108 protein-coding genes (1 of these 108 only partly in view) are annotated in these 115,343 nt (G+C 40.4%); 65 read left to right on the top strand and 43 right to left on the bottom strand.

Translation table 11 applies throughout. The annotated features are described in order from the left end of the window. Nucleotides 1–89 precede the first annotated feature (89 nt). From C7972_RS06170 to C7972_RS06135, 8 genes are all read right to left on the bottom strand, one after another. Nucleotides 90–1,466, bottom strand: coding sequence for an amidohydrolase family protein (locus tag C7972_RS06170; protein ID WP_110355346.1), 1,377 nt, complete (start codon nucleotides 1,464–1,466; stop codon nucleotides 90–92). A gap of 320 nt (nucleotides 1,467–1,786) precedes the next feature. Further along, nucleotides 1,787–2,521: an NYN domain-containing protein gene (locus C7972_RS06165; protein WP_110355345.1), complete on the bottom strand. Its 735-nt coding sequence runs from the start codon at nucleotides 2,519–2,521 to the stop codon at nucleotides 1,787–1,789. Between the two features lie 42 nt (nucleotides 2,522–2,563). Continuing rightward, nucleotides 2,564–3,136 (bottom strand): YdeI family protein, encoded by a 573-nt coding sequence (locus tag C7972_RS06160; RefSeq protein ID WP_110355344.1) that lies wholly within the window; start codon nucleotides 3,134–3,136, stop codon nucleotides 2,564–2,566. Nucleotides 3,137–3,139: 3 nt separating this feature from the next. Next, nucleotides 3,140–4,762: a M1 family metallopeptidase gene (locus C7972_RS06155; protein ID WP_110355343.1), complete on the bottom strand. Its 1,623-nt coding sequence runs from the start codon at nucleotides 4,760–4,762 to the stop codon at nucleotides 3,140–3,142. Next, nucleotides 4,759–5,547, bottom strand: coding sequence for a dienelactone hydrolase family protein (locus tag C7972_RS06150; protein WP_110355342.1), 789 nt, complete (start codon nucleotides 5,545–5,547; stop codon nucleotides 4,759–4,761). The genes C7972_RS06155 and C7972_RS06150 overlap by 4 nt, the downstream gene beginning before the upstream one ends. A 24-nt stretch (nucleotides 5,548–5,571) precedes the next feature. Continuing rightward, nucleotides 5,572–6,903 (bottom strand): M28 family peptidase, encoded by a 1,332-nt coding sequence (locus tag C7972_RS06145; protein ID WP_110355341.1) that lies wholly within the window; start codon nucleotides 6,901–6,903, stop codon nucleotides 5,572–5,574. A gap of 54 nt (nucleotides 6,904–6,957) precedes the next feature. Continuing rightward, a complete protein-coding gene (locus C7972_RS06140; RefSeq protein WP_110355340.1) occupies nucleotides 6,958–8,154 on the bottom strand; it encodes an MFS transporter in 1,197 nt (398 codons plus the stop codon). A gap of 68 nt (nucleotides 8,155–8,222) precedes the next feature. Continuing rightward, the gene (locus C7972_RS06135) at nucleotides 8,223–10,430 is read right to left on the bottom strand and encodes a bifunctional alpha,alpha-trehalose-phosphate synthase (UDP-forming)/trehalose-phosphatase (RefSeq protein ID WP_110355339.1); all 2,208 of its coding nucleotides are present in this window, start codon (nucleotides 10,428–10,430) and stop codon (nucleotides 8,223–8,225) included. A gap of 103 nt (nucleotides 10,431–10,533) precedes the next feature. On the opposite strand from C7972_RS06135, the gene C7972_RS06130 reads away from it, so the two are divergent. Further along, nucleotides 10,534–12,345 (top strand): glycoside hydrolase family 15 protein, encoded by a 1,812-nt coding sequence (locus tag C7972_RS06130; RefSeq protein ID WP_110355338.1) that lies wholly within the window; start codon nucleotides 10,534–10,536, stop codon nucleotides 12,343–12,345. A gap of 63 nt (nucleotides 12,346–12,408) precedes the next feature. Here C7972_RS06130 and C7972_RS06125 read toward each other — a convergent pair whose 3' ends face one another. The 3 genes from C7972_RS06125 to C7972_RS06115 are packed head-to-tail and all read right to left on the bottom strand — an operon-like array spanning nucleotide 12,409 to nucleotide 14,392. Beyond that, nucleotides 12,409–13,173, bottom strand: a complete 765-nt coding sequence (locus C7972_RS06125) for a TIGR02757 family protein (protein ID WP_110355337.1) — start codon at nucleotides 13,171–13,173, stop codon at nucleotides 12,409–12,411. Continuing rightward, the gene (locus C7972_RS06120) at nucleotides 13,170–13,733 is read right to left on the bottom strand and encodes a CPBP family intramembrane glutamic endopeptidase (protein ID WP_110355336.1); all 564 of its coding nucleotides are present in this window, start codon (nucleotides 13,731–13,733) and stop codon (nucleotides 13,170–13,172) included. The genes C7972_RS06125 and C7972_RS06120 overlap by 4 nt, the downstream gene beginning before the upstream one ends. After that, entirely contained in the window at nucleotides 13,730–14,392 is a 663-nt protein-coding gene (locus tag C7972_RS06115) for an ABC transporter ATP-binding protein (RefSeq protein WP_110355335.1), read from the bottom strand. Before C7972_RS06115 ends, C7972_RS06120 begins: the two co-directional genes overlap by 4 nt. 208 nt (nucleotides 14,393–14,600) lie before the next feature. Here C7972_RS06115 and folE point away from each other — a divergent pair, with 208 nt between their 5' ends. The 5 genes from folE to C7972_RS06090 all read left to right on the top strand — a co-directional run bounded on the left by folE (nucleotide 14,601) and on the right by C7972_RS06090 (nucleotide 18,295). Next, complete coding sequence (folE, locus tag C7972_RS06110) at nucleotides 14,601–15,200, top strand: GTP cyclohydrolase I FolE (protein ID WP_110355334.1); 600 nt, start codon at nucleotides 14,601–14,603, stop codon at nucleotides 15,198–15,200. Nucleotides 15,201–15,263: 63 nt separating this feature from the next. Next, nucleotides 15,264–15,566, top strand: a complete 303-nt coding sequence (locus tag C7972_RS06105) for a hypothetical protein (protein WP_110355333.1) — start codon at nucleotides 15,264–15,266, stop codon at nucleotides 15,564–15,566. Nucleotides 15,567–15,683: 117 nt separating this feature from the next. Then, nucleotides 15,684–16,904, top strand: coding sequence for a sulfite oxidase (locus C7972_RS06100; protein ID WP_110355332.1), 1,221 nt, complete (start codon nucleotides 15,684–15,686; stop codon nucleotides 16,902–16,904). Beyond that, the gene (locus C7972_RS06095; protein ID WP_110355331.1) at nucleotides 16,905–17,387 is read left to right on the top strand and encodes a monoheme cytochrome C; all 483 of its coding nucleotides are present in this window, start codon (nucleotides 16,905–16,907) and stop codon (nucleotides 17,385–17,387) included. A 32-nt stretch (nucleotides 17,388–17,419) separates the two neighbouring features. Further along, complete coding sequence (locus C7972_RS06090) at nucleotides 17,420–18,295, top strand: sterol desaturase family protein (RefSeq protein ID WP_110355330.1); 876 nt, start codon at nucleotides 17,420–17,422, stop codon at nucleotides 18,293–18,295. A 68-nt stretch (nucleotides 18,296–18,363) separates the two neighbouring features. Here C7972_RS06090 and C7972_RS06085 read toward each other — a convergent pair whose 3' ends face one another. The 8 genes from C7972_RS06085 to C7972_RS06050 all read right to left on the bottom strand — a co-directional run bounded on the left by C7972_RS06085 (nucleotide 18,364) and on the right by C7972_RS06050 (nucleotide 26,520). After that, nucleotides 18,364–20,643: a TonB-dependent receptor gene (locus tag C7972_RS06085; protein WP_110355329.1), complete on the bottom strand. Its 2,280-nt coding sequence runs from the start codon at nucleotides 20,641–20,643 to the stop codon at nucleotides 18,364–18,366. Nucleotides 20,644–20,876: 233 nt separating this feature from the next. Continuing rightward, nucleotides 20,877–21,209, bottom strand: coding sequence for a hypothetical protein (locus tag C7972_RS06080; RefSeq protein ID WP_110355328.1), 333 nt, complete (start codon nucleotides 21,207–21,209; stop codon nucleotides 20,877–20,879). A gap of 197 nt (nucleotides 21,210–21,406) precedes the next feature. Continuing rightward, nucleotides 21,407–21,727, bottom strand: coding sequence for a DUF6787 family protein (locus tag C7972_RS06075; protein WP_110355327.1), 321 nt, complete (start codon nucleotides 21,725–21,727; stop codon nucleotides 21,407–21,409). Nucleotides 21,728–21,757: 30 nt separating this feature from the next. Next, nucleotides 21,758–22,213: a DUF6146 family protein gene (locus tag C7972_RS06070; RefSeq protein ID WP_110355326.1), complete on the bottom strand. Its 456-nt coding sequence runs from the start codon at nucleotides 22,211–22,213 to the stop codon at nucleotides 21,758–21,760. Between the two features lie 165 nt (nucleotides 22,214–22,378). After that, nucleotides 22,379–23,011 (bottom strand): DUF937 domain-containing protein, encoded by a 633-nt coding sequence (locus C7972_RS06065; RefSeq protein WP_110355325.1) that lies wholly within the window; start codon nucleotides 23,009–23,011, stop codon nucleotides 22,379–22,381. An 80-nt stretch (nucleotides 23,012–23,091) separates the two neighbouring features. Next, nucleotides 23,092–24,042 (bottom strand): D-2-hydroxyacid dehydrogenase, encoded by a 951-nt coding sequence (locus tag C7972_RS06060; RefSeq protein WP_110355324.1) that lies wholly within the window; start codon nucleotides 24,040–24,042, stop codon nucleotides 23,092–23,094. Nucleotides 24,043–24,177: 135 nt separating this feature from the next. Continuing rightward, nucleotides 24,178–25,242: a 3-phosphoserine/phosphohydroxythreonine transaminase gene (gene serC / locus C7972_RS06055; RefSeq protein WP_110355323.1), complete on the bottom strand. Its 1,065-nt coding sequence runs from the start codon at nucleotides 25,240–25,242 to the stop codon at nucleotides 24,178–24,180. A gap of 216 nt (nucleotides 25,243–25,458) precedes the next feature. Beyond that, a complete protein-coding gene (locus C7972_RS06050) occupies nucleotides 25,459–26,520 on the bottom strand; it encodes an acyl-CoA reductase (protein WP_110355322.1) in 1,062 nt (353 codons plus the stop codon). Between the two features lie 86 nt (nucleotides 26,521–26,606). Between C7972_RS06050 and C7972_RS06045 the strand changes: the two genes are divergently transcribed. Continuing rightward, nucleotides 26,607–26,957: a 4Fe-4S dicluster domain-containing protein gene (locus C7972_RS06045; protein WP_110355321.1), complete on the top strand. Its 351-nt coding sequence runs from the start codon at nucleotides 26,607–26,609 to the stop codon at nucleotides 26,955–26,957. 170 nt (nucleotides 26,958–27,127) lie between these two features. On the opposite strand, the gene C7972_RS06040 is transcribed toward C7972_RS06045, so the two are convergent. Next, nucleotides 27,128–29,803: a TonB-dependent receptor gene (locus C7972_RS06040; protein WP_110355320.1), complete on the bottom strand. Its 2,676-nt coding sequence runs from the start codon at nucleotides 29,801–29,803 to the stop codon at nucleotides 27,128–27,130. Nucleotides 29,804–29,972: 169 nt separating this feature from the next. On the opposite strand from C7972_RS06040, the gene ychF reads away from it, so the two are divergent. The 4 genes from ychF to C7972_RS06020 all read left to right on the top strand — a co-directional run bounded on the left by ychF (nucleotide 29,973) and on the right by C7972_RS06020 (nucleotide 37,061). Further along, on the top strand, nucleotides 29,973–31,067 hold the full coding sequence (ychF, locus tag C7972_RS06035; RefSeq protein ID WP_110355319.1) for a redox-regulated ATPase YchF: 1,095 nt from the start codon (nucleotides 29,973–29,975) through the stop codon (nucleotides 31,065–31,067). 314 nt (nucleotides 31,068–31,381) lie between these two features. Next, nucleotides 31,382–33,244 carry a DNA topoisomerase IV subunit B gene (locus C7972_RS06030; RefSeq protein ID WP_110355318.1) on the top strand — a complete coding sequence of 621 codons (1,863 nt, stop codon included), beginning with the start codon at nucleotides 31,382–31,384 and terminating at the stop codon, nucleotides 33,242–33,244. 45 nt (nucleotides 33,245–33,289) lie between these two features. Further along, nucleotides 33,290–35,971 carry a DNA gyrase/topoisomerase IV subunit A gene (locus C7972_RS06025; protein WP_110355317.1) on the top strand — a complete coding sequence of 894 codons (2,682 nt, stop codon included), beginning with the start codon at nucleotides 33,290–33,292 and terminating at the stop codon, nucleotides 35,969–35,971. Nucleotides 35,972–36,104: 133 nt separating this feature from the next. Next, on the top strand, nucleotides 36,105–37,061 hold the full coding sequence (locus C7972_RS06020) for a sterol desaturase family protein (RefSeq protein WP_110355316.1): 957 nt from the start codon (nucleotides 36,105–36,107) through the stop codon (nucleotides 37,059–37,061). 336 nt (nucleotides 37,062–37,397) lie between these two features. On the opposite strand, the gene C7972_RS06015 is transcribed toward C7972_RS06020, so the two are convergent. The 3 genes from C7972_RS06015 to C7972_RS06005 are packed head-to-tail and all read right to left on the bottom strand — an operon-like array spanning nucleotide 37,398 to nucleotide 39,021. Beyond that, a complete protein-coding gene (locus C7972_RS06015) occupies nucleotides 37,398–38,204 on the bottom strand; it encodes a TerC family protein (protein ID WP_110355315.1) in 807 nt (268 codons plus the stop codon). Nucleotides 38,205–38,206: 2 nt separating this feature from the next. After that, nucleotides 38,207–38,587, bottom strand: a complete 381-nt coding sequence (locus C7972_RS06010; RefSeq protein WP_110355314.1) for a DNA topoisomerase IV — start codon at nucleotides 38,585–38,587, stop codon at nucleotides 38,207–38,209. Between the two features lie 50 nt (nucleotides 38,588–38,637). Then, nucleotides 38,638–39,021, bottom strand: coding sequence for a helix-turn-helix transcriptional regulator (locus C7972_RS06005; protein ID WP_110355313.1), 384 nt, complete (start codon nucleotides 39,019–39,021; stop codon nucleotides 38,638–38,640). 300 nt (nucleotides 39,022–39,321) lie between these two features. Here C7972_RS06005 and C7972_RS06000 point away from each other — a divergent pair, with 300 nt between their 5' ends. The 3 genes from C7972_RS06000 (at nucleotide 39,322) to C7972_RS05990 (ending at nucleotide 41,656) form a co-directional block, all read left to right on the top strand. Further along, complete coding sequence (locus C7972_RS06000) at nucleotides 39,322–40,422, top strand: M14 metallopeptidase family protein (RefSeq protein WP_110355312.1); 1,101 nt, start codon at nucleotides 39,322–39,324, stop codon at nucleotides 40,420–40,422. Nucleotides 40,423–40,534: 112 nt separating this feature from the next. Beyond that, entirely contained in the window at nucleotides 40,535–41,014 is a 480-nt protein-coding gene (locus C7972_RS05995; protein WP_031444145.1) for an Lrp/AsnC family transcriptional regulator, read from the top strand. A gap of 126 nt (nucleotides 41,015–41,140) precedes the next feature. Further along, a complete protein-coding gene (locus C7972_RS05990; RefSeq protein ID WP_110355311.1) occupies nucleotides 41,141–41,656 on the top strand; it encodes a DinB family protein in 516 nt (171 codons plus the stop codon). 2 nt (nucleotides 41,657–41,658) lie between these two features. Here the strand turns inward: C7972_RS05990 and C7972_RS05985 are convergent, their stop codons facing one another. Then, nucleotides 41,659–41,985, bottom strand: a complete 327-nt coding sequence (locus C7972_RS05985; protein ID WP_110355310.1) for a hypothetical protein — start codon at nucleotides 41,983–41,985, stop codon at nucleotides 41,659–41,661. A 116-nt stretch (nucleotides 41,986–42,101) separates the two neighbouring features. Then, entirely contained in the window at nucleotides 42,102–43,163 is a 1,062-nt protein-coding gene (aroB, locus tag C7972_RS05980) for a 3-dehydroquinate synthase (protein WP_110355309.1), read from the bottom strand. A gap of 92 nt (nucleotides 43,164–43,255) precedes the next feature. On the opposite strand from aroB, the gene C7972_RS05975 reads away from it, so the two are divergent. Further along, the gene (locus C7972_RS05975; protein WP_110355504.1) at nucleotides 43,256–44,422 is read left to right on the top strand and encodes a proline dehydrogenase family protein; all 1,167 of its coding nucleotides are present in this window, start codon (nucleotides 43,256–43,258) and stop codon (nucleotides 44,420–44,422) included. On the opposite strand, the gene C7972_RS05970 is transcribed toward C7972_RS05975, so the two are convergent. From C7972_RS05970 to C7972_RS05945, 6 genes are all read right to left on the bottom strand, one after another. Further along, complete coding sequence (locus tag C7972_RS05970) at nucleotides 44,419–44,799, bottom strand: DUF4258 domain-containing protein (RefSeq protein WP_110355308.1); 381 nt, start codon at nucleotides 44,797–44,799, stop codon at nucleotides 44,419–44,421. The two genes, C7972_RS05975 and C7972_RS05970, sit on opposite strands and share 4 nt — an antisense overlap. 3 nt (nucleotides 44,800–44,802) lie before the next feature. After that, complete coding sequence (locus C7972_RS05965) at nucleotides 44,803–46,002, bottom strand: alanine dehydrogenase (RefSeq protein ID WP_110355307.1); 1,200 nt, start codon at nucleotides 46,000–46,002, stop codon at nucleotides 44,803–44,805. A 57-nt stretch (nucleotides 46,003–46,059) separates the two neighbouring features. Beyond that, nucleotides 46,060–46,617 carry a hypothetical protein gene (locus tag C7972_RS05960; protein WP_110355306.1) on the bottom strand — a complete coding sequence of 186 codons (558 nt, stop codon included), beginning with the start codon at nucleotides 46,615–46,617 and terminating at the stop codon, nucleotides 46,060–46,062. Between the two features lie 91 nt (nucleotides 46,618–46,708). Next, entirely contained in the window at nucleotides 46,709–46,897 is a 189-nt protein-coding gene (locus tag C7972_RS05955; protein ID WP_146216277.1) for a hypothetical protein, read from the bottom strand. A 210-nt stretch (nucleotides 46,898–47,107) separates the two neighbouring features. Continuing rightward, on the bottom strand, nucleotides 47,108–47,518 hold the full coding sequence (gene tsaE, locus C7972_RS05950) for a tRNA (adenosine(37)-N6)-threonylcarbamoyltransferase complex ATPase subunit type 1 TsaE (protein ID WP_110355304.1): 411 nt from the start codon (nucleotides 47,516–47,518) through the stop codon (nucleotides 47,108–47,110). A gap of 60 nt (nucleotides 47,519–47,578) precedes the next feature. Beyond that, nucleotides 47,579–49,123 (bottom strand): PglZ domain-containing protein, encoded by a 1,545-nt coding sequence (locus C7972_RS05945; RefSeq protein ID WP_110355303.1) that lies wholly within the window; start codon nucleotides 49,121–49,123, stop codon nucleotides 47,579–47,581. Between the two features lie 37 nt (nucleotides 49,124–49,160). Here C7972_RS05945 and C7972_RS05940 point away from each other — a divergent pair, with 37 nt between their 5' ends. From C7972_RS05940 to C7972_RS05845, 20 genes are all read left to right on the top strand, one after another. Beyond that, nucleotides 49,161–50,390 (top strand): HD domain-containing protein, encoded by a 1,230-nt coding sequence (locus C7972_RS05940; RefSeq protein WP_110355302.1) that lies wholly within the window; start codon nucleotides 49,161–49,163, stop codon nucleotides 50,388–50,390. Between the two features lie 23 nt (nucleotides 50,391–50,413). Beyond that, nucleotides 50,414–51,430: a UDP-3-O-(3-hydroxymyristoyl)glucosamine N-acyltransferase gene (gene lpxD / locus C7972_RS05935; RefSeq protein WP_110355301.1), complete on the top strand. Its 1,017-nt coding sequence runs from the start codon at nucleotides 50,414–50,416 to the stop codon at nucleotides 51,428–51,430. 2 nt (nucleotides 51,431–51,432) lie between these two features. Continuing rightward, a complete protein-coding gene (locus tag C7972_RS05930) occupies nucleotides 51,433–52,833 on the top strand; it encodes a bifunctional UDP-3-O-[3-hydroxymyristoyl] N-acetylglucosamine deacetylase/3-hydroxyacyl-ACP dehydratase (protein WP_110355300.1) in 1,401 nt (466 codons plus the stop codon). Between the two features lie 4 nt (nucleotides 52,834–52,837). Further along, nucleotides 52,838–53,623: an acyl-ACP--UDP-N-acetylglucosamine O-acyltransferase gene (lpxA, locus tag C7972_RS05925; protein ID WP_110355299.1), complete on the top strand. Its 786-nt coding sequence runs from the start codon at nucleotides 52,838–52,840 to the stop codon at nucleotides 53,621–53,623. A gap of 6 nt (nucleotides 53,624–53,629) precedes the next feature. Then, complete coding sequence (gene efp / locus C7972_RS05920; RefSeq protein WP_110355298.1) at nucleotides 53,630–54,196, top strand: elongation factor P; 567 nt, start codon at nucleotides 53,630–53,632, stop codon at nucleotides 54,194–54,196. Between the two features lie 48 nt (nucleotides 54,197–54,244). Next, nucleotides 54,245–55,177: a UDP-3-O-(3-hydroxymyristoyl)glucosamine N-acyltransferase gene (locus tag C7972_RS05915; RefSeq protein ID WP_110355297.1), complete on the top strand. Its 933-nt coding sequence runs from the start codon at nucleotides 54,245–54,247 to the stop codon at nucleotides 55,175–55,177. Between the two features lie 73 nt (nucleotides 55,178–55,250). Then, nucleotides 55,251–56,123 carry a succinate--CoA ligase subunit alpha gene (gene sucD, locus C7972_RS05910; RefSeq protein ID WP_031444162.1) on the top strand — a complete coding sequence of 291 codons (873 nt, stop codon included), beginning with the start codon at nucleotides 55,251–55,253 and terminating at the stop codon, nucleotides 56,121–56,123. A 187-nt stretch (nucleotides 56,124–56,310) separates the two neighbouring features. Next, on the top strand, nucleotides 56,311–57,060 hold the full coding sequence (gene fabG / locus C7972_RS05905) for a 3-oxoacyl-[acyl-carrier-protein] reductase (protein ID WP_110355296.1): 750 nt from the start codon (nucleotides 56,311–56,313) through the stop codon (nucleotides 57,058–57,060). Nucleotides 57,061–57,204: 144 nt separating this feature from the next. Beyond that, nucleotides 57,205–59,238 (top strand): VWA domain-containing protein, encoded by a 2,034-nt coding sequence (locus C7972_RS05900; RefSeq protein ID WP_110355295.1) that lies wholly within the window; start codon nucleotides 57,205–57,207, stop codon nucleotides 59,236–59,238. A 12-nt stretch (nucleotides 59,239–59,250) separates the two neighbouring features. Beyond that, nucleotides 59,251–60,066 carry a prohibitin family protein gene (locus tag C7972_RS05895; RefSeq protein ID WP_110355294.1) on the top strand — a complete coding sequence of 272 codons (816 nt, stop codon included), beginning with the start codon at nucleotides 59,251–59,253 and terminating at the stop codon, nucleotides 60,064–60,066. 241 nt (nucleotides 60,067–60,307) lie between these two features. Further along, on the top strand, nucleotides 60,308–61,165 hold the full coding sequence (gene hisG, locus C7972_RS05890) for an ATP phosphoribosyltransferase (protein ID WP_110355293.1): 858 nt from the start codon (nucleotides 60,308–60,310) through the stop codon (nucleotides 61,163–61,165). Between the two features lie 7 nt (nucleotides 61,166–61,172). After that, a complete protein-coding gene (locus tag C7972_RS05885) occupies nucleotides 61,173–61,604 on the top strand; it encodes a GNAT family N-acetyltransferase (protein WP_110355292.1) in 432 nt (143 codons plus the stop codon). Between the two features lie 2 nt (nucleotides 61,605–61,606). Then, the gene (gene hisD, locus C7972_RS05880) at nucleotides 61,607–62,890 is read left to right on the top strand and encodes a histidinol dehydrogenase (RefSeq protein ID WP_110355291.1); all 1,284 of its coding nucleotides are present in this window, start codon (nucleotides 61,607–61,609) and stop codon (nucleotides 62,888–62,890) included. Between the two features lie 68 nt (nucleotides 62,891–62,958). Continuing rightward, nucleotides 62,959–64,017: a histidinol-phosphate transaminase gene (hisC, locus tag C7972_RS05875; RefSeq protein ID WP_110355290.1), complete on the top strand. Its 1,059-nt coding sequence runs from the start codon at nucleotides 62,959–62,961 to the stop codon at nucleotides 64,015–64,017. 4 nt (nucleotides 64,018–64,021) lie between these two features. After that, nucleotides 64,022–65,194 (top strand): bifunctional histidinol-phosphatase/imidazoleglycerol-phosphate dehydratase HisB, encoded by a 1,173-nt coding sequence (gene hisB / locus C7972_RS05870; protein ID WP_181422834.1) that lies wholly within the window; start codon nucleotides 64,022–64,024, stop codon nucleotides 65,192–65,194. A gap of 104 nt (nucleotides 65,195–65,298) precedes the next feature. Continuing rightward, complete coding sequence (gene hisH, locus C7972_RS05865; RefSeq protein ID WP_110355289.1) at nucleotides 65,299–65,895, top strand: imidazole glycerol phosphate synthase subunit HisH; 597 nt, start codon at nucleotides 65,299–65,301, stop codon at nucleotides 65,893–65,895. Nucleotides 65,896–65,928: 33 nt separating this feature from the next. Then, nucleotides 65,929–66,657: a 1-(5-phosphoribosyl)-5-[(5-phosphoribosylamino)methylideneamino]imidazole-4-carboxamide isomerase gene (gene hisA / locus C7972_RS05860; protein WP_110355288.1), complete on the top strand. Its 729-nt coding sequence runs from the start codon at nucleotides 65,929–65,931 to the stop codon at nucleotides 66,655–66,657. Between the two features lie 96 nt (nucleotides 66,658–66,753). Continuing rightward, nucleotides 66,754–67,509 (top strand): imidazole glycerol phosphate synthase subunit HisF, encoded by a 756-nt coding sequence (gene hisF, locus C7972_RS05855; protein ID WP_110355287.1) that lies wholly within the window; start codon nucleotides 66,754–66,756, stop codon nucleotides 67,507–67,509. A gap of 7 nt (nucleotides 67,510–67,516) precedes the next feature. After that, on the top strand, nucleotides 67,517–68,152 hold the full coding sequence (gene hisIE / locus C7972_RS05850; protein WP_258364785.1) for a bifunctional phosphoribosyl-AMP cyclohydrolase/phosphoribosyl-ATP diphosphatase HisIE: 636 nt from the start codon (nucleotides 67,517–67,519) through the stop codon (nucleotides 68,150–68,152). 124 nt (nucleotides 68,153–68,276) lie between these two features. Beyond that, nucleotides 68,277–69,689, top strand: a complete 1,413-nt coding sequence (locus C7972_RS05845; protein WP_110355286.1) for a Gfo/Idh/MocA family protein — start codon at nucleotides 68,277–68,279, stop codon at nucleotides 69,687–69,689. Nucleotides 69,690–69,805: 116 nt separating this feature from the next. Here C7972_RS05845 and C7972_RS05840 read toward each other — a convergent pair whose 3' ends face one another. Together C7972_RS05840 and C7972_RS05835 are read right to left on the bottom strand one after the other, a co-directional pair. Beyond that, entirely contained in the window at nucleotides 69,806–70,195 is a 390-nt protein-coding gene (locus C7972_RS05840) for a hypothetical protein (RefSeq protein ID WP_146216276.1), read from the bottom strand. Between the two features lie 127 nt (nucleotides 70,196–70,322). Continuing rightward, the gene (locus C7972_RS05835; protein ID WP_110355284.1) at nucleotides 70,323–71,138 is read right to left on the bottom strand and encodes a DUF1853 family protein; all 816 of its coding nucleotides are present in this window, start codon (nucleotides 71,136–71,138) and stop codon (nucleotides 70,323–70,325) included. 78 nt (nucleotides 71,139–71,216) lie between these two features. On the opposite strand from C7972_RS05835, the gene C7972_RS05830 reads away from it, so the two are divergent. Next, nucleotides 71,217–72,359, top strand: a complete 1,143-nt coding sequence (locus C7972_RS05830; protein WP_110355283.1) for a VWA domain-containing protein — start codon at nucleotides 71,217–71,219, stop codon at nucleotides 72,357–72,359. An 89-nt stretch (nucleotides 72,360–72,448) separates the two neighbouring features. Beyond that, nucleotides 72,449–73,918 carry a magnesium chelatase gene (locus C7972_RS05825; protein ID WP_110355282.1) on the top strand — a complete coding sequence of 490 codons (1,470 nt, stop codon included), beginning with the start codon at nucleotides 72,449–72,451 and terminating at the stop codon, nucleotides 73,916–73,918. Nucleotides 73,919–73,929: 11 nt separating this feature from the next. On the opposite strand, the gene C7972_RS05820 is transcribed toward C7972_RS05825, so the two are convergent. Continuing rightward, nucleotides 73,930–74,412 (bottom strand): hypothetical protein, encoded by a 483-nt coding sequence (locus tag C7972_RS05820; RefSeq protein ID WP_110355281.1) that lies wholly within the window; start codon nucleotides 74,410–74,412, stop codon nucleotides 73,930–73,932. 252 nt (nucleotides 74,413–74,664) lie between these two features. On the opposite strand from C7972_RS05820, the gene truA reads away from it, so the two are divergent. Next, nucleotides 74,665–75,450: a tRNA pseudouridine(38-40) synthase TruA gene (truA, locus tag C7972_RS05815; protein ID WP_110355280.1), complete on the top strand. Its 786-nt coding sequence runs from the start codon at nucleotides 74,665–74,667 to the stop codon at nucleotides 75,448–75,450. A gap of 140 nt (nucleotides 75,451–75,590) precedes the next feature. Beyond that, nucleotides 75,591–76,685, top strand: a complete 1,095-nt coding sequence (gene corA, locus C7972_RS05810; RefSeq protein ID WP_110355279.1) for a magnesium/cobalt transporter CorA — start codon at nucleotides 75,591–75,593, stop codon at nucleotides 76,683–76,685. A 21-nt stretch (nucleotides 76,686–76,706) separates the two neighbouring features. On the opposite strand, the gene cysM is transcribed toward corA, so the two are convergent. Both cysM and epsC read right to left on the bottom strand, forming a co-directional pair. Further along, the gene (gene cysM / locus C7972_RS05805; RefSeq protein WP_110355278.1) at nucleotides 76,707–77,591 is read right to left on the bottom strand and encodes a cysteine synthase CysM; all 885 of its coding nucleotides are present in this window, start codon (nucleotides 77,589–77,591) and stop codon (nucleotides 76,707–76,709) included. Then, nucleotides 77,581–78,375 carry a serine O-acetyltransferase EpsC gene (gene epsC / locus C7972_RS05800; RefSeq protein ID WP_110355501.1) on the bottom strand — a complete coding sequence of 265 codons (795 nt, stop codon included), beginning with the start codon at nucleotides 78,373–78,375 and terminating at the stop codon, nucleotides 77,581–77,583. The genes cysM and epsC overlap by 11 nt, the downstream gene beginning before the upstream one ends. A 91-nt stretch (nucleotides 78,376–78,466) precedes the next feature. Between epsC and C7972_RS05795 the strand changes: the two genes are divergently transcribed. After that, nucleotides 78,467–79,156, top strand: coding sequence for a DUF2461 domain-containing protein (locus C7972_RS05795; protein WP_110355277.1), 690 nt, complete (start codon nucleotides 78,467–78,469; stop codon nucleotides 79,154–79,156). Between the two features lie 5 nt (nucleotides 79,157–79,161). Here the strand turns inward: C7972_RS05795 and C7972_RS05790 are convergent, their stop codons facing one another. Continuing rightward, a complete protein-coding gene (locus C7972_RS05790; protein WP_110355500.1) occupies nucleotides 79,162–79,575 on the bottom strand; it encodes a glyoxalase in 414 nt (137 codons plus the stop codon). A gap of 361 nt (nucleotides 79,576–79,936) precedes the next feature. On the opposite strand from C7972_RS05790, the gene C7972_RS05785 reads away from it, so the two are divergent. Continuing rightward, a complete protein-coding gene (locus C7972_RS05785; protein WP_110355276.1) occupies nucleotides 79,937–80,332 on the top strand; it encodes an acyl-CoA thioesterase in 396 nt (131 codons plus the stop codon). On the opposite strand, the gene C7972_RS05780 is transcribed toward C7972_RS05785, so the two are convergent. Beyond that, nucleotides 80,329–81,618 (bottom strand): dipeptidase, encoded by a 1,290-nt coding sequence (locus C7972_RS05780; RefSeq protein ID WP_110355275.1) that lies wholly within the window; start codon nucleotides 81,616–81,618, stop codon nucleotides 80,329–80,331. The two genes, C7972_RS05785 and C7972_RS05780, sit on opposite strands and share 4 nt — an antisense overlap. A 127-nt stretch (nucleotides 81,619–81,745) precedes the next feature. Between C7972_RS05780 and C7972_RS05775 the strand changes: the two genes are divergently transcribed. Both C7972_RS05775 and C7972_RS05770 read left to right on the top strand, forming a co-directional pair. Continuing rightward, nucleotides 81,746–83,533 carry a hybrid sensor histidine kinase/response regulator gene (locus tag C7972_RS05775; protein WP_110355274.1) on the top strand — a complete coding sequence of 596 codons (1,788 nt, stop codon included), beginning with the start codon at nucleotides 81,746–81,748 and terminating at the stop codon, nucleotides 83,531–83,533. Between the two features lie 21 nt (nucleotides 83,534–83,554). Next, nucleotides 83,555–85,372: a hypothetical protein gene (locus tag C7972_RS05770; protein ID WP_110355273.1), complete on the top strand. Its 1,818-nt coding sequence runs from the start codon at nucleotides 83,555–83,557 to the stop codon at nucleotides 85,370–85,372. 740 nt (nucleotides 85,373–86,112) lie between these two features. Here the strand turns inward: C7972_RS05770 and C7972_RS05765 are convergent. Then, a complete protein-coding gene (locus C7972_RS05765) occupies nucleotides 86,113–86,976 on the bottom strand; it encodes an RNA polymerase sigma factor RpoD/SigA (protein WP_110355272.1) in 864 nt (287 codons plus the stop codon). A 219-nt stretch (nucleotides 86,977–87,195) separates the two neighbouring features. Between C7972_RS05765 and C7972_RS05760 the strand changes: the two genes are divergently transcribed. The 9 genes from C7972_RS05760 (at nucleotide 87,196) to C7972_RS05715 (ending at nucleotide 98,427) form a co-directional block, all read left to right on the top strand. After that, nucleotides 87,196–87,705 (top strand): DUF6155 family protein, encoded by a 510-nt coding sequence (locus C7972_RS05760; RefSeq protein WP_110355271.1) that lies wholly within the window; start codon nucleotides 87,196–87,198, stop codon nucleotides 87,703–87,705. 276 nt (nucleotides 87,706–87,981) lie between these two features. Beyond that, nucleotides 87,982–89,493, top strand: coding sequence for a DEAD/DEAH box helicase (locus C7972_RS05755; protein ID WP_110355270.1), 1,512 nt, complete (start codon nucleotides 87,982–87,984; stop codon nucleotides 89,491–89,493). 5 nt (nucleotides 89,494–89,498) lie between these two features. After that, entirely contained in the window at nucleotides 89,499–90,755 is a 1,257-nt protein-coding gene (locus C7972_RS05750) for a glycosyltransferase (protein WP_110355269.1), read from the top strand. A 196-nt stretch (nucleotides 90,756–90,951) separates the two neighbouring features. Next, nucleotides 90,952–91,797: a 1,4-dihydroxy-2-naphthoyl-CoA synthase gene (locus C7972_RS05745; RefSeq protein WP_258364784.1), complete on the top strand. Its 846-nt coding sequence runs from the start codon at nucleotides 90,952–90,954 to the stop codon at nucleotides 91,795–91,797. A 247-nt stretch (nucleotides 91,798–92,044) separates the two neighbouring features. Continuing rightward, on the top strand, nucleotides 92,045–92,662 hold the full coding sequence (locus C7972_RS05740; RefSeq protein ID WP_110355268.1) for a DEAD/DEAH box helicase: 618 nt from the start codon (nucleotides 92,045–92,047) through the stop codon (nucleotides 92,660–92,662). 566 nt (nucleotides 92,663–93,228) lie between these two features. After that, on the top strand, nucleotides 93,229–95,742 hold the full coding sequence (locus C7972_RS05730) for an MG2 domain-containing protein (RefSeq protein ID WP_110355267.1): 2,514 nt from the start codon (nucleotides 93,229–93,231) through the stop codon (nucleotides 95,740–95,742). A gap of 34 nt (nucleotides 95,743–95,776) precedes the next feature. Beyond that, nucleotides 95,777–96,253 (top strand): 3D domain-containing protein, encoded by a 477-nt coding sequence (locus C7972_RS05725; RefSeq protein ID WP_258364783.1) that lies wholly within the window; start codon nucleotides 95,777–95,779, stop codon nucleotides 96,251–96,253. A 40-nt stretch (nucleotides 96,254–96,293) separates the two neighbouring features. Then, on the top strand, nucleotides 96,294–96,953 hold the full coding sequence (locus tag C7972_RS05720; RefSeq protein WP_110355266.1) for a peptidoglycan recognition family protein: 660 nt from the start codon (nucleotides 96,294–96,296) through the stop codon (nucleotides 96,951–96,953). Between the two features lie 4 nt (nucleotides 96,954–96,957). Then, nucleotides 96,958–98,427, top strand: a complete 1,470-nt coding sequence (locus tag C7972_RS05715) for a M14 metallopeptidase family protein (RefSeq protein ID WP_110355265.1) — start codon at nucleotides 96,958–96,960, stop codon at nucleotides 98,425–98,427. Between the two features lie 2 nt (nucleotides 98,428–98,429). Here the strand turns inward: C7972_RS05715 and C7972_RS23760 are convergent, their stop codons facing one another. Continuing rightward, nucleotides 98,430–98,597, bottom strand: coding sequence for a hypothetical protein (locus C7972_RS23760; protein ID WP_181422833.1), 168 nt, complete (start codon nucleotides 98,595–98,597; stop codon nucleotides 98,430–98,432). 347 nt (nucleotides 98,598–98,944) lie between these two features. Here C7972_RS23760 and C7972_RS05710 point away from each other — a divergent pair, with 347 nt between their 5' ends. Further along, nucleotides 98,945–100,759 (top strand): alkaline phosphatase, encoded by a 1,815-nt coding sequence (locus C7972_RS05710; RefSeq protein WP_258364782.1) that lies wholly within the window; start codon nucleotides 98,945–98,947, stop codon nucleotides 100,757–100,759. Between the two features lie 104 nt (nucleotides 100,760–100,863). On the opposite strand, the gene C7972_RS05705 is transcribed toward C7972_RS05710, so the two are convergent. Together C7972_RS05705 and C7972_RS05700 are read right to left on the bottom strand one after the other, a co-directional pair. Beyond that, entirely contained in the window at nucleotides 100,864–101,691 is an 828-nt protein-coding gene (locus tag C7972_RS05705) for an OmpA family protein (protein ID WP_110355264.1), read from the bottom strand. A 161-nt stretch (nucleotides 101,692–101,852) separates the two neighbouring features. Continuing rightward, nucleotides 101,853–102,944, bottom strand: coding sequence for a VWA domain-containing protein (locus tag C7972_RS05700; RefSeq protein WP_110355263.1), 1,092 nt, complete (start codon nucleotides 102,942–102,944; stop codon nucleotides 101,853–101,855). Between the two features lie 336 nt (nucleotides 102,945–103,280). On the opposite strand from C7972_RS05700, the gene C7972_RS05695 reads away from it, so the two are divergent. From C7972_RS05695 to C7972_RS05640, 12 genes are all read left to right on the top strand, one after another. Beyond that, the gene (locus tag C7972_RS05695) at nucleotides 103,281–103,991 is read left to right on the top strand and encodes a galactosamine-6-phosphate isomerase (protein ID WP_110355262.1); all 711 of its coding nucleotides are present in this window, start codon (nucleotides 103,281–103,283) and stop codon (nucleotides 103,989–103,991) included. A gap of 173 nt (nucleotides 103,992–104,164) precedes the next feature. Continuing rightward, nucleotides 104,165–104,626 (top strand): (2Fe-2S)-binding protein, encoded by a 462-nt coding sequence (locus C7972_RS05690; protein WP_110355261.1) that lies wholly within the window; start codon nucleotides 104,165–104,167, stop codon nucleotides 104,624–104,626. A gap of 86 nt (nucleotides 104,627–104,712) precedes the next feature. Beyond that, a complete protein-coding gene (locus C7972_RS05685) occupies nucleotides 104,713–106,941 on the top strand; it encodes a xanthine dehydrogenase family protein molybdopterin-binding subunit (RefSeq protein ID WP_110355260.1) in 2,229 nt (742 codons plus the stop codon). Between the two features lie 2 nt (nucleotides 106,942–106,943). Continuing rightward, complete coding sequence (locus C7972_RS05680) at nucleotides 106,944–107,198, top strand: MoaD/ThiS family protein (RefSeq protein ID WP_110355259.1); 255 nt, start codon at nucleotides 106,944–106,946, stop codon at nucleotides 107,196–107,198. A gap of 151 nt (nucleotides 107,199–107,349) precedes the next feature. Beyond that, nucleotides 107,350–108,333: a GTP 3',8-cyclase MoaA gene (gene moaA / locus C7972_RS05675; protein WP_110355258.1), complete on the top strand. Its 984-nt coding sequence runs from the start codon at nucleotides 107,350–107,352 to the stop codon at nucleotides 108,331–108,333. Between the two features lie 66 nt (nucleotides 108,334–108,399). Further along, complete coding sequence (locus C7972_RS05670; RefSeq protein WP_110355257.1) at nucleotides 108,400–108,993, top strand: molybdenum cofactor guanylyltransferase; 594 nt, start codon at nucleotides 108,400–108,402, stop codon at nucleotides 108,991–108,993. A gap of 48 nt (nucleotides 108,994–109,041) precedes the next feature. Beyond that, complete coding sequence (locus C7972_RS05665) at nucleotides 109,042–110,118, top strand: HesA/MoeB/ThiF family protein (protein ID WP_110355256.1); 1,077 nt, start codon at nucleotides 109,042–109,044, stop codon at nucleotides 110,116–110,118. Nucleotides 110,119–110,163: 45 nt separating this feature from the next. Further along, entirely contained in the window at nucleotides 110,164–111,030 is an 867-nt protein-coding gene (locus C7972_RS05660; RefSeq protein WP_110355255.1) for a polysaccharide deacetylase family protein, read from the top strand. 31 nt (nucleotides 111,031–111,061) lie between these two features. Continuing rightward, on the top strand, nucleotides 111,062–112,261 hold the full coding sequence (locus tag C7972_RS05655; RefSeq protein ID WP_110355254.1) for a molybdopterin molybdotransferase MoeA: 1,200 nt from the start codon (nucleotides 111,062–111,064) through the stop codon (nucleotides 112,259–112,261). Between the two features lies 1 nt (nucleotide 112,262). Continuing rightward, nucleotides 112,263–113,273: an XdhC family protein gene (locus C7972_RS05650; protein WP_110355253.1), complete on the top strand. Its 1,011-nt coding sequence runs from the start codon at nucleotides 112,263–112,265 to the stop codon at nucleotides 113,271–113,273. Beyond that, on the top strand, nucleotides 113,273–113,878 hold the full coding sequence (locus C7972_RS05645) for an NTP transferase domain-containing protein (protein WP_110355252.1): 606 nt from the start codon (nucleotides 113,273–113,275) through the stop codon (nucleotides 113,876–113,878). The genes C7972_RS05650 and C7972_RS05645 overlap by 1 nt, the downstream gene beginning before the upstream one ends. 323 nt (nucleotides 113,879–114,201) lie before the next feature. Beyond that, complete coding sequence (locus C7972_RS05640) at nucleotides 114,202–115,296, top strand: amidohydrolase family protein (RefSeq protein ID WP_110355251.1); 1,095 nt, start codon at nucleotides 114,202–114,204, stop codon at nucleotides 115,294–115,296. A gap of 19 nt (nucleotides 115,297–115,315) precedes the next feature. Here the strand turns inward: C7972_RS05640 and C7972_RS23755 are convergent, their stop codons facing one another. Further along, a protein-coding gene (locus C7972_RS23755) for a hypothetical protein (RefSeq protein WP_181422832.1) crosses the window boundary here: on the bottom strand, nucleotides 115,316–115,343 show its end. The gene runs 113 nt beyond the window's last position; the window shows 28 of its 141 coding nt (coding positions 114–141); its start codon lies off the right edge, out of view; the stop codon is at nucleotides 115,316–115,318.

Genomic DNA, 115,343 nt, shown 5'->3' with positions numbered 1-115,343 from the left:
TCTATATATACTTGATTCCAGGATCCACGTATCCTTCCAGATCATGAATAAATTTAGATAGTAAAGGTCTTCTTAAGGAATAAAGGATATTAATTGTTTTTGGCATTACTGGCTATTTGCCCTAACTGCTCCGCTATTGAATCCTGGGACAGCCATTTTCCCCTTACCATTACACCATTAATATCTTTTAGCGCCGAAATATCCAATAATGGATTGGAGCCCAATAACACCAAATCTGCATCCAGACCTTCCCTTATACTTCCAAAGGTGTCCTCCATACCAAAGAAAATAGCTGGGTTAATGGTCCCAGATTGCAAAATTTCCAAAGGCGTTAATCCCGCTTCCTTCATTCCTTCAACTTCATGATGAATGGAAAAGCCCGGCACATTGAACAATTGGGGAGCATCCGAGCCCAATAACATACCGTGCCCATTCTCCTGTAATTTTCGTATCAATTCTCTTCTTATGGCTGTAAACTTACTCCATTGTTCTTCGTTAAAACCGGTTTCAGGTTTCGTGGATTCATCCTTTCTTCTCTTCCAATTCTCCAAAGTGGAAACGGGCATATATTTCATTTCCGGTTGCTTCAACAATTCGTCAGAGCTTACCGGGGCAAACCACCGCTCAAACAAACTCTGTGTAGGTACGACCCATACCTGGTTCTTTTTGGACAGCGCCACCAATTCATCAATCTTAGAAGTATCTGCCAATGGGGTAAAGGAGTAACCGAAAAACCCATTAGTAGAAGGATCAACAGCTTCAGATTGCGGTACAAGTCCTTCCAAATATCCATCAACATGGTCTATGGTAGCGTATTTACTTTCCAAGGCATGACGAATCCCAACCATCACCGGTACATGGCCAGCAAAGGGGATATTAAGTTCATTGGCGGTTTCCACCATTTGATCAAAAACCTCCAGCTCTATTCCTGAGTGTATTTTTAAAAAATCGTAACCTTCATCCTTATAGGCAGTAACCATTTGCACGGCCTCCTCTTTGGTGGTTACGGAATTGCCATTAAATGAAGGACTGGAAGTAAAAATACGAGGGCTCAAAACTTCCCCATTTAATGCCTTTTCCCTTAATACCAGATGGGTAGGATGACCCAACATTCCCCTAATCGTGGTAATGCCATTGGAAAGATATAGAAACAATGTCTCCTCTATACGGGTATCGCTTGTAGGAGGCTGGGGAATATGTGCGTGCATTTCTGCAAGTCCCGGGATAAGGTACTTGCCCTTGGCTTCAATAATATTTGGATATTCCCCAACATTCCCTACCGACTCCAAAATTTTTTTTATTTTCCCGGAGTCGATTACTACCTGTCTATTTTTTAGAATATCACCATTACTGACATCAACGATATTGACATCTGTTATCAATACGGCCGTGGGACTAATGCTTATCTTTTTTGGGGAACAGGAAAGAAAAGTTACAATACAAATGAGTAAACTAATTTTTTTCATGTTGGTATAGGTTTTAAGTTAACAAGCAATGCCATTATTGGTGGCAGGGGGAATTAACCAATATGGACAACCTGAATTGTCCTGAATTATTTAATAGTGAAACTCAATTTTGAGAAGTCCGTAAGACGTACTTAAAATTGCAAGTGGAACTAATCCCGCCTTTTTCGGCGGGATCTAGGTTCAATACCTGACCCTAGGGTCGATTCCTATTATTGGGTTCAGGGACTGCCTTTGTCAGCAGACAGGACTGCCTTTGTCCGCAGACAGGCTTGCCCTGAGGTTTAATACCATTTATTTCAACCTAGCTCAAAAAAAAGGTCCTACCTGTTTCTAACGTAAATTAATTTAAACCGTCCCTTTACATTTTCGCGTTGGTCTATTTCAAAGTTCTTAATGGATTTGATCAATGGTGTCAGTTTTTGAAAACCATAGTTACGTGAATCGAAATTGGGCTGCTTCTTTTGAAGAAGGCTACCCACATCGCCCAAGAAGGCCCATCCATCCTCATCGGCCAGATCGGAAATAGTGGAGGCTATAAGCTTAATTTCCTTTTGGGTAATCTTGTCCACGTTGTCCTTCTTATCCCTCTTGCTATCTGATGTTCCGGAGGAACTTTCCTCTGATTGGTTTTTAAGAATTTCAATATAAATAAATTTATCACAAGCTACAATAAATGGGTTGGGGGTCTTCTTTTCCCCTATGCCAATTACATTCATACCGGCCTCCCTTAGCCTTGTTGCCAAACGGGTAAAATCACTATCACTGGAAACAATACAAAAACCACCAACCTTATTGGAATACAAGATATCCATGGCATCGATGATCATTGCGGAATCGGTAGCATTTTTACCAGTGGTATAAGCATACTGCTGAATTGGTGTTATGGCGTTTTCCAATAACAAATTCTTCCATTTGGATAGTTTGGGATTGGTCCAGTCTCCATAAATTCTTTTTATGGTAGGGTTGCCGTATTTGGCAATTTCCTCCATCATCTCCTTTACATAGGCAGAGGGAATGTTGTCACCGTCTATTAATACTGCTAGATTTATGTCCATTTTATAAAATTATTGGATTTAAATTTTTACGGAGCTAACCATTTATTGGTCGCGCCCCTTTTTATTCTCTTTGCAAAGCGATATAATTATCCCTATCCGCTTTTGTCTTGTTTCTTGCCGTTTGGCTTGGTTGAGCCAATAAAGATAGCTTTTTCTGTAACTGGGGGCAAAACCTTGAAAATTGACATAAGCCTTTGGCTCCGCATCGAATGCAACTTGTAAGTCTTCAGGGATAACACCGTTTTCAACATCGTCCAAAGCATTCCAGGAACCATCCAATTTTGCTACCTTAATCTTCTCCAGTCCGCTCGGGTGCATTTCCCCCCTTGTTTTGAGTTCTATAATATACGTTTTGTTCAATTTACTCCAAACACTTTTGGGCTTTCTGGGACAAAAATATTGTTGCCGTTTTCCATCCCCAAGACTTTTAACGGTACTGTCTATCCAACCGAAGCACAGAGCAACCTTTACGGCATCTTCCCAACGCATGCTATCCCTTTCGTGGGCCACTTTATAGAAAATAAGATGTACACCAGTACTACTTTGGTGATTGGTTTCCAACCAAGCCCGCCATTCCACATCCGTCTTAAAATAAAATTGTCTTACTACTTTCAAGAATTAAATTTTCTTATAGTCAACATAAAAGTTATTATCCACATCAACCGATAGTATATCTTTTTTAAAAGATTTTGACTGCCAACCAGAGGTGGGATAAACCCAGTCTTGGGTGCCATTTATACTGATTTTTACCGGCATCTCAAAACCCTTTATAATATTGGTATACCTATATCGCAGTTTTTTGCCCTTCACTTGGTATTCTAGGATAGGAATTTTAACAGTGCGTAAATATTGGTCAAAAAAGCGGGAAAGATCTATGCCGGAACTACTACTGATATAATCCTCTATCTGTTTTGTAGTAACTGTCCGATGATAGAACTCCTTATTGAGACCCCGTAAAATAGTCCGCCATTTTTCATCATCGTCCACCAACTGCCTTATGGTATGAAGTACATTGGCTCCCTTGGAGTACATATCCCCGGAACCCTTTTGATTTACATTATAGGTTCCAATGATGGGCACGTCGTTTTGAATACTGCTACGGGTACCGAGAACGTAATCGGAAGAAGCTTTTTTCCCGAAGTGGTAATCCACATACAAATTTTCGGAATAGGCGGTAAAGCCTTCATGGACCCACATATCGGCAATATCCTTATAGGTAATATTATTGGCAAACCATTCATGGCCCGATTCGTGGATAAGGATAAAATCAAATTTTAATCCCCACCCTGATTTTGAAAGATCCTTGCCCAAATAACCGTTACCATATTTATTCCCATAGGTAACAGAACTTTGATGTTCCATCCCTAGGTAAGGTACTTCCACCAATTTATAACCGTCTTCATAAAAAGGGTAGGGGCCAAACCAATATTCAAAAGCCTCCATCATCATTGGCGCCTGCTTAAACTGTTCTTTTGCCTTTTCCTCATTATCCCGTAACACATAATAGTCCATCGTCAGTGGTCCATTTTCCCCATTGTAGGTTTCTCCAAAATGAACATAATCGCCCAAATTGATATTTACCCCGTAATTGTTGATAGGATTGGACACGTACCAATGATAGGTTTTACTATCCTTTTTTTCTACCACTTTTAGAAGCCTACCATTGGAAACATCCATCAAATCTTTTGGAGTTGTAATATTGATGGCCATGCTATCTACCTCGTCGTACATGTGGTCTTTATTTGGCCACCAGATACTGGCACCCAAACCTTGGCAGGAAGTAGCTACAAAGTGTTTTCCATTGTTATCCTTTTTCCATGAAAAACCTCCGTCCCATGGGGCTCGGACCGCTTCTTTTGGATGGCCGGAGTAATAGACCTTAATTTCATTTATCTCCCCTTTCAATTGTGGCTTCTTAAGCGTTACAAAATGGGCATTCCCATTGGATTCCCACTCCAAATTTTCCCCTTCCTGAGTGATCTTTTCGATAATTAAAGGCGGTTGTAGATCTACCTGAAGCCGCTGCCTTTCCTCCAAAACCGTATAACGAATTATATTGCTACCAGAGATGAATTTTTCATCCGGCTTCACCTCAACGCTCAAATTATAGAAATTTAGGTCCCACCAGGAGCGCTCCGGGGTTATACTGCCTCTTAGGGAATCCTGTTCTGTATAATTTTGTTGTTGTGCATAGGAGGATAGCCCAATGGCCAACATCAATGTAGCGGTGATTTTTTTCATTTTAAAAGAGTTATTAATTTATTCCATGACTTTTCATAAGCCATATTGTTTGGTCCATAAGTTTCTTCGGCACCTCTACTCATAAAGGCATGCCCCACACTTTCATAGATCTCAAAAGTATAAGGTTTACCATATTCCTTCATTGTTTTTTCAGTGTCCGGTATCGTCCCAATTACCCTATTATCGGCGGCACCATAAAAACCGAACACTGGGGACTGAATATTTTTTAAGCTTGTTAAATCCTTTGGGGCCGTACCGTAATAAACTATTGTACTTTCCAGATCTGGGTTTTGTGTTGCATAACCAAAACTCTGGGACCCGCCCCAACCCAATCCAACAACGGAAATTTTCCCATTGAACAAAGGGTTGTTTTTCACAAAATCATATACTAAATCCAAGTCTTTAGTCACCTGCAAGTCGTCCAAGGCATAAATGGCTTCCCTGACTTTTTCGGAATTTTCAAAATCGGTCGTTTTTTCAATACCTTCAACCATATTGGATATCAGATCTGGGGCTATGACCAAAAATCCTTGACCAGCTATCATTACTGAAAAGTCTTTTATAAATTGGTTTAATCCTAAATTATCATGTATTAATATTACTGCTTTGACAGCTTCACCACTTTCGGGGTAAACAACCAAAGCTTTTACTTCGCTTCCGTTATCCCTTTTAAAATCTACCCATTCCGCAGGTCGGGGAATTTCAGCAGCCTGCATTAATTCCTGAGCCTTTAAATTCCCGCTAAAGCCCAACAATAGGACAAGTAATTGCAAAATTAATTTCATAAATTTAGTTATAACCTACCTATGTTACTTTAAAATTGCATTGGGAAAAGCCACCACACTTTCAAAACCATCCTTCCCGATAGCGGACACCCCAAATAAAAAATTGTCCAATACAACGCCTTCCAAAGTATATCCCGAAACATCTCCTACCAACCTGCTATGGTCCCAAGTGGGGGAGGTAGTATCCCTCCAATAGATTTTATATCCGTTTGCACCGGGTACCTTGCTCCACTCCAACTTTGCCGAGGGTTCTACAATACCTCCAATGCCAACCTCTTTGGGAGCAGGAGGTGCCCAGGCCAAAGAAGCCAAATTAATCGCATTCACCGCCGTTAGTTTCTTGGCATATTCAAAGTTCACATGCTCCAATACATCTCCATAGGCAATTCCATTTTCTACCCTGATATCCTGATGCTGTTGGGTATAATTTTCGTGTGCTTCCATTATCCTTATTCCTGCATAACCGGCATCATTGAATGGGCGGTGATGCCCGCCACGTCCAAATCTATCCAATCTATAGATCAGCATAGGGTTCATTTCCGGCATATAGGTTTTTACGTTCTTGTGAACGTAGCGGGCCAACTGCCTTGATATACCATCTACTTCACCCCCATAAAAACGGCGCATATTCCTTTCCCTTTCCGTCTCGGTCGGGGGCACAGGTTCAGAAAAAATCCTAAAATCGGTATTGCTAATAATTCCATCCCCGCCCTTTATATTACCTATCATATCGTTATTGAATATCCCTATAATATCCCAACCCTTGGCTTTGGCCATTCTTACCAGGCCCTGGCCTCCAAAAAGACCTTGTTCCTCTCCTGAAAGTCCCAGATATATAATACTATTTTCAAATTTATAATTGGATAGGACCCTAGCGGCCTCTAAGGTCCCTGCCATCCCACTGGCATTGTCATTGGCACCGGGTGAATCTGAAATATAATTATTGGCATCGCTTACGCGGGAGTCTATATCCCCACTCATAATTATATAGCGGTTTGGGTATTTGCCCCCCCTTTGAACGGCCATAACATTTACCACCCACACATCCCGAGGTATTCTGTTACTTTCTTCCTTTTTTACCAAGTCCCTTTGAAAACTTACCTCAAGACAATTGTTGCAATTGTCGGAAATTCTGTCGAACTCACTTTTGATCCATCGTCTTGCTGCACCAATTCCCCTGGTATTGGAAAGAGTATCGCTCAAGGTATGCCTTGTACCAAAGTTGACCAAGGTAGTGACGTCCTTTTTAATTCTCTCGGCCGAAACCTCGTTTATTATATCATAAATACGCTGATCTGTTTGCCCCATGAGGCAGAAAGAAAATAGAAATATACAACCAATAGTTAATTTGTGCATTCGTCCTGGATTTGGCTTGGTAATTTACGCTTATCCGTAAAAACAGCTTCTTAATTATTTGTTAAGACCTCCCTTAAACATTGCCGATAAACCAATTATTGGACCAATCGTCAAGAAGGTAAAAATAAAGCGCGTATCTACAACATCCAACAAGAAAGTTAGCAATTGTATGCTAATTATACTAATGGAGAAACCAATGCAGTTTACTAGGGTTAGTGCCGTACCCTTTAACTCCATAGGGACTGTGGAAGCTACTAAAGTAGAGAATTGTGGTGAATCTGAAGTTACAAATATTCCCCAAAGACAAAATACGACTAGAAATAGGGGAGTAGGAAAGAGAAAAAATAAGGGGGAGGCAAAACACAGGAGTCCAGATAGCAATAACGAGCCCATGGCTACTTTTCCACTGCCCCATTTAAGTGCCATATGTCCGCCAATGGCACAAGAAATACCGCCCAGTCCAATAATTACAAAGGTCCATAAAGAAATTGGAAGATCTTTATAATGAATGGAATTGTACGTTTTAATAGCATACGGAATAAAGGCCCAAAAGGCATAAAGTTCCCACATATGGCCAAAATAACCGTAGGCAGCTTTTTTAAAGGCAGGTATTCCGAAGAGCCTAATTCCCATTCTTAATTTCAATATCCTGTTAGGCTTTCTGTAAGGGCCGTCAGGTACCAAAAAGAACATGGACAAACCTCCCAAAATAGCTAATAATGAGGTTGTTTTAATTACAACCGTATAATCTTCGCCCAACTCCAAACCTTGTAGCAAATAGGGAAATGAAGTACCTAAGACCAGTGCCCCAACCAAATACCCCAAGGCCTTTCCCAACCCCTGTTCATAGTAATCTGCCGCTATCTTCATCCCCACAGGGTAAATACCGGCTAGAAAAAAACCGGTACCCAATCTGGCAACAAAAAGTGTTGTATTGGAGATGTCCTGGAGCAATAACATCATATTACAGAGGGCCGCCAAAAAGGAGCTGAACAAAAAGACTTTGGAAGGGGAATGGCGATCCGATATCATTAAAATCGCAAACACCAAGGTACCCAAAATAAAGCCTATTTGAACCGAAGACAGCACATAACCAATAATTTGGATTCCCAATCCCGTTTTTAATATCAGATCATCCAAAACAGCATTCCCCGCAAACCACAAAGAGGTGCACGCAAACTGCGAAATAATAATGACGGGCAATATATACCCCCCTAACTTCAATTTAGTACTGTATTTCACAATGGACATGCACTAGCAAATATGATCAAAGAACAGCGGTAATAACCAACCGCTGTTTACAGGAATGCTCCCTGTTCCTAGCGGATAAAATGCTCCAGTAATCCTCGGACATTTTTAATACTGTCTACGTAGTACCTGGCTTGAGTTTTTTGTCGCCCCACTTTTACGGTAATGGCGCTTTCCGGCAATTCCTGAAACATAAATTCATCGGTCCAATCATCGCCTATGGCAAATACGAAATCATATTCCTTTTGGGAGAATACCCGCATGGCCGCCCTACCTTTGTTCACATTGCTGCTCTTTATTTCTATGACCTTATTTCCGTTTAAAATACTCAAATCGTCATTGGCTATTAAACTTGTAAGGACCGTATTGAGTTCAGTGGCGCGTTTCTGCCCAAAGTCTGGATCGGTCTTACGGTAGTGCCAGGCCAAAGAATAGTTTTTTTCCTCGATAAAACTACCTGGGGTCCTATCCACAAAGGATTCCAGTACTGGATTAATTTTTTCCATCCAATCTTTTTTAACATTTTCCAACATTCTGAAGGCTTCCCCTTTTTCGGAAATCCACACTCCATGTTCCACGATCATATTGTACTTCTTGGGCAAAAACCATTTGGTAAAAGTATCCTTATCACGGCCACTGATTAAATAGACATCCGTGTTTTCCAATGCGGACATACGATCTAGTAAATCATATAATGCCTCATCGGGATTCGCCTTTTGTGGATCGCCCTGAAATCCTGCCAAAGTGCCGTCATAATCCAAGAACATTAATCTTTTTTTTGCGTTCCCATAATCCTTTACTATCCCCTTCAAAATGTCATTGGACAACCTGCGCGACTTATAGGAATGGTCTATCAGTTTCTGGTTTTGCAAAGAGGTCATGAAATCATTGGCCCATTTTTCTACGTTATATCTTTCCAATCTTTTTTGCAGAATGGCATTTCTGGCCTGTTGCTCTTCTACCGGCATATTGATAGCCTCATATAATGTATCCGCAATTTCCTCAAAATTATTCGGGTTTATTAAAAGGGCTTCGTTCATCTCATTGGCGGAACCGGCCATTTCACTCAAGATTAGGACCCCAGTTTTATCTGTTCTTGTAGCAATATATTCTTTGGCAACAAGGTTCATCCCGTCCCTTATTGGTGTTAGCCAGGCAATATCACTGGAGGTATAAAGATCAATCAGGTTCTCAAAAGGCATGGAGCGGTAAAAATACCATATAGGAGTCCAACTTACCGTGGAAAATTCACCATTGATCCTCCCTACCAATTCGTCTATTTCCTTTTTCAATAATTGATATTGTGGAACATTGGATCTCGATGGCACCGCTAAGACAATAAGTCGCACCTTTTCTTTGTACTGCGGGTATTTGGTTAAAAAGTATTCAAAGGCATTAAGCCTTTTTGCTATCCCTTTGGAATAATCCAATCTGTCTATAGATAAAAAGAACTTGGCTTCGGGGTCCGATTCTTTGTGCATATCCAGCCTGCGCTGTAATTCGGATCGCTGACCTGTCTTGTTTTCATCATGCTTTTTTGCGGCATCACTAAATTTTTTATAATCAATTCCCATGGGAAAAGAATCTACTTTAATGACCCGATCTTCCAAATAGATATCATTAAAACTAACATCAAGCCCCAATAACCTCCGTACAGAACTTAAAAAATGACGTTCGTAATCATAGGTGTGAAAACCGATCAGATCAGATCCCAAAAGCCCCATTAAAACTTCCTTACGCCAGGGCAAGGTTCTAAATATCTCATAGGAAGGAAAGGGAATATGCAAAAAGAAACCAATGGAAATATTAGGGCGCTTTTCCCTAACCATTTGAGGCACCAGCATTAACTGATAGTCGTGTACCCAAATAGTATCGTTGTCCCCCGCTTCTTTCAAAATAGCATCCGCAAATTTTTGATTAACGGATTTATAAGTATCCCAACTTTCAAGCTCAAACTCTGAATATTCCAAAAAATAATGAAAGAGCGGCCATATGGTACGGTTGCTGAATCCATAATAAAAACCATCCACTTCCTCGGAAGTTAGATTTACCTTGGATGATCCGTGCTTGGCCAATGCCTTGTCTATTTCCGGGGCAAGTCCGTCCGGAATCTCCTCATCCGTTAATCCGCTCCATCCGATCCATAAGCTATCACCTCCCGAATGAACAGATTTCATACCAGTAGCCAAACCGCCTACACTTGGTATTGCAGTGATGTTTCCATTGTCGATTTGTAATTGTACGGGCAGTCTATTTGAGATTATGATAGTTTTGGCCATAATTTGACATTTTTAAGTGTTATTCGTATTTAATTTCCCTAAATTTCGGTAAAATGATGTGTAAAACCTACTAATTAAGGTTATTTAAAGAACAAAATGGAATATGGATAATTTAGACTATGGAATTATAGGAAATTGTAGAAGTGCTGCTTTGATTTCTAAGAAAGGCTCATTGGATTGGTGTTGTTTGCCAGAATTTGATTCCTCCTCCATATTTGCAAAAATTCTTGACGATAAAATAGGCGGTAGTTTTGAAATCTTAGTGGATGACAACTATACCATTCATCAAAAGTACATTCCTTTGACGGCTATTTTGGTCACAACCTTTTCCGATGGTAAGAATAGTTTTGAAGTTCAGGATTTTATGCCTCGATATTACAAGCAAAATGGGGATTACAATGCACCACCGGAAATTATACGATATATAAAGCTTATTTCGGGCAGGCCGGTGTTCAGGGTATTGTACAATCCTAAATTGGAATATGCCATGGGGAAAACCAATACCTATGTGAAAAAAAACTTCATTGCCAGTTTGACCCATGAGGTGAAGTTCGACACTTTTTTTCTTTACACTTCCTTTGATAAGGAAAGTGTTATGTACCAACGGGATATTGTGCTGCAAGGCGATGGCTATTTTCTGTTGGGATACAATGAAAAGATATTGGAACCAAGCCTGGACAGGGTATATTTAGAATTGGAGCGCACCAAAGTCTATTGGTTAAATTGGTCCAGCAAGACCCCTACTTATAAGAAGTACGACGCTGAGATAAAAAGAAGTGCCCTAACTTTAAAGATGTTGAGCTATGACAAGTCGGGGGCCGTACTGGCCGCCGCTACCACCTCACTTCCGGAAACCATAGGTGAGGTTAGAAATTGGGACTATCGCTTTTGTTGGATCAGGGATGCCTCTATGGTAATAAAGGTTGTAGGCCAATTGGGTCATAAGAATATAGCAAAACGGTATTTGCAATTTATCATTGACCTCATTCCAGACAAGGATGAGAAGTTGCAAATTATGTATGGCATCAACAAGGAAAAAATATTAACGGAAGAAACCTTGGACCATTTAAAAGGTTACATGGGCTCCAAACCGGTAAGAATAGGAAATGCGGCCTACAAGCAGCGACAGAATGATATATACGGTATCCTAATGGATGTTATATATACGCAATTGGAAAAATTTAATACGGAAATAGAGAATGGGGAAGAGCTTTGGGGAATTACAAAGGGAATCGTATGGATCGTAAATAAGCATTGGCAGGAAGCCGATAAAGGGATATGGGAATTTCGTACCGAGGATAGGCATTTTACGTTTTCAAAAGTGCTCTGTTGGACGGCTATTGACAGGGCCATTAAAGTGGCCGAACTATTTGGGAAGCAGAGAAAGTTGGATAAATGGCGAACTTTGGAAAAGGAAATTCGAGAGGATATTCATAGCCACGCTTGGAATGAAGAAAAACAGGCATTTACCCAATCTTATGGTTCACCGCATTTGGATGCCTCTGTCTTACTGATGGAATCCTACGGATTTATAGACCCCAAAGACCCAAAATATGTGAGTACGGTACTGGCCATTGAAAAAGAGCTGTGCAATGATGGACTACTGTATCGATATAAAAATGAAGATGATTTTGGACTGCCCTCCTCATCCTTCACCATTTGTACCTTTTGGTTTATAAATAGTCTATTTAAAATAGGTCACGAACAAAAGGCCATGAAACACTTTGATCAATTACTGAGCTACAGCAACCATTTAGGTCTGTTCAGTGAGGATATAGATTTTAAGACTAAAAGGTTATTGGGCAACTTTCCGCAGGCCTATTCGCATTTGGCACTAATTGAATGTGCTATGAACTTTTCCAAAAAACACAGTGAAATGGAAATATTGGAGTCGCTTACTGATCACGATAATTAATACAAGGGTCCAATACCTGCAAAAGGCAAACCCGGCACCTGGTCAGAAAAAGAAGACTACCCCTTAAAAATTTTCAAACACCCCCAAGCCAAATAAAGCGAAATCATACTTTACAGGGTCATGGGGGTCCATTTTTCTGAGGTTCGCATCTAATTCTGCCAAGGCCCTACCGTCGTTCTGTTTGCGCTGGATGAGACCCAGTTTACGGGCAACATTACCGGTATGAACATCCAAAGGGCATGAGAGTTGGGAAGGTTTAATTTTATTCCATATACCAAAATCCACTCCACTGCTATTATTTCGTACCATCCACCTTAAGAACATGTTGATTCGTTTAGCGGCAGATCCCTTTTGGGGATCGGACACATGTTTTGTGGTTCTGGGCAAGTGGTCCAGTTCAAAGAAAGTGGTCTTGAACCGAGAGATCGACATTTGCAGTGTGGTTACATCCCCTTTTAAGGCGAATGTATTTTCCAATCCCCCACGATTTGTATAAATATTGTTTAAACTACGGATGAAATATGCAAGATCCTCCCCATTAAAGGTCCGATGAACAAACCCTTTAAATTTGTCCAAATCCGCCACTTGGTGGTTCATAATAAAGTCGAAAGGGGAATTATCCATCAATTCCATCATTCGTTCCGAATTGTTAATGATGCTTTTTCTATTGCCCCAGGCAATGGTGGCGGTTAAAAACCCACTGATCTCAATATCCTCCTTTTTTGTAAATCTATGCGGAATCCGGAGGGGGTCTGTGGATAAAAAATCCGGGCGATTGTATTGTTCTACCTTGGTATCCAAAAATTCTTTTAGTTCTTCCTGCGTCATTCCAAAGGGAGATTTAAAAATTTATAAAGAAGCATGGGCGTAATTAGCACACCATTATACATGGCATGCAGACAGATAGACCACTGTAGCCCCATTTTAACTCGAACATAGCCCAAAAATACACCTAAGATCAATTGAGGTGCCACTAATAATGGTGCAATATAATATACTTGCCGAGACATTTCAAAATTGGTCAAATGCACGGCCGCAAATAATAAAACCGATGCATATATCCCAAATTTGAAATACTTCGTATTCCTGAACCAAATCAACGGACCCCTAAAAAGCGTTTCCTCAACAATAGGGGCAAGAATTACAGCCATAAAAAACAACGAAATAACGGAATATTTGGCTAGAAATGTTTCAATGGCATGCTCGCCAAGATCAATTTTCAATAGCCCCATCAACCATTGATTAAACATGCCTATAGTGACACCCATTACAATACCCCATTGCAGAAGGGCCAAAACAATTTTTAACTTCAACGAATTGGAGGTATGGTCCAAGCGAATATATGCAGGCGCTTTTATAAAATTCCAGACCCTGACCAATATTTTCATAGGGTAATGGCACCGTCTACCATGGTCAGCTTTCTGTCGGCCATATTGGCAAGTTCTTCATTATGGGTTACAATGACAAAAGTTTGCCCAAAGGCATCCCTCAGATCGAAGAACAATTTATGAAGATTATCGGCACTTTCAGAATCCAAATTGCCACTGGGTTCATCCGCAAAAATAACCGAAGGGCTATTCACCAAGGCCCTTGCCACCGCTACCCGCTGTTGTTCCCCCCCAGAAAGTTCATTGGGCTTGTGCTGCAACCTGTGGGAAAGTCCCAAGAACTCCAAAAGTTCTGCAGCCCGTGTTTCCGCTTTTTCCTTTTTTGTTCCTTTAATAAAAGCGGGGATACAAACATTTTCCAAGGCTGTAAATTCCGGTAACAACTGATGAAATTGAAAAATAAAACCAATATGGCTATTTCGGAATTTGGCCATAGCCTTATCCGATAATTTAGTTACGTCCTCATCATTGATCAAAAGGGTACTGTCTTTCTTATTGCTTAGGGTATCCAAAGTGCCCAGTATTTGTAAAAGAGTGGTCTTTCCGGCTCCAGAGGGACCTACAATAGACACCACTTCTCCCTTTTTTATGTGCAAATCCACCCCCTTGAGCACCTGTAGGTTACCGTAAAATTTATTAATATTTGTGGCCTTTATCATGTTTCTAAATTATGGGTTGAAAGTAAACATTAAGAAGAAGAATACAAAATACTTATTCTCTAGTTGGCCTTTTATTATACACATTTATAACAGCTGATTATAGCAGAAACAATGCGAATAAATTCTAATTGGATATTCTTTTTATAATAATAAGGTAATGATTATATTGTGGGAGCTACAAAATGATAAATTATAGGACAAGCCTTTTATGAGACAATATAGAAATTTGGAAGAATACAATCTGGAAATTACCGATGAGGTCAGATCCAGATACTCGTCTATTATCAATGAAATAGGGGAGGACCTGAACAGGGACGGACTCATAAAAACTCCGGAGAGAGCCGCAAAGGCCATGCTTTTTTTAACCCAAGGCTATAAGCAGGATGCTGTAGAAATCCTGAAAGGTGCCATGTTTAAGGAATCTTACGATGAAATGGTCATCATTAAGGATATTGAAGTGTATTCTTTGTGCGAGCACCATATGCTGCCCTTTTTTGGCAAGGCCCATATAGCATATATTCCCAACGGCCATATAGTTGGCCTTAGCAAAATACCGAGGGTAGTAGATGTTTTTGCAAGAAGATTACAAGTACAGGAACGATTGACCAATGATATCCTGGAATGCCTTAACAATACTTTAAAGCCACAAGGTGTTGCCGTGGTCATAGAAGCCTCGCATATGTGTATGATGATGCGGGGAGTACAAAAACAAAATTCGGTAACCACCACCTCGGGTTTTAGGGGACAATTTGAGAAAATAGAAACAAGGAACGAATTCTTAAAATTAATAAGTTCAAAATTATCTTAAATCGCTTGTTCAATACTTTGGCACTTTATTTGCTTTAAAGCAGCTGTAAATCAATATGTAAAAATAACTACATTGAAAGACCATAAATTAAGAAATCTATTATTGGGATTGCTTTTTGACGGAATAGGAATGCTTTCCTTCGTTATTCCCGGTATCGGCGAATTTTCAGATGTTATCTGGGCTCCCTTGGCCGGCTGGCTAATGACCAGATTATACAAGGGCAAGATTGGACGGACTGCCGGGGCAATAACCTTTATTGAAGAAATGTTACCTGGTTTGGACATTGTTCCCACCTTTACCATCATGTGGCTTTATACTTATGTTTTTAAGTCCTTTAGAAAAGAAAAAATTATTTCGGCCAAGTAAATTGGCATTCATTTTTTTTAGAACCAAACAAATCCATATAAAATTATTAAGTAACCAATGTTACCCCAATTTTCCGATAACTTTCTTAGATTTATCTGGTATTTTAATATCAAGTAAATGAAAAGAAGAAATTTTGTCAAAAAAACCAGCTTAGGTTCTTTGGCAGGAATCCTGGGATTGGATATTGTTTATGGTGCTAAAATTCCTGAAAATTATACACTTTTGGGGCTTCAGGATCCTGATCCATTTCAAATGTTCAACAAAGATAAGGAAATGGTGGTCCTGAACAGCAAACCATGGAACATGGAAGCAGTGGCCCATTTATTGGACGACAGGGTAACACCAAACAAATATATGTTTATCCGAAACAATGGACTGGTTCCCGAAAACATCAATGTACAGGAGTGGACCATAACATTTGATGGTGAATCCGTAATGGAGGCGAAAACTTTCACCTTGGAAGAGCTAAAAACAAAATTTCCCCACCATACCTATCAACTTACCGTAGAATGTGGCGGCAATGGTAGGAGCGAATTCGATCCACCCGCCAAGGGAAACCAATGGACCATTGGGGCCGTAGGTTGTGCCAACTGGACAGGGGTTCGCCTAAAAGATGTCCTTAAAGAGGTTGGAATCAAGGACAATGCCGTGTACATTGGCTATCATGCTGCAGACCAACACTTAAGTAGGGACCCAAGCAAAGAGCCTATTTCCAGAGGGGTTCCTATTGCCAAGGCTATGATGGACGAAACCTTGTTGGCCTTTAAAATGAACGGAGAGGATATTCCTTTGGTACACGGGTATCCCTTGCGTTTGGTATGTGGTGGATGGCCGGCATCTACTTCCGGAAAATGGGTAAATAGGATCAGTGTGCGCAACATAGTCCATGATGGGGAAAAAATGACAGGAACCTCTTATAAGGTGCCCTGTAACCCTGTTGCTCCTGGAGAAAAGGTCAAGGATGAGGATATGTGCATTATAGAATCCATGCCAGTGAAATCCTTGATTACCTATCCTAAATCGGGAGCCATGATTCCTATGGGAAAGAAACTTAATATTAGAGGCCATGCCTGGGCAGGGGAATTGGAAGTTTCCAAAGTATCCTATTCTATCGACTTCGGCGCTACCTGGTCCGAATGCTCCTTGGAAAAACCAGCAAACCGATTGGCTTGGCAACATTTTAAGGCGAGTATAAGTTTTCCTAAATCCGGTTATTACGAGGTATGGGCGCGGGCTACGGATTCAAGGGGGGTAAGTCAGCCCATGTTATTGCCCGGATGGAACCCCAAAGGATACCTTAACAATGCATGCCATAGGATTGCGGTAAAAGTAAGTTAAATGAACAAACAGGATAATTTTAGAAAGCAGGTAAAGTCCATTTATAGCGTTTTAGTGGTTTCTTTCGTCATGGTTGTACTCATAGGGATATTGGGGATTACCTATATGTTGGACCCATCTGCCTTTTCTTTTAAAGGCGATACACCCAATTCTGAAGTAATTGGAACAAGCACCGAGGATGAAGATTGGGATAAGATTGAAAACGGTATCCACCTGAGGACAGGATTAAAAGAAGGAGAGGGTTTAATGACAGTGGTAAATAATTGTACCAATTGTCATTCCGCCCAATTGGTCATACAGAATAGAATGAACGAAGAGCGATGGACGGAGACCATTCGCTGGATGCAAAAAACCCAAAATTTATGGGATTTAGGGGCCAATGAAAAGGTCATTATTAATTATTTGGTCACCAACTACCCTCCCAAGAGCAAGGGTAGGAGAGAGGCATTGACCGATGTGCAATGGTACCCATTAAATGAGTAACGGAATAAGTTATTGCGATAAGTATAAAGGTCTTGGAAAAATATTTTGAAGCATTCATCAACACCATTATAGGAACAGCGAATTGGACCTGGAAATCCATAATATTCGACGTTCCTTGGTATACCAATTATTTTTGGGGGCTTATAATTATTTCCCTTGTGGTTTGGTTGCTGGAAATTTTGTTTCCATGGCGTAAGGATCAATCCATTTTCCGCAAGGATTTTTGGTTGGACGGTTTTTATATGTTTTTTAATTTTTTCCTTTTCGCCATTGCCATAAGTGGATTTTACAAGATATTGGGTCTTCTTTTTAGCGATTTGGGCATACAACAAAGTAGCCTTGCCCTTTTGGATATGTCCCATTTTCCCAATTGGCTTCAATTATTGATCTTTTTTATAATATTGGATTTTGTCCAGTGGTTTACCCATATTTTGCTCCATAAGTATCCATTTTTATGGAAATTCCATCAAATACACCACAGTGTAAAGGAGATGGGATTTGCGGCACACCTACGTTATCATTGGATGGAAAATGTGTTCTACAAACCCTTAAAGACCTTTGGGGTCATGATCTTGGGCGGCTTTGAACCCGAACATGCCTATATAGTCCATTTTTTTGCGATAGCCATTGGCCATTTCAATCATGCCAACATAAAAATTACCTGGGGTTGGCTAAAATATATTTTAAACAATCCGGTAATGCACCTATACCATCACGCGCACGATTTACCAGATGGGAAATACGGTGTTAATTTTGGAATCAGCCTTAGTCTATGGGATTATATTTTTAAAACCAACTATATCCCCGAAGACAGTGGTAACATTGAATTGGGCTTTGAAGGGGATGAAAAAATTCCAAATTCTTTTTGGAAACAAATAACCTACGGTTTAAAAAGAATCAAGCCGTAGGTATTTCTTATTATTGGAATGGGTGTTACACCAAAATTAGTTTAAAGGCCCCTCATGGGTACACCTTTTTACAATAGTATGTTAAGTCCTACAACAACAGATCTTCCCATATTCAAAATTTCATCACTTTTTAAACGGGATAAATGGGCAATGTATTTTTTATCCAATAAGTTGTTGGCACTAAGAGTAATATTCATGCTTTTTTTCAAAAATTGAATGTCCCCTCCCAAACCGGCATTTAATAGGGAATATCCAGGAGTAACGGTTTCAAAAGTACTTACTTTTCCCTGTTTAAAGGTGGTGTTCAAGGAAACGAACGCATTGGACCTAAGCCACCATCCCTTAGCATTATTAAACTCTACCCTAAACGTATTGGTCAACTTATTGGCGGGGATCAAAGGTAAGGCTTCACTAGTCTGTAATTCACCGAACACCGTTTGGTAACTACTTTCTATGTGCAACCAATCGTACGGGTGGGGGTGCAGATGAAATCCAATTTCCCCTCCATAAAGAATGGCATCCTGTTGTAGATAGTTGAAAACAGGGGTTTCATCCATTAAAGTTCCACTGGGCGCTATATAGATATAATCCTTTATACTATTGTGAAAACCATTCAGAAAAAACTCGTAATGTTCGTTTTGAAATTCCAATGCCAGATCAATTTGTAGGTTTTGCTCGTTCTTAAGGTCGCTGTTTCCAATTTCGAACCTATTGGTCCCCTCATGGGTACCATAGGAAGTGAGTTCGGCCAAATTGGGCGCCCGGAACCCTGTAGCCACATTGATTCTAGCAGTGAGTTGTTCGGAAATATTGTTTTTGTATCCAAAAGCACCATTAAAGCTATTGAAGTTGCGTTTTAAAGGGGCTATATAATCTTCTGCACCGCTTATACCATAGGCCTTTCCGTCTATTTGCCTGTGGTCATAGCGCAATCCCACCTGAAAATCGTTGTTTTGATCGAGGTGAAAATGGGTGGTCCCTAAAAATCCTATATCTTGTGTAGTGGCATCGGGAATTAAAATCTCTTCCCCAAAATTCTCATTGGTCTGATAAATTCCTTGTACGCCAACAACAGTTTCAAATTTTCCCGATTTAGGGAGATGGTACTGCAGATTATAATTAAAGGTATTGAGCTTCATGTCCAAGGCAGCCCCCTCTTCACCTTCTTCTTCATGCTCTTCGTGCTCCTCGTGGCCTTCTTCCTCTTCCTCATGGTGATGGTGATCTTCAAACTCCTTACGATTATTTCCTATGTAGCCCAAGGTGATATCCAAATTGGAGTTGTTAAAGAATAATTTGGAGTTGGAGCTCAATATATGGTTGTCCAATTTTTGATATGGTAAATCGGGTGTTCTGGAGGTGGTTTGCAAGCCCACCTCTTCAGGTATCCCCAAATTGGACCGGTTGTAATTATACCTAATCTCACTTTTAAAGGAGGTTGCCTGATAACCCAAGCCGGCCTTTAGATCTTTCTCATTAAATCTGGAATTGGTAACCCTATTGCCATCTCCACCCAAATAATCCACATGGCTATTGGTTGCCAAGCGTAGAAGATATTTAAATCTATCCCCTGAAGCTCTAATGCCGGCCCCACTACTTATACCTTGGGTGTTGGTATTGTAGTTGAAATTTATATCTCCCTCGGTACTATTGGGAACTGCAAATTTTTCCGGGTTCAGATAAAGCACTCCCCCCATTGCATCAGACCCATATAGTAGGGAAGCAGGCCCCTTGATTACCTCAACACTTTCTATGCCGGCTTCATTTACTCCCAAACCATGTTCTGCCCCAAATTGCTGGTTTTCTAAGCGAATACCCTGGGTATACACCAAAACACGATTGGAAGTAAGCCCTCTAATTACGGGTTTCCCTATTCCCACACCTGTTGAAACCACATCCACCCCGGGTATGGCCCCTATACCTTCCACCAGAGTAGGGGCACCTTGGCTCTTGAGTGTTGCCAATTTGGCGAATTCTACCTTCATAACATTTTCACGTTGTAATTTATGGAATGGGGTAGATACAATAACTTCTTCCATTTCAATGGCACTTGGAACCAATGAAATGTCCAAGGTATTGCTCCCTTTTTCAATGGTAATATTGTCTGAAAAAGTTAGAAAACCTATATAGGAAGCCACTATTTTATAGGTTCCCGTTGGTAAGGCTCCAATTTTATATTCCCCATCATTATTGGTTACACCACCCTTTTCCATTTGTGGAAAATAGATGGTAACCTGTTCCAGACCTTCTTGGTTCTCTGTATTAATTATTTTTCCGGAGAGGGTATTTTGGGAGTTTGCTGTTATATATGTCAAAATGCAGAGCATTGACAGGATTATATTTCTCATTTAATTTTTTTATAGGTAATGGCGAGAATTAGCTAGAGGCAATTCGCGTCCAAAAAATTGTTTAAAACTGTTTGGTGTAATTATAAGTAAGACCTTTTATTTCAAATACCCCAAATGTAGTTCATATAACTAGGCGTGCCTGCAACATAGAGTTTTGGCCGCCTTATATTACTATAGGGTTTCACAGGCATAATGTTTGCGTGCGCACGATTATACAAGTCCGGTAAAAAGTATTATAGGGCCGATGGAGGTCCCCTTCTGGAGAAATGGAGTTTTTGATACTTACTTAAAAAATTATAGAAGTTTATAATTTTTTCTGTTTTAGGTACTATTGTAAATGTAGCAAACTCCTGTTGCGTAAGGGTATACAAATGTGTAAGGTTGAATTTATGGTAATCACAATCCAATTCTACTTCATGTATATGCAGTTTACCTTTTTCCTTGCAGACAAAGGTGTGGTGCTCAAAGATGGCATGTTTTAATTTTAAAATGGAAGGAAGGGTTATTAAACCGACCAAGAGGACGGCAATAATTGAAAAGGTTATATTTCTCAAATGAATCTTCACTCTTCAAATCTAGTGGTATCCCAACAAAATGATTGTTAATAAAAATATAATTTATGACTTTGCTACTGTCGTTGGTGGTTGGTGGTTGGCTTATGGAAAAAAAGTATATGCAACCAAACCAATATTTATCAAGGATATTTAGATTCCTGCCGTTTCTGTAGCATACCAATGGTGATTTATATGCTATGTTATATTTTTCACTTAAGTATAAAGCCCAAGCCCATACGATTTAACATCTTTTTTTCAAATTCCCAAAAGAATTTGAACTGACCGAACAACCACCCGTAGATAACCAATAGAAATTGATAGATGGGAAAAATCAACAATATTCTAAAAATCAAATAAATAAGGCCTCCCCATAGGAAATCGGGGGAAAAGTTTTCCCGATTCAATCCGATCCAATTTAGAAACGGCTTAGCTGCATACACCGCTGATGAACCAGTAATGGAGAATACTATAAATATGATTGCAAGCTGCATATTGGAACTTACGCCCCAACGTTGTTTTAATTTCTTCATACTATAAAAAATCGTTACAAAGATAACTTTTTATACACGGGGAACAAATGGCCCCAATCGTTGATTGTATTTGCGTTGAAAATAAATAAAGTAGTTGTACAATTTATAATTCACCTCGTACCCATAATCTATATTCGGGTCGTAATCGATGCGGAGCTCATAAAGATTGGGACTATATCTAAATGGCTGCATTACCCTTTGATTCCATTCCTGAACCATGATCCTATTCCTGTTTTCCAGATAGGACTGGGAATAAAACCCTTTAGGCTTGGCAATACTCTGAAGCCATAGATCAAAGCCTGGCTCAATTATAATAATTTCGTATTCCGTTTTCTCGTCCCTAATGGTTATCGTATCTCCTTCCGTTTGGGAAAAAGCGGCCTTTTCTGCCTCTGTAACCGAAATTGCTTGCTTGGTACTGGAGCAATTGGCCAAAAACAAAAGAAACATCACAGTAACCGCAATGGTAAAAATAGTCTTTTTCATCGCTTATATTATTTCAAAAGTCATTAATATTATACCTATCAGCAATGGTCTACCGGGTTTATAACCTAGAATTCAATTGCCAACATATCTTATATTTCCTACTTATAAGATACAAAAAAAGCCATTTATGTTACAAATGGCTTTCCTTATATTATGTTAAAACTCTTATTTACCAAAAAGTCCGCCTAGCAGGCCTCCCAATCCACCTTTCTTTTTACCGGTTCCCATGACCATCCCAGCAACATCGTCCAGTACACTGCCATCTCCATCCGCATCCAATAAAGTAGTAATCAAGCTCTGGTTCTGTTCAGGTTGGCCACCAAGCATACTTCCCAATAAGCTATTTAGTCCATTGGCGTCGTTTACATTGCTCTGTGCTTTTTGTTTACCCAAGTAGGCCATTACCAATGGCGCGGCAATTTTAAGGATTTGGGCCACCGATCCTGCATCCAGTCCGGATTTCTGACTTAAGGCATTCTCAACATTGGCTTGTTTTCCACCAAAAACGTGACTTAATATACCAGCTCCATCATTAATAACGGATTCATCAACCCCTCCACCGAACAATCCTCCAAGATTATCCAACAATCCACCATCGTGTTTGGAAGAAAGTGCATTCATTAGACCTTCGGCCCCTTGTGGGGAAGAAACATTCTTCTTCATGGCACCTAATAAAAGTGGCATCGCCATGCTCAGGACATCTGCTGTTTTGTTTTCGGGTTGTCCAGTCTGACCGGCAACTCCGCTAATTAATTGTTTGCCCATTGGGCTACTTAAAAGATCCAATAATCCTGACATTTTTATAAGTGTTATGATTAGTATTAATATGCTTAAGATACAAAAAAGAGTTTGAACAAACTGTTTTTATCTTCAAATCCCTATTTATAAAGTTCAATAATTTGTGAAGCCAGTTCCAAGCCGATCCTATCCTGGGCCTCCTCGGTAGCAGCACCTATATGTGGACTAAGGGAAATATCCGGATGCATCAAAATACGTAGTTCCGGGATAGGTTCGGATTCATAGACATCCAATCCCGCAAAAGCCACTTTCCTACTTTCCAGTGCATCTACAAGGGCTACCTCATCCAAGATACCTCCACGGGCAGCGTTTACTATACCTACGCCGTCCTTCATCAAACCAAATTCCCTTTTGCCAATAATATAGGATTTTTGAGCTGGAACATGAAGACTAATAAAGTCAGCGGTTTTCAACAAGTTTTCCAAAGGAGTACTTGTAAGTTCAAAAGAAATTGATCTATTGTCATAAAAAGGTACGGTCACCGTGGCCTCATCCAAAAATGGATCGGTAAAAATTACTTTCATCCCAATGCCCAAAGCTATTCTGGCGGTTGCCACTCCAATTCTTCCAAACCCTATGATCCCTATGGTCTTTCCTCTTAATTCCACGCCTTTGGCATAGGCATTTTTTAGTTTCTTAAAATTACTATCCCCTTCCAACGGCATATTCCTATTGGCATCGTGCAAAAACCTTACCCCACTAAACAAGTGGGCAAACACCAGTTCAGCCACCGAGGAAGATGAGGCTTCCGGAGTATTGATGACATGTATGCCTTTGGATTTGGCGTAATCCACGTCTATATTGTCCATTCCCACACCACCCCGGCCAATAATTTTCAAGCCTGGGCAACCATCTATTACATCCTTAAAAACTTTAGTAGCACTTCTGACCAGCAGCACCGATACTTTATTTTCATTTATATAGGATACAAGCTGCTCTTGTGCCACATTCACCGCCAAAACTTCAAAACCGGCATTTTCCAAAGTATGTATGCCACTTTTTGATATTCCGTCGTTTGCTAAAATTTTCATACTAACTGTTGATTGTTATTCTTTAGAACTCTAAAGTTGTTACTGAGTTGACCCTTTCAATACGCTAATTGTAAGGTATTGGCGAATTGCCAAGACCTTTGCCTATGCAATATCGCAAGTCCTAAAACTCGATTTTTAAGCTTTTCGCTCCAATTCACTCATTACATCTACCAAGGTACCTACGCTCTCCAAAGGAAGGGCATTATACATGGAGGCCCTATATCCCCCAACGGAACGATGTCCGTTTATTCCATTAATTCCCGCTTCCCGGCACATTTCATCAAATACGTCCTTAAGTTTTTCCTCCGCTAGCGTAAAGGTGGCATTCATATTGGAACGGTCCTCTTTATGTGCATAGCCGTTGAACAATGGATTTAAATCTATTTCAGAGTACAAAAGTTGGGCCTTCTTTTCATTAATCTCTTCAATGGCAGCAATTCCGCCCAATTTTTGAAGCCACTCCAAGGTAAGCATGGAAACATACACGGGGAATACAGCTGGGGTATTAAACATACTCTCCTTTGCAATATGCACCTTGTAATCCAACATAGATGGAATTTTTCTACTAACCTTGCCCAAGATTTCTTCCTTTACCACTACCAAGGTGGTACCGGCCGGACCCATGTTTTTTTGGGCACCAGCGTAAATAAGATCAAATTGGGAGAAATCCAATTGTCTGGAAAATATGTCGGAACTCATATCACAGACCAAAGTAGCTTCCGTTTTAGGAAATTTCTTTATTTGGGTGCCATAAATGGTATTATTGGACGTAAGGTGCAGGTAATCCAAGTCGCTAGGAATACTGTAACCTTTGGGAATATAACTGAAATTCCCGTCTTTGGATGATCCTACTTCCAAGACCTCCCCAAAAAGCTTGGCTTCCTTTATCGCCTTATCTGCCCAGGTACCTGTATTAAGATAACCCGCCTTTTTTTCCAATAGGTTGTAGGCCACCATTAAAAACTCCATGCTAGCACCTCCTTGTAGGAATAAAGCCTGATAGCCCTTGCCTTCTAGACCCAATAGTTCCAAGGCCAGAGACCTGGCCTTGTCCATTACCGCCACAAAATCCTTACTTCTATGTGAAATTTCGATCAGGGAAAGTCCCAATCCATTAAAATCCAAGACGGCCTCGGACGCCTTTATGATTACTTCCTGAGGAAGGATACAGGGGCCGGCACTAAAATTATGTTTTTTCATTTATCACTTATTAGAGTTGTTCAAAGAATGGTATTCCTTCTCTGAGAGGTTAAAAAATTACTGCTATATACCGGTCACAAGAAACATATTTATCAATCACATATGTTCGGGCTACGGCTATTTTACAGTTATTCTCAAATTCAGTTATATTTTTTTCAAAGGTTAAAGGTCATAAATATTTTAGGAAGTAGGGTAGTATGCACCTAAATTATTACATTATGTTTTCAACAAAAAATCAACAGTATCAATATTATCCGCATAATCCGTTAAGGTTGGTTTTTGCGTCTGCCCAAAGGGCACCTCATCGGCCATAAATCCATTGGCCACCATGCATTGAATCCTATCCTTTTCATTGGTTAGCCTAATTTTCAATTCCTCCGGTGACTCATAAAACTCGTAAAATAGGGTGGCAATAGGGGAGGCATAATTCTTGTCCTCCTTTAACATTAGAAAACCATTTTCCAGTATCTTATACAAACTCATTAGGTAAACTGCCTTGTTATAATCATAATTGTTGGCATATTTTTTTTGCTCAATTATGGTATTAAATGGATATAGCGCCTTAAAAAGGACCTCAAAATTATAATTTTGAGGTACAAACAATTTGGAAACACTTCTACAGCCCAATCCGTAATACCTAAATATATCCTCACCCAAGGCCATCAACTCATCGTTGGTTTCATCGCCACTAAGGATGGCCACCGAATTCCGATTTCTCCTAATAATATTGGGCTTTTTACCAAAATAATGCTCAAAATATCGGGATGTATTGTCGCTTCCCGTGGCAATAACGGCATCAAAATCGTCCAGTCTGCCTTCCGCAAATGTAATTTGGTCTTTTAGCAATGGCTCCAATTCAATTAAGTATTGAGCTATGAAGGGCAGTAAAATTTTATCGTTGGAGGAGAGTTTTACCAAGACCCGGTTTCCCGTTATCACGGCACTTACAAAATCGTGGAAGCCCACCAAAGGGATATTCCCTGCCATGATCAAGGCAACCGTCTTTGGCCTGCTTTTACCCAAATCATACTTTGAAAGCCAACTTTCAAGTTCTGACGGTGTAAGCAACTCCGCCCAACTTTCAATACTGAATAAAATATTTTCAGGGGTAAACCATCCATTGTGATGTCCGGCCAAGATTAGTATTTCATCGAATTTTACAAACCATGCATGCTGATTATCATCAATTTGAATTTTGTTTTTCGCATATTTGCAATATTCTTTGAAAAAACTACCAAGTTTAACAAAAGCATTAAATCTATGTCTAAGGTCAGTCATTATATTTGTAAAAGATTTTATTAGGCTTTACCTTTGTACAAAAGTATTGATACTGAAATTAAATCAGCATAAAAGAAATATAAAATATGGCAATTATAATAACAGATGAGTGCATAAATTGTGGAGCTTGTGAACCGGAATGCCCAAATACTGCAATTTATGAAGGTGCGGATGATTGGCGCTATAGCGATGGAACCCTTTTAAAGGGAGATGTTGTACTGCCCAATGGGAAAGCAGTCAATGCCGAGGAATCACAGGAGCCCGTTAGCGACGAGATATATTTTATTGTCCCAGATAAGTGTACGGAATGTAAAGGTTTCCATGATGAACCACAGTGTGCCGCAGTATGCCCCGTGGATTGCTGTGTCCCTGATGAAGACCATGTGGAGTCTGAAGAAGTTCTTTTGGGCAAGCAGCGTTTTATGCATCCCGAATAGGGCTGTAGAAGGGATAGGTAAATCTTCCCCTACCATTTAAGGCCGGGTGCTCAAAATTTTTATGCCCATTCTTATAAAATTACATATCCTTACGAAGGATTATTTGAATACTACAATATTAAAAAAGGCTGCTTTAAAGCAGCCTTTTTTATGTATGGATTTAGAAACCTTTAAAATGTAAATCCTATTTTAGCATAGTAATATGCCCCGCCAAAGCCCATTTGTACAGAGTCCCAATATCCTCCTCCTTCAACCCAATCATCCTGTTGATCGGGATATACATTAAATAGGTTATTGGCACCTACATTCAATTTCAATCCCTCACATAATTGATAACCAAAAACCAGATCGGTTACCAACCTTGCATCGTAGGTATCCGTTGCCTGATTGATTTGGTCCTCGAAACTGGCATAATCAGAGGTAGGCTCATACATTTGGTAATCCAATAGCTCCACCTTACTGAAATGGGTAAAGGCCAGTCCGGCATCGAACTTGTCCCTACTGTAGTTCATATTTAGGGTAAATTTGCTTTTAGGTGCCGAAGCAAGGAGAAACCCTTTATCCCTTTCGCCAAAAAAGGTTTCCGCATCCAGACTACCATTGTTTACCTTATCTATTTTCATATCGTTTATATTCCCCGTAAAGGTGGCCGATAACCTATTGTCGTTAAAACTTTTCTTCCATGCCAGAACAATATCCAAGCCCGTAGTTTTGGTATCCACCCCATTGACAAAGAATTGTGCTGCCTCCACATTGGGGATCTGGGGCGCATCAAAATTACCGGTAAGTACTATACGGTCATCTACTTTAATATAGTACCCGTCTATCGTAGCAGTAAAATCCCCAAAAGTCGCGGTAAACCCTAATCCGGCATTAAGGGCTTTTTCTTCCGTTAACTGATCTATTCCAAATGAAGCGGTTACCGGACTGTTATTGGGAGACAACAGGGACTCCAATGCCGCACCGCCAACAAAATTGGTGAACTGTAGATTGTAATATTTTTGGGCCAAGGAAGGAGCTCTAAAGCCCGTACTAACAGAACCTCTTATATTAACGTTGTCCGATGCTTTTAACCTTGCGGCCAATTTGCCGTTGAGCGTACTTCCGAAATCACTGAAATTCTCGAATCGCGCAGCAGCACTCAAGAGAAAGGCTTCCGTTAGATCAAACTCCCCGTCCGCATACAGGGAAAAGTTGCTTCTACTTCTGTCCACTTCGTTCTTGGGACTGTAACCTGGAAAACCTTGGGATCCGCCGGGGCGTGGATCGCCCGAATCCGGATCAATGGGTTGGGTTTGGTTGGCCGGATCCGTAATCAATAGGCCATTTACGTCATAGGTGCCCCAAGATCCTTCTTCACCAGCAAATATGATAAAATTTTCCGTTCTGTATTCTGCCCCAAAAGCCAAGTTCATACCTTCCAATACATCGTCATAATACTTGGAAAAATCCAAATTCACCGTATTCTGGGCAAGACTGTGTCCGCCCGCATCAAAATCGGTGGGGGAAACATCTTCCAAAGAAGCGTTGAGGGTGCCCTTTATATAATAATGAAAATTATTACTGCCGTAGGTATTACTAATATCCAGTTTCCAGCCATTATCCAATTCGGTTCTAAACCCGGCCGAAAAGGAATTGTCAATAATATTGGAGGTAATCCTTGGGGTAAAGCCATTGGGGTATATGGAAGGAATTACCCTATTGCCTCCGTTTCTTGTAAAGGCATAGGCATCCGTATCCCTATAATTCCTTCCGCCAAAGGCGTATAATTCTGAATTGTCCGAAAGAGGAACGGAGGCATTTACCATTAAGTTGAATCCATCTATGGCCGCTTCCCCAAAACCTCGCCTAAAATCGAATCCTGGTCTCAAGGTTTTATTTTTGCTAATATATTCCGTGGTGACATTGACAAATCCGCCATCATTGCCAATAGCCGCTCCAAAATTAACCCCAGCTTTTAAAGAGCCTCCATCAAAACTCTTATCCTCCCCAATGGCATTTCCGTCCTTATCCGTATCCAAACGATTACCATCCGTGTTGGGCGTTCCTGCCGGAAAATCTCCTTTGGCATTGGTACTATAGGCTCCATAATTAATAAAACCGGATACCTTATCCGTTTGGTTTTTCAAAACAATGTTTATAACCCCTGCAATGGCATCCGAACCATATTGCGCTGCAGCCCCATCACGTAATATTTCTATTCGTTTTATGGCCGATGCCGGTATGGCGTTCAAATCGGTGCCCGTGTTACCACGCCCCCTAGTACCAAAAATATTGATCAAAGAGGATTGATGCCTTCTTTTGCCATTGATAAGTACCAGGGTTTGATCGGGTCCCAACCCCCTTAGGGTAGCCGGATCTATATGGTCGGCACCGTCCGATCCCGACTGTTTATTGGCATTGAACGAAGGTGCCGCATATTGCAATAACTCATTTACTTCCACACGACCAGTTTGTGTGGAGACTTCCGCTATATCTATAACATCTACTGGAACGGCGGTGTCCGTAGAGGTTCGCTTAGGGCTTCTGGACCCCACTAATTGAACTTCGTCCAGCATCATTCCCCCGGACAAGGAAACATTGATAACCGATTTTCCAGAAACATTTTCCTCCTTGGTATCATAACCTATATAACTAAAAACAAGGGTTGCATTATCCATGACCGATATTTGATAATTCCCATCAAAATCGGTTGTTGTGCCATTGGTAGTCCCCTTTTCCACTATGTTTACGCCAACCAAGGGTTCGCCAGTATCATCCGTGATATTTCCCGATACGGAGTTTTGGGCAACTGCCAAGGTGAAATTGGCCAACATAAAAACAGTTAATAAGATTATTTTTTTCATATCAATGAATTTAAGTATTTAGACTTCTAATTTAGGTATTTTATTTTTACATAATTAAGATTGCCAATATGTGTTCATAAACGTACATAAATAGTATCTTTGCAGCTGTTTAAAAAATAGCTGGGAAACAGACCTAATTTATGTTTCCCGTTTAATATAGATCTCGATCATGAAAGCAGGTATTGTAGGATTGCCAAATGTAGGAAAGTCCACCCTTTTTAATTGCTTGTCCAACGCAAAGGCGCAAAGTGCCAATTTTCCATTTTGCACCATTGAACCCAATATTGGCGTGGTAAACGTACCGGATACGCGACTTCAAAAATTGGAGGAATTGGTGAACCCTGAAAGAGTGCTACCTGCAACTGTAGAGATTGTGGATATTGCAGGATTGGTAAAAGGAGCCAGTAAAGGTGAAGGTCTCGGCAACCAGTTTTTAGGCAATATTCGCGAGACAGATGCCATATTACATGTGCTTCGCTGTTTTGACAACGATAATATTGTACACGTAGATGGCTCTGTAAATCCGGTTAGGGATAAAGAAACCATCGATATCGAACTCCAGTTAAAGGATTTGGAAACCGTGGACAAAAAGCTTGAAAAAGTAAAGCGGGCAGCCAAAACTGGAAATAAAGAGGCCCAGAAAGAAGAGGCGGTGCTATTGAAGATCAAACAAGGCCTTGAAACAGGTACCTCAGTACGCGCCCTGGATATCAGCAAGGACGATCGTGCTGAATTTGTTAGGCCCTTACAATTTATTACGGACAAGCCGGTCATGTATGTCTGCAATGTGGATGAAGATGCCGCAACCACAGGTAACACATACGTAGAACAAGTTAAGGCTGCTGTTGCCAACGAAAATGCAGAGGTTATCTTTTTGGCCGTAGGCACCGAAGCCGACATTACAGAATTGGAGAGTTATGAAGAACGGCAAATGTTCTTGGAAGATTTAGGGCTTACCGAACCCGGTTCCGCCAAATTGATCAGGGGAGCATACAAACTATTAAATCTGGAGACCTATTTTACCGCCGGCGTAAAGGAAGTAAGGGCCTGGACCATTCCTGTGGGTGCCACGGCGCCACAAGCTGCGGGGGTGATACACACCGACTTTGAAAAGGGATTTATTCGAGCAGAAGTAATTGCTTATAATGATTTTGTTTCCTTTGGCAGCGAGGCCAAGGTCAAGGAAGCTGGAAAAATGCGGGTTGAAGGAAAGGAATACATCGTAAAGGATGGCGATGTAATGCACTTTAGGTTTAACGTGTAAAGTAGTACACTGGCCCGCTAAACGCTGTAGTTGCCATGATTCCGCTCCCTTAGGGGCGGGCACTTGCAATCCTATATCCACAAATTAGCAAAAGCCAGGACAGGCTTGTTCATGATTTTTTGTTGCTCCGGAAAACCAATAAATTTTTATACTTTTGTTTTGCTATTATTCTTCCTGTTAAGATTATAGCATACAAACAACCCCTTACTATCAACAAATCGTTGGTTTCCTTTGTTAATTACTTTAACGCCTAGGGGTTTCATCTTTTTATAACACTTGCTATATTAGCAACACTTTGGATAAAGCCCTAGATCATGTCAGATAACGCCCAATACACAGAAGACAACATTCGCTCATTAGACTGGAAGGAACATATCCGGATGCGTCCTGGAATGTATATTGGTAAATTGGGCGACGGATCCTCAGCGGATGACGGTATCTACATCCTTCTAAAAGAGGTTATAGACAACTGTATCGATGAGTTTGTAATGGGTGCCGGTAAGACCATAGAAATCGTGATAAAGGATAATATAGTCAATGTGAGGGACTATGGCCGGGGGATCCCTTTGGGAAAGGTTGTGGACGTGGTATCCAAAATGAACACGGGAGGTAAGTACGACTCCAGGGCCTTTAAAAAATCGGTTGGTCTAAACGGGGTAGGTACCAAAGCCGTAAATGCGCTATCCAGTTTTTTTAAAGTGGAGTCCTCTAGGGACAATATGCTTAAAACCGCAGAATTTCAACAGGGAAACCTCGTAGCCGAAATAGGTCCTGAAGACACTTCGAAGCGCAAAGGAACCAAGGTGTCCTTTACTCCCGATGAAATTATCTTTAAAAAATACAAGTATAGGAACGAGTATGTGGAACGCATGCTCAAAAATTATGTATACCTCAATCCTGGTCTCACCATTATATACAACGGTGAGAAATTTCATTCCGAGAACGGACTAAAAGACCTCTTGGAAGACAACAACAATATTGAGGACATGACCTACCCTATAATTCACCTAAAGGGTAATGATATAGAGATAGCCTTAACGCACAGCAAAACACAATATAGCGAAGAATACCATTCGTTTGTCAATGGACAAAACACTACGCAAGGAGGTACGCACCAAACAGCATTTAGGGAGGCAATAGTAAAAACCGTTAGAGAATTCTACGGTAAAAATTACGATTCGTCCGATGTTAGGAAATCCATTATTTCCGCCATAGCCATCAAGGTAATGGAACCTGTTTTTGAGAGTCAGACCAAAACCAAATTGGGATCTACCGATATGGGTGGCGACCTACCAACGGTGCGCACCTATATCAACGATTTTGTGGGAACCCAGCTCAATAATTACCTGCACAAAAATCCGGACACCGCAGAAAAGCTGCAGCGCAAAATTATGCAGGCAGAGCGGGAGCGAAAGGAACTCTCGGGAATTAGAAAATTGGCCAAGGACAGAGCCAAAAAGGCCAGTCTCCACAATAAGAAATTAAGGGATTGTAGAGTACATTTGGCCGACTCCAAAAATGATCGTTGCCTAGAAAGCACCTTGTTCATCACGGAAGGGGATTCAGCCTCGGGTTCCATAACAAAGTCCAGGGATGTAAACACCCAAGCCGTATTCAGCCTAAGGGGGAAGCCCTTGAACTCCTATGGGATGTCCAAAAAAATAGTGTATGAAAATGAGGAGTTCAACCTTCTCCAAGCGGCATTGAACATAGAGGAATCTATGGAGGACTTAAGGTATAATAAAATAGTAATAGCAACGGATGCCGATGTTGATGGCATGCACATCCGACTTTTATTGATAACTTTTTTCCTGCAATTTTTCCCGGAACTAATAAAGGAAAACCACCTATATATACTTCAAACACCGCTGTTCAGGGTCCGAAACAAAAAGGATACCTATTATTGCTACAGCCATGAGGAAAAACTACAGGCCATTGAAAAGTTAAGTGGAAAACCCGAAATAACCCGATTTAAGGGATTGGGAGAAATCTCCCCGGATGAGTTCCAACATTTTATTGGCGAAGACATTAGATTGGAACCGGTAATGCTGGACAAAGCCATGTCCATAGAAAACCTTTTGGAGTTTTACATGGGCAAGAACACCCCTGACCGCCAAGAATTTATAATAAACAACCTTAAAGTAGAGGTAGACCTAGTTGAGGAAAACCAAATATAAACCTGCCTGCTATTACGCAGGCATAACTAATACGAATCTTTCTTTATGGAAGAGAATGAAGAACTGAACGAAGTACCACAAGAAAATCAAGAAGAAACCCACAACACCCTTACCAAGGTTACGGGGATGTACAAAGACTGGTTTTTAGATTACGCTTCCTATGTTATTCTGGAGCGCGCAGTTCCCGCAATAGAGGACGGATTTAAACCTGTTCAGCGAAGGATTATGCACGCCTTAAAAGAACTGGACGACGGCCGATACAATAAAGTAGCCAACGTTGTGGGCCACACCATGCAGTATCACCCTCACGGAGATGCGAGTATCGCGGACGCCATGGTGCAAATTGGACAAAAAGACCTCCTAATCGATACCCAGGGTAACTGGGGAAACATCTTAACAGGCGATAGTGCCGCTGCATCCCGTTATATTGAGGCCAGATTAACCAAGTTTGCCCTCGAAGTTGTCTTTAGTCCAAAAATTACAGAATGGCAACTCTCCTATGACGGGAGAAAAAAAGAACCTGTAAACCTCCCTGTTAAATTCCCACTTTTATTGGCTCAAGGAGCAGAGGGTATTGCAGTGGGACTCTCCACAAAGGTACTGCCACACAATTTTATAGAGCTTATTGAAGCCTCCATAAAACATCTAAAAGGACAGAAATTTACCATATATCCGGACTTCCCCACCTCCGGCATCATAGACGTAAGCAATTACAACGACGGATTAAGAGGAGGGAAGATCAGGGTCAGGGCCAAGATACAACAGTTAGATAAGAATACATTGGTAATCAGGGAGATACCATACGGAACCAACACCTCTTCTTTAATAGATTCCATCCTGAAAGCCAACGAAAAGGGCAAGATTAAAATCAAAAAAATCGAGGACAATACTGCTGCAGAAGTGGAAATACTGGTACACCTACCAACAGGGTTATCACCGGACAAAACCATAGACGCCCTCTACGCCTTTACTTCCTGCGAATCATCCATATCCCCGTTGGGCTGTATCATCGAAGACAACAAACCGCTTTTTATAGGAGTTACCGAAATGTTGCAACGCTCTACGGATTACACCGTGGAACTTCTAAAAGCGGAATTGGAGATACAGTTGGGAGAACTGGAAGAGCAATGGCATTTTGCTTCCCTTGAGCGCATCTTTATTGAAAATAGGATTTATCGCGATATTGAAGAGGAAGAAACCTGGGAAGGCGTTATTGCTGCTATAGACAAAGGTCTTGCCCCGCACACAACCCATTTGAAAAGAAAGGTGACCGAAGACGATATTGTTCGTCTGACCGAAATTAGAATAAAGAGAATTTCCAAATTCGATTTGGACAAGGCCCAACAATATTTGGACAGCCTTGAAGAAAAGATTGCCGAGGTAAAACACCATTTGGCCAATCTGATCGACTTTGCCATTAATTATTTCAAATCCCTAAAGGAAAAATACGGAAAGGGACGTGAGCGAAAATCGGAAATTAGGATTTTTGATGACATCGAAGCTACCAAGGTAGTGATCAGAAATACAAAATTATACGTAAACCGCGAGGAAGGATTTGTTGGCACCTCCCTAAAACGGGATGAGTATGTTACCGATTGTAGCGATATAGACGATATTATCGTGTTTACCAAGGAGGGAAAAATGATGATTGCCAAAGTAGACTCCAAAATCTTTATAGGCAAGAATATTATTCATGTGGCCGTGTTCAAGAAAAAGGACAAACGGACCATTTACAACATGATCTACAAAGATGGCAAGGGCGGAGCCAGTTACATTAAACGATTCAGCGTAACGGGAGTAACCCGGGACAAACCTTACGACCTTACCACGGGCAAACCACAATCCGAGGTTCTATACTTCTCCGCCAACCCCAATGGGGAGGCCGAAGTTATTACCGTTCTTTTAAGACAAGTGGGCAGCGTAAAGAAACTGAAGTGGGATATAGATTTCGCAGATGTACGGATCAAGGGAAGGGCCTCCAAAGGAAATATTGTAACCAAATACTCTGTAAAGCGAATCGAATTAAAGGAGAAAGGGGTTTCCACCCTAAAGCCTAGAAAAATATGGTTTGATGAAATTGTCAGAAGACTAAATGTCGATGGCCGCGGAGAACTGCTCGGAGAATTCAAAGGGGACGATATGCTATTGGTCGTTACCCAAAAAGGGGTGGCAAAAACTTTCATCCCCAACCTTTCCACTCATTTCGATGAAGATATGGTCGTTTTGGAAAAATGGAATCCCAGAAAGCCCTTGTCCGCCATATACTACGAAGGGGAAAAAGAACGCTATTACGTAAAACGCTTTATAATCGAAAATGAAAACAAGGAGGAATTGTTTATTTCGGAACACCCCAAATCGTTTTTAGAACTTGTTTCCACCGATTGGCGACCAGTGGTCGAAATTGAATTTACCAAACCCAGAGGAAAGGATGTGAAACCTAATCAAATTGTTGATTTAGAGGATTTTATATCGATTAAAGGAATAAAAGCTTTAGGTAACCAACTTACTTCTGACAAGGTGAAAAATATTAATGCCCTGGAACCACTTCCTTTTGAAGAGCCCAAAAAAAATGAACCCGGCGAAATTGAAGTTGTGGACGAAGAGAACATAGCACCCAAGGAAGACCAACAGGTAGATGCCCAAAAAACAGGAGCAAGCAAAGAAGAACCCAAGAAAGAAGAAAATCCGGATAAGGATGATGATGAAGGACAGACGACTCTATTTTAGGACATTACAGGGATAACTGTTCAATAATAAAAATACCGATATCCCTCTTTATTTACATTAATTAATGGTTAATTGGAGTAATTCCTTAAGAATTCCCTCCAGAATAGCCTATATTTGCAAAAACTGATTTTTTATGGATTTTACCAACCCCCTGGTATATGGAGTTCCTTGTTTTATAGCTTTTATTTTATTGGAACTCACTTATAGCAAGACTCATGGCGACGATCATTTATATGATTGGAAAGATTTGGCAGCAAGTGGATTTATGGGTGTTGGCTCTGCCATTATTGCCCCATTGATCAAAGTTGTTTCGGCCATTGTAATATTTGAATTTACCTATGAATTATTCAATCCAATAACCAATGGCATCAGAACCAACATTTTTGGATATGAATCCTTTGGATACGCATGGTATGTTTGGTTACTATGTCAATTAGCGGATGATTTTACTTATTATTGGTTCCACAGGGCCAATCACGAAGTGCGCATCCTATGGGCTGCACATATTGTACACCATTCCTCGGACAATTTTAATTTAGGGACCGCCGTACGTAACGGATGGTTTACCATTTTATACAAACCCCTCTTCTACATGTGGCTTCCCGCCATTGGCTTTCCGCCCGAAATGGTCGTTGTATGCCTAGGAATTGAAGCCCTATGGCAATTTCAATTACATTCTGTCTATGTTCCCAAGATGGGATTCATTGAAAAAATATTCAATACCCATACAATGCATCAAGTGCACCACGCCCAAAATGTGGAATACTTGGACAAAAACCACGGTGGTTTCTTAAATATTTTCGACAAAATATTTGGAACATGGAAAGAGCTGGATGATGATATTGATGTTAAGTACGGGGTTATCCATGCACCCAACTCACACAATCCGGTAGTCATCCTAACACATGAGTTTAAGGACATTTTTAACGATGTAAAGAAATCGAAAAAACTATCCCACGCCCTGATGTATATTTTTGGCCCACCGGGATGGAGTCCGGACGGAAGCACCCTTACCGTAAAGCAACAACAGCGACTGTTTAAGGAGCAAAAGACCTCAAATCCCGAGGCAGCCTTTAGTAGGCCCAATTAAATATCAGGCCTTACGTACAAACTGCAGCAGCCTTAAATCAGTGACAACCCTTGGGATCCTACAATTGTTTTTAAGAAAAGAATCTTAAAACTTTTAATCAATAGACTTTAAGAAACCACCTAAAGTATTGGTCGAAAATGGTATTATTACCCCTTAACAACCGGGTGTATTTACCAAATTTATTGCATGTATCACCTTTTAGCACTCCTCAATTGCACGAACAATTCCTTGACCGGAAGTTAGTCGCTTCCCAACAGCAGAGAACCAATAGGTGTGTTTTTATCTGCATTTAAATGATACGGAACCACAAAACACCAACTTAAACCAGCAACCTCTTTACTTTATTTCAGCAGGCTTATCCTTATTTTTCTGCATTCGAATATTGAGAAATTCCACAAATAGGGAGAATGCAATGGCAAAATATAGATACCCTTTAGGAATTGCGCCTACTTCATTTCCGAAAAATTTAGCGTGACTCAGATGTGCCGCTTCCATTATCAACATAAATCCGATTAGGATCAGAAAAGAAAGTGCCAGAATCTGCATCGATGGATGGGCACTTATAAATTGTCGTATCGGATTCGCAAAGACCATCATGATAATAATGGAAATAACAACAGCAATAATCATAAGCAACAATGCATCCCCCGGTTTGTCACCTATTCCATTGGTCATACCCACTGCTGTAAGGATAGAGTCTATGGAAAAAATAAAGTCGATCAGGATAATCTGTACAATGGCACTGGACATGCTTGTAATCCCCTTTGCATTGATCTCGTTCTCATCATGTTCCGGCATTTCTATCTTTTCGTGAATTTCAGAGGTACTCTTGTACAACAGGAACAGTCCCCCCAAAAACAAAATCAATGCCTGCCCACTAATACCCATATAAACCCAAGAGCTCTCTATATAGAAGAACGGATTTTTAAGCCCTATTAAGAAGGAAACGGCAAACAATAATACAATCCTTTGGACCATAGCCAAAAGCAGTCCCAGATTGGTCGCTTTGGCCTGTAGCTTTCGAGGCAATTTGTTGGCGATAATGGAAATAAAAATAATATTGTCTATCCCTAGGACAATCTCCAAAAACGTTAACGTAAGCAGTGCTACCCATGCATCCGGACTAGATAAAATTTCAAACATAGCTATTGTATTTTAATTGCGGTTCCCTTGGATTTTTTGGTACTGCCCACGACCTTATATTCAAATGTATAGGAATTATCGCTTGTGGACAAAATCTTCATGTGGATCGATTTTTCCTCGGCCATGTTCTTGGGGTGCAGTTTTTTAACGATGTACTCACAGTCATTTAACCACCTGACGGAGGAGGTATCCACTTTTCCTTGAAAATAGTCCAATTCAATACTGTCGTTCCTAACAAAAGTAGTAGTATGTTTTTCTCCGTCGATTTCCGCCGTAAAGGAGAATTTTCCATTTTTAAAATCGGTGCAATTGCGCTCTGGCTGATAACAAGAGCACACAACCAGCAAGAGGAGCACCATACTGAAGGTAATATTTTTAGTCATGCCACAAAATAAAGAAATTTGATGTTTAAATCGGCCAAAAAACAAATATTTCAACCACCTTTTTCCGTATAGGATTTAAAACTTCCATCAGCATAAAAAATAATAATTTTATCTATGGCTTGCGATCGCGGATTTGCATCAGCCATCACCTCATTTCCCGCTGCCATTTGCTCCTTCTTTTCAACAATAGGGGAGGCGGTCTTTATCTTCTTTGGAAAGGAACCTTTACCAAACAACAACCAATACAGGTCAACATCCGGAAAAGAGGAAACAACCTTCAGAACAAATTCCAGACTCGGCTTGTTTCTGCCCGCCAATAGATGGGATATACTAGAACGTTGAACCCCTATGGTATCGGCAAATGCCGAAGCAGATAAATCATAGAACTTCAAAATTTGATCTATTCTTTTTATAAAATCAGAAGTATTCACAATTGTAAATTTTTATTTACAAAAGTAATGATTTATTAGCATATCCACTGAACATGCATTGCCCCCCATGGCCATAATTGATAAACTATTACTTTATATAAAGCAATTGACCATTATGATTGATAAGGTTATATAATATGATAATAGAAAAGATATATTTTGCCGCCAACACCCCATGCCTATCCCTAAACACCCAACTACCTCCCAATTTACTTTGTTTACAATTGTAACATCTAAGATTTACAATTGTAATTTAATTTGAAGTTACCTTTGCACGATTCAATTTATATAAGAGTTTTTCGCATGCCATTAAATTATAAGGATATAAAAGAAGTTACGATAAAGGGCAGATACGTTACGGACAAGGACATTGATCTGTTTCTGCAGGCTTTGGGTAAAAATTTTACAACCCAAACAGAAGGGGTTTCAGTGGAAGGCAGGGCAATAAAAAGTATAGTGCTGGGTAAGGGCGAACTGAAGATTTTAATGTGGTCCCAAATGCACGGAAACGAATCCACCACAACCAAGGCTGTAATGGATTTGATCAACTATTTTAAATCGGATTCCAATTTGGCCAAAACCATTTTAAAGAACTGCACCCTTAAAATTGTACCCATACTTAATCCGGATGGAGCCATGGCTTACACTAGGGTCAACGCCAACGGAGTGGATTTAAATCGGGATGCCCAAGAACGAACCCAACCCGAGAGTGTGGTTTTAAGAAAAATATACGAGGATTTTAAGCCCAATTATTGTTTCAACCTTCATGACCAGCGTACCATTTTTAATGTTGGAAACACGCCAAAACCCGCAACCGTTTCTTTTTTGGCACCTGCCCATGACCTTGAACGCAGCATTTCCAAAACCAGGGGGGTCAGTATGCAGTTAATTGCCGCCATGAACGAAGAACTCCAAAAGTACATTCCAGGACAGGTGGGAAGATATGATGATGGGTTTAACAGCAACTGTGTTGGTGACACCTTTCAAATGTTGAATATCCCCACCATATTATTTGAATCCGGCCATTTCCCTGGAGATTATGACAGGGAAGTAACAAGAAGATATATTTTTTTAGCAATGCTCAAAGGTATTGAGGTAATTTCAAAAAGGTCCATCGACCAATATGCTATGGATTCCTATTTTGACATACCTGACAACAACAAATTATTTTTTGATATCATAATAAGGAATATCCATATTCTGGATTCCAAATTTGAATTTGCCAGTAGTGCAGCGATACAATATGTGGAAACATTGATGGATGGGAAGATCGAATTCAAAGGTAAACTGGAAGAAACAGGGGGTTTACAAGGCAAATTCGGACACAAAACATATAATTGTCTATATTCTAAGGACTTAAATGAGTTAAAAAACAATCCCAACCTAGCTGAACTACTCCTCTAAATTGGAATATTTTTTCAAAAAATCTAAAAATGTTACGGTTTTCATAAAAAAATGATTGATTCTTTACATTTAATTCGATTATTTATTATTTTTGCAGCTAAATAAAACACTAATGGGTAAAGTAAAATTAGACGAAATAGACCATCAAATTCTGGATATGTTAATCGACAACACCAGAACACCATTTACCGATATAGCAAAAAAGCTTCTTATTTCTGCAGGAACTGTTCATGTTCGTGTAAAGAAAATGGAGGAAGCCGGGATCATCAAGGGATCATCGCTAACATTGGACTATGTTAAACTTGGATATGCCTTTATTGCCTATGTAGGTATATTTTTGGAAAAGACACATCAGACCAAGTTTGTATTGGAACGATTAAATCAGATTCCAAATGTTACAGTAGCCCATATTACTACTGGAAAATTTAATATCTTCTGCAAAATTAGGGCAAAAGATACCAATCATGCCAAAAATATTATTTTTAAAATAGATGATATAGATGGTATCGATAGGACAGAGACCATGATTTCATTGGAAGAAAGCATCAACGACAAAAAACGTCTTATGCACACCATCTTCAACGAAATGTAATTTATTACCAAAGGCAAAAAAATACGAAAGTCCCGAGCAAATTTTGTTTGGGATTTTTTATTTTAGAGCGTATCAAAATCAAGGATGGCTCTTTCTGCCTTGAGCTAAGTTTAATTGTTTGGAACTATGAGAAAATCCACTGTACCCAAGGAGGCATACGATCAGTTTTATGCAGCTTATTTATCCGTATTGGACGATAGCGAATTAAATAGCCTCTTGACCAATGGCAAAACCGAGTTTATAAAGTTTATTGATACTATTCCGGATAATAAACTAAACAGCTCCTACGAAATAGGTAAATGGACCATAGCGGAAGTAATCTTGCATATTATCGATGCCGAACGTGTTTTTCAGTATAGGGCCCTGCGATTCCTGCGAAATGACAAAACACCTTTGCCCGGTTTTGACCAGGACTTATTTGTGAAGCATTCGAATGCCAATACCAGGGGGAAGGAGAATCTGATCAAGGAATTTAAGGCAGTTCGGGAGGCATCCATCTCCCTTTTCCAAAATTTGGACAACGAAGATCTAATGCGCACGGGAATAGCCAGCAATATTGAATGGAGCGTAGGAACTCTTGGATTTGTAATCTGTGGGCATCTTAAACACCATCAACAGATTGTTCTCAATAGATATCTATAGGTTTAATCAAATTCAGACTCCTCCTCTTCGTGGTTTAATTCCATCTCCATTTCATCTGTAGGGGATTCAAATGTTTCGGATTCCGGCTGACCGTCCAGTTCCTTTTCCATATTATCCTCAAAATTTGAAATGAAACTGGCCAGACTTTTACTGATCTTTACTAGATAAATGGTATCCTCCGTTTTAACCTCCACGGCTTCTATTATTTCTCCATGAACATTTTTGAACATAATAATATCTTCATCGCCATAACCATACGGATACAATTCTATTAGGCGTGCGGCCACTTCATGACTCAATTTTTTGTAATCTACAAGTTTACGTAACATAGCAGTTGGTTTATTTCCCAAAAATATGGGCGGTTATTTATGCTACCTAAACTAAATAATTTTCCAAGTCAACACCATAAAGAGTTGTAAAACTGGATAATTAGTATATGTATCCTTTATTCCGCGTAGTAAGCAAAGGCCTGTTCCAATAAATTGGGCGCTACTTTTATGTCTATAGCCGGTTCACCTATTCTTTTCAACAATACAAAATTTATATTCCCATGAGAATTTTTCTTGTCAAATTTCAATAAGGTCAGTATGGTATCGATATCCTTTTTTTCAAAATCTATTTTTTTGTACCTCTCTAAAAAGGTCGTCTTAATATCCTCCAGGGCACTCGGACTTAGTCCTGTCAATTTAAAGGAAAGATAAGCTTCCAGTATCATTCCAATAGCAATAGCCTCCCCGTGCAATAGCAGGTCGTGTTCCTTGCTTTCCAAAAAATAGGATTCTACAGCATGCCCCAAGGTATGTCCGAAATTCAGTATTTTTCTAAGATGCTGTTCTGTGGGATCCTGTTGTACAACCTCATTTTTTATAGCCACCGACCTAAGGATATACTCATCCAGATTAACAAAACCGGTTAGCGCTTTTAATGTCTCCCAATATTTAGCATCGGTGATAAGGCCATGCTTTAGCATTTCGGCATAACCACTGTTCAACTGCCTTTGGTCCAAGGTGTCAAGAAAATCGGTATCCACAACCACTATTTGGGGTTGATTGATAACCCCCACCTGATTTTTCAAAGGTCCTAGATCAACTCCGGTCTTTCCTCCCACAGAGGCATCTACCATGGATAGGAGGGTAGTGGGTACGTTGATAAAGTCTATACCCCTCTTAAAACAGGAGGCCACAAAGCCTCCCAGATCTGTAACTACACCACCCCCAAGATTTATCATTGCACTTTTCCTGTCCGCATCCAATTCGGACAAAACTTCCCATACCTGGGTGCAAGTGGCTATGTTCTTATTTACTTCACCCTCTTCTATCTCTATAATCTCAAAATCGTACTCACCTTCGATTTTCGACATAAAAATGGGCAAACAACAATTATGGGTATTTTCATCCACCAGAATAAATACTTTGGAATAATTGGATTTTGCTAAGTGGCTATTGAGGGCCACATAGGCCTTTTCATTAAAATGGACAGAGTAGGAGGGTGTCGTAATAGAATTCATTATCGATTTATTTTTGGCAAAATAAACATTATTTTAAATGATAAGAATATAAAATCTGTACTTATATTTGAATCCGTAATAATTTTATGGAAATGAAGGAAATTTTTGAGGATACTGCAACCGCATTTGTACTTAAAACCGACTCAGAATTAGAAAGGGCCTATTTTTTGTTCAAACTCATAGCAAATGAGCCCTTGGTCAAAATTGGCACTGCAGTAACCAACTTTGCCATCAAGGCACACTTACCTGTTGAAAAACTTATCAGGGCCAGTGTTTTTGATCACTTCTGTGGCGGGGTAAACGAAGAAGAGTGTTTAGTGGTTGCCGATAAAATGTACGAAAAGGGGGTAAGCACTATTTTGGATTATTCCGTGGAGGGGCAGGAAGTGGAGAATCAGCTGGATTCCTGTTATGAAAAAGCCTTGAAAACTTTAGATTTTGTTAAAGAAAATGCCGCTATACCTTTCATTGTATTTAAACCCACAGGTTTTGGACGTTTTAAACTTTACCAAAAGATAACGGAAGGCCAGCGCCTTAACAAAGAGGAAGAAGAAGAATGGCAACGTGTTGTAAATAGGTACGACAAGGTCTGTAAAAAAGCACACGACCTGGAAGTTTCAATTCTGATAGACGGAGAGGAGAGTTGGATGCAAGGGGCCGCAGATGAGCTAATCGCATCAATGATGCGGAAGTACAACCAAAAGAAGGCCATTGTATACAATACCCTGCAAACCTACAGGTGGGATCGACTGGATTATCTAAAAAAACTCCATAAGGACGCCATAGAGAACAATTATTTCATTGGGATGAAAGTAGTTCGTGGAGCCTATATGGAAAAAGAAAACGACCGCGCCGAGGAGAAAGGGTATCCTTCCCCGATCTGTGCCTCCAAAAAAGCCACAGATGAAAATTTTGATAATGTTGTAGCCTATATGGTAGATAATTTGGAAACCATGTCACTTTTTGCTGGAACCCACAATGAAATAAGCAGCTACCGTTTAATAGAGCAAATGGAGGTCAAAAATATTGACCACAACGATCCACGAATTTGGTTTGGACAACTTTACGGCATGAGCGACCATATTTCCTTTAACCTGGCCAAGGAAGGATATAACGTAGCCAAATATCTGCCTTTTGGACCGGTTAAGGACGTTATGCCCTATCTTATAAGACGGGCCGAGGAGAATACCTCGGTAGCAGGACAAACCAGCAGGGAACTTACCTTATTGAAAAAAGAACGGAAGCGAAGAAAAATTTAAAAAGCAACACTCTCAACTAAAGCCTTTTCAGAACAATTTTTCACTTTTAAAGTGGCTGCCCTATCTTTCACCAAACCCTCAATATAATAGGTTTTACAGGGCTTTGTCTTGGTCTCGCTCTTGCCAAAATCGACCTCTCCATTATATAAAAAACCGTTTATATCGGTACTGTCCAATTCCTGTTGGCGGATTAGTTGATCGATGGCGTCCGAATAAGAGATCTGCTTGGACCTAATATCCTTTAATGTCCTACAATTAGGGAAATAACAGAATTCCGTACCGGTTTCCTGTGATTTTTTCTTTAGAAAAATCGTCAAAAAAACCAAGCCAATGGATAAGCCGAAAAGAAAGAAGCCCAAACGCTTTAAAAAAGCCATATACTAGAAAATAAGAAAATTAATATCGCTGTAAGAAAGGTCGAACCACTCGCCTACAGATTTGTTGGTCAGAATACCGTGATATAGATATAGACCGTTGCGAAGACCCTTATCAAACCGCAAGGCATTTTCAAAACCACCATCTTCTCCAATCTTAAGCAAATAGGGAGTAAAAATATTACTAATGGAAATTGAAGCTGTTTTTGGGTATCTTGAAGGGATATTGGGCACTCCGTAGTGCAATACCCCATTTTTAACCTTTATGGGCTTGTCATGGGTGGTAACCTCACTGGATTCAAAGCACCCGCCCATATCAATACTCACGTCTATGATTACGGCCCCTTTCTTCATTTGCTCCATCATGGTAGTGGTCACCACTACGGGAGACCGGTCCTTACCGCGGGTAGCCCCAATGGCCACATCGCAACGCTTTAACGCCTTTAATAAATTCTTGGGCTGTATGGTAGAGGTGTAAACGGTCTGTCTCAAATTGGTCTGGATACTCCTTAATTTAGTAATGGAATTATCAAAAACCTTTACATTGGCCCCTAGTCCTATGGCCGATCTGGCAGCAAATTCACCCACAGTACCCGCTCCAATAATCACAACTTCCACTGGGGGCACACCACTTATATTTCCAAACATAAGTCCATTTCCTTTGTTGGTGGCAGCCATAATTTCGGAGGCGATCAACACGGAAGATATTCCTGCAATTTCACTCAGGGATCGAACTGCCGGATATTTACCATCGTCGTCCCTAATATATTCGAAGGCAATGGCAGTAATCCTTTTTTTGGCCAATTCCTCAAAATACTTCTTGCTTTGGGTCTTGATCTGAAGGGCTGAAATGATCGTGGATTGGGGGTTGATAAACTCGATCTCCTTTAAGGTAGCAGGTTCCACCTTTAGAACTATGGGACAGGCAAATACTTTCTTGGTATCCCTTGTTATTTCGGCACCGGCATTGGTGTAATCCACGTCGGAATAATTGGCACCATCGCCAGCACCCGATTCAATTAGAATCCTATGTCCGTTGGCCGTAATTGCATTTACAGCGTCGGGAGTAAGGCAAATTCTCTTTTCCTGATATTGATTTTCCTTTGGAATCCCTATAAAAAGCTCTCCTTTTTGTCTCAGGATTTCCAAAGTTTCTTCTTGGGGCAGTAATTGCTGCTTGCTAAACGGTGAGGAATGTTGGCTCATATGCTGTAAATCTGTCAGATATATACCGATATGTATCGAGGCTATCCAAAATCAAAATTACAATAATTTTTCTTTTGCCATTTCGTCTTTTTGCGGACGCTCCTTTTCCTTAAGTTCTTTTTCCTTGTAGGCCTTTAATTCCCGGTCCATTGCCTCCAAATCAATGCCAAGAACATGCTTGTCGAACAATTTCAAACGAATAAAATAAACAAAGGGTATTATTATTATCATTATGGGGAGTAACCAAAATATTTCGACCTCATCTATAAAACGATCTTCATAAATTAGGGAAACAGCTTGAAAGATGTACATGGCAATTGGAATTAACAACACGTGATACCACCAATGTTTACAGGTGAAAAACCATAGAACCAAGAGCAATAGAGGTACAAACTTTGCCATAAACAACCACATCACAGTAATAATGCTCAACTGATATTTACTTTCGTATGTGTAAAAATAAAGATTCAGGGTACTACCGGAAGGGAAGAACTTATAAGAATAAAATATTAACGGGGTCAAGGCAATAATCACCGCTACAATGCTGCCAATCAGTAGACTTCTCGATTTCTTTGTTTTACTGCTTTGGTCGAGTTTGCTAAACGGTTTAAACATTTTGATCAAATAGGTAATTGTTTTACCCTATTATAACATAAAAAAAAGGCTTCTAGTATATAGAAGCCCATCTAAATATGTAAGATATGCCTTAACCGTTTTTAGGCACTTTTACCTTTAAAATATCTATACCGTTCGCCGGTACCTTTATTTTTAATATGTCGATATTCTGTTCATATAATGAATCGTCTTCGGCCGTGCTACTAGGGGTACAGGAAAAACTCATTAGTGAAATACAGGCCGCAAAAGCAAGGCCCAGGGAGACTTTTTTAATGTTCATGGTTTTAAATTTTAAGTTCGATAAAGGGTTTAACATAAAAACAAAAATATAAAAAAAAATCACATAGCATGCATTACATCGATTAAACTGTACATTTCATCGAAATAAATGAGTCTAGCCCCATAGCCATTATCTTAAGATGGCCAACGGAATTATGGCACTTGACTCGGACAAAAGGCTACTATTTGGAAAGATTTGCTTACAAGGAAATTACACAACTGAAAGTTGGCGGTTTTTTTCATCCAGAATCTCTATTCTAATCTCCGTTCTGGTGGGCGGGAGCAATCCTGCTATTTTTTCTGGCCATTCCATAAAAACCCATGTATCTCCACTTAGGTACTCCTCCAGGCCAAGGTCCCAGGCTTCGGATTCATCGTTCAGGCGGTAAAAATCAAAATGATACCCCAATAACTCCCCGTTCTCCCTATGGTATTCGTTCACGATACCAAAAGTGGGACTGCTTGTAGAACCCCCACCTTCCAATTCCCTTACCAAGGCTTTGATGAGCGTAGTCTTACCAGCTCCCATCTCCCCGTAAAAGCAGAGCGTTTTAGACGATACCTTGGCAATCAATTGCTTGGCCACATCGGATATTTGCGAAATATTATAGGAAAGGGTCATTTAAAAAAATTAAAATTTGCGCAAGTTAAATCCTATTCCCCACTTATTAAAATACAAGTATCATTTTGGTTCCAAAACTACGAAAGGAATTATCATTTCCTCCATTGAAACCCCTCCATGCTGATATGTATTCCTGTAATAGCCAACATAGTGGTTATAATTGTTGGGATAGGCAAAGAAGAGATCATTTTTGGCAAAAATATAGGAACTACTAACATTTATATTGGGCAAAAATATTTTTTTTGGATCTTTTGCCTCCAATACATCCTTCTCTTCATAGGTCAGGCTCCGACCCGTTTTGTACCGAAGGTTAAGACTCGTTTCCTTATCGCCGATTACTTTGGAAGGCTGTTTTACATTTATGGTGCCGTGGTCCGTAGTTATGATCAATTTTAATCCAAGTCCCTGTGCCTGCTGTATAATTTCCAGCAATGGGGAGTTTTTAAACCAACTTTGGGCAAGGGAGCGATAAGCTTTATCGTTTGCGGCCAATTCCTTAACAACATCCATTTCCGTTTTGGAATGGGAGAGCATATCCACAAAGTTGTATACTATTACCGTAAGATCATTGTCTTTCTGGGACCTAAAATTTTGGGAAAGCTGCTTCCCTTGTTTCAGGCTACTAATTTTATGGTATTCCCACTTCAACTCCAGCCCCAACCGTTTTATCTGTGCTTCAAGAAACTCCGCTTCAAAAAGATTCTTGCCTCCTTCCTCAGTGTCATTTCTCCACCATTGAGGATATTTTTTCTCCATATCCAATGGCGTAAGCCCTGAAAAAATGGCGTTCCTTGCATATTGGGTGGCCGTAGGCAATATACTGAAGTAGGGTACTTCCTTGCGTTTCCTATAGAAAGAGTTCAAGCTGTCTTCAAATGCCAACCACTGGTCATATCTCAAATTGTCAATGACTACCAATAATGTTTTGTTGTCCTTTAATTCTGGCTTGACCAATTGTCCAAAGAGCGTGTGCGACATAATGGGTCCATCTTTATCCGTAAACCAACTGGTATAATTTTTTTCCACAAATTTCCCAAACTGCTGGTTCGCCTCCGTTTTTTGGGACTCCAAAATTTCAAACATTCCAGAATCTTCTATTTCCTCCAATCGCAATTCCCAGAAAATAAGTTTTTTATATAGTTCCGCCCATTCCGCGTAGCTATTTACCATTGCCAATTCCATGGCAATTTTTCGGAATTCCTGCTGATAGTTGGCGGTAGTCTTTTCCGAGACCAAACGGGAATGGTCCAGATTCTTTTTAAGCGATAATAGAATTTGATTGGGGTTTACAGGCTTAATCAAATAATCCGCTATTTTGGAACCTATTGCCTCCTCCATAATCAATTCTTCCTCACTTTTGGTTATCATTACCACTGGAAGCGAATTATTGATCACCTTTATTTCGTTCAGCGTCTCCAAACCGGAAATGCCCGGCATGTTTTCGTCCAAAAAAACAATATCTACATGTGTTTCCTTTAATTCATCCAATGCCTCCCGACCGCTTAGGCATGTAATAACCTTATAATTTTTCCCCTCCAAAAATAGGATGTGGGGTTTTAATAAATCTATTTCATCATCTACCCAAAGTATTGTTATCTTGTTCATTTAGTCCTTATATTTGTCCGCGTAAAGAATTCTGGTTTTGATAAAATCAAATAAGCTTAAAATTTTCAATGATCCAATTTACGGATTTATCGGAATACCCAATGCACTAATCTTTAATCTAATTGCTGAACCCTATTTTCAGCGGTTAAGGAGAATCTCCCAAATGGGGTTGTCCTATCTTGTTTATCCAGGTGCCCACCATACCCGTTTCCACCACGCCCTAGGTAGTATGCACCTAATGCAACAGGCCATTCAGGTCCTCCGCTTTAAATCTATCGAAATCACCAAGGATGAGGAAGATGGACTCTTATGTGCCATATTATTGCATGATATTGGACACGGTCCATTTTCACATGCCATGGAACACAGTATTGTGGAGGGGGTAAGTCATGAGGATATATCCCTATTGTTTATGGAAGCCCTTAATCAAAAATATAAAGGTAAGTTAAGTACGGCCATTGCCATTTTTAAAGGTCAATACCCAAAGAAATTTTTAAACCAATTGGTCTCCAGTCAACTCGATATGGACAGGATGGATTATTTAAAAAGGGATAGTTTCTATACCGGGGTTGCCGAAGGTAATATAAATTCCGAAAGGCTTCTTACCATGTTGAATGTTCTAAATGGCGAATTGGTGATAGAGGAGAAAGGGATATATTCTGTTGAAAAATTCCTGATGGCAAGGCGCTTTATGTATTGGCAGGTTTATTTGCACAAAACCGGATTGGTTGCAGAACAGCTTTTGATAAAAATATTACAAAGGGCCAAGGAATTATTGGCCAAGGGTGAAAATATTCAATTTAACGGCGCCCTTAAATACTTTATGGAAAATAATATTCCAAAAGAAAAATTTTCCCGGGAAAAGCTGGATTTATTTGCCCAATTGGATGATGTAGATATACTATGGGCCATAAAAGGCTGGCAAGACCACGACGATTTTGTATTATCAAGACTATGTAAGATGATTATTAATCGCAGCCTATTACACGTAAAACTGAAGAACAAGCCCATTAATGAAGCCAAACTCAACAAACACTTTTTAAACTTTAAGAACCAACATCAGTTAACGGATGTGGAAACTGCCTATTTTGTATTTTCCGGGGTTATAAAAAACCAAGCTTACAACTCTAAAAGTCAGAATATAAACATTCTGCGCAATAATGGTAGAATTACGGATGTTGCCAAGGCCTCGGATCAACAATATTTAAAAACGCTGTCCAAGACCGTTACCAAATATTATATGTGCTATCCTAAAGTTTCCGTTTAACTATTTTTCTTACTTTTGTCCCCATGATATTTACAGCAAGCCAAATCGCGGGTATTTTGGAAGGGGATGTGGAGGGCAATCCAGAGATAGCTGTACATAAATTGGCGAAGATCGAAGAAGGTGAAAAAGGAGCACTTACGTTTCTGGCCAACCCAAAATACACTTCGTTTATTTATACTACAAAAGCATCTATAACCATTGTAAATAGGGACTTTGTTCCAGACCATCATTTGGAAACCACTTTGATAAAAGTAGATGATGCCTACAAATCCTTTTCCAAGCTTTTGGAATATTACAATCAGGTTAAAAACAATAAAGTGGGCATCGAGGAACCTGTTTTTAGCGCGGATACCGCTACTTACGGCAAGGATTTTTATTTGGGTGCCTTTTCCTATTTGGGCAATAATGTAAAGATTGGGGATAATGTGAAAATTTATCCCAATGTCTACATAGGCGACAATGTTACCATAGGCAATAATGTGGTCATATTTGCAGGGGCCAAAATATATTCCGAAACTTTAATCGGCAACAATTGTGTGGTTCATAGTGGAGTGGTTTTGGGAGCCGATGGCTTTGGATTTGCCCCTAGTGAAAATGGGGAATACATAGCAGTACCCCAGATTGGAAACGTTGTTCTTGAGGACAATGTGGATATAGGGGCGGGAACTACTATCGACCGCGCCACCTTGGGATCTACCATATTAAGAAAAGGGGTTAAATTGGACAATCAAATTCAGATAGCCCACAATGTAGAAATCGGAGAACATACCGTAATAGCTGCACAGACCGGGATAGCCGGATCCACCAAAATTGGAAAATATTGCAAGATAGGGGGACAGGTAGGTATTGTTGGTCATATTATAATAGGGGACAGGGTTAAAATACAGGCACAGTCCGGTATTGGAAGAAATGTTAAGGACGATGAAATACTGCAGGGTTCCCCAGCATTAAATTACGGGGATTACAATAAATCCTATGTACATTTTAAAAACCTGCCCAAAATAATAAATAGATTAGAACACATTGAAAAAAAGGATTGACGGTGAGTAATACAACTACAAAACAACGGACAATTGCAAAGGAAATTACACTAAAGGGTGTAGGATTGCACACAGGGGAAAATGTAACATTGAAGTTTGTTCCCGCCCCTGAAAATTTTGGATATGCTTTTAAGCGCGTGGACCTGGAAGGTGAGCCCATCATTGAAGCTGACGCCAATTATGTAGTAAATACCCAACGGGGTACCAATCTGGAAAAACGCGGGGTAAAGATCCAAACTTCGGAACATGTTCTGGCCGCCCTGGTTGGACTGGAAATAGACAATGTATTAATTGAATTGAATGCCCCGGAACCTCCCATTATGGACGGATCTTCCAAGTATTTCGTGGAGGCACTGGAAGAGGCAGGAATCGTTGATCAAAATGCACTGCGGGACGAGTTTGTGGTGAAGGACGTAATTTCGTACAAAGATGAGGAAACCGGTAGCGAAATCACCATTATCCCTGCCGACACCTACCAAGTAACCACCATGGTGGATTTTGGTACCAAAGTGCTGGGTACCCAAAATGCCACCCTGGAGAATTTAACCGAGTTTAAGTCGGAAATAGCCGATGCCAGAACTTTTAGTTTCTTGCACGAACTTGAAATGTTGTTGGAAAACGGTTTGATTAAAGGTGGCGATTTAAATAATGCCATTGTATATGTAGACAAAGAGATTTCCGATTCAACAATGAAAAGGCTGGAAAAGGCTTTTAATAAGAAGAAATTATCGGTAAAGCCCAACGGGATATTGGACAACCTAACGCTGCACCAGCCCAATGAAGCTGCCAGGCATAAATTATTGGATGTTATAGGCGATCTAGCCCTGACGGGGACAAGGATCAGAGGTAAGGTAATTGCCAATAAGCCGGGACATTTTGTGAATACACAGTTCGCCAAAAAATTGTCCAAGATCATTAAGATGGAAAAAAGGAACCATGTACCCCAATATGATTTGAACAAGCCCCCCTTGATGGATATCCATCAGATCATGGACATGTTGCCACACAGGCCTCCTTTCCTGCTTATTGATAGAATACTGGAACTGTCCGATCAGCACGTGGTAGGAATGAAGAATGTTACCATGAACGAACCATTCTTTGTGGGCCACTTCCCCGGAGCTCCCGTAATGCCGGGAGTACTTCAAGTGGAAGCGATGGCACAAACCGGTGGGATATTGGTGTTGAGTACCGTTCCCGATCCTGAAAATTACCTTACGCTTTTCATGAAGATAGATAATGTAAAGTTTAAGCAAAAAGTACTTCCGGGAGATACGTTAATTTTCCACTGTAGTTTAATTACACCTATAAGAAGAGGTATATGTCACATGCAGGCCTATGCCTATGCCAATAGTAAATTGGTTTGCGAAGCTGAAATGATGGCTCAAATAGTTAAAAAGAAATAGAAGGATGAATCAACCACTGGCTTATATTCACCCTGGAGCTAAAATTTCCAAAAATGTTGTAGTAGAACCGTTTACAACTATACACAATAACGTGGTAATAGGAGATGGTACCTGGATAGGTTCCAATGTTACCATTATGGAAGGTGCACGTATTGGCAAAAACTGCAATATTTTCCCTGGAGCCGTCATATCGGCACCACCCCAGGATCTGAAATATGAAGGCGAAGATACCACGGTCATAATAGGCAATAACACTACTATAAGGGAATGTGCCACTATACACAAGGGCACATCCGATAGGATGAAAACTGTTATTGGGGATAATTGTCTAATAATGGCCTATTGCCATGTTGCCCACGATTGTCTGGTGGGCAACAATTGTATTTTCTCCAACAATTCCACCTTGGCCGGACATGTAACCATTGGTGATAATGTAATATTGGCGGGATTGGTAGCTGTACATCAATTTGTATCCATTGGTCGCCACGCCTTTGTTACGGGCGGTTCCTTGGTTAGGAAAGATGTACCGCCATTTGTAAAAGCGGCACGGGAACCCTTATCGTACGTAGGTATCAATTCCGTAGGACTGAGGAGAAGAAACTTCGACTCCGATAAAATCCGGGAGATACAGAACATCTATAGAATTCTATATCAAAAGAATTACAATAATTCCCAAGCTGTTCAAATTATTGAAGCAGAAATGGAAGCTACCCCGGAAAGGGATGAAATTTTACAATTTATAAGGGATTCCCAAAGAGGAATCATGAAAGGTTATTTCAGTACTAATTAGAATTTTATGGCATCAACATCAGATATTAGAAAAGGATTGTGCATTAGGTACAACAACGACATTTACAAAATAATTGAATTTCTCCATGTTAAACCGGGAAAGGGTCCTGCTTTTGTACGGACCAAACTCAAGAGTATAAGCACTGGAAAAGTATTGGACAACACTTTTTCCGGAGGTGCTAAAATTGAGGATGTTCGGGTGGAAACCCGCTCTTATCAGTTTTTATATGCGGAGGGAGAAAACTACCACTTTATGAATACGGACGACTACAACCAAATTGCGCTACAAGAAAGCTCTTTGGATGCGCCGGATTTATTGAAGGAAGGGGAAGTGGTTACCATACTTTTCAATACAGAGGACAGCATGCCACTTTCTGTAGATATGCCGGCAAGTGTTATCTTGGAAGTAACTTATACCGAACCTGGTGTTAAGGGCAATACGGCTACCAATGCTACCAAACCTGCCAAGGTTGAAACAGGAGCTACTGTAAATGTTCCCTTGTTTATCAACGAAGGCGATAAGATAAAGATTGACACGGAAAAAGGCTCTTATATGGAGCGTGTTAAGGAATAATACAGTTGCACGACGCTTTTTGCTGCTTAATGGCATAAGAACCTTATTATGAAATTTCCATCTCCTTATACACTTAACCAGATTGCTACCATCATCAATGCGGAATATGTGGGCCATGATGATTTTCCCGTTTTGGGGATGAACGAAATCCATGTTGTTGAGAAAGGTGACATCGTTTTTGTGGATCATCCAAAATACTACGACAAGGCCCTAAATTGTGCAGCTTCCATTGTTTTGATCAATAAAAAGGTAGACTGTCCAGAGGGCAAGGCTTTATTGATCTCAAACGACCCGTTTAGGGATTTTAACATCCTCACTCTTTTTTTCAAACCATTTAGTAGGTCCCAAAGCAATATTGCCAGCTCTGCCAAAATTGGCAAGGATACCATAATACAACCCAATTGTTTTATTGGGAACAATGTGGTAATTGGGGACAACTGCCTAATTCATTCCAATGTATCCATTTACGATAATTCGGTAATAGGAAACAACGTTACCATACATTCGGGATCGGTATTGGGCTCGGACGCATTTTATTACAAAAAAAGGCCGGAAGGATATGATAAACTAATCTCTGGCGGAAGGGTCGTGATTGGGGATAACGTAGACATTGGTGCACTATGCACCATAGACAAGGGTGTTACGGGCGATACCACCATAAAAAAAGGATCTAAATTGGACAACCAAGTGCAAGTGGGCCACGATACGGTAATAGGGGAAAAATGCCTAATTGCCTCCCAGACCGGGATTGCTGGTTGCGTAATCATAGAAGATGAGGTTACCCTTTGGGGACAGGTTGGCATAACAAGCGCCGTTACCATTGGAAAAAAAGCAGTTGTGATGGCACAAACAGGAGTTTCCAAATCCTTGGAAGGAGGCGGGAATTATTTTGGTAGTCCCGCAGAGGAATCAAGGGAAAAATTAAAACAGCTGGCCTATGTTAAGCAAATCCCTTTCATTTTAAAAAAATTAGAAAAATAAATATGCAGGAGAATAGTTTAGAATTCCTTTTCAAAACTTTATTTTTGCAAGAATCAATTAAACCAAATATATAATGAGCGTTTTAGTAAATAAAGATTCCAAAATTATTGTACAAGGTTTTACAGGTAGTGAAGGTACTTTTCATGCGGAACAGATGATCGAATACGGCACCAACGTGGTTGGTGGTGTAACACCGGGTAAAGGTGGACAGGAACATCTGGGAAAACCTGTGTTCAATACAGTTGAAGAAGCCGTTCAAAAAGTTGGGGCCGATACCACCATCATTTTTGTACCACCAGCTTTTGCTGCCGATGCAATTATGGAAGCTGCTAGCGCTGGAATTAAAGTTATAATTACAATTACAGAAGGCATACCCGTTGCAGATATGGTGAAGGTCTATGACTATATTAAACATATGGACTGCAGATTGGTGGGGCCCAACTGTCCAGGGGTAATCACTCCAGGGGAAGCCAAAGTAGGCATTATGCCAGGCTTCGTATTTAAAAAGGGTACTGTAGGAATTGTTTCCAAATCAGGAACTTTAACCTATGAAGCTGCAGATCAGGTAGTACGCCAAGGTCTTGGAATCACAACGGCGATTGGGATAGGTGGCGATCCAATTATTGGTACGACTACCAAGGAAGCCGTGGAGTTATTGATCAATGACCCAGAAACCACCTGTGTGGTTATGATCGGGGAAATAGGTGGACAATTGGAAGCTGATGCGGCCCAATGGTACAAGGCAAGTGGAAGTAAGAAACCTATTGTTGGGTTTATTGCCGGTGAAACAGCTCCAGCAGGAAGAACTATGGGCCACGCAGGTGCCATAGTGGGTGGTAGTGATGATACGGCCCAGGCCAAAAAGAGAATTATGAGGGAATGTGGTATCCACGTAGTTGATTCCCCTGCCGAAATTGGTTTAAAAGTAAAACAAGTATTGGGATAATTCCTTGTCAATAAATTTTATTCCGTTTATACTGTACCGATCTGTTCGGAATTTTTCAGGATAAGCGGGATTTTTTTTGCTTGGAACTACCAAGGCACTAAAATTTTCTACCAGCATTTAGGGTAAAAATTTTAAAACAGCTAAAACATAACTTATATTTGATTATCAACTAAGAAACTAAAGACAGATGAAGTTACTAGAAGGAAAAAATGCAATAATCACCGGAGCAAGTAGGGGAATTGGAACTGGAATAGCACATGTCTTCGCCAAGCACGGTGCCAATGTTGCCTTTACATATAGTTCCAGTGAAGCCCCCGCTTTGGCCTTGGAAAAAGAGTTGGGTACCTATGGGGTAAAAGCCAAGGCATATAAGAGCAATGCAGCCAGTTTTGGGGATTCGGAAAAATTGGTTTCACAGGTTTTGGAAGATTTTGGGGGAGTAATCGATATTCTGGTAAACAATGCCGGGATTACCAAAGACAATCTGTTAATGAGAATGGGGGAAGATGATTTTGATGCTGTTATAGAAATAAATTTAAAATCGGTTTTTAATATGACAAAGGCCGTACAACGTACCATGTTGAAACAAAGAAGCGGCTCTATAATAAATATGAGTAGTGTAGTAGGGGTGAAGGGCAACGCTGGCCAGGCAAATTATGCGGCTTCCAAAGCCGGCATGATCGGGTTTACCAAATCCATCGCCCTGGAACTAGGTTCCAGAAACATAAGATGTAACGCTATTGCACCAGGCTTCATTGAAACAGAGATGACAGATAAGTTGGATGCAAAGGTGGTACAGGGTTGGCGAGATGGAATTCCGTTAAAAAGGGGAGGGCAACCAGTAGATGTTGCCAATGCCTGTCTGTTTTTAGCCTCGGATCTTTCGGCCTATATTACAGGACAAGTTCTAAATGTGGATGGAGGAATGCTTACATAGGACTGGCTTTTAGCCAGGTAGGCCTCGAAGTTAAAGCGATACTTGTGCCCAGTTAGGACTTGGCAGCGTACTGAAAAAGCTCCGTGATACATACCGAATAAACTCTGGCCTACTACAAAAGAATAGTTCCAACGAACATACATAATGCAACTACAAACAGTACTTTTTATATTGCTCGCAGCCATTATGGCACTGACAGTTGTACTGTTTCAATACTACTATAAAAGCAAAAGGAAGGGGAAACTTCAGGTTATCCTTTCCTTTTTGCGTTTCTTGGCCATATTTGGAACGCTATTGCTTCTGATAAATCCAAAATTTACCAAGAATGAATATACCTTGCAAAAGACCAATTTGGTACTACTAGCAGACAATTCCTCTTCCTTGGCATTGGAGGGTAAGGCGCAGGCGATCTCCCATTTTTCTTTCCTAAAGGATAAAGTGGAATCATTATCTGATAATTTTAATATATTCACTTACAAATTTGGAGGGGAGTTATCCAATTCCGATACTCTTGGCCTTACAGAAAAGAGCACCAATATTTCAAAGGCCCTGGCAGGCTTAAACGAAATATTCACCGGAACTACAACGGCAGTTATTCTGCTGTCCGATGGCAATCAGACCATAGGGGAAGACTATGAATTTTACGGGAAACGACAAAAACTCCCTATTTACCCTGTAGTTCTCGGAGACACCACCAAATATGATGATTTGGCAATAAGCCAAATAAATACCAATAGATATGCCTTTTTAAAAAACAAATTCCCCCTGGAAGTTTTTATTTCTTATGACGGTAAGGAAGAAGTCTCCCCGGAATTAAAAGTTTTTATGGACGATAATTTGGTGTACAAAGAAAAAGTTGCATTGTCCAACGTTTCCAACACCAAGATTATCAATACCCAGATAGAGGCCAGCACGGTAGGAATAAAAAACATTAAGGTGACTTTATCCCCATTGCCCAATGAAAAAAATTCGGCCAACAATGAAAAATTGATGGCCTTGGAAGTACTGGACGAAAAAACAAATGTGGCCATTATTTCTAATGTCCAACACCCAGATATTGGCGCACTTAAGAAATCCATAGAGAGCAACGAGCAAAGGTTGGTATCCATTTATAGGCCCGATGCCGATTTAAGCAAATTACAGGAAGTTGATGTTTATATACTTTATCAGCCCGATGCCACTTTTGCTAAAGTGTATCAACAAATACAATTGCGAAATTCCAATTCCTTTACCGTATTAGGTACTAATACCGACTTTAATTTTTTGAACAACATTCAAAATAGCTTCCTTGTGGAATCAGGTTATCCGGTGCAAGAATTATTTGCAAGCCCCAATGCCGCATTTTCAAAATTCGATATTTCAGATTTCTCCCTACAAGATTTTCCTCCCCTTTTATCCGATGCAGGGCCCGTGACTATTTTGGGCCGTGGCGAACCCTTGCTCAAAATCCGTATCAAAGGGGTGGATATGGACCAACCCTTATTGTCCACGGTAGAAGAGGACGCTTCAAAACATGCCATATTGGTAGGGGAAAATATTTGGAAATGGAGGGTTCAAAATTACCGGAACGATCAAGCATTTGTGGAATTTGATGCATTCCTTGGAAAACTGATCCTTTATCTTACCACCTCCAAAGGTAAAAATAGATTTGTTCTGGATTATAGTTCCATTTACAATAACAGCAACGAAACAAAAATAAAGGCTACTTATTTTGATGAGGCCTTTGTCTTTGATGCCAACGCCTCCATTAATATAAAAGTGGTGAATAAATCCACCAATACCTCCTTGGAATTTCCAATGTTATTAAAAGATGGATACTACGAAGCAGATTTAAGCCATTTAACCCCTGCAACATATGATTTTATTGCTACCGTAACCAAAGAAAATCTGAGCAGATCAGGTAGCTTTTCCGTATTGGATTTTGATGCCGAAAAACAATTCTCCTCAAGCAATTATGGCAAACTGAATCGACTGGCAAACAATACGACAGGAAAACTTTACTTTCCAGATCAAATGGACTCCCTGGTAACGGCATTGGAAACCGATACTAAGTTTGTACCGGTTCAAAAAAGCAAACAAATTGTCGTACCTTTAATCGATTTTAAATTTCTTTTGGGCATTATCGTTGCAGCCCTATCACTTGAGTGGTTTATCAGAAAGTATAACGGATTAACTTAATAAATATAATAAATGGACAAATTACCAAAAATTGCACTACCGGCCGTATTCGCCTTAATAGTTCTTGTAATATTAATTTCAAAATCGGCCGTTACCATTGGCTCCGGTGAAGCCGGAGTGCTTTACAAGACTTTTGGTGGAGGAGTGGTCACCGATGAGGCCCCTATGGGAGAGGGGTTCCAAATTGTAGCCCCATGGAACAAGGTTTTTATATATGAGGTAAGGCAACAGGAAGTTTTGGAAAAAATGCAGGTATTATCCTCCAACGGTCTTGAAATTAAGTTGGAAGCTTCGGCCTGGTTTGAACCAAAAAGAGAATTTTTGGGAAAATTGCACCAAGAAAAAGGTACTGAATATATACAGCGTGTATTATTGCCAACCATTAGATCCGCAGCAAGAAGTGTTGTTGGGCGATATACCCCAGAACAGCTTTATTCCAGTAAAAGGGATGCCATTCAGCAAGAAATCTTTGAAGAGACCGAGAAAATTGTAGATGGACAATATATACAGCTCAATGAAATTTTGGTTCGGGATGTTACCTTACCACCCACAATTAAGGAAGCTATTGAGCGTAAACTTAAGCAGGAACAAGAATCCCTAGAATATGAATTTAGATTGGTTACCGCACAAAAGGAAGCCCAAAAAGTGATAATAGAGGCCCAGGGTAAGGCAGATGCCAATACCATATTAAGTGCTTCCCTGACAGACAAAATATTGCAGGACAAAGGTATTGATGCAACCATCAAATTGTCCGAATCCCCCAATGCCAAGGTTATTGTTATTGGAAGTGGAGAGTCGGGCATGCCCATTATTTTGGGTAATCAGTAATAATTTAACAATTTTAAAATAAATTGTTCCGTATAAATTTTCCAAGGTTGAAAAATAGTTTTAATTTTGTCTTATCATGAAAAACAACAGGACACATCATCATCATTTCTTCACTTGCAGTCAAGCGAGCTAGGAATGTATTGTTGTATCTAAACTATATTCTAACCCGTTTGAGCAATCAAACGGGTTTTGTATTTAACAACCTGTTAGATTTGTTCAGGCCAAAAACAAAATACCAAAAATGAAAAAAATTAGAATTGCGATCCAAAAAAGCGGCCGTTTAAACGAAGACTCACTTCAAATATTAAAGGACTGTGGTATTTCCATAGACAACGGAAAAGATCAACTCAAGGCTTCTTCCAGAAATTTTCCCTTAGAGGTTTTCTATCTTAGAAATGGGGATATTCCCCAATATCTTAGGGATGGGGTCGTAGATATTGCCATTATTGGTGAGAATGTCCTAATTGAAAAAGGTGAGGATATCTCCATCGCAGAGAAACTGGGTTTTTCCAAATGTAAAGTATCCCTGGCAGTTCCCAAATCGGTCAAGTACAAATCAGTCACCGATTTTGAAGGTAAAAGGATTGCCACTTCCTATCCCAATACCGTAAAGAATTATTTGGACAGTAAGGGGGTAAAAGCAGATCTGCATATTATAAACGGTTCCGTAGAAATTGCGCCCAATATAGGGTTGGCAGATGCCATTTGCGATATTGTTTCCAGTGGTAGTACGCTGTTCAAAAACAATTTAAAAGAAGTGGAGGTAATGCTGACAAGTGAAGCCGTACTGGCCGTTTCTCCACAAATTTCCCGGGAACGAACGGTCTTGTTGGAAGACTTAAGATTTAGAATTCAGTCCGTGTTACGTGCTAGACAGTCCAAATATGTTCTTTTGAACGCACCGAACGAAAAGCTGAACGAAATTATTGCATTATTGCCAGGCATGAGGAGTCCAACCGTACTTCCTTTGGCCGAAGAGGGATGGAGTTCCGTGCATACGGTAATCAACAAGGATAAGTTCTGGGAAGTAATTCAGGAACTAAAGAAAGCGGGAGCAGAGGGAATATTGGTTTGCCCCATAGAAAAAATGGTTTTGTAAAAGTACTATGGCTACCGAATTTCAAATAAGGTTCATCCCCAAGGGGAATATGAATGAAATTTTGCCCTTGGTACAAATGCTCAACAATTATAAAATTCCTGTTGAAACCCTAGAAAATCGACTGCAGGATATGCTCACGGACGGATATCAATGTTTGGGCGCCTATAATAAAGAAGGGTTAATAGGTATATGTGGCATATGGGTTTTAAATAAGTTTTACGTTGGTAAACATCTGGAACCGGACAATGTATTTGTTTTACCTGAATATAGAAGTTCCGGGGTGGGGAAATTAATGATGGATCAGGTTTTAATTTATGCGTTGGAAATCGGATGTAATACCTCGGAGATCAACTGCTATATAAATAATGGGAAAGGTATTCAGTTTTGGAACAACCAAGGTTATCAGGCTATAGGTTACCACATGCAAAAAGTATTATAGGAATGAACAAGATATACAATCCGGAAAGGGCACTATGGAAGACTGTTTTAAAACGGCCTACACAATCTGTAGCCGATATAGAGGAAATTGTCAATGCAGTCTTTAGGGAAATACAGTCCGGTGGGGATTCCGTGGTTAGGAGCTACACCAAAAAATTTGATGGTGTAGACCTACAAGACGCCTTGGTTGCTCCCATGGAGATAGAGGAATCCAATGAATTAATCTCCAAGGACTTAAAGATAGCCATTCAACAAGCTAAAAACAATATTGAAAAATTTCATAGGGCCCAAAAAACCCAAAGAATTACGGTAGAAACTGCAGATGGCGTGCAATGCTGGCAGGAAAAAAGGCCCATTCAAAAAGTAGGATTGTATATACCAGGCGGTACGGCCCCTTTGTTTTCCACTATTTTAATGTTGGCCATTCCTGCCAACATTGCCGGATGTAAGGAGATTATTCTATGTACCCCTCCCAACAAGGAAGGAAAAGTACACCCTGCCATATTATACGCGGCCAACCTATGTGGGGTTACCAAAATATTCAAGGTGGGTGGTATCCAAGCCATTGCAAGTATGACTTTTGGGACAGAAACCATACCTCCCGTGTACAAAATATTTGGCCCTGGAAATCAATTTGTAACCGTTGCCAAACAAATTGCCACCAAATACGGAATAGCCATAGATATGCCTGCAGGTCCCAGTGAACTTTTGGTCATGGCCGATGATACTGCCAACGCGGCATTTGTAGCCTCGGATCTATTGAGTCAGGCCGAACACGGTACGGACAGTCAGGTTATTCTGGTATCCACTTCCAAAAAGCTAATAGAAGCTGTTGAAACGGAAGTTGCCAAGCAAATAAAGGACCTGCCAAGAAAGGATATAGCCGTAAAGGCCATCGGCAATAGCAAACTTATTTTCGTGGAAGACCAACAGACCGCCATAGATCTGATTAATGAATACGGGCCGGAACATTATATTCTATGTGTTGAAAACGAGGAGTTTTATTTGGAACAGACCTACAATGCCGGTTCAGTTTTTATAGGAAATTATACTCCGGAAAGTGCAGGGGATTACGCATCGGGAACCAATCATACCCTGCCAACCAACGGGTTTGCCAAGCAGTATAGCGGGGTAAATCTGGATAGTTTTATGAAGAGTATGACCTTTCAGAAAATATCCGAAAAAGGCATTCAGGCAATTGGCAAGACCATAGAGTTGATGGCCGAAGCCGAAGGGCTGCAGGCTCATAAAAATGCCGTAACCCTTAGATTGGAGAGTTTAAAATGATAAAAGCGCGGTAAACGTACAGCACACCATGACATCTATGTTTCCAAATAGCGAAAAGCAGCGAAAGAATGAAAACTAAAATATTCAATATCAACAATATTGTAAGGGAGAATGTAAAGGGCTTAAGCCCCTATTCTTCCGCAAGGGACGAATATGTTTCGGATGGTTCCAAAATGGTTTTTTTGGATGCGAATGAAAATCCGTTTGAAACTGGGGTAAACAGATATCCCGATCCACACCAAAGACGATTGAAGGAGGTTTTGGCAGAAAGAAAAGGAGTGAGTTCCCGGCAACTTCTATTGGGCAATGGTAGCGATGAAGTATTGGACTTAATTTTTAGGGCTTTCTGTGAACCAAAGGAAGACAATATAATTAGCCTGCCGCCAACCTACGGTATGTACAAGGTACTTGCCAGTATTAACAATGTAGAGAATAGGGAGGTGCTATTAACAAAGGACTTTGAACCCAATGTGCCCGAAATTCTTAAAACAGCCGACAACAGAAGTAAATTGCTGTTTCTGTGTTCCCCCAACAATCCTACTGGAAATAGTTTTTCAAATAGCAGCGTAAGGGAATTATTGGACAATTTTAACGGATTGGTAGTGGTGGATGAAGCCTATATAGACTTCTCCGGCGAAGTGAGTTGGATTACGGAATTGAAGAACTATCCCAATTTAGTAATAACCCAAACCTTATCCAAGGCTTATGGAATGGCCGGTATAAGATTGGGGACATGTTATGCTTCAGAAGAAATAATCTCCGTACTGAATAAAATTAAACCGCCTTACAACGTAAACGAACTAACCCAACAACGGGCATTGGAAAGGGTTTTGGATGTTAATGCGGTCAACCTGGAGATAATAGATATTTTAACGGAACGGGAGGCCCTTTATAATGTACTGCGCCAAGTGGAATTTGTAGAGAAAATATATCCCACGGACGCAAATTTTATATTGGCCAAAGTGGATGACGCTACCAAAAGATATAATCAACTGTTGGAAATGGGTATCGTTGTCCGCAATAGGACCACCCAACCCCTTTGTGAAAATACCTTAAGGTTTACCGTTGGAACCAAGGAGGAAAATGAGATATTAATAAATGCATTGCAGAATATAACAACCACATAATACTATGAGTCCGGATACAAATGCCACCAAGGGAAACAAAATTGGTAAAAAAGTTCTATTTATAGATAGGGATGGTACCATTATTAAAGAGACCATCGACGAGCAAATAGACGCTTTTGAAAAAATGGTGTTCTACCCCAAAGCTTTTACTTATTTGGGTAAAATAGCCAAGGAATTGGATTATGAATTGGTGATGATCACCAATCAGGATGGATTGGGAACCGATATTTTTCCCGAGCATACCTTTTGGCCGGTCCATAATTTTATATTAAAATCATTTGAAAATGAGGGAGTAGTTTTTAATAAGGTATTTCTGGACAAGACCTTCCCACATGAGAACGCCAATACCAGAAAACCGGGGACCGGATTACTTACCGAATACTTTTCCGAAGAATACGATCTGGCCAATTCCTTTGTAATAGGGGACCGGCTGACCGATGTGGAACTAGCCAAGAATTTAGGGGCCAAAGGCATCTTTATCAACGACAACACCAATTTGGGAACAGGGGAAATATCCGTTAAAAGGGAAGAATTAAATAACTACATAGCCCTGGAAAGTAATGACTGGGAAAAAATTTACGAATTTTTAAAACTGAAAGATCGGGTATCGGAGATAACGCGCAAAACCAATGAAACCGATATTTTTATAAAACTCAATCTAGACGGTACCGGAAAAAGTGATATCGGTACCGGATTGGATTTCTTTGATCATATGCTGGATCAATTGGCGCGCCATGGTCAAATGGACCTTGAAATCAAGGTCAAGGGAGATCTGGAAGTGGATGAGCACCATACTATTGAGGATACCGCCATAGCGTTGGGAGAGGTATTCCATAAAGCTTTGGGCAATAAACTAGGTATAGAGCGATACGGCTTCTGTTTGCCCATGGATGACTGTTTAGCACAGGCAGCCATTGATTTTGGTGGACGAAACTGGTTGGTATGGGAAGCGGAATTCAAACGGGAAATGATAGGAAAAATGCCAACGGAAATGTTTTATCATTTCTTTAAATCCTTTACGGACGGAGCCAAGGCCAACCTAAATATCAAAGCCGAAGGCAACAACGAACACCATAAGATCGAAGCCATTTTCAAGGCATTTGCCAAGGCAATCAAGATGGCCGTGAAAAGGGATGTGGATAAAATGGTGCTTCCAAGTACCAAAGGAGTATTATAAAAGTCTAATGCCTCAAGGCCCTGTCCAAAAGCAAGGGGTAGACAAGTGTCGGAATATTCAAACCTCACTTAGTGAGCAAAAAATCTGTCCGAAGGACAAAGAAAATGAAAATAGTAATAATAGATTACGGAGCCGGAAATATACAGAGCATTAAATTTGCCTTTCAACGCTTGGGATACGAAGCTATTCTGAGCAAGGATGCTGAGGGGATTATGACGGCCGATAAAGTTATTTTTCCAGGTGTTGGGGAAGCCAGTAGCGCCATGAAAAAGTTGCGCGAAAGTAAATTGGACCAGATTATACCCAAATTAAAACAGCCGGTACTGGGAATTTGTCTCGGAATGCAATTAATGTGTCACTCTTCGGAGGAAGGCAATACGCAGGGCCTAGGTATTTTTGATGTTGACGTGGTTAAGTTTTCCAATGAGGTAAAAGTTCCACAAATAGGATGGAATCAAATTACAAATTTAAAATCCGATCTTTTCAAAAACGTCAATGAAAAAGAGCATATTTATTTGGTACACAGTTTTTATGCCCCTTTGTGCAAGGAAACCATAGCAGAAGCGGATTACGGTTTGGGATATAGTGCCGCTTTGAGAAAAGATAATTTTTATGGAACCCAATTCCACCCAGAAAAGAGCAGTGAGGTAGGGGAACGGATTCTTAGAAATTTTATCGAAACCATACATACTCCCAATTAAATAAATGCCCATTGGGACTTAATTAAAAACAAAATGAGAATAATACCCGCCATAGACATCATTGAAGGAAAATGTGTTAGACTATCCAAAGGAGACTATGACACCAAAAAAATTTACAATGAGAATCCCTTGGAGGTGGCAAAAGAGTTCGAGGCCCATGGTATACAATACCTACATTTAGTAGATTTGGACGGAGCCAAATCCAAGCACATTGTAAATCATAAGGTGTTGGAAAAAATAGCTTCCAATACCAACTTAAAAATAGATTTTGGAGGTGGACTCAAGACCGACGAGGATTTAAGGATAGCCTTTGAAAGTGGGGCCAATCAAATTACCGGAGGAAGTATTGCTGTAAAAGACAGGGAAACCTTTATTTCATGGATCAACAAATACGGTCCAGAGAAGATTGTTCTAGGAGCGGATGCCAAAAATGAGATGGTTGCCGTTTCTGGCTGGATGGAAGATTCCAAGGAGGAGTTGGTTCCCTTCATACAGGTGTATCAAAAAGAAGGAATCAGAGGGGTTATCTGTACCGATATTAGTAAGGATGGTATGTTGGAAGGACCTTCATTTGATTTGTATCGCAAGATTTTGGCTGAATGTGGACCAAAATTACAACTAATTGCCAGTGGCGGTATTTCAACTTTTGACGAACTCCCTAAACTGGCCGAATTGGGCTGTGAAGGAACCATTATTGGTAAGGCCATTTATGAAAACAGAATTAGCCTAAAACAATTGGAAAAATTTATTCTCGATATTTAACCCTTAAAACCTATTGCTGTTCAATAGGGACAGCCTAGTAATGGCATTGAAGATATTAATTGGATTCGCCTCCAAATACAAAAACGTAAATACCCCATGTTAACAAAAAGAATTATCCCTTGTTTGGATATCAAAAACGGGAGAACGGTAAAAGGAATCAACTTTGTAGACCTGAGGGATGCAGGGGACCCCGTGGAATTGGCCGAAATTTACGCAAAAACAGGAGCGGACGAGCTAGTCTTCCTAGATATTTCCGCAACGGAGGAAAGAAGGAGAACATTGGCCGATTTAGTGCTGCGTGTGGCTGAAAAAGTAAATATTCCGTTTACTGTTGGCGGTGGTATTTCATCTGTGGAAGACGTAGATATATTACTGCATAATGGAGCGGATAAGGTATCCATAAATTCATCGGCTGTAAAAAATCCTCAATTGATCAACGACCTGGTTGCCAAATTTGGATCACAATGCATAGTGGTTGCCATAGATGCCAAACAAATAAATGGGGAATGGATTGTTCACTTGGTAGGAGGGAAGGTACCTACAACCCTAAATCTTTTTACCTGGGCAAAGGAAGTGGAAGACCGTGGGGCCGGTGAAATCCTTTTTACTTCCATGGACCATGATGGTACTAAGGACGGATTTGCCAATGAAGCTTTGGCCCGATTATCCACCGAATTGAATATACCCATTATAGCATCGGGCGGTGCCGGAAATATGCAACATTTCACGGATACATTTATGGAAGGCAAGGCAGATGCCGCTTTGGCGGCCAGCGTGTTTCACTTCAAAGAAATCGAGATCAAGGACTTGAAAGCAGAGTTGAAAAGAAATAATATACCGGTTAGATTATAAAACCCTAATGGAATCCAAAATCATGAACATAGACTTTAACAAAAATAACGATGGCCTAGTACCGGCCATAATACAGGACGCACTTACAAAAAATGTACTTATGCTCGGGTATATGAACCAAGAGGCCTACGAAAAAACTGTGGACAGTGGTAAAGTAACCTTCTTTAGTCGCACTAAAAACAGATTGTGGACCAAAGGGGAGGAAAGCGGAAACTTTTTGAATCTAGTGGATATTAAATTGGATTGTGACAATGACACCCTATTGGTAATGGTGGCTCCCGTAGGACCAACATGTCACAAGGGAACCGATACCTGCTGGGGCGAAAGAAACGATACCTCCTTTGGATTTCTATCAGAATTGGAAAGCATTATTCAAAATAGAAAAGAACAAGCAGAGGGAAAGGTCGGGATTCCCGAGGGAGTTAAACCTAGCTATGTTTCCTCACTCTTTAAAAGCGGGATTAATAAAGTTGCCCAAAAAGTAGGCGAAGAGGCTGTAGAGGTCGTCATTGAGGCCAAAGACGATAACGACCAACTGTTCAAGGAGGAAAGCGCCGATCTCTTGTTCCATTACCTAATCTTGTTACAGGCAAAAGGATTTAAACTTCAGGACATCGTTAAGGTTCTAGAGTCTCGGCATTAGTTTTTAAATATTTTTCATATGACTCGAAAATTGTGCAATTTCCAACTTGATTTGTTTTGGTAAAATAAATTAACTTATCTTCAAAAATTCCAAGGAATAATCAATAACATCAAGAGTTTAAAGTATGAAATCAAATAGGAGGGATTTTCTTAGAAAAACATCCATTGCTGGTGTGGGTTTGGCAATGACCCCGGCATGGTCCAATTCAATCACCGGTAACAGCCCCTATAATACCCCGGAACCATTATATGGTGCCAAGTATATGGGCGGATTTTCAGCCCCTAAATTGGAAACCGTAAAATGCGCCTTTATAGGTGTAGGTGCTCGAGGTTCTGGACATGCACATCAAATTGCGGCCATTGAGGGGACAGAAGTAGTAGCTATCAGTGATTTGTACCAAGATCTTGCCGAGAAATCGGCAAACATATGCAAGGAAAATGGTGGTGGCACCAGGCACAAGAAAATAACCTTGTACACCGATGGGGAGAACGACTGGAAAAAGATGTTGAAAAAGGAAAAGCCAGATGCCGTTTTTGTTTGTACCCCATGGGAATTGCATGCACCTATGGCCATAGAAGCTATGAAAAGTGGGGCCCATGTTTTTGTTGAAGTACCACTGGCCCTTACCATCCAAGAGATGTGGGACATAGTGGATACCTCGGAGAAAACCCAAAAGCATTGTATGATGATGGAAAACGTCAACTATGGCAGGGAAGAACTACTCTACTTAAATATGTGCCGTAAAGGTGTTATTGGCGAATTGCTACATGGAGAAGCTGCCTATATCCACGAATTAAGATCACAAATGAAGGAAGTGGAACGTGGAACGGGGTCTTGGCGTACCTATCATTATGCCAATCGCGATGGTAATCTCTATCCTACCCACGGACTGGGGCCAGTAGCACAATACATGAATTTGGCCAGGGGAGAGGATAATTTCAAATTTATAAATTCCTTTTCTTCGCCAGGTAAAGGTCGTAATCTATACGCTGCCAAGAATTTTCCGGCAGACCACAAGTGGAATAAGTTGGACTTTAAGGGTGGGGATATAAATACATCCATTGTTAAAACCCACATGGGTAGGACAGTTATGGTACAATGGGACGAAACTAGCCCTAGACCTTATACCAGACACAACCTGATACAAGGAACAAAAGGAACCTTGACAGGTTTCCCTACCCGGATTGCCTTGGAAGGTGGAGTGGAAGGTGGCCCGGACAACCACCATGAGTGGGCAGAAGGTGAGCAATTGCAAAAGATTTTCGAAAAATACGAACATCCACTATACGTGCGATTGGGAGAATTGGCCACCAAAATGGGCGGACATGGCGGAATGGACTTTATAATGAGGTATAGAATCATCGAGTGCCTTAGAAATGGACAACCATTGGATCAGAACGTTTATGAAGGGTGTTATTGGAGTGCCGTAGGTACCTTGAGCGAAGCATCCGTGGCCCAAAATGGAGCACCACAAGAATTTCCGGATTTTACCAGGGGCAATTGGAAAACCACAGCACCTTTGGATATTGTAGGCTAAAGGCCCTACTGCATAAAAAAAAGGAAAGTCATTGTTTACCTGTTCAACTTAGTATTTTGTTGACCGGAAAAGCAATGACTTTTTTTTATTAAGGGAAAGGTATTGTTCCCGGATAATTACTCTGTGCCGTCTACTCCTGCAACCTCGGTCCTACCATCCATATAACTTATAAGGTCCTGGGTACTGGTGAACACCTTTTTACTGTAATAACGTCCTCTATCCCAGTCAGCGGGTTCCGCAGCCTTTAAAGCATCTGCTATAATGTCCTGAACTTTTTCCGACAGTCCTTCACATTGACTCCCTTCCAATAGCTTAAATAGTTTTTCGTAAGACTCCAAGGCCTTGCCCGAATAGTATTTCTGATGATCAAAGTTGTTCGCCTTTAAAGCGCTTTTAGCATGATTAAGGGCATAGGATGCGGTAGAATAAATTAATTCACAGTCGTCCTTTGCCTGTGCCATGGAAAAGACAAACAATGAAAAAAACAACAAATAAACTTTTTTCATAGGTGTGGGTTTATAAGATTTGTCTAAAGAAAACGAATCATTATTGCCTATATTGTTGGGACATCCTATTTCTATTATTTTTACACAGGTTACATACCCCATTATTACTCCCCCATTTTAATTGGATCTACCACCATACAATGAAAAGTTTTTCAATGGTAAAATCAGCTGATTGCATCCATAATAAGGGAGATTTTTTATTTTCCAACCCAATTGAAATCAAATCCAGTATTTCATTATGGCCTAACCAATCAACACCTTGATGCGGCTCCAAAAGCCATTCGGGCTTGGATGGTAGATAATAACGTTGTTCCAAAAACCAAGGGCTCTTAAATTGTTGTAAAGGAATCCATCTGCCACAAATACAATCGGAATTAAAGGGAGCCAAATCCACTTCACGCGTCGTAAATGGGATAAATATTTGGGATTTAAAACACACCCGATGCAATAATTCCGAAGCCGTTATATGTAACCCTTGCAAAACAGAGGTAGCTTCAGGAGTTCTCAGAAGCGGAATCTGATGATTTACAATCCTTTCTTTCTTGGCCAGGAAGGAGTCGCTCCTGTTTGGCCCAATCAATTGGCATTCAATCTTTGTTGCCTCCCCTGTTACCACATAGAATTTATACGTCAACTCAACATGCATAAATTTATGACTATCAACATCTTGCAATAAAAAATCTATTTCCCCCAAACTTGTTTTTTCCTTCCTTATGGGAATGTTGTGAGCAATAACATTGTATTGGGTTGAGTGTTGGATCAGCTTTAGAAAAATGTGTTCTATTTTATGTCCTAACCTTACATTGGAAGGTAACCGCCCCATCTCCAGGTTTTCAAAATTTAATTCTGGAAGCACAAATTGCCTCAAACCTTCCAATTCCCCTATCCAAAGTGGAGGAGTTTTAAAAAATGCCCTGTAATATGAAAGATTTTTATGATCCAAGGGATGCTAATATTAGGTAAACCGTTAAGTTTTCTTTAAAAAGGAAAAGGTCTTGACCAAATTAAGTAATTTTATAGTATGGGTATTAATAAAAGAAAAGGGTTTAGGTTTTCTACCTATGAAGCCCCCGAGCAAACTCCTTTCGAAAAGCTTTTTGATATTTTCAAGGAACTGATTACACATACTTCGGGAGATGTGGATGAGGCCTTGGATTGGCTAAGGGAGTTGGACAAGGAATACGAACTTACCGATGAGAATTATACCATTGACGATTTTATAGAAGACCTTAAGGCCAAAGGATATCTGAGAGAAGATCCCAAAGAAGGTGATGGCGATGGCACGGGGGGGAAGGAGGCAGATTTGTCCATAACCGCCAAGATGGAACGGATTATTAGGCAAGCGGCCTTGAATCAAATTTTCGGCAAGATCAAAAGAAGTGGTTCGGGGAATCACAAAACCGGCTTATCGGGTAGGGGCGATGAGCATATGGGCGAATACAGGGAATATAAATTCGGAGACAGTTTAGAGCGGATTTCCATGACCGAAAGTTTAAAAAATGCCCAGATAAACCACGGTATTGGCAATTTCCATTTAAGCGAGGAGGATTTAGTGGTGGAGGACACCCAATTCAAAGCCCAAATGAGCACGGTCCTCATGATCGATATCAGCCATAGTATGATACTCTATGGCGAAGACCGCATTACGCCGGCAAAAAAGGTCGCCATGGCCTTGGCAGAGCTTATCACGACCCGATACCCTAAGGACACCTTGGAGATTTTGGTTTTTGGCAACGATGCCTGGCCCATTCCTATTAAGGACCTGCCTTATCTAAAAGTAGGACCCTATCATACCAACACCGTTGCAGGATTGCAATTGGCGATGGATATGCTCCGTAGGAAGCGAAATACGAACAAGCAGATCTTTATGATTACCGATGGCAAACCCAGCTGCATTAAATTGGCCGATGGCACCTATTATAAAAATAGTGTGGGCCTGGACGATTATATCGTGGAAAAATGCTACAACATGGCCAGACAGGCCAGAAAACTCCATATTCCCATAACCACCTTCATGATTGCCAAAGATCCGTATTTAACACAGTTTGTGAGGCATTTTACAGAAGCTAATAAGGGAAAGGCTTTCTTTACCGGCCTAAAGGGACTTGGTGAAATGATTTTTGAGGATTACGAACAGAATAGAAGAAAAAGATTAAAGGGATAATTAAGGATAAAAAAAATTGGAATAAGCCGTTGTGCACCACTCCCTGTCGACCAAAGTAGACAGGATGGCCAAATTATAAAAACTTACAGATGAAATTGAATCATAAGGAAATTACCAATCTAGGACAGCTTAGAAAGGCAGGGTACAAAACAAAAAAAATAAAGGATGAGTTAAGAGCAAATCTTATTGACAAAATAAAGTCGGATGAAATTACCTTTCCAGGGGTTTGGGGTTATGAAAATTCCGTTGTACCGGAGCTGGAAAGGGCAATATTGTCCAGACACAACATTAATCTACTTGGGCTTAGGGGACAAGCCAAAACACGTTTGGCAAGGTTAATGGTAAATTTATTGGACGAGTATATTCCAATCATCTCCGGCTCCGAGATAAATGATGACCCCTTTAGTCCCATTTCTCGGTATGCCACTGAAACTATTAAGGAACACGGGGATCTGACTCCCATCTCCTGGCTCCACAGAAATGATCGATTCTATGAAAAATTAGCTACCCCAGATGTTACGGTGGCCGATCTAATAGGCGATGTTGACCCCATTAAAGCTGCCAATCTAAAGTTGTCCTATGCCGATGACCGGGTTATACATTTTGGAATGATCCCACGTGCCAACCGTTGTATTTTTGTAATCAATGAATTACCTGATCTACAGGCAAGGATACAGGTCTCCCTTTTTAATATCTTACAGGAGGGCGACATTCAAATAAGGGGATTTAAACTTCGCTTACCTCTAGACCTGCAATTTGTATTTACGGCAAACCCGGAAGATTACACCAATAGGGGCAGTATAGTAACTCCGTTAAAAGACAGGATCGGGTCCCAGATTTTAACACACTATCCTGAGGATATAGAAACCGCCCGTAAAATTACGGAGCAGGAATCCAAATTGGACAAGCGTCAAAGTGAAGTCGTTTATGTGCCCGACTTAGCCAAAGATCTCCTAGAACAAATTAGCAGGGAGGCTAGGGAAAGTGAATATGTAGATGCCAAAAGTGGTATAAGCGCCAGGATGAGCATTACTTCCTTCGAAAATTTAATGAGTACCGCTGAACGTCGGGTATTGAAGAATGGCCAAAAAACCACTATGGTAAGGCTGAGCGATTTTATGGGGGTCATTCCGTCCATAATCGGTAAGATTGAACTAGTTTACGAAGGGGAACAGGAAGGTTCGGGCAGCGTTGCGGAAATATTGATAGATGATGCAGTGAAGTCGCTCTTCCTAAATTATTTTCCAAAGATAGATAAATTGGAACGCAAGGATGCCGAAAGTCCTTATGATGAATTGGTTAGTTGGTTCTTTGATGGGGAAGGATTTGATTTGTTGGATGATGCCACCGATAAGGACTACAAGGAAAAGCTGGATAGCATTGTTCCACTTCAACAATTGATCACAAAATATCAACCTGACATAAAAAAGGAAGATACCTATTTTTTGAAGGAATTGGTGTTGTGGGGACTAGTTGCCCATAAAAAACTAAGTAAGCAACGTTACACTATAGGCTATCAAATAAAAGATGTTTACGGTAGCTTTATAAGCGGATTGTAAAATGGCATATTTTACTCCCAGGCATCAATATGATTATTTAGGTAATCAAAATCATATTTGCCCACCCGTTGTATTCTAATTACAAATGACCAAACAGTAAGAACCACCAATAGACTTTGTAATGCGATAATCAAAAAGCCCATAGGTACGAAGGAACTTGGTATAACATGGCCTTGAAATTCACTTTGGGAGCCAAGAATTAAAAAAGTTTCATAAATATTATATCCATAGGCCAGTAAGATTCCATACATGATATACTCAATATTTTTCATGATCATATCCGGATATTCATTTTCCGTTATCTTAAACCAGAGTACATATAAATAAAGAAAGTGGATCAATGATAGTACGGGAAAAATATAACTCTCTACCCTATTGAAAATAAAGATATTTCCATACATGCTATAAAAGCCAAGGATAATTAAGGATACCAGTGAAATAATGGTGAGGACAATATTAATTTGGGGAGTGGTTCTTCTAACGGAATTTTCCATAATTAAGGTTTAAGATTTCGGATAATTTTCAACATAATTACAACTAAAATCATATTCGTTAAACAAAATTTCGTTGAACATATAGAAATTTAAGATAGAAAAAAGGGGGCTCGGACGAAGTACCGAAAAGTACGATGAACTCATGCCAAATATATTTTTAAATGCATTCAGGGATCAATCCTAAAACCGATCTTCCTTACCTATCTTTGCCTAGGTTTTCTTAGGATTTGATAAAACAACATATAGAATAAAATGAAAACACCCCGTTTTTACTATTTAATCCACCTTCAATTTTTGGGCTTCCGTTACAGCGGTTGGCAAAAGCAACCCGATCAAAAGACGGTGGAGGGTATGTTGGTAAAGACCTTAAAATTTGTTTTGCCCAATTCCAAATTCAAAGTCTTGGGTGCCGGACGTACAGATGCCAAAGTATCGGCCCTAAACACGGCCTTTGAACTATTCCTGGATAAGGATCCCTTGGAGAACCTTCGGGAGTTTATGCATGAATTTAATGTAAACCTACCCCCGGACATCCGTATCATCAGTATAGAACAGGTCGATAGAAACTTCAATATCATCCAAGAAAGTAAACTAAAGGAATATGTTTATCTCTTTTCCTTTGGACAAAAAAACCATCCCTTTTGTGCGCCCTTTTTAGCAAACATTATAGACGAACTGGATCTGGATTTAATGTCGGATTGTGCCCAGATATTTATTGGTACCCATGATTTTTCGTCGTATACGGCCCGACTACAACCCAACACCAAAGTGGTACGGACCATAGAATCGTGTATCATAAAAGAGAATGAACTCTTAAAGGCCAATTTTTTCCCTGAGGCAAGTTACGCCCTGCATATTACGGGGGAAGGTTTTATGCGGTATCAGATTAGGATGATTATGGGGGCTTTGATTCAGGTTGGCAAGGGAGAACTTACTGCAATGGACATTAAAGAATCTTTGAAAAAGGATAACAATACTTTACTAACCTATGTTGCCCCAGGATCCGGACTGGTGTTAAATGATCTACAGTTCCATTAGTGGCAATCCCATTTCCTACGAAAGAAAAACCCAAAAAAAATTAGGTAATTTTTCAAGGAGTTCATTCATGGACGGGCTGGAATGCATAAATTAGTAGCAACAACATAATTTCAGCAAGGGTATTATTAAGATTCCAACCAATGACCAAAAAAAAATCCACACATAAAAGACAGTCAAAAAGACTTGCCAAAACCGGGAAGGCTCCGGGAACCGTAACCTACCTAGGTAATAGGGAAGGAGCCAAGAGTACTGTAAACGTAATGGAGTACGATGAAAATGGCGTTTTGGAATCAGGGTATGATGCTTACTCCACCGAGAGTTTTAACAAGATCGTTGCCTTCCAGGAATCGCCCTCAATTTCCTGGATCAATGTTATTGGAATAAGTGATGAAAAGTTTATAGAGAACCTAGGAAAAGCCTTTTCCTTGAACCCCCTTACTATGGAGGATGCCGTAAACACCCATCAGCGACCAAAGATCGATGAATACGGCAACTACATTTTTGGGGCTTTTAAAATGCTTTATTTGGATGGGAACAATGAAATGGTGACCGAACATGTGGCCATTGTTTTAATGAAGAATACGGTTCTCATTTTTCAGGAAATGCAGGACGATGTTTTCAATAGTATCAGGGATAGGATAAGAGCCAAAACCGGACGAATAAGAAGCAAGCCTGCGGACTATTTGTTTTTCACTCTTTTGGACGCCATTATAGATAATTATTTTGTGGTTCTGGAAAACATTAACCACAAAATAGACGCCTTGGAGGAAGAAGTTTATGAAAACCCCACTCCAAAAACAGCCCATGCCGTCCAAGACCTGAAGAAAGAAGTCCTGAGGATTAGAAGATATATCTACCCTATGAAGGAGTTGATCCATAAATTGATAGATAGTGAACACGTCCTGATTACAAAAGACACCCAGTTGTTTTTACGGGATGCCTTGGACCATTGTATAGAAATAAACGAAAGTCTAAATATATTAAGGGAGATGTCCATGAGCCTCATGGAAATGTATATGAGCAATATGAGCAATAAAATGAACGAGGTGATGAAGGTACTGACCATAATGGCCACTATTTTCATCCCCCTTACTTTTATTGTTGGGGTATATGGAATGAATTTTGAATATATCCCAGAATTAAAGTACCCCAATGGGTATTTCTATGTTTGGGGGCTCATGATTGCAATCTTTATAGGCCTTCTATTTTATTTTAAAAAGAAGGGATGGCTGTAAATTGGAACCTAATGCTTCCCTTTAATCGAACAGATCGGAGGAAAGATATCGGTCGCCACGGTCGCACACAATGGAAACAACTATTCCTTCTTCCAGACTTTCGGCCAATTTTACTGCGGCAGCGGCAGCGCCACCACTGCTCATACCTGCAAAAATACCTTCTTCCTTGGCCAAACGCTTCGCCATATCCCTAGCTTCCTGCTCGTTAACCTCCATAACAGTATCCACTTTCGTGGGATCAAATATTTTAGGAAGATATTCCTGGGGCCATTTGCGAATCCCTGGTATTTTGGCCTCGTCGGCAGGTTGCACCCCCACAATTTGAATTCTGGAATTATTTTCCTTCAAAAAAGTGGATGTCCCCATTATAGTCCCGGTAGTGCCCATGGACGACACAAAATGGGTTATTTCCCCTTGGGTATCCCTCCAAATTTCAGGACCGGTACTCTTGTAATGCGCCTTCCAATTATCATCATTGGAGAACTGGTTGATCATGATGTAACCTTCTTCCTTTACCTTCAACTCGGCATAATCCCTTGCACCTTCAATGCCTACATCGGCAGGGGTGAGGGTTACCTTGGCGCCATAGGCCCTCATGGTCTGTACCCTTTCCTTGGTGGAATTTTCCGGCATTACCAATTCTATATCCAAGCCATAAATTCCAGCTATCATGGCCAGCGCAATTCCCGTGTTTCCACTGGTTGCTTCTATCAGTTTGGAGTCTACATCAAAATCGCCCCTTTCCAAACCTTCCTTTATCATATTGAGGGCGGCCCGGTCCTTAACGCTACCTCCGGGATTGTTACCCTCCAATTTAAAAAAAAGTTTAACCTTGGGATTGGTATTGATAACTTTTGATATTACCAAGGGAGTATTCCCTATAATATCCAAAATACTATGAGACATGTGGAAGTGTTTTTATTTTGATTACTGGAGAATGATAGACTGTGGAGTTGGCAGGCACCGATTCTGTTAACCATGCATTTCCTCCAATTATGGAATTCTCTCCAATTACCGTATCCCCTCCTAGAATAGTGGCATTGGCATAGATAGTAACGTTGTTTTCAATGGTGGGATGACGTTTTGTTTTCTGCAATTTTTTGGCAACATATAAAGCTCCCAGGGTTACTCCCTGGTAGATTTTTACATTATTTTTTATTACCGCTGTTTCACCTATGACCACCCCTGTGGCATGATCAATGAAAAAAGAATTTCCTATTTGCGCACCTGGGTTAATGTCCACACCCGTCTGTCTATGGGCGTATTCTGTCATTAATCTGGGAACCAAGGGAAAGCCATCAATATAAAGTTCATGGGCCAGCCTGTAAATGGCAATGGCATAAAAACCGGGATAGGCCATATATACTTCTTCTATGGATAGGGAAGCGGGATCGCAATTGACAATGGCCTCGGCATCCAGATTCAATTTTTCCAGAATTTCCGGTAGTCGCACCACATAATTTGCCCAAATCCTTTGGCAGGGTTTGTCTACCTGCCAACAGGCCAGGTCTACCAATGCATCAAATTCCTTTTCCAATAGATCCAGATTTTCATCTACCGGTGTATCTATATCGAACAGGGTGTAAAACAAACGATTGGTAAACAGCTCAGTCCTTTCCTTAAGTTCAAACCTCAGGTTAGGCTGATTTTTATGTTCCTTAATATTCTTTATTATAGATGCTTTATCCATTTGCACTTTTTGATTATACATTCAAAATTAACCATTATTTCAAAATCAGCTTGTGCTAAATTGGTTAACTTTAGCACAAAGATAATGTGTTATGAGTCGTATACAACAGCAGCTAATTACGAAAGATGTATTTCAATTTTTGGAAAATCTAAAAAAAAACAATTCCAGGGAATGGTTTACGGAGCACAAAACCGAATTCAAGGCGCTGGAAACCGAGGTCAAGGGTTTTTATACCGCGTTAATGGATAAATTGAAGGCTCATGACGACATTGAAAAATTAAAGATGTTTCGTATCTATCGGGATGTCCGCTTCTCCAAGGACAAAACACCCTACAAGACCCATTTTGCCGGGTCCTATTCCAGGGCTGGCCAACGGCTGAGGGGCGGCTACTATCTGCGGTTAAAACCCAATGAAACTTTTATTGCCGTGGGGTTTTGGGGTCCCAACAAGGAAGACCTCCTTAGAATTAGGAAGGAGTTTGAAACCGATGCCACCGAAATACGCACTATAATGAACCAGAAAAGTTTTAAGGAAGTCTGGGGCGGAATGCAAGGTGATGAATTAAAAACCGCTCCCTCGGGCTTCCATAAAGACCATCCCAATATTGATCTGATCAAAAAAAAACAATTCATATTTGTGAAGAATTTTTCCGACAAGGAAGTTATGTCGCCCGATTTTATGGCGAATGTGGACTCTGCTTACCAAGAGATAAGGCCTTATTTCAACCTGATGAGCGACATACTTACCACCAACCTCAATGGGGAATCACTGGTGGAATAAAAGTACTATACTGCTTGAAGCGAGGCTTTTTCAAAAAATTGAACCTGATCCTTAATACGCTCAATGACCATTTGCATCATGCGTTTGTTTAAAGAGGAGGAATTAAGTATGTACAGTTCATACTCCTCCGCAGTAAATTGCCCTATGATAATGCCTTTAAGCGAATTTCTAAACTTAATGTCCTTTTGGATCGCATTTTCTATGAAAATGAGTCGTTTGTTCTGCCCAAGCCCATAAAAACTATTTTTGTGCTTAGCGATGTAATTCTGAAAAACCAAGAGAAGTAAGGCGTTTTGCATTTTAATTACAGGACGTAAGGTTTGGTTCTGAAACCTCTCATCACTGCTCATATTTTCCGTTACTTTGGCTGAAGGGATTATAGGACGAATTTCCAAAAGACTATGGGACCTATCGCTCATATCATTGGTGTTTTTATAAAGGTAGGTATTAGCATTTGTACTAATGGGCCAATTCCATATAGTTTTTAACGAGGTTATGAACAGTGATACTTTAAACGGGTGCCAAAACCTTGAAAATATCGAATAAGCAATAAGTTCAACTATCCACCATAATAATTGGACCACAACCCATTTAGGAATATTCCTATTGAAATGGTAACTGTGGATTATAGGAATCTAATGATTATAACCCGTATTAATTCCCAAATTGAACAAAAAATTAGGATGTAATTTAGATTTACCTAAATCGGTTTACATTTCTCTTGGAGGAGTGCATTAGGGCAAATTTCTTTGCTAATTTTGCTGAAAAATATTAGATACTATGAGATTTCATACAAGAAAATGGGTAAAACCAGAGGATTTGAACGCCAATGGTACTCTATTTGGAGGCAAATTACTTGCTTGGATAGACGAGGAAGCCGCGCTCTATAGCATTATACAATTGGAAAACAAAAGGGTAGTTACCAAGTATATGTCCGAAATAAACTTTATGAGCACTGCATTAAAAGGTGATATAGTTGAAATAGGCATAGACGTGGTCAAATTTGGAAAGACCTCCCTGACCCTTAACTGTGAGGTTCGTAACAAAATGACCCGGGAAACTATTGTAACGGTAGACAATATTATAATGGTAAATCTAGGGGCAGATGGAAAACCAAAACCACATGGAAAAACCAGAATTGAATTTGTAAGGGACCGTTTGGCTTCGGAGGTTTAGTTAACGGAATACGTTTTCGCCACCTCCTGTACCTGATCCAATACCCGTAGTAAATTGCCTCCCCAGAGTTGGGCAATTTCCTCTTCGGAATAACCTCTTTTTACCAACTCCAGGGTTACATTGGGGGTTTCGGATGCATCCCTCCATCCAGCAATGCCTCCACCTCCATCGAAGTCGGAGCTGATTCCAACATGTTCAATGCCAATTAAGTTTACCATATAATCTATATGGTCCACCAGGTCGCTCACCCCCACGGGCTGTGGCCTATCTTTCCTCTTGGCAACCTTGCCCTTGGCCAAACGTACAACTTTGGGATAATTCTCCATAAAGGCGTTTTTCTTTGCCTCTGTAAGATCGGCAAGCTCGCCATTGGCATACCAATCTATCCCCAGGGAATCTGCTACCTCTTTATAGACGTCTTTTAAATAAGCTTCATAGGCCTCATGCTTTTCCGTATTCAAATAGGAACTAAAGGCAACTGCCTGTACAACGCCTCCATTTTCCTTCATTAGCAACAATTGTTCATCGTCCAAATTCCTACTATGGTTGCACAATGCCCTTGCAGAAGAATGGGAAGCTATAATTGGAGCTTCGGACAAGGCTATCATTTGCTTCATGGATTCTTTGGATACATGGGATACATCGATCATTATCCCCAACCTATTCATTTCCTTTACGGCCGTTTTACCAAGCTCACTAAGTCCATTGTGCAACCATACCCCATCGGCCTCCCCCGTATTGGAATCGCAAAACTGGCTATGCCCATTGTGGGAAAGGGAAATATATCTTGCCCCTAAATTATGATAGTTTTCAAATTCCGAAATGTCTTCCCCTATGGGATAGGCATTTTCCACACCTATCATGGCCACTTTCTTGCCCGATCCTATAATTTGCCGAACATCTTTGGAAGTATAGGCCAATGATATCTCTTCCGGCGCTATCTCCTTACACAATCTATGTATGGCATCAAACTTTGCCATGGCGTTTTCCTTTGCCTTGGCATACCCGTCTTCGGTTAGGTCGCCCTGACCAGTATAGACTATCAACCATGGAACGTCCAAACCTCCGCTTTCAAGTTTTGGAAGATTTACCTGATTGTCCAATTTCTGGGTATAATTTACGGCATCGGTAAAATTGGATACATTAATATCCACATGGGTATCTATGGTGATAATGTCACGGTGTATACGTGCTGCTTTTTCTTCTACCGACTCTGTAGGTTTTTCTTGTTTTTCCTTACAGGCAACAATCGCCAAAATACATATAAATCCGATAAAATGCTTCATACTGCTAAGGTTTGATACATACAAATAACGGCATTTGACAACATAAAATGAAGCCTAGATAACATTTAATTGTAAACCGCACTTTAAAAGGGGAGTTTTAGACTTTCAGAACCCAAACCAATATAAATTGAAATCCAACAACCTACTAAACCATCTGACTAATCTTGAAGGTCAACTAAATCATTTTTCATTTGAGGAATTGACCTCGGAGGAAGCTTCTTTATTAAAAAAATCCTTTATGACCTTTAAATATCGTCTTGAGGAAAAAGTGCTTGGACCAAAACCTATAGTTTCTCCCTCCAATACAAACTACAAGGATTTTGAATCGGCCATTGGAAATAAGGAATTGTCAATCCCGTTAAAAAATAGACCTAAGCGGGAAGAAGGAAGACTTCTGGAAAAAGTAGGGGATGAAATTAGATCCCCGATCAACGGGATATTGGAGACTATAGATCTGCTAAAGGAAGGCGACATAACTGCGGAGCAACTTACCCAACTCAATTCCATTACCACCACCTCCAACAATCTTTTGGATATAATTAATGAACTGTTGGAATATACCAAGCTTACCTCTGGAAGGGAAAAGTTTGAAAGTATCGATTTTAATTTTCACAGTATTATAAAGGATACCATTTACCTATGCAACACCTTAATAATCAACAAGGATGTTAATCTGGAGGTAGATCTGGATACGGAAATACCAGAAACCCTTTTGGGAGATCCGTCCAAATTGTCACAAATCCTACTCACCCTTATAGGAAATTCGATAAAACTTATTGACAAAGGAAACATCCTTCTCAAAATTAAACTCCGTAGACAGCACACGGATTACCTGGTACTCGATTTTGAAATTAGGGATTTGCGTACCGGAAACATAAAAAACGACCTAAAGGCCAATGTATTTAATATAGAACCCAATGCAAATGATTTGGGGATCGGCATTGCCATGGTCAGGGGAATATTGCAAATTTTAAATGGATCCTTGGCAACCATGGCCACCTTGGAAGATGGTTGTGCCTATAAGTTCACCATCCCCTATAAAAAAGGGAAACAGAACAAAACATCTGGCTACCTACTAGATTCCGACAGCACAACTACAACCGATAAAATTATAAAAGGCCTTCACATCCTTGTTTTTGAGGATAATATTCTTATTCAAAAAATAATAGAACAGCGCTTAAAAAATTGGGGATGTACCGTGTATGTAACTGATAATGGCCTGGCCGGAATGGATTATCTAATGGAGCACAAGGTAGACCTGGTATTAATGGACCTTAGAATGCCGGTAATGAACGGTTTTCAAATTACTCAAATAATTAGGGAATCCAACAATGATTACATCAAGAGCTTACCCATTGTAGCCTTAACCGGCGATTTCACCATTAATGACAAAATTAAATGCAATGCCCTTGGAATAGACGATTATATCTTAAAACCTTATAGCCCTGACGAATTACTTACCACTTTATGTAAATACAAAAAGGACCATAGGTCCAAACCAGTAAATGAATCCGCTGGGGAACTTGCCCAATTTACTGTAAATAAGGAAGCCTGGAAGGTTAGCTTAGCAGATATACTGGAAGAGTGTATGGGCGAAATAGACCTTCTGGAAGAATTAATCGGCTTATTTAAACAAAGTATGCTCGATTTCATAGGTAGGGCCAATGTCTACATCCCCGAAGGTAATTTTAATCGTTTAGGGTTTGCTGCCCATAAGGTTAAAACGGGACTTTCCATGATGAAAGCCGATCACCTTTATTCCCTTGTGGACAAGATCACAATAGGCTGTAAAACCCATAGGAACCTTCCGGAAATAGGACGGTTATATGATCAATTACTTTTGGCATACCCTATGGTGGAGAAAGCCATTGATAGGGAACTGTTGTTCTTAAAAAGTAAAGGCGGTAAACGTTGAATAATCAAAAAGTGCAAATAAGTGAATATACCCAATATACATACCAACCTGATATGGGATTTAACGGTCTTGTTCCTACTCTTGACCATAGGTTATTTGGCCATTCTGTTCCTTCTAAAAAACAATATCCAGATCAACTGGAACAATAGAGAGGAAAAAAAGAAACATCTACGAGGAATAATATGTGAGCTTTTATTATATGAACAGGGAAAGTTAAAAGAAAAAAATAGGGAGCACATAGACCTCAAAGTGGAATTGTGGAAGCTACTAAGACGGTCGAGCAACAAAGGTATCCTGTCCAAAGTCTTGATGGAAGTGTACCATGAACTGGATGAGGGGGCTAAACTGATAATCCTTAGACTATCCAAAGAATTTGGCATACCAGTAAATACCAATGGAAATTTGGAACAATCGGACATCGATATCAATGGAAATACCATCCCTCAAAAAGATACACCCGGCAATGCAGACCATTTACAAGATACAGAATCAAAAATGGGAGTATCCAAAACGAAGCAGCCATTGAATAACAAGTCCAAGAAGTTCCAAACCAAGACCGATCTATTGAAAGGGGAGGAGCTAGATCTTAGCTTCGTACCATTGGTAACGAACACAAAGAGTCCCAATGCGAGTCCGGAAATTCAGGAAGCGTTGATGATCAGCAACGACTTGGAATTCCTATCGGAATGCCTAGGAAAGGAAAGTTTTGAAAGAAACCCTTATGAGGCCATATACGAGGAAATTTACGGGGAAACCAAGATCCCGCTAAATAACAAACCGGAAAGGAAGGGCGATTCCTTTTTAAGCATAGATTTCCTACCCTTGATAAGGGAGATGGAAGAAGAAAAAGTGGACCTCGATCCAATAACAGACATTAACGATCTTGAAGTGGATTATGAGGTAGTCATAGATCCGCACTTAAAGAAACAGATCAGTGATATATTAACTTCGCATGTAGAGGAGCAAAACACAATAGTAACCATAAGCGAAGACGATAAATTATTGGATCTGGGAGAAATGGATCTACCGGCCGCCCGATTCTACACGGATCGGGAATTTAAGAAAGTTAAATTACTACATTCCATAGCAGAAATGGGAGATATACGGGAGGTACCCCTTTTAAATGAAATGTTGGATGAGGAAAAAAACGACTCCATAGCCAATCTCATTAAGGAAATAATTTCCAAGTTCCTTTCGGACTATCCTTTGTATATCGATGAAAAGTTAAATGACAATAAAATAGTGGATTTCGGGGAACATTATGTGTTCAACCATTTATTCAGCTCATTGGACAGGGAATCACAACTACTTTTGCTGCAGGAAATGCAACAAATAGGCGATCTAAGTGATCTACATTTTTTAGCAACCCTACGCAATCATTCGGACAGTACCATAAGGGAAAAAGCTAAATTGGTTTCTTTGTATATAGAAACTAAATTACAGGCCATACCGATTAGTGACGTGGAAGTAATTTCCGGACACAAATTGGATTTAAAAAAGGAAATCACTGAACCTACTAAGTTACAACTAGATCCTGCGATCGACTTTGAAGTGGCAACATCGGGCTTTATATCTTCAAAATCATCTAGCATGGAGGCCTTTGTAAACGATAGTACTACTTTCTTTGATCAGGGTGCTACACCTATGGATGGTGATGGGGAAAACTTTGGCTCCAATGACCTGTTCAACATCAATTTTGATATTACACCCTCGGAGAATATTACATTTCACAACAATAGCGCTGGCGTACCTAATGGAAAAGAGAGCTTAGAGGAATTGGAGGCCATGAAATTTCTAGACCAATTAAAGGAGCTCACCAATAAAATTTTTAAGAAATAAAAGGTATTAAACCACAGGGCAGGCCTGTCTGACTACAAAGGCAGGCCTGTCTGCCGACAAAGGCAGGCCCTGAACCCAGTGATAGGAATCGACCCTAGGGTAGAGGTATTGAACCTAGATTCCGCCGAAAAAGGCGGGATTAGTTCAACTTGCAATTTTAAGTGCGTCTTACTGGGTTCTCAAAATTGAGTTTCGCTAATAAATGCCATTAAGCCCCAGAAAAGACTCAGGGTTGTTTTAAGAACCGGCCACATGTTTTGTTCAACAGCATGAAATATATCGATTGCCATAAAAGATTAAACTTTAAGAACTGTACACTTTACAACTAAAAAACACTTATACACAACATTTTATTGGTGTGAAAAGAGATAATAAATAAGTTTACCATATAATTATTGACCCAAACAATAAAAACCTAAACCAAGTCTTACTATGTTATACGACACCTACGGAGAGGAATATTTAGCATTCCTACAAGATTTAAATGAAATTTTAAGTTTAAACGAATTGGCCGAATTGGACTATATGTAGTTCGGCCGGGAATTCAAAACCTAAAAACCCCTATTAAAATGGCAAAACAAAATCCAGACAACGCAGCTTATTTAAACTTCATTGAAGATTTAAATGAAATCCTAATTGATTTCAATATCAGTAAATTAAGTTATTCTTAAACCCAATACTTTAAAAACAAAGAGGCCGAATAAATTAATAATTTATTCGGCCTCTTTGTTTTTGGTCATCTATCCCAAATAGGTTTTGAGTAATTTACTCCTGGAATTGTGGCGAAGCTTTCTTATAGCCTTTTCCCTTATCTGCCTTACCCGCTCCCTTGTAAGATCAAAAGTGAGTCCTATCTCGGCCAAGGTCATGGATTGCTGGTCACCTATACCGTAATACAATTTAACCACATCCGCCTCCCTTTGGGAAAGCGTATCCAAAGCCCTGTTGATCTCTGTATTTAAGGACTGCTGCAAGAGAAACATATCCGGCCTAGGGGATTCTCCGGAACGAATTACGTCGTACAGATTGGAAACCTCTCCCTCCTTTAACGGGGCATCCATAGAAACGTGTCGGCCCGAATTTTTTAGGGATTGTTTAACTTCACTAACGGACATCTCCAATTCCTTGGCTATCTCCTCCGGTGATGGTGGCCGCTGATGGGCCTGCTCCAGATAGGAAAAGGTCTTTTTTATTTTATTTATGGAGCCAATCTTGTTCAATGGCAAGCGCACCACCCTGGATTGTTCGGCCAGTGCCTGTAAAATGGCCTGTCGTATCCACCAAACGGCATACGAAATAAATTTAAATCCCCTTGTCTCATCAAAACGTTTTGCCGCTTTAACCAAGCCTACGTTTCCTTCATTGATTAAATCAGGGAGCTTCAAGCCTTGATTTTGATATTGTTTGGCCACAGAAACCACAAACCTTAAATTTGCGGTTGTTAATTTTTCCAAGGCAACTTGATCCCCATCCCTAATTTTTTGAGCCAATTCAACCTCTTCATTTGCTGTGATCAATTCTATTTTACTGATATCCTGCAAATACTTGTCTAGTGATTTTGATTCCCTATTCGTAACCTGCTTGATAATCTTTAGTTGCCTCATATATTTTTTATTTGGATTTTGAAGTGTCAATCTCTCATTATACCTTTTTTTTATGTCTTTTCCAAGGGAAGCTGTATTACTTATACATAATTTATGAGAAGTTTATGATATTCATTGTCCAATCCAATTATTAAAATACTAATTTTCCTTCTTGTGCTAATTTTTGATTTTTAAATGGGAAATTGCAATTCTTGAGTTCAAATCGAATTAATTGGAAGAATGAGTAAGAGAGCATTGGTAAAATACTTATCGGAATTAAAAAAAAAGGAGCTGGAAGAGCAAATAATAGATCTATATCACAGATTTCCGGTAGTAAAGGAGTATTATGATTTTGTTTTCAACCCCAGGGAAGACAAACTGGTGCAGGATGCAAAAATAAAGATCTCCAATGAATACTTCCCTTTAAGAAGAAAAAGGGCCAAGGCCAGAAGATCGGTGGCCCAAAAATACATAAAGCACTTTATAAAATTGGGGGTAGACCCACATCTAACGGCAGATCTTATGTTGTACAACCTAGAAGTTGCACAATCTTTTTCGCTGGAAAAGAATGTACCTGAGGCCTTCTACAAAAGCATGGGCAACTCCTTTGGCGAACTGGTCCAATTTATTTCCGTAAATACTTTGTTAAGGGAGTTTAAAGCCAGAATTGTTGCCTGCTATAGGTTTACCCAGGATCATCATTGGCCCAACGCGGACGACTTCTCAAAGTCCTTGGATATCATAGACTAGCCCCAAGGCTGCTCCGTCTTTATTGGCACCGCCAAAGGGTATAATAGCCCGAGGCTTGCCTCGAAAATTAAAGTTCGTTTCCTACGAATGCCTCGCGGGCTTGCCCCGAGGTAGTTTACTTATTTGCCGTCTCTTGCCCTAGGGAGTTTTCCATAAATATAACCGATGGGCAATCGCAATTTCATGTTTTTCCCTTTTAAATTTGAAACCGGCACAAAAAACTCTTAATTTTGTAAGGTTTGATTTTTCTTAATTTTAAAAAATTTCATTTCCCATTTGGAGCTACCTAAAGAAAGTACGGAAAAAACCCTTTATGATTATCAAGAGGAAGACTTGAACACTATTTTTAAGTGTTTGGAGGAATCCCCGGATGACATGAACCTTTTATACCAATTGCCTACAGGTGGAGGTAAAACAGTTGTTTTCTCGGAAATTGCAAAAAGATATATTCATAAAACCAATAAAAAGGTAGTAGTTCTTACCCATAGAATAGAATTGAGCAGTCAAACCTCCAAAATGTTAAATGGATTTGGCGTTAAAAACAAAATAATCAATAGTGAAGTAAAGGAATTACAGGACCAAGACCAATACATGTGCTTTGTGGCCATGGTAGAAACCCTCAACAATAGGCTTCAGGATGATAAGGTAAAGATCAATGATATTGGACTTGTCATCATTGACGAAGCGCATTACAATTCCTTTAGAAAATTATTCAAATATTTTAAAAAGTCCATTATACTTGGAGTTACGGCTACGCCCTTAAGTTCCAATATAAAGCTCCCGATGAAGGACCACTATCAAAAGTTGATCGTGGGAGAATCCATATCATCCCTTATTGAGAAGAAATTTTTGGCCAAGGCCAATATGTACAATTATGATGTAAGCCTTAAGAGTTTAAAATTGGGCATAAGCGGCGACTATACAGTAAAATCTTCGGACGAGCTCTATGGCAACCAGAACATGCTTACCAAATTGGTAAATGCCTATGAAGAGATTGCGAAAGGTACCAAAACCCTTATTTTCAATAATGGGATCAATACCTCTTTATACGTTTTGGACACTTTTAAAAAAGCAGGGTACAACATAAGGCATTTGGATAATAAGAATAGTGCTTCCGAGCGTAAGGAAATTCTAAAATGGTTTTCAAAGACTCCAGACGCCATACTCACCTCGGTAAGTATATTGACCACTGGATTTGACGAACCAACGGTAGAAACCATTATTTTAAATAGGGCAACCAAATCCTTGACCCTTTATTTTCAAATGATAGGCCGTGGTTCCAGGATATTGCCCAATAAGAATGAATTTACGGTGGTAGATCTTGGGAACAATGTGGCCCGATTTGGATTATGGGACGCCCCCATAGATTGGCAGGAAATATTCCATTTCCCTGATTTCTTTCTGGAAAGCATAAAAAATGATGAGGAAATAGAACGGGAATTTGTGTACGAAATGCCGGCCGACCTCAAGGCATTATTTAGCAAGTCCAAGAATATCGAATTTGACATCAAGGCAGAATACAAAAAAGTTTTTGCACAGGGACTTAAATCCAAGACCGTTCTGGAAAAAAGTATTGAACAGCACGCCACCATTTGCGTGGAAAATAGTGACGACGTATTTGACGCCCGTATCCTGGCCAAAAAATTAAAGGAAGAGATCGCCTACCGGGTACGTCAATATTCCTATTGTATAATGAACAATACGAAAAATTACAAAGAGTGGTTGGAAGAAGATTATGAGCGTAAACTGCGCTCTAAAATTTCCCAGAAATTCGCCAAGCGTTTATAGAACAAATGTTCCCAAAAACGGACAAAAAAATATTGATCATTGGCTATGTATGGCCGGAGCCGGATACAACGGCGGCCGGAGGCAGGATGCTGCAGTTGATACAATTCTTTTTGGAACAGGGATATCAGCCTACCTTTGCCAGCACTGCGGCAGAAAGTGATTATAGCTATGACCTGTCGGGCATTGGGGTAAACACAAGTCCCATAATCCTCAACCATTCCAGTTTTGATACTTTTATAAAGGAGATAAAGCCGGATATCGTTCTTTTTGATCGTTTTATGACCGAAGAACAATTTGGATGGCGTGTTGCGGAAAATGCTCCAAATGCCATACGTATTCTGGATACCGAAGATTTACACTCCCTTAGGATTAGCAGACAATTGGCATACAAAAAATCCATTTCCTTTACGGAACAATTTTGGTTGGAGCAGGACCAAACAAAAAGGGAAATAGCCAGTATTTTTAGATGCGATCTTAGTTTGATCATTTCCCTATACGAAATGGAGCTACTTACCAAAACCGTTAAGATCAGCCCCAATCTACTAATGCATTTGCCCATGATGTATGATGCCATTGATACAGAAAAACAAAACCAGTGGCTCCCTTTTGAACAGAAAAGGGATTTTGTATGTATCGGCAATGGGAAACATGTCCCAAACATTGATGCAGTCCAAACCCTTGGAAAACACATTTGGCCTCTCATCCGCAGGGAATTGCCCCTTGCCAATGTATTTATTTACGGGGCCTATATGCCAGAAAGCATGAAGCAATTGAACAATCCAAAACAAGGGTTTCACCTTATGGGGCATGCCATTGATGCCAATGAGGTTATATCCCAGGCCAGATTGAACCTGGCCCCCATAAACTTTGGGGCGGGAATTAAGGGCAAACTGCTCATCGGTATGTTAAACGGCACGCCCAGTATTACGACAGAAATTGGAGCTGAAGGAATTTGCGAAAATTCGCCTTGGAACGGAATAATTGCCAATGACCCTGAAAACTTTGCAAAGGCCGCCATACTCTTATATCAAGATAAGGAAAAGTGGTCCCTGGCCAGGAAAAATGGCATGGCCATCATCAATAATAATTACAACAAAGCTGTGTTGCAACAAAAATTATTGGATAGGATAGAGCAGCTCAAAAAAGATTTAAACTCACATAGAAAGCATAATTTTATTGGCTCCATGCTCCTTCACCATTCGCTTGCCAGCACCAAGTTTATGTCCAAATGGATCGAGGAAAAAAATACCAGACCGCAATAAGCCTCTATCCTAGTCTTATCCAGGTAGTTCACCTTCGGCCCCACCTATATAACAGTGTAAGTAAATCGGTAATGACTTTTCGGTGCCCGACACACCGTAACGGATTGGCAAGTATCGGATCTTTCAAATCCCGTTAAGAACGCAAGGAATTTAGTAAAGTGTGTTATCTTTGATACTTGACAAACCTTATTTTATAATGCAGCAAAAAATTGATTGGAAAGTAGTTCGGGAATTTGAAGATATCACCTATAAGAAAAGTGGGGGTGTTGCCCGTATAGCTTTTAATAGGCCCAACGTTAGAAATGCCTTTCGGCCCAAGACCACCAGTGAACTTTATCAAGCCTTTTATGACGCCCAGGAAGATACCAGCATAGGGGTCGTTTTACTTTCTGCCGAAGGTCCGTCTACCAAGGACGGAGTATATTCCTTTTGTAGCGGGGGCGACCAAAAAGCAAGGGGGCATAAAGGCTATGTGGGGGAAGACGGAATGCACCGCTTAAATATATTGGAAGTGCAGCGCTTAATCAGATTTATGCCCAAGGTGGTCATTGCCGTGGTACCCGGATGGGCCGTTGGGGGAGGCCATAGTTTGCATGTGGTCTGCGATCTAACCTTGGCCAGTAAGGAACACGCCATCTTTAAACAAACGGATGCCGACGTAACCAGTTTTGATGGTGGATACGGGTCTGCCTACCTGGCCAAGATGGTGGGACAAAAAAAGGCGAGGGAGATATTTTTCCTTGGCAGGAATTATTCTGCCCAGGATGCCTTGGAAATGGGAATGGTAAATGCAGTTATTCCCCATGAGGAACTGGAAGATACCGCTTATGATTGGGCCCAAGAGATACTTGAAAAATCGCCTACCTCCATAAAAATGCTAAAGTTTGCCATGAATCTTACGGACGACGGTATGGTAGGGCAGCAGGTATTTGCCGGGGAAGCCACAAGGTTGGCCTATATGACGGAAGAAGCAAAGGAAGGAAGAAATGCTTTTTTGGAAAAACGCAAACCCAATTTTGGCAAAAACAACTGGATCTCTTAACCTTATATACTTTCCAAAGCCTTAGAAACTAAAAAGAGCCTTGTCTTTTGGGACAAAGCTCTTTTACGAGAACACTATATGAAAATGAAAAAATTATTAATTCGTTTTTATTACACTGCTAAAGTAGGGTAGAAGGCCTTATTGGGAAAACTATTGTTGTGAAGTGATCAAAAGTTGTGGTTAGGCTAGGAAAACTTGTTATGTACCAATTACAGAGAATTAAAATTGGAATAGTTAATACAAAAATATGGCATTCAAAAAAATACAGGAACAGTTAAAGGAAGTGTTGGGACAACAGGGAATTCAGGAGCCTCTTCCCTTTCAAAAAGCGATTCTTTCAAAAATTAAAGGGGGAGCCAGTGTTTTTGGAATCGCGCCTGAAGGTGCCGGTAAAACCACTGCGATAATTATAAGTACGCTTCAAAAACTGGATTGTACAGCTTTTGAGGAGGCCCCTAGAGCCTTGATCTTTGTTAAGGACAAGGAAGCGGCATTGGCCTTGCAAAGTGAATTTGAACGCTTTACGCGAAGGATGGATCTCCGCATTTATCCAGTATACGAAGAGCACAATATAGAGACTCAAAAAAATGAAATTTTTGAAGGAGTGGATATTGTTATCGCAACCCCTAAAAGATTGAGCAAGATCTTTTACCTCAACGGTATCAATCTAGGGAAACTAAAGTTATTTATTGTGGACGATGCGGAGTTCCTATCAAAACCCAGCCCTTTTTCCGATGTTATACGAATCCCCGAAAGTTTGGACCGATGTCAGTATGCCATTTTTTCCACCAAGTTCGATAGCCGTATGGAGCGGATGCAGGAATTGTTTATGGCCAATGCACAGATAGTTGAAATAGGGGAATGATTTAATTGAACCAATATTATATTGAAGGCCCAGTTCAGAGGAGTCAAAAACACGGAATTCTTCCTATTTAGGCTAACTACAATATTTGCATAAATATCCAATTACCCAGAAATTGTACTTGATCCATTGGTTTTACTAAATTGCTCTTATTAATTAAAACTGTTGCTCAAAAAAACACGACTGATCAAATTAATCCCTTTTTTTCATAAACACAACAATTGTTCTTGACCCCCAATTGAGTAATCCAAGCCAACCCTAAAGGCCTAAAACTAAAAAGAGCCTTATCTTTTGGGACAAGGCTCTTTTACGAGAACACTATATGAAAATGAAAAAATTATTAATTCGTTTTTTATTACACTGCTAAAGTATATTGGTTGTACGGTTGTAGGAAATTAATGTTGGGAAATAGCCCCGTTCTGTGGTGAAAGCTGCTTTTTATGATATTTTGAGTACATACATACTTTAAAATGGGCGGTAATTTGTTTAAATTCCACCATAGTGAAAAGAATCTTTGTTATTTTAGATAGAATAACCCAGGTTACTTCCTTTATCAATTCTGACGCCGTATGTATATAAAAAAGAGAGAATATTGGAAGAGCGTATTCCTATTTATCTTTTTTACGTCCGCTCTACTCGCTCAAAAAAATACCGCCCTAAACAGTATTACAGAAAAACTGGAAGATTATGTAAATAATTTGGGGCCCGAGAAAGTATATATTCAAACGGATAAAGATTTTTATACTATTGGAGATACTATTTGGTTCAAGTCCTATTTGGTGAACGGTGTGAATCATTTATCCAGTGATTTGAGTAAGGTGGTTCATGTTGAGATATTGGACACAAATGACAGTTTGGTAAAAAAACGAAAGCTATATACCGATAAGGGAAGTGTCTCCGGCGACATTGAAATTGACGATTCTATAGTGGAAGGGAATTATCATATCCGCGCCTATACCAAGTATATGCTAAATAATGATGCTAAATTTCTTTTTTTAAAAGAAATCCCAATCTTGGCCCGTCCGGTGGCTACGAATGATACTTCAAGTCTTGCTGCTTTAAATACCATAGTAAAAATAGGCCAGGAAAAGGAAGTTCCAAATCCCCAGATTTCGAAACCCATTGTTCAATTCTCCCCTGAAGGCGGTAACCTGGTAACGGGTCTCCCTAGTGGGATAGGCCTAAATATAACTAATGAAAATGGAATTGGAATAGCCTTGAAAGGTAAGATCATTGACCAGGATGGCAATAAGATCAATTCCTTTGAAACCAACCATTTGGGAGTAGGCCTTGTATCCTTTACCCCTGGAACAGCTATCAATTATCTCGCAGAAATAGATATTGACGGAAACCTTTACAGATATTCGGTACCCACTGCCTTGAACCAAGGTTATACAATGCAACTTAAGAACTTGGGAAACCATATAATAATTAAAGTTTCTACCAATATTGACCAAGGACTAATGGGGACGTCAGTAGTGGGACACCTCCGTGGTAAAGTATTCCTTAAATATGCAAAAAAATATAGCGATAAAACGTCATATCTTATTAAATTCCCTACTTCCAAATTGTCAGATGGGGTGGCCCATTTTACCTTGTTCAATCAAGACGGAGAGCCTATGTGCGAACGTCTGACCTTTGTAGAAAACCAAAGTAATACAGTAAACCTTACCCTTAAAACAGATAAGACAAACTACAGCTTACGAGAAAAGGTAATGCTGGAAATGTCCCTTACCGACAACCATGGAAAGCCTTTGCAAGGTGATTTTTCCATCAGCGTTGCAATGAATAATAGTTATAAAAAAGATGCTGCCAATATAAAAAGTTGGTTGCTGTTGATTTCTGATATGGGTAAAACATTGGGTAATTCAAATTCACTTTTTAATCAGGATGCATCTATTTCAAAAAACATACTTGATATGTCGATGCTTTCACAAAGGTGGCAGAGGTTTTCCTGGGGGTCTTTACTGTTGGATAAACCAGGTACAGCAATAGAATTTATACCAGAGAAGGGGATTTTGATCAAGGGGGTAACAAAGGCGTTCGACAACCCCTATCAGCCAAGAAAGGCCCTGACCACATTAAGTATCTTGGGTCCAGATGTTTATCAAGTAAAAAGCCTAACGGATACCCAAGGGAAATTTAGCTTCGGGCCCTTGGTTTTTTTTGATAGTGTTGAAGCCTTTATTAATGCATCAACCACGATTCCGAACAAGAATGAAAAAATCGCTATTCATTTGGATACGTCAAAAGTACAGGTCTATATTGATAATCCTATGGTCCCAAGTTTACATAAAAAGACTGTTCCAATTCAAAAAGAACTTATGGAGTATAGAGATAAGGTAGGTGATTTACAGTATTCCCCTAGGGTTACGGCATTATCTGAAGTTGTTGTAAAAGCTAGGCAAAAGACTAGCAAGGATCGTATTGAAGAAGAGTTGAACAAGATGACCGTATATGGTCCTGCCCAAAATAGACTTTTCCCCGATTCGATACCCGGTAGGAAGTCGCGCACCGTTTTCGACCTTCTAATAGGAATGGCCGGCACTCGAGTTATTGGCACTTTTCCTAACCAGGGTGTACGCATTAGAGGCACAAGCAGTTTGAGTAACTCCGGTGATCCATTATACACTATAGATGGAGTTCCTGTTACGGCAGATTTTGTTCAAGGCATGAGTGTCAATGATATTTTGTTCGTTGATGTCCTGAAGGGAGGGGAAGCTGCTTTTTTCGGATCCCGTGGTGCCAACGGAGTTGTTGCAATATACACCGACCGAGGTCGAAGTTTTGATTTCAAACAAAAAGAAAACTTTGGCGTTACCAATATTATTGTTGAGGGATTCTATAAAGCAAGGAAGTTTTATAGCCCAATTTATGGAGGAAGACAAAAAACGGACCGTATCAAGTCGGATTATCGCACTACCTTATATTGGAACCCAGAAATTGTGGTCAATGATAACATATCTACCTATTTCAGTTTCTTTACTGGTGATGTGCCAGGGGAATTTACCATTAAGGTAGAGGGAATTACTGCCAACGGCATTCCTGTAAGCAAGCAGTGTAACTTTGATATTTTTAATTAACTTACAAGAAAGTCCACAATTATTAAATAGCACCATGAAACAAACTGTTATGAATAATTTTGTGAATGCATGGGGTGTTAAGGGTCGGCAACGGGCATTGTGGTTAATTTTGCCAGGAATCCTTTTTTCCCTGGCTAGCTGCAAGGAGAAGGATGTGGATGATGGTTATATCTGGAAAAAACTGAAGGTAACGGCCACGGCCTACAATTCCTTTCCTTACCAAACCTCCAAAATCCATCCAGGAATTACCGCCTGGGGCGATTCGCTAAAACCGGGTATGAAAATCATTGCCGTTTCCAAAGACCTGATTCCCTTGGGATTGGATTACAATACCCAAGTAAAAATTAAAGGCGATAGCAGTATTTATCTGGTGAAGGATAAAATGCATTCCAAATGGGGAAATAGGATCGATATCTATATGGGCGAGGACAAGGAGAAAGCGTTGCAGTGGGGACGAAAAAAAATAACCATCCACTATAGGGTGAAAAGGGATTCCACAGAAATAAAATGATATTGTATCTTTATCACCTAAGTTTATTTGCTGAAAAACAATGAAGAAATTAGCTCTTTTGTGTTCCCTTTTTATGACCATTTCATGCTCCATACACCGTGAAATAATAGACAAACCCATTATTTTTGACGAAGAGCGAAAAGATCTCACTTTGGAATACATGTCGGACCATTACGGTCTTGTCCAAGAGGAACCCCTTATAGTGCCCAAGATGGTGGTATTGCACTGGACGGTAATCCCTACCCTTGAAAAATCGTACCAGGCCTTTGAGTTGCCTACCCTGCCCGATTGGAGGCCTGAGATTAGTTCGGCCAGTGGTTTAAATGTATCCTCCCAATTTCTTGTAGATCAAGATGGTACAATATATAGGTTAATGCCGGAAACCACTATGGCCAGACACGTTATAGGTCTAAATCATTGCGCCATTGGCATTGAAAACGTAGGAGGGACCGGGGATACCAAACTCACCCGGGCACAATTAAGGTCCAACAAATGGCTGGTAAAATATTTAAAATCAAAATACGATATAGACTATTTGATAGGCCATTATGAATATACCCTTTTTGAAGATCACGAGCTATGGTTGGAAAAAGATGAGGGGTATAGGACCGTTAAGACCGATCCCGGTGAAAAATTTTTAAAAAGAGTAAAAAGAGCCTCCAAAAAACTTAATTTTAAACCTACTCCAGCAACAAGATAATATTATGACATCATATAAAATAGCCCTCATCATTTGTTTACTAATGGTCTTTTCTGGCTTCGGGCAGGAAATTGATTTTACTTCCAACTTGTATTCTACTTATGAAAAATACAAGGAACCTTCTTTGGATAAAAGACGGATAAAACACAATGGGATACAACCGCTTATTAACAGATTGTCTGCCAACCCCCAATTTAAGGTAAAGGTTGTAGGTAAATCCATCGAAGGGCGAAGCCTATCCCTAATCAGTATTGGGACAGGTGCCACCGACGTTTTTCTTTGGTCCCAAATGCACGGGGACGAACCTACGGCTACCCAGGCAATATTTGATATTTTCAATTTTTTTAGCAGTGGCGATTTCAAAAGTGAAAAGGATAACATTTTAAAAAATTTAAAATTACACTTTTTGCCTATGCTCAATCCGGATGGGGCGGAAGTTTTTCAGAGAAGAAATGCCTTGGGAATAGATATCAATAGGGATGCGCTTGCATTGCAATCTCCGGAAGGAAGGACCTTAAAAAGGGTAAGGGATAGTTTGGATGCGGCATTCGGATTTAATCTTCACGACCAGAGCACCTATTACAATGCGGAAAGAACGGATAAGCCGGCGACCATCTCCTATTTGGCACCTGCCTATAATTATGAGAAGGACATCAATGCTGTGCGCGCCAATGCTATGAAGGTTATCGTATATATGAATCAAATAATTCAGAAATATGCTCCAGGGCAGGTAGGGCGTTATAATGACGATTTTGAGCCCAGGGCCTTTGGGGACAACATACAAAAATGGGGTACCAGTGCCATTTTAATAGAATCTGGCGGTTACAAAAGTGATCCGGAAAAACAGGAAATCAGAAAATTGAACTATGTTTCCATCCTATCCGCCATCTATAGTATCGCCAAAGAAAATTATAAAAATATTCCCATTTCGGACTACGACAAAATTCCAGAAAATGATAGAAAACTGTTCGACCTTAAACTCAATAACCTTACCTATAATTTGTTGGGGAAAAATTATACCTTGGATGTAGGCATACACCAACTAGAGATTGATGACCCATCGCATAAAACCTACTATAACAGCAGTAGGGTGGTAGACCAAGGGGATCTATCCACCTATTATGGATATGAAACCTTGGAAGGCAAGGGCTATGCAATAGCCGGAGGAAAGGTTTATCCAAAAATCCTAACTTCCGTAAAAGAGGTATCACAGTTAAAGATAATGGATCTTCTGAGGTCTGGTTTCACCTATGTACGGGTAGAAAATATCCCCAAGGGCGAAAATCATGTAACCTTTCCCATCAACATTATAGGTAAGGACTACAAAGTCCCGGAATTTAAATTGAGGGTAGGCGCTATCCCCAACTTTATATTGGAAGAAGACCGCAAACCCCGTTATGCCGTGATCAACGGATTTCTTATCGACCTAAAATCCGGGGAAGGAAGTTTTAAAAATGCTTTGATCTTAAGATAGTTCTAATATCCGAAGGAAATGCGCATATTATCCCCATAGGCCAATATACAGTAGAGCATTATAAAAAGAATGCTTACGATACAGCTAAAAATAGTGATGGCAAGGCCCTTGAACCAATTGGATAGCTCACTGATGGCGCTATACTTAAAGATGTCGTTGATTACAACCATGATATTCCTTTTTTAAGTGATACAAAATTTAGTCTTTAGCATACATTTATGAACATAGGTTGATAAGGGTTGTTGTAGATAGAACAATTATCTAGCCAAAAACCCTACCTGTAGTCTTATTATGCCACATTTAACTTCTTTGAAGGTCTTTCCATTTATTTTTTATCAAAGCTATATTTGGGATAGATTATTTCTAGGTTAACCCTACCTTATATACAATATCTACCGAAATAATTATTTAGTTTTGTTTAAATTGGTCGAGTCCATTTTTTTTCCAAAAAATTAAATGGGAATACAATTTGTTGAACTTCAAATATTAATATCCATAGTAATATAAATTAATTTCAATGTTTAAAACCAATCGCTTCCTTTTATTGCTGTTATTGCTGTCCCTTCAAATCGCTTTGGGGCAGAAAAAAAACTCATTTAAAATACATTCCCATAATGATTATCTGCAAACTGCACCGTTTTGGGATGCCTATGCACATGGGGCAAACTCCATTGAGGTAGATGTATTTCTAAAAAATGGCACCTTATATGCCACCCATGACGAGGTAGATATTATTCCAAGCCATACCATGGAAAGCCTGTATTTGGAACCATTGAAAAAGGTGATGGAATTACAATTGGGGAAGGGCCAGGAATTGCAACTTCTAATAGATATCAAATCGGAAACCTATGCGACCCTGGCGAAGATAGTGACTGTTTTGGAAAAATATCCCAGCATTATCCAGAATCCCAATATCACCATGGTGATATCCGGAAATAGACCTAAACCGGAAGAATACAAAAATTATCCAAAGTTTATAATGTTCGACTATCAGAGTTTGGACGATATCCCAAAGGGGGATGCTTGGGAAAAAGTAGCGTTGATAAGCCTTCCTTTTTATAAGTTTTCAAGATGGAACGGAAAAGGAAGATTAACTGCCGAGGATCTGCAAAGGGTAAAATCGACCATAGACAAAGCCCACTCCTATAACAGACCTTTCCGTTTTTGGGCCACCCCGGACTCCAAGACCGCATGGAAAGCCTTGCACGATCTTGGGGTGGACTATATCAATACGGATATGGCGGATAAGGCATCTGTATATTTAGAAACATTGGGGAATAGGGTATATTACAACAAGGCCAAATCCCATGTATATATACCTACCTACAAGTCCGACCAAACTGAAAAGGCTGTTAAAAATGTAATATTGCTCATTGGCGATGGCAATGGACTCACCCAAATTTCTTCCTCGGTTTTGGCCAATGGCGGTAGCCTTACCCTGACCCAGTTGAAAAGTATAGGCTTTATTAAAACCCAGTCCTCGGACGATTTCACAACCGATTCGGCTGCAGCCGGGACTGCTTTGGCCACAGGGGCAAAAACCTACAACAGGTCTATTGGAATGGCTTCCAACGGGCAAGCACTTGTAAATATTACCGAATTACTGGACCAACATCAATTTGTAACCGGCTGTATCACCACGGATAAAATTGTTGGAGCTACCCCTAGTTCTTTTTATGCCCATCAAAAAGACAGGGACGATACCGACGGTATTGCCAAAGATCTTTTGAAGAGTAAACTCTCCCTTTTTGTTGGAGGAGGGGAATCCAGTTTTAACACAGCGGATTTTCAAGGGAACAGTTTTTCAATTTTAAAGGATGTTGATGAACTGGGAGCCAGCAAGAAAGACAAAATAGGATTGTTCATTGCGGAGAATGACGTTCCCAGTTTTTTGGAGGGCAGGGGAAATATACTTGCCGAAGCCACTAGAAATGGGCTTCAATTCTTAAACGCCAAAAAAAAGCCATTCTTTTTAATGGTGGAAGCCGCACAGATAGATTCGTACGGACATAAGAATGAAGTGGGCGGTATAGTCACGGAAGGTATAGATTTTGACGTAGCCATAGCGGAGGCCATAAAATTCGCCGATAAATCTGGAAATACCTTGGTGGTTATAACGGCAGATCATGAAACATCCGGATTTACCATGCCGCAGGGAAATATGGAAATGGGCATGGTGGAGGGCGACTTCACTACCGACGATCATACGGCGACCATGGTTCCTATTTTTGCCTACGGACCCCATTCACAAGAGTTTCAAGGGGTATATGAAAACAATGAGGTTTTTCACAAGATTCTAAAAGTGCTGAATATAAAGGATTCCCGGAAATAGAATAAGCCAACTTACAATTCCCGAAACCAACGGGATAAAAAAAACCCCGATGCATGCATCGGGGTTTTTAGGATAAAACAATAATTATAGTTAATGGTAGTGTTCTATAATGATTCGGCATCCAATAAGGCAAAAAACTTATCCAAATTTGGGATAATCACGATTCTTGTTCGTCTGTTTATGGCCATATTTTCCTTGCTGTTGTTTTCAACCAGTGGCAAGTAGCTGCTTCTACCTGCAGCTATTAGGTTGGCTGGATCAACATTGTACTTATTCTGCAAAAGTCGAACAATGGACGTAGCTCTTTTAACACTTAGATCCCAGTTATCCTGAAACATTTCGGTATTGATGGTTCTGGAATCGGTATGCCCTTCAACCATTACTTCCATACTAGGCTCGGAATTGATAACTTCGGCCAATTTGGCCAATATGCTGTTCGCTTTATTGCTAACCCTATAACTCCCGGAGTTAAACAATAATTTGTCCGAAATATTGATCATAACCACAGTTTTGTTGATATCAACAATAACATCATCGTCCTCATCGGAAATGGATTTCTTTAAATTATAGGAAATGGCCAGGTTCATGGAATCTTCCAAGGTTTGGGCCTTTGCCAGTTCACTGGGGTCTATTTTTGCCAAAGTAGCCCGCATTTTTGCCTTGGTGTTATTGCTCATGACGGCAACATCATCTATAGACGCAAATTGAGAGTCATTTATCTCCTGTAAGGAATTTATTTTTTCATTGTATTCTGCAACCCTTGCCTCAATTTTGGAGACTTTGGATTCCAATTCCTCCTTTTCCACTTGGGTTTTTGTCAACATGCTTTTGGTATTGGACAAATCGCCTTCAAGGGCTACATATTTTTTCTTAGATACACAGGAGGCTAAAACCGCCATTCCCATTAAACCAACCAACGTTACTTTTTTCATTTCCTTATTGTTAAAAATTTACAAATAGTGTTCTGTTCTGTAAGGTTATACGGTCATATCGAGGAAAAAGACGTTGGACTGTTTGTAAATTTGAACAAAAAAAAAGGACATCAAATTAAATTGATGCCCTAACTATATGATTTAAAGAAACTTAACCTAGGTTATTCACAGCCTCCCGTAAAACCTTTTGCGTTAAATTTAGTTTGAACCGCTCCTTGCCTGTTGCCTTCCTTAACTTGGATGGCCAAGTTATTTTCACCACTACCATCACGTTTTGGACTGCAATATTCAAATAGGTAAAAACTATTGGCCTGTTCCGCAACCCTAAAGGAAATATCGTTGAACGTTGTTTCCAATTGTTCCTTATTCCCAGCGAACACACTAAAGGTCTTGCCTATTTTTTCCAAAACATTGGTATCAATTTCCGCACCCAGCCCTATACTGAAAAAGGCAATGTTCTTGTTGGCATTGTCCACTTTTTTCAAGGCTGCAGATTGGGTATAACGGGAAGCCTGATCGGTACCATCGGTAAAGATAACCACCGAGGCCGCACCAATACGATCATTGGTTGTACTTGATGCCAATAGCTTTTCCGCCTTGTCCGTAGCTTTGATTACAGCACCGTAAAGATCGGTGGAAGGATCCTTGCTGATGTCGGCATTGATCCCGTCAATAGAATTTATCAATTCCTGTTTTACATGGGTCAATTCGTTCAGTACATGAAGCTTATCCTCTCCGTCAAACCAATAAATGGCCATCTTGAAGGACTCGGTATCGGAAACTGGCATAACGTTGTTTACGAAACTGGTGGAAGCCGTTTTCAATTCTTCCATACTACTGCTTAGAACACTATTACTTAGATCCAGCACCAAAATAGTGTTGTTGTTGAAAATCTGCGAATTGGGGGAAATCCTGGCAAAGGACTCCGTAGCGGAAATGGTACTGAAACAGTCATCATTTCTACCTTGCTCATAAATGGTAAACTGGTTTGCCGTTAATCCAGGAACAGGATCTCCGTCGGTATCCGACACCTTAAAAAATATGGATACCTTTCCAGGTAGGGTGGTGTATTGATCCTGAATGGACAATACCAATTCGCCATCCCCCAAATTTAGACAGTCGTCCACAGGTTTTCCAAGGCCCAGGTCGCCTTCGCCATTAAGGCCGTATTCTACATCATCATCCGCATTTCCACAGGATACAAATAGGGCCAAACTGAAACAGATAGCCACCAACTTAAAATATAATTTCATTTTCATAATTTTTTACGTTCACCTAGCAGAACGTTCAAAACTATTTAAAATTATATTTCAATTTAAAATAGGTGTTAATATTTGTTAAAGACTTTATTCACATTTTTCAGAGGCTTATTCCACAGCTGTTCCATTCCGCAATTATAAAGACATCCGTATTTAATGGCACTATTGCAACCCGGCCCATGAAGCTACCGCCCCCTTATGTTTTTGTTACATATTGGACTCCTATATGATACATGGAAGTGGATGGTGAAAACTTTGGCCCAGATGTACGACCAACGCTAAATTTTTGTATTTTACATATCCCTTTGCAAGTTAACGCCTGGGCTTGTTATGAATATACGCTACTGTGCAGATTATGAAGGCATGAGCCAGATGGCTTTTGATTATCTATTGACCAGTTTAAAAGCAAAACCACAGCAGTTGATCTGTACCGCTACAGGCAATTCACCTGAAAGGCTTTATGAAAAATTGGCGGATCACAACAAAAGCACGCCCAATAGTTTTAAGGAAATAAAAATTATAAAACTGGATGAATGGGGCGGAACCAATGGAGATTATCCAAATACAAGTGATTATTACCTTCAGAAAAAAGTCCTTGAACCCTTACAGATTTCAAAAAGCAATTATTTGTCATTCGACAGTAGCCCAACCGATGCAAAAAAGGAATGCGATCGTATGGAAAACGAAATCCAGGAACACGGTCCTATAGATATCTGTATCCTTGGCTTGGGGAAAAACGGGCATTTAGGATTTAACGAACCTTCAAAATCCCTGATTCCAGATTGTCATATTGCGGATTTAAGTGAATCTTCCCTAAAGCATCCCATGGCCAATAAAATGAAGACCAGACCCACTTATGGCTTAACCTTGGGGATGGCCAACATTTTAAAATCAAAGAAAATTATCCTGTTGGTCACAGGGCCGAGCAAGAAAAAAGCCATCAAAAAATTATTGAATAGGGAAATAACCACTTTCTTACCTGCTTCCTTTTTATGGTTGCATCCCAATGTGGATTGCTTTTTGGATAAAAGCTCCCTTTAGATTTAGTGGACTGTTCAATCCCATTAAGGGCTGAAATAAATTTGTTGAATTTTCAAGCAAAACAGCCAGATTGGAAGAAAGTATGCCCTTAACAAACTGTTAAAGTGACACATCCTTTCCCTAAATTTGGTAACTTGTAGAGTATTTTTTTGATCAATCTAAAATCAGTCACTATGCCAAAATACGATATCAATGTAAACGGGGTTTCCAAAAGTGTAGATGTTGCGGAAGACACACCTTTATTATGGGTGCTACGCGATCATTTGGATTTGGTAGGAACAAAGTATGGATGTGGGATAGCACAGTGCGGAGCGTGCACGGTACATTTGGACGGTAATGCGGTAAGAAGTTGTTCTTTACCCGTTGCTTCGGTAGCCGGACAGCATATTACTACCATTGAAGGACTTTCCAAAAATGGCGACCACCCTGTACAATTGGCCTGGAAAGAAGTGGATGTTCCCCAATGCGGTTATTGTCAGGCAGGTCAAATAATGACGGCCTCCGCTTTTCTGGACAAAAATCCAAATCCAACATCGGACGAAATAAAAACGGCCATGCACGGCAATATTTGCCGATGTGCTTCCTACACTAGGATTCATAGGGCCGTGGAAATTGCCGCTACAAAAATAGGATAGGCCTTTTCCCAATGGAAATATAGGCTGCCATATTCGCTTACCCACAAAACCAAATCCTCGGAACATAGAGGGAAAAACAAAAAATTATGTCGACATCATCAGTAACATTCAATAGACGGGCATTCATTAGAACATCATCCTTGGCCAGTGGCGGACTCCTCATAGGCTTTAACCTTTTTACGGCCTGTAAACCTAAGGTGCAGCCCCCAGTAGATATTTCCCAATTAAATTTTAATGATTTCAATGCCTTTATAAAAATTGCAGATAATGGTGCGGTGACCCTATTTTCACCCAATCCTGAAATAGGACAGGGTGTTAAAACAGCAATGCCCATGTTGATTGCCGAAGAATTGGACGTAGCCTGGAACATGGTTTACGTTGAACAAGCCATCTTGGATACCGAGAATTATTCGGGCCAGATTGCCGGTGGTAGCCAATCTATCCGACAATCATGGGGGCCCTTGAGACAGACTGGGGCCACGGCGCGCCAAATGTTGATTAATGCCGCTGCTGCCAAATGGGGTGTAGATCCTTCGGAATGTAGCACCTCGGAAGGGATAATCACCAATGCCAATGGGGAGACTTTTGGGTATGGTGATGTAGTCAAGGAGGCCGCAGCAATGGAAGTTCCAGAAAATATTACCCTTAAGGAGATAAAGGATTTCAAGATTATTGGAACCGATGCCCGAAATGTGGATATTGATAAAATAATCACTGGAAAACCCCTTTTCGGATTGGATTACAAAGTAGAGGGTATGGTATATGCCTGTGTCTTACGACCTCCCGCCTTTGGTAAAATATTGGACACCTATGACGATACGAAGGCCAAGTCCATGCCTGGTGTTTTGGATGTAATTAGAATAGGGGAGAAGGCCAAGGAACTTACAAAAGAAGGGGTAGGCAACTGGACAGCGGCTATGGGCAAAAGTGATAAAGTGGTGGTCATTGCCAAAACTACCTGGGAAGCCCTAAAAGCCAAGGAAGCCCTATCCGCCACTTGGGTAGATGATGCCGTTATGGAAAGTACGGAGTATCAGGATGAGCAATTATTAGGTCTCCTGGATGGAAAGGAGTTCAAGACCTTGAGAAAGGATGGGAATATTGACAAAGCCTTTTCCCAGGCCGATAAAATATTGGAACGCACCTACGAATCCCCCTTCCTACCACATAACTGTATGGAGCCCATGAATTTTTTCGCCAATATTACCGATGAAAAAATCCATTTGGTGGGACCGGTGCAGACCCCCGAATACGCCGCCAATGCGGTAGCAGGTATGTTGGGCAGGGATGTTAAGGACGTTCATTTGGAAATGACACGCATGGGAGGTGGCTTTGGAAGGCGATTGTACGGGGATTTTGTATACGAAGTTGCGGAAATTGCCGAGGCCATAAAAAAACCTGTCAAATTGGTGTTTTCCAGAGAGGACGATATGACGGCAGGCGTATATAGACCAGCTATAAAATACAGGATCAAGGCGGCTATAAAAAATGGACAAGTAACCGCCTACCACTTAAAAGAAGCAGCTGTTGGCGGAAACATGTACGGATTAATACCCAATTTCTTCCCTGCAGGGGCCATTGAGAATTACCAAGTGGATGTAGCCAATTACCAAAGCAATATTACTACCGGGGCGTGGAGAGCCCCTTATACCAATTTCCTAGCATTTGCCGAACAAAGTTTTTTTGATGAACTGGCAGAAACCATGGAAGTGGATCGCATTCAGTTACGTTTGGACCTTTTGGAAAAAGTAAAAGGTACCACGGACGAGCGTATCCAGTATTCCCCGGAACGTATGCAAAATGTTATTAAAGTTGCCGTGGACAAATCAGGTTGGGGCAAAAAAGGGGATGGCGTCTTCCAAGGCTTTGCCGCCTATTATTGCCATAATTCCCATGTAGCGGAGGTGGCCGATGTTGAGATTGAAAACGGGATGCCTGTTGTAAAGAAAGTTACCTGCGTTGTGGATTGTGGTATCGTAGTAAATCCCTTGGGTGCCAAAAATCAAATAGAAGGTGGTGTAATAGATGGGGTAGGCCATGCCATGTATGGCGAACTAACTTTTGTGGACGGGAAACCCCAGTCCCAGAACTATGATAAGTACCGCTTGATAAGGATGGGAGAGATCCCAATAGTGGAATCACATATGATACAAAATGAAATAGCGCCAACCGGATTGGGCGAACCTACTTTGCCCCCGGCAGGGGCAGCAGTGGCCAATGCCATTAAGGCCGCTACGGGAAATAGACTTACCCAGCAGCCGTTTTCAAAATTCCCGGAATTGATGAAAGTCCCCGACCAACCAATAATTGGATAGATATGACGATATTACTTTTTGGTGTTACCAAGGATATTATAGGTAGCTCAACATTGTCCATGCCTAGTTCCAGCGAATTTGGATCGAAAAAAACCAAGACCGTTAAAGAGCTTAAGGAATATTTGTCCAAAATATACCCTGAACTAAAAAAATTATCCTCTTTGGCCGTTGCTGTCAATAATTCTTATGCAAATGATGATACCATAATCGATAATTTTGATGAAATTGCACTCATTCCTCCAGTAAGCGGGGGATAAGTCTTTTTTCCCAGGGCAAACACAGGAGGCATCGGAAAAAAACCAATCATAACATTCCATGGGCCGTATGAACGGATAGGGCTTACCTACCAATAGAGAGGCAAAGGTAGGAGCATAAAATCCCACTCGGTGGGTAAAAAATTGAGGATCAATGTTGATAGACAATCACAATAGGAAAATAAATTATCTACGCTTGGCGGTTACCGATCGCTGTAATCTGCGCTGCAACTATTGTATGCCCTCGGAAGGGATAAATTTTGCCGAAAAAGACTCCCTTTTCACGATTGGGGAACTCTGTAAATTGAGCGAAATTATGGTAGGGCAGGGGATAGAAAAAATAAGGATTACCGGAGGGGAACCCTTTGTCAGAAAAGACCTAATGGTATTATTGCGCAAACTTTCGTCCTTAAAAGGTCTTCAGGATATTTCCATTACTACCAATGCCACCTTGATAGGGCCCTATATTCAAGAATTAAAAAGCTTGGGGATCAAAAACATCAATGTTAGTTTGGATGCCATTGATAAAAACACCTTTGAACGCATCACAAGACGTAATCAATATGATACCGTATATAACAATCTAATTCAACTGATAACGGAAGGTTTCAACGTCCGTATCAACTTTATTGCCCTGGAAAATCAAAATACCCAAGACATTATCCCCATTCTGGAGGTTATGAAGCATTACCCGGTTTCCGTGCGCTTCTTGGAGGAAATGCCGTTCAATGGTGGCTCCAAGTCCTTCAATACCATTGCCTGGGATTATAAAAAAATATTGGAGCATATCCAATCTGAATATCCTGAAATAACCAAGTTGGAATCGCCCAAAACCTCCACCTCCATAAATTATAAGATAAAAGGACATAAAGGTACTTTTGGACTTATTCCATCCTTTACCAGAACCTTTTGCGGGAGTTGTAATCGACTAAGAATATCGGCCACGGGCGATGTTATAACCTGTTTGTATGGCAAGCCCAGAATGAATTTAAGGGAAGTGATGAGAGGGGACAAGGTAGAAACCCGGATTAAGGAGCATATCCTTAAAGCTATTGGCAGCAGATCCAAAACTGGTTTTGAGGAACAGGAAAAATATGATGGAATATTTGAAAATTCAATGACCTCCATAGGAGGTTAATGCCAGCTTTATACGGCTTGGGACAAAGTAGTATTTGGCTAGGGAATAAAATAATAACTACAAATAATGAACTCCACTAAAATATATGGTCTAGTACTTACCGGTGGAAAAAGTACCAGAATGGGAACCGACAAAGGTTTGATAGAATACCATGGCATAGCACAACGCGAATATTTGTATCAACTATTGCAAACGGTATGCGACCAAACTTATTTGAGCATCCGAGGGGAACAGGTTTCAGAATTCACTCCAGATCACCAACTTATTATTGATGAGAACCAATTTAAAGGTCCCTACAACGGACTTTTAAGCGCCCATAACTTTAATCAGAACGTGGCATGGTTGGTATTGGCCTGCGATCTGCCTCTGATGGATCAGGACGCTTTGGAGCAGTTGATCGATTTACGGAATCCAAACAAAATGGCTACGGCCTTTGCCACAAGGGAAAGTGGTTTGCCCGAACCTTTATGTGCCATTTGGGAACCCAGAGGTTTGCAAAAGTCATTGGATTACCTGAATAACGGGCCTGGTACCTGTCCCCGGAAATTTTTGATCAATGAAGATATTAAATTGGTGTTTCCTGAAAATGAAGAAGTATTATGGAATGCCAACTTTAAGGAGGATTACGAAAAAGTATTGCTAAAATTAGCCCACAATTAGGAAAAGTAGGTGGTAGGTAAATTATAAAACTTGGATTGCCAATTGTTTATGAACATCAATAGATATCAGAGACAGACCGTTTTAAAGGATTTTGGACCGCAGGCCCAACAAAAGCTTAAAAACTCCAGTGTTTTGGTGGTGGGTGCCGGCGGATTGGGCATTCCTGTGTTACAGTATTTGAATGCCATGGGGATTGGAACTATTGGTGTAATTGAGCAGGATGATATCGAAATCACCAATCTGCAACGACAAGTGCTGTATACGGAAAAGGATTTGGGAAGGTCTAAAATTGAAGTTGTACTGGAGCGATTGAGTGCCCAGAATTCCAATACGCAATTTAAAACCTTTGATACTTTTCTCACCAAACACAATGCCTTAGAGATTATTTCCCAGTTTGACGTGATAGTGGATGGCTCCGATAATTTTCCCACGCGCTATTTGATCAACGATGCCTGTGTAATCCTAAAAAAACCATTTGTATCCGGAGCTATACAGGGATTCGAGGGGCAACTTAGCGTCTTCAATTATCAAGGGGGCCCCACCTATAGGTGTTTGTTTCCCAATATGCCTACCCTGGAAGAAATCCCCAATTGCAACGAGAATGGGGTATTAGGGGTTATTCCAGGTATCATAGGAAATCTTCAGGCTTTGGAAACCGTAAAAATAATTAGTGGTGTTGGGAAAATTTTAAACGGTAAATTATTGTTATTCAATGGGTTAAATCAATCCTATCAAACCATTACTTTTAGCCTTAAACCCCAAAATACCGCTATAAAAAAACTCCTGGAATCCTATGGGACAGAGGTTTGTAAGGTGGATAAAAACATTGGTATTGAAGAATTTGAAAACAGATTGAAAATTCAAAAGCACGTTCAAATAATCGATGTAAGAACGAAGGAAGAATTTGAAAATTTTTCATTGCCCCAACTTAAGGCCCTTAATATCCCATTAAATGAATTGAAGGACCGGACAGAGGAACTGGACTCCCTAAATCCGATCTACCTCCTCTGTCAATCCGGCAAAAGGAGTGGTATGGCGGTAAGAATCTTGGAAGGAATAAACCCTGAGCTTGAGCTCTATAATATTTTAGGGGGAGTGGACCAATTCCTTGCCCTTCAGAAGTAAACCTATTTTTTTTGATTATCTGAAATATCCACAAGACCGAACAATATGGCCAAACATTTTGATCTAGAACAATTAGGGTACAAGAAAGAGGATATCCTTTTAATGGTTCATGCCGATGACGCTGGCCTATCATGTTCCGAAAATGCGGCCACCATAGAGGCATTGGAAAAGGGGATTGTAAATTCCTATAGTATCATGGTTCCCTGTCCATGGTTTTGGGATATGGCCAATTTTGCCAAAAATCAGCCGCAGCACGACTGTGGCATTCACCTGACGTTGACCTGCGAATGGAAACATTACAAATTTGGACCCGTTCTCCCTTATTCCGAGGTGCCTAGTTTGGTGGACCAACAGGGGCATTTCCATGCCAAAAGGGATCAGGTAAAGAAATGGGCTAAGCCACAGGAGGTTAAAAAGGAACTGAAAGCGCAAATTGATAGGGCCTTGGCAGCTGGGATAACACCTACCCATTTGGATTCCCATATGTACACTTTGGGCCTCACCAAGGAACTCCTAAGCGTTTACAGGGAATTGGGCAGGGAATATCAACTACCTATTTTTTTAAGTGATCAACTGCTGGAAGACGTTGGCAATCCCGATTCGCTCCAGACCTCCGACAGCATCGTAAATGCAGTTCATATGGGCAATTTCGGCGCAATGAAAAGCACTGGCTTGGGTCCAGTGTATACCAATATGCTGGAAAACCTAAAAGCGGGATTCAATATAATTTTAATACATCCGGCCTTTGACAATATGGAAATGAAACAAGTGTGTACAGACCATCCCAATTTTGGTTCCCTTTGGCGTCAAATGGATTTCGATTTTTTCACCAACCCCAATACCGTGGCATTACTTAAGGAAAGGAACATAAAACCTATAACCTGGAGGGAAATACAAAAGATAAGCCTTTAACAAATCTCCTATTAATTGTAACTTGTGTAGCATGATTTCCTTTAAAGACGCATATAAAAAAGTAATGGACCTTCATCAGGACTTTGGGAATGAAGAGGTTCCCCTTGTCAAGGCCATGGGCCGAATCCTTGCGGAAGACATTGTGGCCGATAGAAATTTCCCTCCTTTTAACAGGGCCACCAAAGACGGAATTGCCATTAACTACGATGCCGTTGAAAAAGGGCAGACCAAATTTACAATAGAGGGCGTATTGGCTGCAGGCATGCCTTCACAACGCTTGTTGGATCCTTCCAATTGTCTTGAAATAATGACCGGGGCCGTGGTTCCTGAAAATGCGGACACCGTGGTAATGTACGAACATCTCCATATTGAAAATGGAACGGCCACACTAACCAAAAAACCCAACAAAGGGCAGGATATTCACCTAAACGGAAGTGATCGGCAAAGGGGAGGTCTGGTCTTAAAAAAACACAGCGCCATTTCGGCCGCAGAAATAGGAGTATTGGCTGCTGTAGGAAAGGCATCCGTCAAGGTGCGCACCCTGCCTAAAATAGCCGTTGTATCCACGGGGAACGAATTGGTAGAGGTAGAAGAAATCCCCTTGCCCCACCAAATACGCAAATCCAACATCCATACCTTGTATGCGGCATTGTCCCTTGAAGGTATTGTCCCTACCAAAATCCATTTACCAGATAAAAAAGATAGTATTAAAAAAGCCCTTGACCATACTTTAAAGGAGCACAATGCCGTACTTTTAAGCGGGGGGGTATCTAAAGGTAAATTCGATTTTCTTCCCCTAGTATTGGAGGAATTGGGTGTAGAAAAAATATTTCACGGAGTTTACCAACGTCCGGGAAAACCGTTTTGGTTCGGAATTCAAAGAGAAACCAACACAGTGGTATTTTCCTTTCCCGGTAACCCTGTATCCACCTTTGCCAATTACAATGTCTACTTTAAGGATTGGTTAAGACTGTCCTTGGGGCTTCCGCTGCCCAAAATAGATGTTATCCTTAAGGAGGCCGTGGCAGTGAAGGGCGACTTAACTTTGCTGCTAAGGGTTGCATTAGGATTTAACCGGGGACATTTAGTAGCCTCCCTGGTAAAGGAAAATGGATCTGGTGACCTATGCAGTTTGGTAAATACGGATGGATTTATAATCTTGGAGCCCAAAAATGGCACTTATGAAGTAGGGGAGTTGGTTCCCTTTGTCCCTAGCAGAGATCCAATGTAGTATGACACACGAACTCAAAAAAATTGTACGGGAATATCAATCGGCCACTGCAAAGGGCTTAAAATGTGTTCTGGCCACGGTTGTGGCACTAGATGGCTCCTCCTATAGAAGACCAGGAGTGAGAATGCTGATATTGGAAGACGGGCATATGATAGGCGCAGTAAGTGGCGGCTGTGTTGAAAAGGAAGTAGTAAGACAGGCACAGTCCGTTTTTACCCATGACATTTCCAAAATAATGACCTATGATGGTCGATATAGACTAGGCTGTGAGGGGATTCTGTATATTTTATTGGAGCCTTTTAGACCGGACAAGCTATTTTTGGAAACCTTTGAAAAAACCCTGACATCGAGACAACATTTTGAAATACGGTCCTATTTTGAAAAAAAAGAGGGGTCCAATGCCGATTACGGTTCAACAGTCGTTTTTGGACAGGAACCATTGCCACTTTTGACGGGTTTCCGTCCCCATGATAAACTTGAGGTTTTTGAGCAAAGCATGAAACCCTGTTTTAAACTATTCATTATTGGAGCCGAACATGATGCGGTACAGTTATGTAGCTTTGCCTCTATGGCTGGTTGGGAAGTGACCATCGTTACCGACCCCTCCGAGGAAAAAAATATCTTGGATTTCGAAGGGGCCCATGACTTTCTTGGGATTTTACCTGAGAGCTTTCCCGTCGACGAAATAGATCGGCATACGGCCATTGTTCTAATGAACCACAGCTATTCCAAAGACTTAAAGTATTTATTAAGATTGAAGGACTCAAAACCCACATATTTAGGTCTTTTAGGTCCTTACAAAAGAAGGGAACAACTATTTAACGAACTCATGGAACTAAGCCCGGAGATTAGCTATGACTTTCTGGACGGAATCCATGGTCCTGCCGGACTCAATATTGGTGCGGAGACCCCACAGGAAATTGCCATATCCATTGTTGCCGAAATCTTATCGGTCATAAGGGAAAAGGAACCCATGCCCTTAAAAAACAAGAAAACCGGAATTCACGATTGATGCCGAAAGACTTACATGTAGCGATTCTGATCATGGCGGCCGGCACTTCCTCCCGGATGAAGGCCATAAAGCAGTTGTTGCCTTGGGGCGACAGCACTTTGATGGGCAATGCCCTAAATAATGCACGTTACTCCAAGGCCACTAAAGTATTGACGGTATTAGGAGCCTATCAGGAGGAGATACAACAGGCAACCGACTTTAGGCACTGTGAAACAATATATAACCCCGATTGGAAAATGGGATTGGGGAATTCCATTGCCTGTGGTACCAAGCACCTTCTGGGACAGGACCAAGTATATGGGGGAATTATGGTTATGCTGACCGACCAGCCCTTGATAGATGATCAGTATTTAAATACCCTTATCGATAATTTTTCCAATTCCCAACACAGCATTGTAGCCACCAAATATGTCGATAGGGTAGGAGTGCCCGCCATTTTTGGAAAGATCCATTTTAAGGCCCTTATGGAATTGAATTCGGACCATGGTGCTAGGGAAATCATCAAAACCCACCCAAACGATGTTATGGGCATAGCCGCTGACGGAAAAGAGCTCGACATTGACACCTTGGAAGAATATGAACGGGTAAAAAAGAGTAATCAGTAGTCAGTGGTCACTGGTAACTAAATTGAACAGTTGGCTGTTCCAAGATTCAATGTTAAAAGTTATTTAATCCAAAAACCTAAACGTCATTGCGAGGAGCTAGGGCGAAGAAGCAATCTCCTTCTTTATGAGTGGATAGCCGCAAAGAGATAATCTCTCCCTAAGGCCGAGGTATTGAACCTAGATCCCGCCGAAAAAGGCGGGATTAGTTCAACTTGCAGTTGTAAAGCTAAAGTCAAACATTTAATGTTCTGGAAATTTTTTAAGCTTCAAACTTTAGGTTGTCCACTATATAACATAAATTTAGAATCTAATTTAATGACATAATGATTTTAAAGAATTTAGTCCCTCTTTGTATATTGATTATAGCCTTTTCCAATGAAGCCTTCTCACAGGAAATGGGCTTCGAGGAATACAACCCTATATCGACCCTTAAAGTCCCAGGAAAGGAAATTCACAGGGCCAAGTTCCCATTTATAGATGTCCATGGCCATCAGTATCGAATGCCAAATCAGGATCTTTCCCTACTTATCGCGGATATGGATAAACTCAATTTGGCAATTATGGTCAACCTTAGTGGTGGTTCGGGAGAAAGGATAAAACAATCTTTGGAAAATATAAAAAACCATTACCCCAACAGATTTGCGGTTTTTGCCAATGTGGATTTTGACGGGGTTGGAAAACCTGGCTGGTCCGAGAAGGCAGTTGCACAATTGGAAGCCGATATCAAGAACGGGGCCAAGGGACTTAAGGTGTATAAAAGTCTTGGACTTCGGGATAAAGATGCTTCTGGAAAACGATTGGCGGTAGATGATGACCGCTTAAGTTCTATTTGGGAAAAATGTGGGGAATTGGGAGTACCTGTCCTTATCCACTCGGCCGACCCAAAACCTTTTTGGGATGAGGTAGATTCGGATAACGAAAGATGGCTGGAACTAAAGACACACCCTAGGAGAAAGCGCTCGGCAACCGATCCAGCCCCTTGGGAACAAATTATAGGGGAACAGCACAGAATGTTTAAAAAGCATCCGAAAACGAACTTTATAAATGCCCATATGGGATGGTATGCCAACGACTTGGGTACCCTAGCACGTTTAATGGACGAAATACCCAATATGTATGTAGGTATAGGGGCCATTATTGCAGAATTGGGCCGACAACCAAAAAATGCCCATAAATTCTTTGTAAAATATCAGGACCGGGTCCTATTTGGTAAGGATAGTTGGAAACCGGAAGAATTTCCTACCTATTTTAGGGTGTTGGAATCCGATGATGAATACTTCCCGTATCATAAAAAATACCATGCTTTCTGGGCCATGTACGGAATGGACCTACCCGATGAAGTACTTAAAAAGTTATATTATAAGAATGCACTAAAACTCATTCCCGGATTGGACACGAGCTTATTTCCAAAGGATTGACAAGGCCCAACAAAGTAGGCTATTTGCTATCCTGGGGGTTTTGTATC

Source organism: Arenibacter sp. ARW7G5Y1 (assembly GCF_003201775.1).
In the GTDB taxonomy this organism is placed as follows: Bacteria; Bacteroidota; Bacteroidia; order Flavobacteriales; family Flavobacteriaceae; genus Arenibacter.
The sequence above is the reverse complement of the archived record's forward strand: the minus strand, read 5'-3'. Positions and strand labels throughout refer to the sequence as shown.

Bases quoted from the DNA above. Each gene is read 5' to 3' on its own strand.
- C7972_RS06170 (WP_110355346.1), bottom strand. From the start codon at position 1,466: ATGAAAAAAATTAGTTTACTCATTTGTATTGTAACTTTTCTTTCCTGT.
- C7972_RS06165 (WP_110355345.1), bottom strand. From the start codon at position 2,521: ATGGACATAAATCTAGCAGTATTAATAGACGGTGACAACATTCCCTCT.
- C7972_RS06155 (WP_110355343.1), bottom strand. From the start codon at position 4,762: ATGAAAAAAATCACCGCTACATTGATGTTGGCCATTGGGCTATCCTCC.
- C7972_RS06150 (WP_110355342.1), bottom strand. From the start codon at position 5,547: ATGAAATTAATTTTGCAATTACTTGTCCTATTGTTGGGCTTTAGCGGG.
- C7972_RS06145 (WP_110355341.1), bottom strand. From the start codon at position 6,903: ATGCACAAATTAACTATTGGTTGTATATTTCTATTTTCTTTCTGCCTC.
- C7972_RS06140 (WP_110355340.1), bottom strand. From the start codon at position 8,154: ATGTCCATTGTGAAATACAGTACTAAATTGAAGTTAGGGGGGTATATA.
- C7972_RS06135 (WP_110355339.1), bottom strand. From the start codon at position 10,430: ATGGCCAAAACTATCATAATCTCAAATAGACTGCCCGTACAATTACAA.
- C7972_RS06130 (WP_110355338.1), top strand. From the start codon at position 10,534: ATGGATAATTTAGACTATGGAATTATAGGAAATTGTAGAAGTGCTGCT.
- C7972_RS06125 (WP_110355337.1), bottom strand. From the start codon at position 13,173: ATGACGCAGGAAGAACTAAAAGAATTTTTGGATACCAAGGTAGAACAA.
- C7972_RS06120 (WP_110355336.1), bottom strand. From the start codon at position 13,733: ATGAAAATATTGGTCAGGGTCTGGAATTTTATAAAAGCGCCTGCATAT.
- C7972_RS06115 (WP_110355335.1), bottom strand. From the start codon at position 14,392: ATGATAAAGGCCACAAATATTAATAAATTTTACGGTAACCTACAGGTG.
- folE (WP_110355334.1), top strand. From the start codon at position 14,601: ATGAGACAATATAGAAATTTGGAAGAATACAATCTGGAAATTACCGAT.
- C7972_RS06100 (WP_110355332.1), top strand. From the start codon at position 15,684: ATGAAAAGAAGAAATTTTGTCAAAAAAACCAGCTTAGGTTCTTTGGCA.
- C7972_RS06095 (WP_110355331.1), top strand. From the start codon at position 16,905: ATGAACAAACAGGATAATTTTAGAAAGCAGGTAAAGTCCATTTATAGC.
- C7972_RS06085 (WP_110355329.1), bottom strand. From the start codon at position 20,643: ATGAGAAATATAATCCTGTCAATGCTCTGCATTTTGACATATATAACA.
- C7972_RS06075 (WP_110355327.1), bottom strand. From the start codon at position 21,727: ATGAAGAAATTAAAACAACGTTGGGGCGTAAGTTCCAATATGCAGCTT.
- C7972_RS06070 (WP_110355326.1), bottom strand. From the start codon at position 22,213: ATGAAAAAGACTATTTTTACCATTGCGGTTACTGTGATGTTTCTTTTG.
- C7972_RS06065 (WP_110355325.1), bottom strand. From the start codon at position 23,011: ATGTCAGGATTATTGGATCTTTTAAGTAGCCCAATGGGCAAACAATTA.
- C7972_RS06060 (WP_110355324.1), bottom strand. From the start codon at position 24,042: ATGAAAATTTTAGCAAACGACGGAATATCAAAAAGTGGCATACATACT.
- serC (WP_110355323.1), bottom strand. From the start codon at position 25,242: ATGAAAAAACATAATTTTAGTGCCGGCCCCTGTATCCTTCCTCAGGAA.
- C7972_RS06050 (WP_110355322.1), bottom strand. From the start codon at position 26,520: ATGACTGACCTTAGACATAGATTTAATGCTTTTGTTAAACTTGGTAGT.
- C7972_RS06045 (WP_110355321.1), top strand. From the start codon at position 26,607: ATGGCAATTATAATAACAGATGAGTGCATAAATTGTGGAGCTTGTGAA.
- C7972_RS06040 (WP_110355320.1), bottom strand. From the start codon at position 29,803: ATGAAAAAAATAATCTTATTAACTGTTTTTATGTTGGCCAATTTCACC.
- ychF (WP_110355319.1), top strand. From the start codon at position 29,973: ATGAAAGCAGGTATTGTAGGATTGCCAAATGTAGGAAAGTCCACCCTT.
- C7972_RS06030 (WP_110355318.1), top strand. From the start codon at position 31,382: ATGTCAGATAACGCCCAATACACAGAAGACAACATTCGCTCATTAGAC.
- C7972_RS06025 (WP_110355317.1), top strand. From the start codon at position 33,290: ATGGAAGAGAATGAAGAACTGAACGAAGTACCACAAGAAAATCAAGAA.
- C7972_RS06020 (WP_110355316.1), top strand. From the start codon at position 36,105: ATGGATTTTACCAACCCCCTGGTATATGGAGTTCCTTGTTTTATAGCT.
- C7972_RS06015 (WP_110355315.1), bottom strand. From the start codon at position 38,204: ATGTTTGAAATTTTATCTAGTCCGGATGCATGGGTAGCACTGCTTACG.
- C7972_RS06010 (WP_110355314.1), bottom strand. From the start codon at position 38,587: ATGACTAAAAATATTACCTTCAGTATGGTGCTCCTCTTGCTGGTTGTG.
- C7972_RS06000 (WP_110355312.1), top strand. From the start codon at position 39,322: ATGCCATTAAATTATAAGGATATAAAAGAAGTTACGATAAAGGGCAGA.
- C7972_RS05995 (WP_031444145.1), top strand. From the start codon at position 40,535: ATGGGTAAAGTAAAATTAGACGAAATAGACCATCAAATTCTGGATATG.
- C7972_RS05990 (WP_110355311.1), top strand. From the start codon at position 41,141: ATGAGAAAATCCACTGTACCCAAGGAGGCATACGATCAGTTTTATGCA.
- C7972_RS05985 (WP_110355310.1), bottom strand. From the start codon at position 41,985: ATGTTACGTAAACTTGTAGATTACAAAAAATTGAGTCATGAAGTGGCC.
- aroB (WP_110355309.1), bottom strand. From the start codon at position 43,163: ATGAATTCTATTACGACACCCTCCTACTCTGTCCATTTTAATGAAAAG.
- C7972_RS05975 (WP_110355504.1), top strand. From the start codon at position 43,256: ATGAAGGAAATTTTTGAGGATACTGCAACCGCATTTGTACTTAAAACC.
- C7972_RS05970 (WP_110355308.1), bottom strand. From the start codon at position 44,799: ATGGCTTTTTTAAAGCGTTTGGGCTTCTTTCTTTTCGGCTTATCCATT.
- C7972_RS05965 (WP_110355307.1), bottom strand. From the start codon at position 46,002: ATGAGCCAACATTCCTCACCGTTTAGCAAGCAGCAATTACTGCCCCAA.
- C7972_RS05960 (WP_110355306.1), bottom strand. From the start codon at position 46,617: ATGTTTAAACCGTTTAGCAAACTCGACCAAAGCAGTAAAACAAAGAAA.
- C7972_RS05955 (WP_146216277.1), bottom strand. From the start codon at position 46,897: ATGAACATTAAAAAAGTCTCCCTGGGCCTTGCTTTTGCGGCCTGTATT.
- tsaE (WP_110355304.1), bottom strand. From the start codon at position 47,518: ATGACCCTTTCCTATAATATTTCGCAAATATCCGATGTGGCCAAGCAA.
- C7972_RS05945 (WP_110355303.1), bottom strand. From the start codon at position 49,123: ATGAACAAGATAACAATACTTTGGGTAGATGATGAAATAGATTTATTA.
- lpxD (WP_110355301.1), top strand. From the start codon at position 50,414: ATGATATTTACAGCAAGCCAAATCGCGGGTATTTTGGAAGGGGATGTG.
- lpxA (WP_110355299.1), top strand. From the start codon at position 52,838: ATGAATCAACCACTGGCTTATATTCACCCTGGAGCTAAAATTTCCAAA.
- efp (WP_110355298.1), top strand. From the start codon at position 53,630: ATGGCATCAACATCAGATATTAGAAAAGGATTGTGCATTAGGTACAAC.
- C7972_RS05915 (WP_110355297.1), top strand. From the start codon at position 54,245: ATGAAATTTCCATCTCCTTATACACTTAACCAGATTGCTACCATCATC.
- sucD (WP_031444162.1), top strand. From the start codon at position 55,251: ATGAGCGTTTTAGTAAATAAAGATTCCAAAATTATTGTACAAGGTTTT.
- fabG (WP_110355296.1), top strand. From the start codon at position 56,311: ATGAAGTTACTAGAAGGAAAAAATGCAATAATCACCGGAGCAAGTAGG.
- C7972_RS05900 (WP_110355295.1), top strand. From the start codon at position 57,205: ATGCAACTACAAACAGTACTTTTTATATTGCTCGCAGCCATTATGGCA.
- C7972_RS05895 (WP_110355294.1), top strand. From the start codon at position 59,251: ATGGACAAATTACCAAAAATTGCACTACCGGCCGTATTCGCCTTAATA.
- hisG (WP_110355293.1), top strand. From the start codon at position 60,308: ATGAAAAAAATTAGAATTGCGATCCAAAAAAGCGGCCGTTTAAACGAA.
- C7972_RS05885 (WP_110355292.1), top strand. From the start codon at position 61,173: ATGGCTACCGAATTTCAAATAAGGTTCATCCCCAAGGGGAATATGAAT.
- hisD (WP_110355291.1), top strand. From the start codon at position 61,607: ATGAACAAGATATACAATCCGGAAAGGGCACTATGGAAGACTGTTTTA.
- hisC (WP_110355290.1), top strand. From the start codon at position 62,959: ATGAAAACTAAAATATTCAATATCAACAATATTGTAAGGGAGAATGTA.
- hisB (WP_181422834.1), top strand. From the start codon at position 64,022: ATGAGTCCGGATACAAATGCCACCAAGGGAAACAAAATTGGTAAAAAA.
- hisH (WP_110355289.1), top strand. From the start codon at position 65,299: ATGAAAATAGTAATAATAGATTACGGAGCCGGAAATATACAGAGCATT.
- hisA (WP_110355288.1), top strand. From the start codon at position 65,929: ATGAGAATAATACCCGCCATAGACATCATTGAAGGAAAATGTGTTAGA.
- hisF (WP_110355287.1), top strand. From the start codon at position 66,754: ATGTTAACAAAAAGAATTATCCCTTGTTTGGATATCAAAAACGGGAGA.
- hisIE (WP_258364785.1), top strand. From the start codon at position 67,517: ATGGAATCCAAAATCATGAACATAGACTTTAACAAAAATAACGATGGC.
- C7972_RS05845 (WP_110355286.1), top strand. From the start codon at position 68,277: ATGAAATCAAATAGGAGGGATTTTCTTAGAAAAACATCCATTGCTGGT.
- C7972_RS05840 (WP_146216276.1), bottom strand. From the start codon at position 70,195: ATGAAAAAAGTTTATTTGTTGTTTTTTTCATTGTTTGTCTTTTCCATG.
- C7972_RS05830 (WP_110355283.1), top strand. From the start codon at position 71,217: ATGGGTATTAATAAAAGAAAAGGGTTTAGGTTTTCTACCTATGAAGCC.
- C7972_RS05825 (WP_110355282.1), top strand. From the start codon at position 72,449: ATGAAATTGAATCATAAGGAAATTACCAATCTAGGACAGCTTAGAAAG.
- C7972_RS05820 (WP_110355281.1), bottom strand. From the start codon at position 74,412: ATGGAAAATTCCGTTAGAAGAACCACTCCCCAAATTAATATTGTCCTC.
- truA (WP_110355280.1), top strand. From the start codon at position 74,665: ATGAAAACACCCCGTTTTTACTATTTAATCCACCTTCAATTTTTGGGC.
- corA (WP_110355279.1), top strand. From the start codon at position 75,591: ATGACCAAAAAAAAATCCACACATAAAAGACAGTCAAAAAGACTTGCC.
- cysM (WP_110355278.1), bottom strand. From the start codon at position 77,591: ATGTCTCATAGTATTTTGGATATTATAGGGAATACTCCCTTGGTAATA.
- epsC (WP_110355501.1), bottom strand. From the start codon at position 78,375: ATGGATAAAGCATCTATAATAAAGAATATTAAGGAACATAAAAATCAG.
- C7972_RS05795 (WP_110355277.1), top strand. From the start codon at position 78,467: ATGAGTCGTATACAACAGCAGCTAATTACGAAAGATGTATTTCAATTT.
- C7972_RS05790 (WP_110355500.1), bottom strand. From the start codon at position 79,575: ATGAGCGATAGGTCCCATAGTCTTTTGGAAATTCGTCCTATAATCCCT.
- C7972_RS05785 (WP_110355276.1), top strand. From the start codon at position 79,937: ATGAGATTTCATACAAGAAAATGGGTAAAACCAGAGGATTTGAACGCC.
- C7972_RS05780 (WP_110355275.1), bottom strand. From the start codon at position 81,618: ATGAAGCATTTTATCGGATTTATATGTATTTTGGCGATTGTTGCCTGT.
- C7972_RS05765 (WP_110355272.1), bottom strand. From the start codon at position 86,976: ATGAGGCAACTAAAGATTATCAAGCAGGTTACGAATAGGGAATCAAAA.
- C7972_RS05760 (WP_110355271.1), top strand. From the start codon at position 87,196: ATGAGTAAGAGAGCATTGGTAAAATACTTATCGGAATTAAAAAAAAAG.
- C7972_RS05750 (WP_110355269.1), top strand. From the start codon at position 89,499: ATGTTCCCAAAAACGGACAAAAAAATATTGATCATTGGCTATGTATGG.
- C7972_RS05745 (WP_258364784.1), top strand. From the start codon at position 90,952: ATGCAGCAAAAAATTGATTGGAAAGTAGTTCGGGAATTTGAAGATATC.
- C7972_RS05740 (WP_110355268.1), top strand. From the start codon at position 92,045: ATGGCATTCAAAAAAATACAGGAACAGTTAAAGGAAGTGTTGGGACAA.
- C7972_RS05730 (WP_110355267.1), top strand. From the start codon at position 93,229: ATGTATATAAAAAAGAGAGAATATTGGAAGAGCGTATTCCTATTTATC.
- C7972_RS05725 (WP_258364783.1), top strand. From the start codon at position 95,777: ATGAAACAAACTGTTATGAATAATTTTGTGAATGCATGGGGTGTTAAG.
- C7972_RS05720 (WP_110355266.1), top strand. From the start codon at position 96,294: ATGAAGAAATTAGCTCTTTTGTGTTCCCTTTTTATGACCATTTCATGC.
- C7972_RS05715 (WP_110355265.1), top strand. From the start codon at position 96,958: ATGACATCATATAAAATAGCCCTCATCATTTGTTTACTAATGGTCTTT.
- C7972_RS23760 (WP_181422833.1), bottom strand. From the start codon at position 98,597: ATGGTTGTAATCAACGACATCTTTAAGTATAGCGCCATCAGTGAGCTA.
- C7972_RS05710 (WP_258364782.1), top strand. From the start codon at position 98,945: ATGTTTAAAACCAATCGCTTCCTTTTATTGCTGTTATTGCTGTCCCTT.
- C7972_RS05705 (WP_110355264.1), bottom strand. From the start codon at position 101,691: ATGAAAAAAGTAACGTTGGTTGGTTTAATGGGAATGGCGGTTTTAGCC.
- C7972_RS05700 (WP_110355263.1), bottom strand. From the start codon at position 102,944: ATGAAATTATATTTTAAGTTGGTGGCTATCTGTTTCAGTTTGGCCCTA.
- C7972_RS05695 (WP_110355262.1), top strand. From the start codon at position 103,281: ATGAATATACGCTACTGTGCAGATTATGAAGGCATGAGCCAGATGGCT.
- C7972_RS05690 (WP_110355261.1), top strand. From the start codon at position 104,165: ATGCCAAAATACGATATCAATGTAAACGGGGTTTCCAAAAGTGTAGAT.
- C7972_RS05685 (WP_110355260.1), top strand. From the start codon at position 104,713: ATGTCGACATCATCAGTAACATTCAATAGACGGGCATTCATTAGAACA.
- C7972_RS05680 (WP_110355259.1), top strand. From the start codon at position 106,944: ATGACGATATTACTTTTTGGTGTTACCAAGGATATTATAGGTAGCTCA.
- moaA (WP_110355258.1), top strand. From the start codon at position 107,350: ATGTTGATAGACAATCACAATAGGAAAATAAATTATCTACGCTTGGCG.
- C7972_RS05670 (WP_110355257.1), top strand. From the start codon at position 108,400: ATGAACTCCACTAAAATATATGGTCTAGTACTTACCGGTGGAAAAAGT.
- C7972_RS05665 (WP_110355256.1), top strand. From the start codon at position 109,042: ATGAACATCAATAGATATCAGAGACAGACCGTTTTAAAGGATTTTGGA.
- C7972_RS05660 (WP_110355255.1), top strand. From the start codon at position 110,164: ATGGCCAAACATTTTGATCTAGAACAATTAGGGTACAAGAAAGAGGAT.
- C7972_RS05655 (WP_110355254.1), top strand. From the start codon at position 111,062: ATGATTTCCTTTAAAGACGCATATAAAAAAGTAATGGACCTTCATCAG.
- C7972_RS05650 (WP_110355253.1), top strand. From the start codon at position 112,263: ATGACACACGAACTCAAAAAAATTGTACGGGAATATCAATCGGCCACT.
- C7972_RS05645 (WP_110355252.1), top strand. From the start codon at position 113,273: ATGCCGAAAGACTTACATGTAGCGATTCTGATCATGGCGGCCGGCACT.
- C7972_RS05640 (WP_110355251.1), top strand. From the start codon at position 114,202: ATGATTTTAAAGAATTTAGTCCCTCTTTGTATATTGATTATAGCCTTT.